The sequence below is a fragment of the Flavihumibacter fluminis genome, from assembly GCF_021491375.1.
GTDB classification, from domain to species: domain Bacteria; phylum Bacteroidota; class Bacteroidia; order Chitinophagales; family Chitinophagaceae; genus Flavihumibacter; species Flavihumibacter fluminis.
Genome location: NZ_JAKEVY010000002.1, coordinates 805092 through 920434 on the forward strand (window position 1 = coordinate 805092; position 115343 = coordinate 920434).

General features: G+C 44.7%; 100 protein-coding genes and 1 tRNA gene (2 of these 101 cut by a window edge). 54 read left to right on the plus strand and 47 right to left on the minus strand.

The features are described from left to right. The 4 genes from L0U88_RS09740 to L0U88_RS20890 form a co-directional block, all read right to left on the minus strand. Positions 1–2730 carry the 5' portion of an efflux RND transporter permease subunit gene (locus L0U88_RS09740; RefSeq protein WP_234865857.1) on the minus strand. The gene continues 363 nt to the left of window position 1, outside the view, so 2730 of the gene's 3093 nt are visible here — the first part of the coding sequence; its start codon is at positions 2728–2730; the stop codon falls past the left edge of the window. 6 nt (positions 2731–2736) lie between these two features. Then, positions 2737–3807, minus strand: coding sequence for an efflux RND transporter periplasmic adaptor subunit (locus L0U88_RS09745; protein WP_234865858.1), 1071 nt, complete (start codon positions 3805–3807; stop codon positions 2737–2739). Positions 3808–3972: 165 nt separating this feature from the next. Then, positions 3973–5094: a 5-(carboxyamino)imidazole ribonucleotide synthase gene (locus L0U88_RS09750; RefSeq protein ID WP_234865859.1), complete on the minus strand. Its 1122-nt coding sequence runs from the start codon at positions 5092–5094 to the stop codon at positions 3973–3975. Beyond that, positions 5091–5219 (minus strand): hypothetical protein, encoded by a 129-nt coding sequence (locus L0U88_RS20890; protein ID WP_255723013.1) that lies wholly within the window; start codon positions 5217–5219, stop codon positions 5091–5093. The genes L0U88_RS09750 and L0U88_RS20890 overlap by 4 nt, the downstream gene beginning before the upstream one ends. An 88-nt stretch (positions 5220–5307) precedes the next feature. On the opposite strand from L0U88_RS20890, the gene hppD reads away from it, so the two are divergent. Together hppD and L0U88_RS09760 are read left to right on the plus strand one after the other, a co-directional pair. Next, a complete protein-coding gene (hppD, locus tag L0U88_RS09755; RefSeq protein ID WP_234865860.1) occupies positions 5308–6435 on the plus strand; it encodes a 4-hydroxyphenylpyruvate dioxygenase in 1128 nt (375 codons plus the stop codon). Between the two features lie 88 nt (positions 6436–6523). Beyond that, the gene (locus tag L0U88_RS09760; protein WP_234865861.1) at positions 6524–7723 is read left to right on the plus strand and encodes a L,D-transpeptidase family protein; all 1200 of its coding nucleotides are present in this window, start codon (positions 6524–6526) and stop codon (positions 7721–7723) included. 511 nt (positions 7724–8234) lie between these two features. On the opposite strand, the gene L0U88_RS09765 is transcribed toward L0U88_RS09760, so the two are convergent. Then, positions 8235–8402 (minus strand): hypothetical protein, encoded by a 168-nt coding sequence (locus L0U88_RS09765; protein ID WP_234865862.1) that lies wholly within the window; start codon positions 8400–8402, stop codon positions 8235–8237. Further along, the gene (locus L0U88_RS09770) at positions 8399–9670 is read right to left on the minus strand and encodes an aspartate kinase (RefSeq protein WP_234865863.1); all 1272 of its coding nucleotides are present in this window, start codon (positions 9668–9670) and stop codon (positions 8399–8401) included. Before L0U88_RS09770 ends, L0U88_RS09765 begins: the two co-directional genes overlap by 4 nt. Positions 9671–9684: 14 nt before the next feature. On the opposite strand from L0U88_RS09770, the gene fbp reads away from it, so the two are divergent. Genes fbp through L0U88_RS09790 form a run of 4 tightly spaced genes read left to right on the plus strand, consistent with a single transcriptional unit; the run spans position 9685 to position 12456 of the window. Then, positions 9685–10767, plus strand: a complete 1083-nt coding sequence (gene fbp, locus L0U88_RS09775; protein ID WP_234865864.1) for a class 1 fructose-bisphosphatase — start codon at positions 9685–9687, stop codon at positions 10765–10767. Positions 10768–10804: 37 nt separating this feature from the next. Further along, a complete protein-coding gene (locus L0U88_RS09780; protein ID WP_234865865.1) occupies positions 10805–11305 on the plus strand; it encodes a CAP domain-containing protein in 501 nt (166 codons plus the stop codon). 43 nt (positions 11306–11348) lie between these two features. Next, positions 11349–11867, plus strand: a complete 519-nt coding sequence (locus L0U88_RS09785) for a YfiT family bacillithiol transferase (RefSeq protein WP_234865866.1) — start codon at positions 11349–11351, stop codon at positions 11865–11867. Between the two features lie 37 nt (positions 11868–11904). After that, the gene (locus L0U88_RS09790; RefSeq protein WP_234865867.1) at positions 11905–12456 is read left to right on the plus strand and encodes an NUDIX hydrolase; all 552 of its coding nucleotides are present in this window, start codon (positions 11905–11907) and stop codon (positions 12454–12456) included. On the opposite strand, the gene L0U88_RS09795 is transcribed toward L0U88_RS09790, so the two are convergent. The 6 genes from L0U88_RS09795 to L0U88_RS09820 form a co-directional block, all read right to left on the minus strand. Continuing rightward, positions 12446–13735, minus strand: a complete 1290-nt coding sequence (locus L0U88_RS09795; protein WP_234865868.1) for a bifunctional folylpolyglutamate synthase/dihydrofolate synthase — start codon at positions 13733–13735, stop codon at positions 12446–12448. The two genes, L0U88_RS09790 and L0U88_RS09795, sit on opposite strands and share 11 nt — an antisense overlap. A gap of 19 nt (positions 13736–13754) precedes the next feature. Further along, the gene (locus L0U88_RS09800; protein WP_234865869.1) at positions 13755–14633 is read right to left on the minus strand and encodes a hypothetical protein; all 879 of its coding nucleotides are present in this window, start codon (positions 14631–14633) and stop codon (positions 13755–13757) included. Between the two features lie 72 nt (positions 14634–14705). Then, positions 14706–15608 carry a DMT family transporter gene (locus tag L0U88_RS09805; protein WP_234865870.1) on the minus strand — a complete coding sequence of 301 codons (903 nt, stop codon included), beginning with the start codon at positions 15606–15608 and terminating at the stop codon, positions 14706–14708. Beyond that, entirely contained in the window at positions 15608–16900 is a 1293-nt protein-coding gene (locus L0U88_RS09810; protein WP_234865871.1) for a radical SAM family protein, read from the minus strand. The genes L0U88_RS09805 and L0U88_RS09810 overlap by 1 nt, the downstream gene beginning before the upstream one ends. Positions 16901–16928: 28 nt before the next feature. Continuing rightward, positions 16929–17483 carry a hypothetical protein gene (locus L0U88_RS09815; RefSeq protein ID WP_234865872.1) on the minus strand — a complete coding sequence of 185 codons (555 nt, stop codon included), beginning with the start codon at positions 17481–17483 and terminating at the stop codon, positions 16929–16931. A 17-nt stretch (positions 17484–17500) separates the two neighbouring features. Next, positions 17501–18541, minus strand: coding sequence for an agmatinase family protein (locus tag L0U88_RS09820; protein WP_234865873.1), 1041 nt, complete (start codon positions 18539–18541; stop codon positions 17501–17503). 134 nt (positions 18542–18675) lie between these two features. Here L0U88_RS09820 and L0U88_RS09825 point away from each other — a divergent pair, with 134 nt between their 5' ends. From L0U88_RS09825 to L0U88_RS09835, 3 genes are all read left to right on the plus strand, one after another. Then, complete coding sequence (locus L0U88_RS09825) at positions 18676–19080, plus strand: cytochrome c maturation protein CcmE domain-containing protein (RefSeq protein WP_234865874.1); 405 nt, start codon at positions 18676–18678, stop codon at positions 19078–19080. Positions 19081–19092: 12 nt separating this feature from the next. Further along, a complete protein-coding gene (gene ccsA / locus L0U88_RS09830) occupies positions 19093–21543 on the plus strand; it encodes a cytochrome c biogenesis protein CcsA (RefSeq protein ID WP_234865875.1) in 2451 nt (816 codons plus the stop codon). Between the two features lie 66 nt (positions 21544–21609). Then, positions 21610–22263, plus strand: coding sequence for a DUF4294 domain-containing protein (locus L0U88_RS09835; protein WP_234865876.1), 654 nt, complete (start codon positions 21610–21612; stop codon positions 22261–22263). A 12-nt stretch (positions 22264–22275) separates the two neighbouring features. Here the strand turns inward: L0U88_RS09835 and L0U88_RS09840 are convergent, their stop codons facing one another. Next, positions 22276–22881, minus strand: a complete 606-nt coding sequence (locus tag L0U88_RS09840) for a DUF4332 domain-containing protein (protein ID WP_234865877.1) — start codon at positions 22879–22881, stop codon at positions 22276–22278. Between the two features lie 145 nt (positions 22882–23026). Between L0U88_RS09840 and L0U88_RS09845 the strand changes: the two genes are divergently transcribed. Then, positions 23027–24184, plus strand: coding sequence for a Gfo/Idh/MocA family protein (locus L0U88_RS09845; RefSeq protein ID WP_234865878.1), 1158 nt, complete (start codon positions 23027–23029; stop codon positions 24182–24184). 58 nt (positions 24185–24242) lie between these two features. Here the strand turns inward: L0U88_RS09845 and L0U88_RS09850 are convergent, their stop codons facing one another. From L0U88_RS09850 to panC, 5 genes are all read right to left on the minus strand, one after another. Continuing rightward, positions 24243–24746 (minus strand): hypothetical protein, encoded by a 504-nt coding sequence (locus L0U88_RS09850; RefSeq protein ID WP_234865879.1) that lies wholly within the window; start codon positions 24744–24746, stop codon positions 24243–24245. Between the two features lie 97 nt (positions 24747–24843). Next, positions 24844–25338, minus strand: a complete 495-nt coding sequence (locus tag L0U88_RS09855; protein ID WP_234865880.1) for an adenylyltransferase/cytidyltransferase family protein — start codon at positions 25336–25338, stop codon at positions 24844–24846. 7 nt (positions 25339–25345) lie between these two features. Further along, complete coding sequence (locus tag L0U88_RS09860; RefSeq protein WP_234865881.1) at positions 25346–26353, minus strand: lysylphosphatidylglycerol synthase transmembrane domain-containing protein; 1008 nt, start codon at positions 26351–26353, stop codon at positions 25346–25348. A gap of 11 nt (positions 26354–26364) precedes the next feature. After that, positions 26365–26709, minus strand: a complete 345-nt coding sequence (gene panD / locus L0U88_RS09865) for an aspartate 1-decarboxylase (RefSeq protein WP_234865882.1) — start codon at positions 26707–26709, stop codon at positions 26365–26367. A 48-nt stretch (positions 26710–26757) separates the two neighbouring features. Continuing rightward, entirely contained in the window at positions 26758–27612 is an 855-nt protein-coding gene (panC, locus tag L0U88_RS09870) for a pantoate--beta-alanine ligase (protein ID WP_234865883.1), read from the minus strand. 88 nt (positions 27613–27700) lie between these two features. Here panC and L0U88_RS09875 point away from each other — a divergent pair, with 88 nt between their 5' ends. From L0U88_RS09875 to L0U88_RS09900, 6 genes are read left to right on the plus strand one after another with little or no spacing between them, the layout of a single operon-like run. Beyond that, on the plus strand, positions 27701–28513 hold the full coding sequence (locus L0U88_RS09875) for a glycogen/starch synthase (protein ID WP_234865884.1): 813 nt from the start codon (positions 27701–27703) through the stop codon (positions 28511–28513). Positions 28514–28557: 44 nt separating this feature from the next. Next, positions 28558–29985 carry a DUF4270 family protein gene (locus tag L0U88_RS09880; protein ID WP_234865885.1) on the plus strand — a complete coding sequence of 476 codons (1428 nt, stop codon included), beginning with the start codon at positions 28558–28560 and terminating at the stop codon, positions 29983–29985. A 48-nt stretch (positions 29986–30033) separates the two neighbouring features. Beyond that, positions 30034–31287, plus strand: a complete 1254-nt coding sequence (gene metK / locus L0U88_RS09885) for a methionine adenosyltransferase (protein ID WP_234865886.1) — start codon at positions 30034–30036, stop codon at positions 31285–31287. A gap of 43 nt (positions 31288–31330) precedes the next feature. Next, complete coding sequence (gene rlmB, locus L0U88_RS09890; RefSeq protein WP_234865887.1) at positions 31331–32110, plus strand: 23S rRNA (guanosine(2251)-2'-O)-methyltransferase RlmB; 780 nt, start codon at positions 31331–31333, stop codon at positions 32108–32110. Between the two features lie 35 nt (positions 32111–32145). Then, entirely contained in the window at positions 32146–33021 is an 876-nt protein-coding gene (locus L0U88_RS09895; protein WP_234865888.1) for a hydroxymethylglutaryl-CoA lyase, read from the plus strand. Beyond that, positions 33018–34004 (plus strand): GSCFA domain-containing protein, encoded by a 987-nt coding sequence (locus L0U88_RS09900; protein WP_234865889.1) that lies wholly within the window; start codon positions 33018–33020, stop codon positions 34002–34004. The genes L0U88_RS09895 and L0U88_RS09900 overlap by 4 nt, the downstream gene beginning before the upstream one ends. Here L0U88_RS09900 and L0U88_RS09905 read toward each other — a convergent pair. After that, on the minus strand, positions 34001–34615 hold the full coding sequence (locus L0U88_RS09905) for a MiaE family protein (RefSeq protein ID WP_234865890.1): 615 nt from the start codon (positions 34613–34615) through the stop codon (positions 34001–34003). The genes L0U88_RS09900 and L0U88_RS09905 overlap by 4 nt on opposite strands. Positions 34616–34816: 201 nt before the next feature. Here L0U88_RS09905 and L0U88_RS09910 point away from each other — a divergent pair, with 201 nt between their 5' ends. From L0U88_RS09910 to L0U88_RS09935, 6 genes are all read left to right on the plus strand, one after another. Next, positions 34817–37282 (plus strand): penicillin acylase family protein, encoded by a 2466-nt coding sequence (locus L0U88_RS09910; RefSeq protein ID WP_234865891.1) that lies wholly within the window; start codon positions 34817–34819, stop codon positions 37280–37282. Positions 37283–37299: 17 nt separating this feature from the next. Then, a complete protein-coding gene (locus L0U88_RS09915) occupies positions 37300–37644 on the plus strand; it encodes a hypothetical protein (protein WP_234865892.1) in 345 nt (114 codons plus the stop codon). Between the two features lie 2 nt (positions 37645–37646). Next, positions 37647–40115, plus strand: a complete 2469-nt coding sequence (locus tag L0U88_RS09920; protein ID WP_234865893.1) for a DUF5686 and carboxypeptidase regulatory-like domain-containing protein — start codon at positions 37647–37649, stop codon at positions 40113–40115. Between the two features lie 75 nt (positions 40116–40190). Beyond that, positions 40191–41225: an oxygen-dependent tRNA uridine(34) hydroxylase TrhO gene (trhO, locus tag L0U88_RS09925; protein ID WP_234865894.1), complete on the plus strand. Its 1035-nt coding sequence runs from the start codon at positions 40191–40193 to the stop codon at positions 41223–41225. 134 nt (positions 41226–41359) lie between these two features. After that, positions 41360–42697 carry a sensor histidine kinase gene (locus L0U88_RS09930; RefSeq protein ID WP_234865895.1) on the plus strand — a complete coding sequence of 446 codons (1338 nt, stop codon included), beginning with the start codon at positions 41360–41362 and terminating at the stop codon, positions 42695–42697. An 84-nt stretch (positions 42698–42781) separates the two neighbouring features. After that, positions 42782–44896, plus strand: a complete 2115-nt coding sequence (locus L0U88_RS09935; RefSeq protein ID WP_234865896.1) for an endonuclease MutS2 — start codon at positions 42782–42784, stop codon at positions 44894–44896. Between the two features lie 76 nt (positions 44897–44972). Here L0U88_RS09935 and L0U88_RS09940 read toward each other — a convergent pair whose 3' ends face one another. Next, positions 44973–45404, minus strand: a complete 432-nt coding sequence (locus tag L0U88_RS09940; protein ID WP_234865897.1) for a CBS domain-containing protein — start codon at positions 45402–45404, stop codon at positions 44973–44975. Between the two features lie 98 nt (positions 45405–45502). Here L0U88_RS09940 and L0U88_RS09945 point away from each other — a divergent pair, with 98 nt between their 5' ends. From L0U88_RS09945 to L0U88_RS09965, 5 genes are read left to right on the plus strand one after another with little or no spacing between them, the layout of a single operon-like run. Beyond that, entirely contained in the window at positions 45503–48115 is a 2613-nt protein-coding gene (locus L0U88_RS09945) for an MGH1-like glycoside hydrolase domain-containing protein (RefSeq protein WP_234865898.1), read from the plus strand. Further along, positions 48112–49272 carry a DmpA family aminopeptidase gene (locus L0U88_RS09950; RefSeq protein ID WP_234865899.1) on the plus strand — a complete coding sequence of 387 codons (1161 nt, stop codon included), beginning with the start codon at positions 48112–48114 and terminating at the stop codon, positions 49270–49272. Before L0U88_RS09945 ends, L0U88_RS09950 begins: the two co-directional genes overlap by 4 nt. Next, complete coding sequence (locus L0U88_RS09955) at positions 49269–50087, plus strand: aminotransferase class IV (protein WP_234865900.1); 819 nt, start codon at positions 49269–49271, stop codon at positions 50085–50087. Before L0U88_RS09950 ends, L0U88_RS09955 begins: the two co-directional genes overlap by 4 nt. Beyond that, a complete protein-coding gene (locus tag L0U88_RS09960; protein WP_234865901.1) occupies positions 50084–51070 on the plus strand; it encodes a helix-turn-helix transcriptional regulator in 987 nt (328 codons plus the stop codon). The genes L0U88_RS09955 and L0U88_RS09960 overlap by 4 nt, the downstream gene beginning before the upstream one ends. Positions 51071–51111: 41 nt before the next feature. Continuing rightward, positions 51112–53442 (plus strand): glycoside hydrolase family 20 protein, encoded by a 2331-nt coding sequence (locus tag L0U88_RS09965; RefSeq protein ID WP_234865902.1) that lies wholly within the window; start codon positions 51112–51114, stop codon positions 53440–53442. Between the two features lie 2 nt (positions 53443–53444). On the opposite strand, the gene L0U88_RS09970 is transcribed toward L0U88_RS09965, so the two are convergent. From L0U88_RS09970 to L0U88_RS09980, 3 genes are read right to left on the minus strand one after another with little or no spacing between them, the layout of a single operon-like run. Next, entirely contained in the window at positions 53445–54428 is a 984-nt protein-coding gene (locus L0U88_RS09970) for a Gfo/Idh/MocA family protein (RefSeq protein WP_234865903.1), read from the minus strand. Position 54429: 1 nt separating this feature from the next. After that, the gene (locus L0U88_RS09975; RefSeq protein WP_234865904.1) at positions 54430–54957 is read right to left on the minus strand and encodes a DinB family protein; all 528 of its coding nucleotides are present in this window, start codon (positions 54955–54957) and stop codon (positions 54430–54432) included. 21 nt (positions 54958–54978) lie between these two features. Then, on the minus strand, positions 54979–56010 hold the full coding sequence (locus tag L0U88_RS09980; RefSeq protein WP_234865905.1) for an SMP-30/gluconolactonase/LRE family protein: 1032 nt from the start codon (positions 56008–56010) through the stop codon (positions 54979–54981). A gap of 50 nt (positions 56011–56060) precedes the next feature. On the opposite strand from L0U88_RS09980, the gene L0U88_RS09985 reads away from it, so the two are divergent. Continuing rightward, positions 56061–57347: a Gfo/Idh/MocA family protein gene (locus L0U88_RS09985; protein WP_234865906.1), complete on the plus strand. Its 1287-nt coding sequence runs from the start codon at positions 56061–56063 to the stop codon at positions 57345–57347. Positions 57348–57353: 6 nt separating this feature from the next. Here L0U88_RS09985 and L0U88_RS09990 read toward each other — a convergent pair whose 3' ends face one another. The 15 genes from L0U88_RS09990 to L0U88_RS10060 all read right to left on the minus strand — a co-directional run bounded on the left by L0U88_RS09990 (position 57354) and on the right by L0U88_RS10060 (position 74673). Continuing rightward, complete coding sequence (locus L0U88_RS09990) at positions 57354–59219, minus strand: alpha-amylase family glycosyl hydrolase (protein WP_234865907.1); 1866 nt, start codon at positions 59217–59219, stop codon at positions 57354–57356. Further along, on the minus strand, positions 59216–59917 hold the full coding sequence (locus L0U88_RS09995; RefSeq protein WP_234865908.1) for a LytR/AlgR family response regulator transcription factor: 702 nt from the start codon (positions 59915–59917) through the stop codon (positions 59216–59218). Before L0U88_RS09995 ends, L0U88_RS09990 begins: the two co-directional genes overlap by 4 nt. Beyond that, entirely contained in the window at positions 59914–60981 is a 1068-nt protein-coding gene (locus L0U88_RS10000) for a sensor histidine kinase (RefSeq protein ID WP_234865909.1), read from the minus strand. The genes L0U88_RS09995 and L0U88_RS10000 overlap by 4 nt, the downstream gene beginning before the upstream one ends. 6 nt (positions 60982–60987) lie before the next feature. After that, positions 60988–62148: an acyltransferase family protein gene (locus L0U88_RS10005; RefSeq protein WP_234865910.1), complete on the minus strand. Its 1161-nt coding sequence runs from the start codon at positions 62146–62148 to the stop codon at positions 60988–60990. A 94-nt stretch (positions 62149–62242) separates the two neighbouring features. Further along, positions 62243–62818 carry a hypothetical protein gene (locus L0U88_RS10010; protein ID WP_234865911.1) on the minus strand — a complete coding sequence of 192 codons (576 nt, stop codon included), beginning with the start codon at positions 62816–62818 and terminating at the stop codon, positions 62243–62245. 39 nt (positions 62819–62857) lie between these two features. Next, positions 62858–63385: an acyltransferase gene (locus L0U88_RS20895; RefSeq protein WP_255723015.1), complete on the minus strand. Its 528-nt coding sequence runs from the start codon at positions 63383–63385 to the stop codon at positions 62858–62860. A 5-nt stretch (positions 63386–63390) separates the two neighbouring features. Then, positions 63391–64137 carry a GNAT family N-acetyltransferase gene (locus L0U88_RS10020; RefSeq protein ID WP_234865912.1) on the minus strand — a complete coding sequence of 249 codons (747 nt, stop codon included), beginning with the start codon at positions 64135–64137 and terminating at the stop codon, positions 63391–63393. Positions 64138–64178: 41 nt separating this feature from the next. Continuing rightward, positions 64179–65324, minus strand: coding sequence for a glycosyltransferase (locus tag L0U88_RS10025; protein WP_234865913.1), 1146 nt, complete (start codon positions 65322–65324; stop codon positions 64179–64181). After that, positions 65321–66079, minus strand: a complete 759-nt coding sequence (locus tag L0U88_RS10030; protein ID WP_234865914.1) for a WecB/TagA/CpsF family glycosyltransferase — start codon at positions 66077–66079, stop codon at positions 65321–65323. The genes L0U88_RS10025 and L0U88_RS10030 overlap by 4 nt, the downstream gene beginning before the upstream one ends. Then, on the minus strand, positions 66079–67239 hold the full coding sequence (locus L0U88_RS10035) for a glycosyltransferase (protein ID WP_234865915.1): 1161 nt from the start codon (positions 67237–67239) through the stop codon (positions 66079–66081). The genes L0U88_RS10030 and L0U88_RS10035 overlap by 1 nt, the downstream gene beginning before the upstream one ends. Next, positions 67223–68446, minus strand: coding sequence for a hypothetical protein (locus L0U88_RS10040; RefSeq protein ID WP_234865916.1), 1224 nt, complete (start codon positions 68444–68446; stop codon positions 67223–67225). The genes L0U88_RS10035 and L0U88_RS10040 overlap by 17 nt, the downstream gene beginning before the upstream one ends. Beyond that, the gene (locus tag L0U88_RS10045) at positions 68443–69810 is read right to left on the minus strand and encodes a lipopolysaccharide biosynthesis protein (RefSeq protein WP_234865917.1); all 1368 of its coding nucleotides are present in this window, start codon (positions 69808–69810) and stop codon (positions 68443–68445) included. The genes L0U88_RS10040 and L0U88_RS10045 overlap by 4 nt, the downstream gene beginning before the upstream one ends. After that, positions 69807–72068 (minus strand): GumC family protein, encoded by a 2262-nt coding sequence (locus tag L0U88_RS10050; protein WP_234865918.1) that lies wholly within the window; start codon positions 72066–72068, stop codon positions 69807–69809. The genes L0U88_RS10045 and L0U88_RS10050 overlap by 4 nt, the downstream gene beginning before the upstream one ends. 341 nt (positions 72069–72409) lie before the next feature. Continuing rightward, on the minus strand, positions 72410–73546 hold the full coding sequence (locus L0U88_RS10055; RefSeq protein WP_234865919.1) for a glycosyltransferase family 4 protein: 1137 nt from the start codon (positions 73544–73546) through the stop codon (positions 72410–72412). A 26-nt stretch (positions 73547–73572) separates the two neighbouring features. Then, entirely contained in the window at positions 73573–74673 is a 1101-nt protein-coding gene (locus L0U88_RS10060; protein WP_234865920.1) for a Gfo/Idh/MocA family protein, read from the minus strand. A 32-nt stretch (positions 74674–74705) separates the two neighbouring features. On the opposite strand from L0U88_RS10060, the gene L0U88_RS10065 reads away from it, so the two are divergent. The 3 genes from L0U88_RS10065 to L0U88_RS10075 all read left to right on the plus strand — a co-directional run bounded on the left by L0U88_RS10065 (position 74706) and on the right by L0U88_RS10075 (position 76788). Next, on the plus strand, positions 74706–75917 hold the full coding sequence (locus L0U88_RS10065) for a purple acid phosphatase family protein (protein ID WP_234865921.1): 1212 nt from the start codon (positions 74706–74708) through the stop codon (positions 75915–75917). 109 nt (positions 75918–76026) lie between these two features. Next, the gene (locus tag L0U88_RS10070; protein ID WP_234865922.1) at positions 76027–76575 is read left to right on the plus strand and encodes a DUF2975 domain-containing protein; all 549 of its coding nucleotides are present in this window, start codon (positions 76027–76029) and stop codon (positions 76573–76575) included. Positions 76576–76578: 3 nt separating this feature from the next. After that, positions 76579–76788: a helix-turn-helix domain-containing protein gene (locus L0U88_RS10075; protein WP_234865923.1), complete on the plus strand. Its 210-nt coding sequence runs from the start codon at positions 76579–76581 to the stop codon at positions 76786–76788. A gap of 1 nt (position 76789) precedes the next feature. On the opposite strand, the gene L0U88_RS10080 is transcribed toward L0U88_RS10075, so the two are convergent. After that, complete coding sequence (locus L0U88_RS10080) at positions 76790–77365, minus strand: DUF4256 domain-containing protein (RefSeq protein ID WP_234865924.1); 576 nt, start codon at positions 77363–77365, stop codon at positions 76790–76792. A gap of 83 nt (positions 77366–77448) precedes the next feature. Here L0U88_RS10080 and L0U88_RS10085 point away from each other — a divergent pair, with 83 nt between their 5' ends. After that, positions 77449–78600, plus strand: a complete 1152-nt coding sequence (locus L0U88_RS10085) for an exo-beta-N-acetylmuramidase NamZ family protein (RefSeq protein WP_234865925.1) — start codon at positions 77449–77451, stop codon at positions 78598–78600. 23 nt (positions 78601–78623) lie between these two features. Here L0U88_RS10085 and L0U88_RS10090 read toward each other — a convergent pair whose 3' ends face one another. Then, complete coding sequence (locus L0U88_RS10090) at positions 78624–79961, minus strand: erythromycin esterase family protein (RefSeq protein ID WP_234865926.1); 1338 nt, start codon at positions 79959–79961, stop codon at positions 78624–78626. A gap of 103 nt (positions 79962–80064) precedes the next feature. Between L0U88_RS10090 and L0U88_RS10095 the strand changes: the two genes are divergently transcribed. Together L0U88_RS10095 and L0U88_RS10100 are read left to right on the plus strand one after the other, a co-directional pair. Beyond that, positions 80065–80712 carry a dienelactone hydrolase family protein gene (locus L0U88_RS10095; protein ID WP_234865927.1) on the plus strand — a complete coding sequence of 216 codons (648 nt, stop codon included), beginning with the start codon at positions 80065–80067 and terminating at the stop codon, positions 80710–80712. A 10-nt stretch (positions 80713–80722) separates the two neighbouring features. Beyond that, positions 80723–81340: a phosphoribosyltransferase gene (locus tag L0U88_RS10100; RefSeq protein WP_234865928.1), complete on the plus strand. Its 618-nt coding sequence runs from the start codon at positions 80723–80725 to the stop codon at positions 81338–81340. Positions 81341–81493: 153 nt separating this feature from the next. Here L0U88_RS10100 and L0U88_RS10105 read toward each other — a convergent pair. After that, a tRNA-Ser gene (locus L0U88_RS10105) sits at positions 81494–81578 on the minus strand. A 244-nt stretch (positions 81579–81822) separates the two neighbouring features. Between L0U88_RS10105 and fucP the strand changes: the two genes are divergently transcribed. The 11 genes from fucP (at position 81823) to L0U88_RS10160 (ending at position 94907) form a co-directional block, all read left to right on the plus strand. Beyond that, complete coding sequence (gene fucP / locus L0U88_RS10110) at positions 81823–83103, plus strand: L-fucose:H+ symporter permease (protein ID WP_234865929.1); 1281 nt, start codon at positions 81823–81825, stop codon at positions 83101–83103. 10 nt (positions 83104–83113) lie between these two features. Continuing rightward, a complete protein-coding gene (locus L0U88_RS10115; protein WP_234865930.1) occupies positions 83114–83881 on the plus strand; it encodes an SDR family NAD(P)-dependent oxidoreductase in 768 nt (255 codons plus the stop codon). Between the two features lie 2 nt (positions 83882–83883). Continuing rightward, on the plus strand, positions 83884–84738 hold the full coding sequence (locus tag L0U88_RS10120; protein ID WP_234865931.1) for a fumarylacetoacetate hydrolase family protein: 855 nt from the start codon (positions 83884–83886) through the stop codon (positions 84736–84738). Positions 84739–84753: 15 nt separating this feature from the next. Next, positions 84754–85539, plus strand: a complete 786-nt coding sequence (locus L0U88_RS10125; RefSeq protein WP_234865932.1) for an L-fucose dehydrogenase — start codon at positions 84754–84756, stop codon at positions 85537–85539. Between the two features lie 9 nt (positions 85540–85548). Further along, entirely contained in the window at positions 85549–87186 is a 1638-nt protein-coding gene (locus tag L0U88_RS10130; RefSeq protein WP_234865933.1) for a UxaA family hydrolase, read from the plus strand. 53 nt (positions 87187–87239) lie between these two features. Continuing rightward, positions 87240–88022 (plus strand): carboxylesterase family protein, encoded by a 783-nt coding sequence (locus L0U88_RS10135; protein ID WP_234865934.1) that lies wholly within the window; start codon positions 87240–87242, stop codon positions 88020–88022. A gap of 15 nt (positions 88023–88037) precedes the next feature. Beyond that, positions 88038–88601 (plus strand): c-type heme family protein, encoded by a 564-nt coding sequence (locus L0U88_RS10140; RefSeq protein ID WP_234865935.1) that lies wholly within the window; start codon positions 88038–88040, stop codon positions 88599–88601. Positions 88602–88741: 140 nt separating this feature from the next. Further along, positions 88742–89125, plus strand: coding sequence for a hypothetical protein (locus tag L0U88_RS10145; protein WP_234865936.1), 384 nt, complete (start codon positions 88742–88744; stop codon positions 89123–89125). Positions 89126–89183: 58 nt separating this feature from the next. Continuing rightward, entirely contained in the window at positions 89184–90296 is a 1113-nt protein-coding gene (locus L0U88_RS10150; protein ID WP_234865937.1) for an efflux RND transporter periplasmic adaptor subunit, read from the plus strand. Positions 90297–90304: 8 nt separating this feature from the next. Next, complete coding sequence (locus tag L0U88_RS10155) at positions 90305–93451, plus strand: efflux RND transporter permease subunit (RefSeq protein WP_234865938.1); 3147 nt, start codon at positions 90305–90307, stop codon at positions 93449–93451. Then, positions 93426–94907 (plus strand): TolC family protein, encoded by a 1482-nt coding sequence (locus L0U88_RS10160; RefSeq protein WP_234865939.1) that lies wholly within the window; start codon positions 93426–93428, stop codon positions 94905–94907. The genes L0U88_RS10155 and L0U88_RS10160 overlap by 26 nt, the downstream gene beginning before the upstream one ends. A 23-nt stretch (positions 94908–94930) precedes the next feature. Here L0U88_RS10160 and L0U88_RS10165 read toward each other — a convergent pair whose 3' ends face one another. Continuing rightward, on the minus strand, positions 94931–95905 hold the full coding sequence (locus tag L0U88_RS10165; protein WP_234865940.1) for a sugar phosphate isomerase/epimerase family protein: 975 nt from the start codon (positions 95903–95905) through the stop codon (positions 94931–94933). A 74-nt stretch (positions 95906–95979) separates the two neighbouring features. Further along, on the minus strand, positions 95980–97929 hold the full coding sequence (locus tag L0U88_RS10170; RefSeq protein ID WP_234865941.1) for a peptide-N-glycosidase F-related protein: 1950 nt from the start codon (positions 97927–97929) through the stop codon (positions 95980–95982). A gap of 157 nt (positions 97930–98086) precedes the next feature. Between L0U88_RS10170 and L0U88_RS10175 the strand changes: the two genes are divergently transcribed. The 6 genes from L0U88_RS10175 (at position 98087) to L0U88_RS10200 (ending at position 106303) form a co-directional block, all read left to right on the plus strand. After that, entirely contained in the window at positions 98087–99934 is a 1848-nt protein-coding gene (locus L0U88_RS10175) for an ABC transporter ATP-binding protein (protein WP_234865942.1), read from the plus strand. 106 nt (positions 99935–100040) lie between these two features. Beyond that, positions 100041–100463: a DUF3276 family protein gene (locus tag L0U88_RS10180; RefSeq protein ID WP_234865943.1), complete on the plus strand. Its 423-nt coding sequence runs from the start codon at positions 100041–100043 to the stop codon at positions 100461–100463. Between the two features lie 170 nt (positions 100464–100633). Next, the gene (locus L0U88_RS10185; protein WP_234865944.1) at positions 100634–101335 is read left to right on the plus strand and encodes a succinate dehydrogenase cytochrome b subunit; all 702 of its coding nucleotides are present in this window, start codon (positions 100634–100636) and stop codon (positions 101333–101335) included. 155 nt (positions 101336–101490) lie between these two features. Then, positions 101491–103464 (plus strand): fumarate reductase/succinate dehydrogenase flavoprotein subunit, encoded by a 1974-nt coding sequence (locus tag L0U88_RS10190; RefSeq protein ID WP_234865945.1) that lies wholly within the window; start codon positions 101491–101493, stop codon positions 103462–103464. Positions 103465–103492: 28 nt separating this feature from the next. Continuing rightward, on the plus strand, positions 103493–104254 hold the full coding sequence (locus tag L0U88_RS10195; RefSeq protein ID WP_234865946.1) for a succinate dehydrogenase/fumarate reductase iron-sulfur subunit: 762 nt from the start codon (positions 103493–103495) through the stop codon (positions 104252–104254). Between the two features lie 243 nt (positions 104255–104497). Then, the gene (locus tag L0U88_RS10200) at positions 104498–106303 is read left to right on the plus strand and encodes a beta/gamma crystallin family protein (RefSeq protein ID WP_234865947.1); all 1806 of its coding nucleotides are present in this window, start codon (positions 104498–104500) and stop codon (positions 106301–106303) included. A gap of 81 nt (positions 106304–106384) precedes the next feature. On the opposite strand, the gene L0U88_RS10205 is transcribed toward L0U88_RS10200, so the two are convergent. Further along, complete coding sequence (locus L0U88_RS10205) at positions 106385–106621, minus strand: HP1242/YdcH family protein (RefSeq protein WP_234865948.1); 237 nt, start codon at positions 106619–106621, stop codon at positions 106385–106387. A 97-nt stretch (positions 106622–106718) separates the two neighbouring features. Continuing rightward, complete coding sequence (locus tag L0U88_RS10210) at positions 106719–107456, minus strand: hypothetical protein (protein WP_234865949.1); 738 nt, start codon at positions 107454–107456, stop codon at positions 106719–106721. A gap of 141 nt (positions 107457–107597) precedes the next feature. On the opposite strand from L0U88_RS10210, the gene L0U88_RS10215 reads away from it, so the two are divergent. Beyond that, on the plus strand, positions 107598–109319 hold the full coding sequence (locus L0U88_RS10215) for an ABC-F family ATP-binding cassette domain-containing protein (RefSeq protein ID WP_234865950.1): 1722 nt from the start codon (positions 107598–107600) through the stop codon (positions 109317–109319). Here L0U88_RS10215 and L0U88_RS10220 read toward each other — a convergent pair whose 3' ends face one another. Continuing rightward, positions 109320–110147 carry a hypothetical protein gene (locus L0U88_RS10220; RefSeq protein WP_234865951.1) on the minus strand — a complete coding sequence of 276 codons (828 nt, stop codon included), beginning with the start codon at positions 110145–110147 and terminating at the stop codon, positions 109320–109322. A 91-nt stretch (positions 110148–110238) separates the two neighbouring features. On the opposite strand from L0U88_RS10220, the gene L0U88_RS10225 reads away from it, so the two are divergent. Beyond that, entirely contained in the window at positions 110239–113721 is a 3483-nt protein-coding gene (locus L0U88_RS10225) for a DUF8818 domain-containing protein (protein WP_234865952.1), read from the plus strand. A 119-nt stretch (positions 113722–113840) separates the two neighbouring features. After that, positions 113841–114356, plus strand: a complete 516-nt coding sequence (locus tag L0U88_RS10230) for a hypothetical protein (RefSeq protein ID WP_234865953.1) — start codon at positions 113841–113843, stop codon at positions 114354–114356. A 448-nt stretch (positions 114357–114804) separates the two neighbouring features. On the opposite strand, the gene L0U88_RS10235 is transcribed toward L0U88_RS10230, so the two are convergent. Continuing rightward, on the minus strand, positions 114805–115343 hold the 3' portion of the coding sequence (locus L0U88_RS10235) for a DUF8428 domain-containing protein (RefSeq protein ID WP_234865954.1). The gene runs 436 nt beyond the window's last position; 539 of the gene's 975 nt are visible here — the last part of the coding sequence; its start codon lies off the right edge, out of view; it ends in the stop codon at positions 114805–114807.

Consider the following 115343-nt stretch of genomic DNA (forward strand, 5'->3'; position numbering starts at 1 on the left):
CTGTGAAAAAATATTAAGGGTCTGGTCAAAGATCCACAAGGCAATCAGCGCTCCGGCTATTGCCAGCGGAACGGTAAACATGATAATGAATGGATCAATAAAACTTTCAAACTGCGCTGCAAGGATCAGGAAAATCAATCCCAATGCCAGCAGGAATGCAAAGCTGGTATTACTTGAGCTTTCCTGGAAATCTCTTGAGGACCCCGATAATGCAGTTGAAAAACTTTCATCCAGTAAGCCATCTGCAATCTTTTCCATTTCTTTAATCCCATCACCGATGGTTTTACCAGGTGCGAGTCCGGCTGATACTGTTGCGGATTTATATCTGTTAAAATGGTAGATGGTTGGTGGGGTGGTTTCCTCTTCAAAGCTTACAATATTATCAAGCGATACTACCTGCCCTGTAGAACTCCGTACATATACAGTTTTTAAATCAGTAGGCTCATCCCGATCGTTTCTGGCCAGCTGCCCGATTACCTGGTATTGTTTACCGTCTTTCGTAAAATAGCCGAGGCGACGATTGCTGAGCGCCAGTTGTAGTGTGGATGATATATCTTCTACTGAAATACCAAGCTGACTTGCCTTAAGACGATCTATATTCAGGCGCAGTTCTGGTTTGTTGAATTTCAAATCGGCATCAACCCCCTGGAATACCGGGCTTCGATTGGCTTCTTCCAGGAATTTCGGAAGTATTTCCCGGATCTTTTCAAAGTTTACATTCTGGATTACAAACTGAACCGGCAATCCACCTCTTCTGTTCACCTGGATGGTCTGCTCCTGGATTGCGAAAGCGCGACCTTCATTAAACCTTCCCAGGTTACGGTTTACCATATCTACAATCTGTTGCTGACTTCGAACTCTCTCATCAGGATCCACGAGCGTCATCCGCAGGAAACCGGTGTTCACTGAACCTGTACCTGAAAAACCGGGAGCTGTAACGGTGATCATTACACGCTTTTCAGGAACTGAATCCAGCATGAAACTTCCGATCCGGTCAATATAGTTATCCATGTAATCAAAGGAAGTTCCTTCGGGTGCCGTTATAGACAAACGGAACTGGCTGCGATCTTCCATTGGAGCCAGTTCAGACTGCATATTGGTGCCAATAAAATAAATGGCTGCAAAACATATTGCAATGATCAGGAAGGCAATCCAGCGTACTCTCATAAACCCGGACAGGGTACGGCGATACAGATTTTCCATTCCCACGAAAAAGGGCTCTGTTTTCCGATAGAACCAGGATGGTTTCTGTGATTTTCGGGTGAGCTTTACGTTTAGTACAGGTGTGAGTGTTAGTGATACAAATGCCGATATTAATACCGCCCCTGCCACAACAATTCCAAATTCACGGAAGAGTCGTCCAACAAACCCTTCCAGGAAAACGATCGGCAGGAATACCACGGCGAGTGTAATGGAGGTCGCAATTACTGCAAAGTATATTTCTTTTGAGCCTTCCTTTGCAGCCTGCCATTTATCCATGCCCTTCTCCATTTTTTTGAAGATATTTTCTGTTACCACAATACCATCATCCACCACCAGGCCGGTTGCCAGTACAATTGCCAGCAGGGTCAGTACATTGATGGTAAATCCAAAAAGGTACATAATGAAAAAGGCTCCTATCAATGACACAGGGATATCAATCAGCGGTCGGATGGCTATGATCCAGTCGCGGAAAAAGAAATAAATAATCAATACCACCAAAACAAAGGCAATGATCAGGGTTTCTTCTACTTCCAGTATGGAGCGCTTGATAAATTTCGTCTGATCCAGTGCGATGTCAAGAGAAATGTCCTCCGGCACATCTTTTTTGATCTGTTCATAGCGTTTGTAGAACTCATCACTGATGGCTACATAGTTTGAACCTGGCTGAGGCACAAGGGCCAGGGCAATCATTGGGATAGTACTTTCTTTCAGCACGGTTTCTTCATTCTCAGGTCCCAATACGGCTTCACCAATATCTTTCAGTTTGATATCGGAGCCTGCCACGTTTTTAATAATGATATTATTGAATTCTTCTTCGGTATTGAGTAAGCCGAAGGTTCGTACGGAAAGTTCAGTAGCATTACCGGATATTTTTCCGGAGGGTAATTCAATGTTTTGGGTTCTTAAAGCGGTCTGTACATCCCCTGGAGTTAATCCATAGGCTGATAATTTAGCCGGATCGAACCAGATCCGCATGGCATACCGTTTCTCACCCCAGATCTGTATTCCACTTACACCCGGAATGGTTTGAAGTCGCTCCAGCAGGTTATTGGTGGCATACTCTGTTACCTGTAACTGGTTGCGCGTATTACTCTGAACGGTCATGGAGATGATTACATCGGAGCTGGCGTCTGCTTTGGACACAACCGGGGGGGCATCCAGATCATCTGGTAGAGATCGAACTGCTTGTGAAACCTTATCCCGAACATCATTGGCGGCAGCTTCGAGGTCGATGGATAAATCAAACTCAACGGTAATATTGGAAGTGCCCTGGCTACTGCTGGAAGTAATATTTTTTACACCGGCAATACCATTCACGGCTTTTTCCAGGGGCTCTGTAATCTGGGATTCTATGATGTCTGCGTTGGCTCCGGGGTAAGAGGTTCGAACGTTAACAACAGGGGGATCAATCGCCGGGTAATCCCGAACCCCCAGAAATTTATAACCGATCAATCCGAAAACGATGATCACCACATTCATTACGATGGCCAGAACCGGCCGCCGTAAACTCAGTTCGGATATATTCATGGCTGCTTAATTAAGTTTGGATATGGCAATTTTGGCTTCCGGTTTAATGGAAAGCAGGCCGGTTGTTACAATAGTATCTCCCGCTTTCAATCCTTCTATGATTTGTACATAACTGCTATCTCTTACTCCGGTTGTTACGGTTTCAAATACGGCAGTTCCATCCCGGTAAACAATCACTTTTTTGAATCTCGCCTGGGGTATTACAGCCTGGGTTGGGATCATCAGCGCATTGTTGTCTTTTCCGAAATCCAGTTGCACTTTAGCGAATGCACCTGGTATCAATTGGGGTGCCTTACCCAGCACTACAGCACGGATGCGAAGGCTTCTGCTGTCTTCCATAACTGCTTCTTCAGTTGCCAGCACTTTTGCCGGGATCGTTTTGTCCAGTCCTTCTATGCTGAATCGTACCATCGAGCCTGCTTTAATGCGGCTACTGTATTTTTCCGGTACAGTGAATTCCAGTTTCAATTCATTTTCCTGGCGGATATTGGTGATCAGTGTGGCTGGTGTTACATAGGCACCCAGACTCACATTGCGCAATCCAAGGCGACCAGAGAAAGGGGCCCGGATTTCTGTTTTTTCAATGGAGGTACGGATTAACTCCATATCTGCTTTGATGTTATTTACCTGCAGTACACTGAGGTCATATTCCTGCTTGCTGATACCATCTATTTTTAAGAGTTCTGCCTGGCGACTGGCAGTTTGTTCGTAGATATTTAACTGCACCTGTAATTTTTTTAATTGAGCCTGAAGATCATCATCATACAGTTTAACCAGCAAAGTACCCTTGCCGACCTGTTGCCCTTCCCGGATATTCAATTGGGTTACTCTTCCGGAAACCTCAGGCCTTAATTCTGTTGCTTCATAGGGCATCAGGGTACCTGGAACTTCCAGTTTCTCACTTACGGATCCGGGTTTGAGAATGAACGCCTCTACTTTAATCACTTGGGATGGCCGTGCCGATGTTCCTGCAGCAGGAGGGGCAATTTTTTTCTTGTCATCTGATTTACAGGAATTCAACCCTCCAATAAGACCGGAGAGAAGTAAAAAAGTGAACACACTGGATATTGATCGCATGAATTTTCCCTGATTTAATGTTGGGTCAATGGTAAAATTAACAGATAAATCCTGCCTAATGTTGGCAGGCTTTTCAGAAGTCGTCAAATCACTACAGTTTCCTATTTTCTTGGGATGAACGGTGATTAATCAGGATGATTGGAAAAGACAGATTAGGAATGACTTTTAACTCTTCACCTTTAAAATGCGTTTGATCTGGTGGGCTTTCCTTACGAGGTCATGCCTGTCCTTACCAAGTACAGTAACATGTCCCATTTTTCTACCTGGCTTCGTTTGTTTTTTACCATAGAGGTGAACATACACATCCTCCATATTTAATACTTCCTCCAATCCTTCATAGTTTACGTCTCCTGAATAACCGGGTTCACCAATCAAATTGACCAGGGAAGAGGGCAGCAGTGCAGTGGTAGATCCAAGTGGAAAATCTAACAGGATCCGCCATAACATATCATACTGGGAGGAGGAATGGGCTTCAATAGTGTGATGACCGCTGTTATGCACCCTTGGCGCTGCTTCATTTACCAGTACTTCTCCGTCTTTGTCTATAAAGAGTTCAATTGCAAACAAACCCGGAGATTCAAGTGCTTTCACCAGTTTCAGTGCAATGGCCTCCACTCTCCAGAGTGTTTTGTCTTCCAGGTCTGCCGGAGCAATCTGGTAATCCAGCAAATTCAGATTGGGATCGAATACCATTTCAACAGGGGGGTAGATGGCTTGCTCTCCTTTATTATTGATGGCTACCAGCACTGCAATTTCCTTTTCAATGGCCACTTTTTTTTCTAATACACTGGGTGCATCGAAGGCAAGTTCAAATTCCTCAAATGAATGGAGTAATTGAACTCCTTTTCCGTCGTATCCGCCTTCGCCCAGTTTTTGTGCAGCCGGTAAAAATTCCAAATGGGATTTGAGCGCTTCTTTATTGGCCACCGTTACAAATGCGGCAGTAGGAATGCCATTGGCCTGGTAAAATTCTTTCTGTGTTATTTTATTCTTGATGGTTCTCAGCGCGGACGGCTTCGGAATCACTTTTACACCTTCTTTTTCTAACTGTTCCAGCGCATCCACGTTTACGGATTCAATTTCGATGGTAATTGCATCCAGTTGTTTGCCAAATTGGTATACATCATCAAAGGAGCGAATATTTCCGGTTACAAAATGATGGCAGAGATGAGCAGCAGGGCAGGTGGGATCGTTTTCCATTACCCATGTTTCGACCGGATAATTAGCCGCTTCCTGTAACAACATTCTTCCCAATTGTCCGCCTCCAAGTATTCCAACTTTTTTCATGGCGCAAAAATAATGATTCCGCTGCCTGCAGGTTCAGGATTCTTATATTTGTACCATGACTCCGGATTATCCACATAAACTGTTTTCCGATCACCGGCAGCAGTACTGTCTGCTGATGGAGTCATTGGCGATGGATTCAACTTCACTGGTTTAAGTTTTCGACAGGTCCGGATTCCCGGCCCCAATTCTTCATTTCTTTTAATTACCCGCAAAATGAACCAGGTATTATCCAAACTTCAGCAGCATGCTGCAACTGATTTTCTTCCCTTGCAGGGAACGGATTATGTAGAATTTTATGTAGGGAACGCCAAACAGGCCGCTCATTTTTACAAGACCGCCTTTGGGTTCCAGAGCCTGGCCTACGCAGGCCCGGAAACCGGGGTAAAGGACCGTGCGAGTTATGCAGTGCGGCAACATAAACTAACTTTCGTATTTACCACCCCTCTTCGTCCTGATAATGCAATCGCCGATCATATTTATCGTCATGGGGATGGAGTTAAAATGCTTGCGCTTCGGGTCGAGGATGCCACAAAAGCATGGAATGAAACCACATTGCGGGGCGCAGACTCCTATATGGAACCACAGCGTCTGACAGATGAATACGGCGAACTGATTATGAGCGGGATTAAAACCTATGGGGATACAGTTCACCTTTTTATAGAGCGCAACAACTATTCAGGACCTTTTCTTCCGGGTTACCGGGCCTGGAAATCGGAATATAATCCCACTGAAACCGGGCTTTTATATGTTGACCACTGCGTCGGAAATGTGGGCTGGAACCAGATGGAAAAATGGGTTGGATTTTATGAAAATGTAATGGGCTTCCGTAATATTCTGAGTTTTGATGACAAGGATATTTCAACAGAATATTCTGCTTTGATGAGCAAGGTGATGTCTAACGGAAACGGATATGTGAAATTCCCCATAAATGAACCCGCAGAGGGTAAGAAAAAAAGCCAGGTGGAAGAATTCCTGGATTTTTACAATGGAGAAGGATGCCAGCATGTGGCCCTAGCTACCAATAATATTATTGAAACGGTTACGGCATTGCAGCAAAGAGGAGTGGAGTTTTTGAAAGTGCCTGGGTCTTATTACGATGAATTATTGGATCGGGTGGGACAAATAGATGAAGAACTGGCACCCTTACGCAAGCTGGGCATCCTGGTAGATCGTGACGAGGAAGGGTATTTATTGCAGATCTTCACCAAACCGGTGGAGGATCGACCCACCCTGTTTTTTGAGATCATTCAGCGAAAAGGAGCAAAAAGTTTTGGAAAGGGAAATTTCAAAGCCTTGTTCGAAGCTATTGAACGGGAGCAGGAAAAAAGAGGTAATTTATAATAAACATCCCCGGAACAGCGTTTCCGGGGATTATTTTATAGCTTTCTTATCAATTGTTTGTACTATTTTAGTGCTGTTCTGATCAACTATGAAAAAAATCAGCATCACCCTATTGATCCTTAGCTGGGTACTTGCTGGATTCTCGCAAACTGCCTACAATGCCAGTTTTGCAGATTACCAGCGAAACTTTCCCCGCCTCCATGATATCCTTCGCAAAAAAGAAGACAGTCTTCGTCGACAGTTTATGGAAAAGGGATTGTCCTGGCCAGCCAAATATATTTACCTGCGTTCCTTCAAATATGACAGCCAGCTCGAAGTATGGGTTAAAAACGATAAAAAAGAACCTTTCCAGCTGTTTAAAACCTACAAGGTTTGTGCCATGGCAGGCACATTAGGCCCCAAACGGATGGAGGGTGATTACCAGGTACCAGAAGGATTCTATTACATCAATGAATTTAATCCACGCAGTGTTTACCATTTATCGCTGGGCTTAAATTATCCCAACGCATCGGATCGCTACCTGAGTGATGCCATTCAGCCAGGTGGAGACATCTATATTCATGGCAGTTGTGTTACTACAGGTTGTATCCCGATTACCGATTCCCAGATCGAAGAGTTGTATGCACTGGCTACTTATGCCAAATCATCCGGGCAGGACTTCATTCCGGTTCATATATTCCCAGTACGCTTCAATGTAAAAAAGAGTGCAGATTATTTGGGCAGATATGTGCGTGATTTTGCAGATTATGCTCATCTCGCCAACAGTTTGAAGGAAGTGTTTTATTATTTCGAAAAACACAAACAATTGCCGCTGATCATGGTGAATAACCGTGGCAGTTATGTGCTGGATGAAGAAGTGAGAAATGCCTTACCCAGTGCTGAAAAAAAGGTACTGCCTCCGCCAGTGGTTAAAAAGAAACGCAAGCTTACCGAATTTGATGAATCAGAAATTCCCACTACCGTTCATAAATTACCGGAGTTTCCCGGTGGTTCGGATGCCTTCCGGCAATACCTAAGGGATTTGAATAAAAAACTGGGCCCCTATCTTAACGATGACCAGCATACTGCGTATGTATTGGTGGAATTCATCGTAACTGCAAAAGGCAAGGTTTTAAACCCACGCATCATCCGTGGTGGCAATGATTTGCTCAATGAACACCTGCTGGATGCCCTTGAAGAAATGTCCGATTGGTTACCTGCGGTCCGCGAAGGTAAATCGGTACCAATGAAACTGAAGCAGACAATCGTAATTGAAAATAAGTTGCCAGGGGTACAGGTTGGAAGCTAATGGAAGTGTGAAGTATGAAGTGAGAACTTAGAAGTAAGAATTTAGAAGTGTGATTGGGGATAATCTAATTTGAATAGTCCATTTGATGGCAAAAGGGGTGCGGCAGCTATTACCGGAATTGGTTTGGGGCATACTTTCTATCTTATTGACCTTTCTACTAACCAGAATCTTAATCGGTAGTTTTGTTTTTGCGGGTACAATAGATATCCACTTGCATGATACTTATTATGTAGTTCAAAGATGGCTATTGCTGATGCCTTTGTTTTTTTTCACTACTTTTTCATTATTTATCATCAAAACAAGCATCCGGAAATTTTCTTCCACTTATAATTATTGGATACTATTAACTTCCGGAATTTTCCTGGTGTGGTCATTAGGTTTCCTCATAAATAAACTATCACAGGTTGCAACAACAGGTTGGTCCGTATATCCGCCGTTAACTGAATCTGGACAGCAACATTTTCCAGTTCCGCAACCAGACCCAATATCCCAAACCCTAACCAATTTTTTGCTACTGGTTCAGCTGCTGATTCTGATCACAACTGTATTCTTTGCGTACCGACTTGGTACATCCGCTCAAAAACAATAAAAGATTGTCTCCCGTTTCCTTTGTCTCCATTCTTCCTTTGCTCCATTCCTCCACTCCTCCATCTTCCATTCCTCCATTCTCACGTCTCACGTCTCACTTCTAAAAAGCCCCTGCACTGTCTCTGTTGTTTCCTGTTTCAGTACCAATTTTTTTCCGGCACTTAGTTTTTCGAAAAGCTCTGGTATAAAGTGACGTATGGTAAGCAGCGACAACCCTTTTTCTACGGTAACTTCAAACTGGCCCGCTGCTGAATGTGCCAGTTCATCCATTTTTTCCGGGTTATCATCCAGCACGCAGGTAAAACTGATGGCTCCATTCTGTGTCATATTGGGCCGAAGCGATAAATGAGCAAATGTTTGATACAACTGTGCAACGGGTTGTTCTCCAACAAAGGAGAAATCTTTTGATTTAAATTGAAGGAGTACCTGATTTTCTTTCCATACAATGATGGGTGGCAGATCTTTCACCGGCTTGTTGTGAATGAGGGTGCCAGGCAAACTGGTATCAAGAAAACACTTTACCTGTAACGGGATACTTTTGTTCTGAAGCGGCTTGATGGTTTTCGGGTGTATTACCTGGGCTCCATAATAGGCCATTTCAATTACTTCCGTATAATTTAGAGTGGAGATGAGTTGTGCATCCGGAAAGCATTTGGGATCTGCATTCATTACACCTGCAACATCTTTCCAAATGGTTTGTGCACTGGCATCCAGCAGGTTTGCGAATACAGCAGCACTATAGTCACTTCCTTCCCGACCAAGGGTGGTGCTTTCGTTTTCATCCGTTGAGCCAATGAATCCCTGCGTAAGTACAATGCTGGTTTTACTGAACAAGGGATTAACCACCTGATTAACTTTAAGAGCACTGTATTCCCAATCGATATTTGCATCACGGAAATTGTCATCCGTGCGAAGTACATCTCTCACATCCAGCCATTGGTTAAGAATGCCGGCTTCATTCAGAAAGGCGCTGACAATAGCCGTAGAGAGCAGTTCGCCAATACAAACAATCTGATCGTAATAGTAATCGAATGATTGCACCGGCTGATCATGCAGCAGCCATTCCACTTCTGTAAAAAAATTCGTAAGCTGTTCTTCACAGGCAGCATATCCGGTATTTAGTAAATCACCGGCCGTTTGCAGGTGTTGCTGCTTTATTTCCTGAAATAATTGCAGGGCGGCATCTCTATTGACATCATAAAATGCATGGGCTACCTTTTCCAGGGCATTGGTGGTTTTACCCATTGCAGAAATAACTACCAAAAGTTGCTGATCCCTGAATTGATGAAAAATAGGGACCAGGGCACGGATTCGTTCAGTGGTACTGACACTGGCTCCCCCGAATTTAAATACCTGCATGAAAACTGGAAATTTTGCCAAAGATAACAGCGTTGGGTCAGTTAAATCCTTCTATTTTTGTTGCACGACAAACGACTGCTACCATGCTAACTGTAAACAGACAGGTCCTTACCCTGGACGAATTCACCATCCAGCAATTACGTAATTTTCCACAGGCCACCGGCCAGCTTAGTAACCTGCTTCGTGATATTGGATTAGCCGCCAAACGGATCAATGTGGAAGTAAACAAAGCCGGACTCGTAGACATCCTTGGTAATAACGGAAGCGTAAATGTTCAGGGAGAAGAAGTGAAAAAACTTGATGTTTTTGCTAATAACCAGATGATGGGTGTACTGCGCCACGGGATCAGTTGTGCCGGTATCGGTAGTGAGGAAATGGATGATGTGGTGGTGTTTGATGACGAGGTCAGTAATCAATCCAAATATGTGGTATTATACGATCCGCTGGATGGCAGCAGCAATATTGATGTAAATGTTTCTATCGGTACCATATTTTCTGTTTTTCGACGCACCAGCGAAGTAGGTAAACCCTGTACCCAGGCTGATTTCATCCAGAAAGGCATTCACCAGGTAGCGGCAGGTTATATTATTTATGGAAGCAGTACCATGCTGGTTTACGCTACCAGGCGAGGAGTAAATGGCTTTACGCTTGATCCTTCCATTGGAGAATTCTGTTTAAGCCACCCGGATATGAAATGTCCTGCTGATGGCCAGATATACTCAGTCAATCACGGTAATTACTTTCAATATGAAGAAGGTGTGAGGCAATATATCACCCGGTGTCAGCAAAAGAATGAAACTAACGGTGGACCTTATACGCAGCGATACATCGGCAGTATGGTAAGCGATGTACATAGAAATCTCATTAAGGGCGGGATCTTTATGTATCCGGGCACTCTCAAAAAACCGGAAGGTAAGTTGCGGTTGATGTATGAATGCAATCCCTTTGCGTTTATCCTGGAAGTGGCAGGTGGCAAGGCTACAGATGGTAAAAACAGGATCCTCGAATTGCAACCGGAGGGGCTGCACCAGCGATCCCCTTTCTTTGCCGGCAGCAGTAACATGATGGCTGAACTGGAGGGCTGCATGGCGGGATAATAATTATTATCTTTAGCCTTGTAAGCAATCTGCGAATATGGTGAAATCTGTTATCCGGATCTTTTTCCTCTTTTTGATTGCCGTAGGCATTTCCTGCAAAACAAATCCCGGTATTAAAACTGAAAAGACAGGTGGCGGCGCTACCGCAACAGTTTCAGCAAGTTCTCTTGAGCAGGATATTCTTAAGGAAGTAAATGATTACCGGAAGAAAAAAGGTTTGCCTGCTTTGAAGGCGAATTCGGTAATCGCAACAGAAGCGAGTGTGCACAGCCAGGCGATGGCGCGCAAGCAGGTAGCATTCGGCCATGGTGGTTATGGGGCGAGGGTAAAACGAATCAGCCAGCGCCTGGAAGGAATCGTAGGATCTGCAGAAAATGTGGCGGTAGGAAACATGAGTGCAGCAGAAGTAGTGAAAAGATGGATCAATAGTCCGACACACCGGAAAAATATTGAAGGTCCCTACAACCTGACCGGCATCGGTGTTTCAAAAGACGTTACGGGTCGCTTCTACTATACCCAACTTTTCATCCGTAAATAATTCCCACTTCATAAATCATACTTCATAATTCACACTTCATATCATGCGTTATCCTATCGGTCATTTCGAGCCAGTGCCTTATTCTGAAAAAAAATTTCAGGAATGGATTACTGATATTAAATATCTCCCGCAACTACTGGAAAATGCTGTTCTGAATCTGGATGCAGCTCAATTACATACACCCTACCGGGAAGGAGGATGGACTCTTCACCAGGTGGTACACCATGTAGCCGATAGTCATATGAATGCAATCATCCGGTTTAAGCTGGCCTTAACGGAAGAGCAACCAACTATTAAACCTTACGATGAAGAAGCCTGGGCCAAATTGCCGGATGTGGAAGCACTGCCGGTGAATATATCACTTACACTCCTGCATGCGCTTCACAGTCGCTGGTATGAACTGATAAAGGGATTAGACGAAACAACCCTGATGAATCGATCAGTCATACACCCCGAACATGGTAAGGTGATGAATTGCTGGCATCTATTGGGTATGTATAGCTGGCACGGCCGGCACCATGTGGCACATATTACCAGTCTTAGGGAAAGAATGGGCTGGTAGTCAACGGCAACTGACCGATTTACTGTTTCTTTGTTCTATGAAATGGAAGACTCTCGAATCTGAATACATCAGTGAACATATTTATTTCACAGCCCGGCGAGATCGCTGTCAACGGGAAGATGGTGCGATCATAGATCCCTATTTTGTAGTGGAGATGCCAACTTCCGCTACAGCCCTGGCACTGACTGCAGACAACAAAGTATTACTGGTGAATCAATACCGGCATCCAATTAAAAAAGTGGTGCTTGAATTCCCCGGAGGCTTCGTAGATCCCGGCGAAGATTTTGCCACAGCCATGCACCGTGAATTGCTGGAAGAAACAGGTTATCGTTTTGATAAGGTAGAATGGGTTGGAAGAGTGGCCGCCAACCCGGGAGTGCTCACCAATTATACGGAATTATTCCTGGCAACCGGTGGAGTAAAAACACAGGAACAACAACTGGATCACAATGAAGAAATCGAAGTGCTGGAGATGCCTATGGAAGAGTTCCTGGAAAAAGTCAGGAAGCAGGAACTGGTGCAGGCATTACATGTTAGCTGCCTGTTTTTTGCCCTTCTCAAATCTGGAAAACTGGCTTTTACCGGTTGACTTCACCAATTACAAAAACACTGCCGCATACCAGGATCAGATCCCGTTTATCAGCTGCTGCTTTTGCCGCTGCGATAGCCAGGTTTACATTCGGGTAGGCATTCCCGGAAAGCTGAAAGCCGGCAGCCTTTATTCTAAGTTCTTCAACAGGCAAGGCCCTGGGAATCTGGGCCTGGGTAAAATAGTAGGTAGCAGTATTAGGTAGGAGAGACAATACTTTGGAAACATCCTTGTCCTTTACCATGCCAATAACCAGGTGCAGGTGGTGAAAATTGCACAGTTCAAGTTGTTTCAGAATTGCCCGTATACCATCTTCATTATGGGCAACATCCAGTACGAGGTCGGGCGACTGATCAATCAATTCCCAACGACCATGGAGGCCCGTCAGCTGCTTCACATGCACAAGTGCCTCCCTTAACACCCCTGCAGGAATTTTCCATCCCAGCTGCTTCAGCAATTCAACAGCCTGTAAAACGGTGCAGATGTTTTTTAACTGATAATATCCGGGCAAATCCAATTCCAGGTGCAGGGCATCCTGTGCAGTTCGGTGTCTCACGGTAACCTGTAAACGATGGTTGCTAAAATTCCATTCCACCATTTCCTGTTCCTCTTCTGCAAAATGAATCCGTGCCTGCTTTGCTTGGGCCGCCTGCTCAAATACCGGCCGCGTTTCCGCCAGTGCTTCCCCAATTACAACTGGAATCCCTGTTTTGATAATGCCTGCTTTTTCCCAAGCAATAGTAGGCAGATCGTTGCCCAGGATATGCATATGATCCCATCCAATATTGGTAATTATGGATAATTCCGGGATGATGATATTGGTGCTGTCCAGTCTTCCCCCCAACCCGGTTTCAATAACTGCGATGTCTACCTGTTCTTCCGCAAACCACTGAAATGCCATGGCTACGGTTATTTCAAAGAAAGAAGGCTCGATTGCATCCATGAGGGGGATGTAAGCTTCTGTAAGCTCAATCACCCGTTGTTCCGGAATCATCTGACCATTGATGCGGATACGCTCCCGAAAATCTCTCAGATGCGGGGATGTGTACAAACCTGTTTTATAACCGGCTTTCTGCAAAATAGCAGCCAGCATATGACTGGTGGAGCCTTTGCCATTCGTACCGGCAATATGAATGCTTTTGAATTTAGTATGTGGGTTTCCGTTAGCCTGTTCCAGCGCACGGATATTGTGCAGGTCTTTTTTAAGCGCACCTGCTCCCTGTTTGCTGAACATGGGCAGCCGGCTGTACAGAAAATCAATGGTTTCCGCGTAGTTCATCCCTGCAAAACTAGGAGTTCTAATTTCTCAATCGGAAATTAAAGACAATGGTTCCTATTTGTTCTTCTTCATTGCCACTATTGAACTTCAGTTGCATGGCTTTCCGGATCGCAATGGCCTTCAGGTTATTGTTAGAAGTGGTTGATCCCTTTGGCTGATAAACAGCAGAAATTACCTTGCCCGCAGCATCAATGCGAATGTCTACAGCCACTTTTGCATTTTCGTTGAAATCATCCTCAAAACTCGGCTGCCTAATTATTTTTCTGCCCTGCAAGCCTCTTGAGATGGATACCCCGGATTTACCTGTTCCACCATTTCCTTCATAATTGGTGGAATTCGGGTTGCCGCCAGGTTTGCCCTGGTCGCCGGTGCCACCTGCAATTCCCTGGTTGCCTCCTTTCTGGTAGGAATCTGCTTCATTGCCACCTGTACCTGTTCCACTTACACCTTTAAACACTGCTTTGGGTTTTGCAGTGGCAGGAGTTGGATTCTCCACTGGTTTAGCGGGAGCTTTGGTTGGTTTTACGGCTTCTTCCTTCTCCGGAATTTTGGTCGCATTGGGTTTAGGTTTGGCCGGTGTTTTAACTACCGGTGCTTCTTCGTCGCTATCGTCTGTTTCCACATCGCGTGTATCTTCCGCTGCTGCAGCACTTGCACGGGGAGGGGTATAAGTAACGGGGGTTGCAGGAGCCGGACTTTCGGGCGACATAGGTTGATCGTCGCCCAATCCCTCATCACTATTGCCGAGGTTTACTTCAATTCCTTCATCCAATGGAGGCGGAGGTGGAACCGGTATCGTCCACCTTATAAAAAACAGAACAATCAACAGCAGCACTACAACAAGTGCTGTATATCCTCCTGCTCTGATATTTTTTTGTACTTCAAATTCGGTTGCCATAGTGTTGGGTTAGTATGCTAAAGGTACGATACAATTTTACGTGATTTGGAGCATGTGCAGTTTCAAAGCCTGTTAAAGTTTTTGGATCCGGTTGGCCAATACCAATCCGGATAAAATTAACAACCCACTGATCAGGTGTACCCAACCCAGTTGTTCATTCAATAACCACAAGGCTTCAATACTGCTGAACAACGGGATAAGATTTCCAAACAGGGAGGTTCTCACTGCACCAATTCGGCTGATAGCCCCATTCCAGCAAAGAAAAGCTATCACCGATGCCCCAAGTCCCAGGTATAGAATGATCCCCGCCAGCCCAAGATTCCATTGAACTGGTACAGAACTATTCAATTCCCATGCATAAAATGGAACCAGGCAAATAGTGCCGATCAAAAAGGCCAGAAAAAGAAAGGAGTCTGGCTTCAGAGAATCGTTTTTCTTACGCACCAGCAGGGTGTAAATCGCAAAAGCGAGGGCTCCCGCAAGAATCCAGAGATCTCCCTTCCCAAAACGCAAAGCCAGCAGATTTTCCCAGCTGCCTTTGGCCATCAGGAAAAGAATGCCGCTCATACAAAGCAATAAACCAATTGCGCGTAACCAGCTGATTCGCTCCTTAAATACAATTCTGCCCAGCAGTATTACCATCAGCGGTGAGCTGGTAGTACCAACCAGTGCCAGGTTGATAGCCGGAGAATATTTCCCAGCTACATATACAAGTGTGTTAAACAGACTTACACCCGTTATGCCGATGGCCAGGTAGTAGCCTGGTTGTTCACGCACTGCCCTGGCAATGGCAACGCGGTCTTTCCATACCAGGGGCAACAAGATAAGGGTGGCACAAAGCCAGCGATAAAACGCCAGGGAAACAGGTGGTATTGAATTATGTACCGAGCGGGCAATGATGAAATTTCCACTCCAGATCAGGGTGGCGATGACAGCTAACAGCACACCCAGCCAGGATTTTGTTTCAGTTTTCATCAATGCGCAAAATCCTGTTCATAATTTCCTTTGATCCGTTCAATCGGCGGATTGTAATAACCGAATTTCAGGTTGGGAAACTCCTCCCGGATCAACTCCATCAGTTGTTTTACCCCCATACACTCTCCTGTATCGGTTACTCCAATTTTTCCCAGGTACCAGTCGGGGTCTATGTTGAAATTGCGCCATTGGATCATACAGAGATCGGTTTCCCGGATAAGCTTTCTAAGAGCTTCGTATTCTTCTACACTGTCAGTCATTCCCGGGAACACAAAATAATTGATGGAGGTCCATCCGCCATAACTGCGCACTACTTTCAGGCTCTCAACGATATCTTCAAAATCATAATTATTCGGCCGGTAATAAGGCATGTAAATTTCCCGCCGTGCACTGTTTGTCGAAACACGGATACTGTTTAGTCCCGCTTCACACAAGGCTTTTACTGCATCGGGTTTTGATCCGTTGGTGTTGATATTTATACTGCCTTTGGTAGTGTGCTTGCGGATTTCGGTTATGGCATCCCGTAAGGTATCCCAAACCAGTAAAGGTTCTCCTTCGCAACCCTGACCAAAACTGATGATCGGATAGGGGGCAGACTCCAGGTGTGGCACCGTATACTCAACAATTTCTTCCGGACTTGGACGAAAACTCAATCGATCCTGTGTGGATACGATGACTTCCTCATCCGGCTGAAGAGATATACAGCCTACGCAGTTTGCATTGCAGGCTGGGGAGGCCGGCACGGGGCATTCCCAGCGGCCCATGAAATAATTTCGGGCTGCCGGACAGTGGTAGGTGTTACAACAGTTATCAGCGAGGTGCTGAACCAGGCGATTATGAGGGAAAGCGCTCACCAGTTTTGAAAGTCCGGATTGAATAATGGCATCATCATAGCCTTTACATTCCTGCCGGATATCAGCCTCAATTCGGACAGCCGGAACCACAAACTGATCATTGATCCAGCCAGCTGCAGTGTAACAGAACAGCGGAAGTGTGGGTGCATCGGGCTGGGTTTCATAGGCTGCCAGAAACAAACCGGTATGTGCCGGCGGGATAAACGCCGCCACTGCCCAACCTTTTTCACAGAGTCTCATCTCACCGGTCACCACATCAATACCGATCCCTTTTCTGCCGGGTAGTTCATATAAATTGCCACCATCGGGAAGGGGAATCCAGTCTTCGTCAGGAACCGGGTACACATCCCATCCAGACCGGCCTGTTGCATAAAGGGTATCGTCTTCGAAAATATTTCCTTTACCATCTGAATAAAGGAGAAAAGGGGAACTTGCCATCCCGCAAAGATAGAGAGATAGAGGGGATTTACAGGCTGGCGTTCAAGCGTTGGCGACAATAGCTATTGAATTCATCTTCTTCACAATCATCCTCATCATCGTCCACGGTTTCGCGCTGAAAGAGCCGGTTATTGGCATAATCAAGGGTAAGCAGGTTGTCTTTCAACACAATATTAGTGAATTCATTCCAACTGTAATGTTTGCGGGGAATGCTGTTAAATACGATTTCCTCATCCGAAAACCCAATCTCCAGGTCTTTTTTTGCCTGATGTTCAATAAGTCCCATCAGAATGAGTGGAATACTCAGCCAGGGGTAAACCGGCATACCAGCCCATACTAGTCCGGTTAACATAAGAAGATAATTGAACCGTACTCTTTTATTCAATTTTAAAATACGGTATGCATTAAAAGCTGTTAACAATAATACCAGCACAGCTCCTAAAACCAGGATCATTAATTTTTCATTGCCGGAGAAATAAGCTTCCAGGAAAAGCAGGGCAGAGACACCACAGACCAGCATACTAAATCGGTCAATCGTGTCGCTGAATTTATTTTTTAAGGTAACTACGTACTGGTAGATCATGGCTGCGAAAATAGGATTTAGAGGTTCGCAGCAGTTAAGATATTACAAAGTTTGTACAATACACGGGCCCCCACATTGGCATCCCAGTCATTGTCACCCACACCCACTTCATTGAGATCAAAACCAATGATTTTCCGGCCGCTTTCATGTACTTTCCGGAAGAGGTAAAACACCTGGTCTGCTTCTAGTCCGCCGAATACAGGAGTACCGGTATTGGGGCAGTGTTTGGGATCCAGTCCGTCAATGTCAAAACTGATATAGACTTTTTGCGGCAGGCTGGCCACGATATCTTCCACGATGTTTCTCCAGCTATCGCCATCGTATAAACGATTTTTAAGATCGCGGTCAAAAAAGCATTGAACCCTATTATTGCTGTTGCGGATATAATCCACTTCTTCATCACAAAAATCCCGAACGCCCACCTGTACCAGTTTACTTACCTGTGGCAGTTCTTCCAGTACATTGTACATAATACTTGCGTGGGAATATTTAAAACCTTCATACTGTTTTCTCAAATCACAATGGGCATCAATTTGAAGAATGCCGAATGCTTCGTGTTGTTCAGCAAGGGATTTGATAAAGCCAAATGGTGTGCTATGATCGCCGCCTAATAACCCCACCAGTTTTCCTTTGGACTGAAGTTCCCGGCATTGCGCATATACCCAGTTATTGAGAAAAAGACTTCCTTCATTGATATCCTTGAGGGAGCGACACATGAAATTATTTTTTTCTACGTCGTCTCCATTGGAGATATAATCAATGTAGAGTTCCGCTTCTTTGCGGAGGTAATCACTTTTTAACAAAATCTTTTTATCGACTTCCCGCATGAAAAAACCCTGTCTCCAGCAGTCGTGATACTCGGCATCGTAAAGGTCTACCTGTAGACTGGCCTTCAGGATATTATCAGCTGCACGGGCTGTACCTGCACTGTAGCTAACGGTAACTTCCCATGGCACTGGAACAATGACCAGGCGGGCATTCTGCTCATCCGTTGGCAATCCAAAGAGGTTGTTATTGGGGTTGCCAAGGCTGTTGGCGTCGTGTTGGGAAAGGTCCATACTGAATAATTAAAACGGCCGCAAGTTAGTACAGCCGTACATAGATGCAAAATTAAAACCATAAGTTGTATGGGGTAAACAAATGACCTGACTATCTTAAATTGACCTACCTTTGCGAAGTTAGAATTGCGAGTATGAAAAAGACACATATCATCATCCTGATTTTCATTGCCGTAGCGATTGCCGTACTCATTAGTTTTATGGGTGATTTGACCACCTATGATACCGTTGCTTCCGCCCGTCAAAAGGAAGGTAAATTTGTTCACCTGATTGCCAAACTAGACAAGTCCCAGCCGGTGGAATACGACCCCATCACAAATCCCAACTATATGAGGTTTGTGGCTGTTGACACGCTTGGAAATTCAACACCTGTTATCTATCACAATGCCAAACCAACCGACTTTGAAAAAAGTGAACGACTGGTTTTGAAAGGCAGCATGAAAGATGGAACATTTGAATGCGATGAAATGTTAATGAAATGTCCGTCCAAGTATAAGGAGGATGTGGAAGCAAACAAGAATAACCTGAGCTCTAATTAATGTCTTTCTCTCATGAACTATATTGGTGAACACCTATTGCCCGGGCAACTGGGCCATTTTTTTATTGTTTTGGCCCTGGTTTCCGCTCTCGTAGCAACCATCTCTTATTTTAAAGCAACCAATACCCGGGATCTTTCAGATGAACGAAGCTGGAAAAAGCTGGGCCGGATTGCCTTTGGTATAAATGCATTTTCCATACTCTCAGTATTCGCTCTGCTGGTTTACATAATGGCTACTCACAAGTTTGAGTATTATTATGCCTGGAATCATACCAGCAGGGATATGAATCCGGAATACCTGCTGGCCGCTTTCTGGGAAGGCCAGGAGGGCAGTTTCCTGTTGTGGTCTTTCTGGTATGTGGTAATCGGGCTTTATTTCATTGCCCGCAAAACCAAGTGGGAAGCTCCTATCATGTCGGTCATCGCAATTGCACAGATCTGCCTGGCTACCATGGTGATGGGACTTTACATTGGGGATACCATGATTGGAAGTAATCCCTTCCTGCTGGTAAGAGAAAAATTTGCAGATGCACCTGTGTTTGCCAGGGCGGATTATCTGAATCTGCCGCAGATGCAAGATGGACAGGGATTGAACCAATTGTTACAAAACTACTGGATGGTGATCCATCCACCGGTGTTGTTCCTTGGATTTGCAGCCTCCATTATTCCTTTTGCCTACGCTATTGCTGGATTGTGGAAAAAGGATTATGGTACCTGGACCCGTGAAGCGCTGCCTTATTCACTGTTCGCAGCAGGTATACTCGGACTTGGAATTATGATGGGTGCTGCATGGGCTTATGAGTCACTCACCTTTGGAGGTTACTGGGCCTGGGACCCGGTGGAAAATGCATCACTGGTACCCTGGCTGATCCTGGTAGCTGGTGTACATACGCAGGTGATATTTAATGCAACCGGTCATTCGCTCAGAACTACTTACCTGTTCTTTATTTTAAGTTTTATCATGGTGGTATTCTCCACTTTCCTGACGAGGAGTGGTGTACTTGGTGATAGCTCTGTTCACAGCTTTACTGACCTGGGAATGAATACACAGTTATTGCTGTTCCTGCTGATTTTCACTATACCTTCTCTGGCGCTATACCTGGTACGATACAAACAAATTCCTCATATTGCCCGTGAAGAGGAGACTTCTTCCCGGGAATTCTGGATGTTTATCGGCTCACTGGTATTATTCCTGAGTGCCATGGTCATCACCTGGCAGAATTCATTCAATCCGATTTATAACAAGATTACAGGTCAAAGTACGGCTGCTCCGGAGGATGTTGAATTCTCCTATAACAAGATCCAGATATTTGTAGCCATCGTAATTGGCTTGTTGACAGCTTTCGCGCAGTACCTCAAATACAAAAAAACCGGTGATGGATGGCTTAAAAAATTCGTGGTACCCACTGTCATAACAGCAGCCATCTGTGTGATTTATTTCCTTGTAAGCGGACTGGAGTACGATAAAAAAGGCATCGGATTCCAGATTGCCATTTACCTGGCATTTGTTGCCGGTGTGTATGCATTGGTAGCCAATGCAATTTATATATGGTCCGGGCTGAATGGAAAGCTGAAAGCCGCAGGCGGATCTATTACTCACGTAGGATTTGCACTGAGCCTGGTTGGCATTTTGATCTCTGCCTCCAACCGAAAAGTGTTAAGTTTCAATACTACAGGTATTAACCTTAAATGGGATGAACGCAGCAAGGAAAAGCCCCTTGAGAACCTGACCCTGATTAAAGGGGTACCGACCGATATGGGCGATTATATGGCCACTTTCGTAAATGCCGACAGTACCAATTCGAACGGCAATATCAGTTATTACAGAATTGATATGATTCGGAAGGATAGTGCGGAGAACTTTACACTGTATCCCAACCTGATCCGAAATACCAAGGGTATGGAAGGATTTTCCAATAACCCTGATTCAAAACATTACTGGAACCGGGATATCTTCAGCTATATCACCTATGCGGCGGATATGGATAACCGTGATGATACGGCACAATTCAAACGCTATACTGTCAATGTGAAGGATACGGTATATTATTCAAATGGCTTCTTCACCCTGAATAACGTGGTTCCAAACCCGAATAATAAGAAATACCAGTTCCAGCCAACAGATACTGCGTTGATGGCAGATATCACGGTGTTTTCCAAAGAGGGTACGCGCTTTACTGCACAGCCGGTATTTTATGTAGAGGGAAATGAAGCTCGTTACATTGTGGATACTGTGTTTGCGCAAAATATAGCCATTGCTTTCAGCCGGGTATTGGAAAATCAGAAGATCGAGTTGCAGGTGAAGGAAAGCAACCGGATGGTACCTTTTATCGCTCTGAAAGTGTATGAATTCCCGCACATTAATCTGCTCTGGGCAGGCATTATTATCATGACAATGGGCTTCGGTGTATCTATGGTTTATCGCAGGAAACAGGGGCGTTTGAAAGCTATCAACAAAATTTAGGAAAGCCGTAACAGCCGAAAGCTCAATACTTGTGTCTTAGAGTCGTTATTGATAGTTTAGCAGCGCATGCAGAGAGTTCTCCATCATACGGTTTTTAGTTTTCTGATACTGGGAATGGTATTGGTTGGACTTGGTGCGCAGGCCCAGGCTCCACTTCCGGCACCTGTACCCGGACCAATACCTTACAATCCCAAATGGGGGCCTAATGATACCATCATCGTGCCCATATTTGTTGTAGAGGGGGATACCCTGCCATCTGGTTGGCTGCAATATGTTTACGTAACCGCTCCCATGCCACCGGCTATGCGGAAGCGTTATGCAAAATGGACAAGACTTCGCAATGCGGTATACGTGACCTATCCTTATGCTAGAAAGGCAGGATATATCATCAATGATATCAATGCCAAAATGGCGAATATGTCGAAAAAGGAAAGGCGTAAGTACCTGGAAAGCAGGGAAGAAGAACTCAAGAAAGAGTTCTCCGGCCCGCTTACCAAGTTATCTGTTTACCAAGGTAGGGTGCTGATGAAACTCATCAACCGCCAAACCGGTAACAACTGTTATGAACTGGTCAAAGAGTACAGGGGTGGGGTTTCCGCACGATTCTGGCAGACTGTTGCCTTCTTTTTTGGGTCCAGTCTAAAACAGCCCTACGATCCCTCCGAAGAAGACAAAGAGATTGAACTTATCGTACAGGAAGTTGAACGGATGTACCAGTAACCTGTTCTGAAATTATTTACCGCCCTTTAGCTCAGCCTGCAATTTTTTCAATTCCTCCCATTTGCCATTGGCAGCCAGTTTCGCCTGCTTAGGCCAGGTTGCAGGGTCATGTACTTTGAATTTTGATCCTGCAGCTTCAAGGATTGCCTTTAATTTTTTGGGAGTTGCTTTGGATAGCTGCTCAAAACTTTCGATTTCAGCATTTTTCAGGAGTTCAGCGATCTTTTTTCCAATCCCTTCGATTTTGGTAAGATCATCCGGTTTAGCAGCTGCTTTTATTGCAGGTTCAGCTTCAATCTCCTTTTCAACAGCTGCTTTTTTAGTGCTTGCTTTTTTTTCAGGAACGGTGATAACACAGTTATCTACATGATATACGGGATCAAAGTAGTAGTAATCTGCATTACCGTCGTTTACCCAGCGACCATCATTCAGGAAATACCGGTATTGATAGGTTTGTCCGGGTTCAAGGGTTACTGTAGCTTTAAGGGTGCCATCTTTCTGGACTTTCAATCCGATTCCCTCATTGGGATTCCAGTTATTAAAATCACCCACCAGAATCGCTTCTGTTGCTTCTCCTACAATTTCCGGACTCAGGGTAAAGGTTACTTTCGTTGCCATGATAGTTTTTTTTAATGAATAGACACCCTTAATACTGTGCCAGAGAAATAGTAACCCGGTTTTGGCTTTGCTATTTTCCACAGCTTGTGGAAAATTCATGGTAGAATTCCTATTTTTAGAATCCTAATCTCAAAAACAAGCAACAATGAACCGAAAACTTCGAATGGGAATGATTGGTGGTGGAAATGATGCCTTTATTGGTGCCATCCATCGCCTGGCTGCCAATATGGATGGAAAGATTGAACTCGTTTGCGGAGCCCTTAGTATCAATAAGGACATCGCAATTGAGAGTGGAAAAACACTTTTTTTAGCACCGGAGCGCACGTATACCAGTTATGATGAAATGCTGGAAAAGGAAGCCGCTTTACCGGAAGATGTGCGCATGGATTTTGTAACCATCGTGACTCCCAATTTTGCGCATTTCGCACCAGCCATGATGGCCCTTGAGAAGGGTTTCCATGTGGTGATTGAAAAGCCGATTACGTTGTCTCTGCAAGAAGCGATTGCACTGGATCAGAAAGTAAAGGAAACCGGACTCGTTCTTTGCCTGACGCATACCTACACCGGTTATCCGATGGTGAAGGAAGCCCGCAATTTGATTCAAAGCGGAAAAATAGGAAAGGTTCGTAAAGTTTTTGTAGAGTACCGCCAGGGCTGGCTTAGCCGTTTATCTGAGCGCGAAGGCAATGCAGGGGCAGCCTGGAGAACCGATTCGAAAAAATCAGGTAAGAGTGGGGTGATGGGCGATATTGGCACCCATGCCTTCAACCTGGCAGAATATATCAGCGGCCTGGAAGTAGCAGAGCTTTGCGCCAATCTGAATGTGGTGGTGGAAAACCGGGCCCTGGATGATGATGGTGCTGTATTGCTTAAGTTTAATTCCGGAGCCAGTGGTGTGTTGATAGCCACCCAGGTAGCAGCAGGAGAGGAGAATAATTTATCTATCCGCATTTACGGAGAATTGGGTGGTATCGAATGGCACCAGCAGGAACCGAATTCACTGCTGCTGAAATGGTACGACAAACCCATGGAAACGCTGCGTGCGGGATCTGGATACTTGAGTGATATAGGTCGTCATAACTGTCGCACTCCGGGTGGCCACCCTGAAGGATACCTGGAAGCGTTCGCTAACATCTACCGTAATTTTTCACTGACATTGGCAGCAAGAATCAATGGTACTACCGTAAACGCTGATGTGGTGGAATTCCCTTCAGTAAAAGAAGGCATTCGTGGTATGGCCTTTATTGAAAATGTAGTAAAGAGCAATGAGAGTAGTGAGAAGTGGGTCAAATATGAAGTGTGAAGTATGAATTATGAAGTTAGAATTGGGGTCACTGGGAACAGTGACTCCAATTTTAAATTCAGGAAAAGTTCTGTAGAAGCGCTTCCTCTTTTGCTTTTCTCCAGTTCTTGTCGATCCAGTAGATCAGTGCAAACGCGATAAGGTTCAGGTTCACTTCCAGCCGCTCATAATGCCTGTTAATATTGATATCAACTTTTGAAATACCTGCACCAAATCCAAGTTGTATGGAGTCCGTGAGATCTATTCCAATCGTGAGGTACAATCCTGCTGCATATTGAAATCCAAAACCAAGAATAGCAAAGCCGATGACCTGCATAATCTGGTTGATCATGGAATGCCGGAAGGCCTTTTTATTTATTTTTAAACAAAGCCATCCTGCATAAACAGAATACCCAAAAAACAAAAAGACGATTGTAAACAAGAGTATCATTGAAAAATTAATGGAACCACCATTAATCATAGTCCACCCAATTAATAAAAATCCAATTAGTCCGCCTGCAACCTGATACAGTCCTAGTTTTGTTAACGCAGATATAGTTTCTTCCGATGAAAAGTTATTCATAGTGTAGATTTATTTCAGGAGCTATATTTTTCCCGTCTCCCGCCTCCCGTCTCCCGTCTCCATTCTCCCTTTCTTCCTTTCCTCCATTTTCCATTCCTCACTTCTGACTTATTCTCCTTACAATACTCGTGGTTGAATAACCTTCCACAATCGGGTTAATTATCACCTGGCCGCCGTTTTCAATTACTTCGCGGTGACCTACCACTTGTTCTACCCGGTAATCGCCCCCTTTTACGAGCACATCCGGCATGATGGAAAGGATCAGGTCGTAGGGAGTATCTTCATCAAATACCACCACCGCATCTACCATGATCATCGAAGCAATCAGCAGGGCCCTGGATTCCTGATCGTTAATTGGGCGCTCGGGACCTTTATTCAGACGCTTGACGGAAGCATCGCTGTTGATGCCTACAATCAGGATATCAGCCTCCTGTGCGGCCTGCGTGAGCGAATATATATGACCGTGATGCACGATGTCGAATACGCCATTGGTAAAGGCAATACGTTTACCAAGAAATTTCCAAACTGCTACCTGGCGGATCAGGGCATCGCGCCCGTACACTTTCTGATGAATGATACTGGCATTTCGCATATGGGGCCTATTTAGTTGTTTTTTTTCGGTTGAGCACGGGAAGCAACATCAATGATACGGCACCTGCCACCAGCACCAGAACAAACTGTGCCAGCCAGAGAATATACCCGAAGGCATTGCCGATCCCTTCACTTAATCCATACAAAGACATGGTTTCCTGTACTAAAATCGGATAAGCGCCCATACCACCGGGAGTTACTATCATGCCTACGCTTCCTAAAGATAAAACAGAAAAAGAGGGTAACCATCCATATGGCTGGGTGGCCGTCATGGCATAGAACCCGATCCGGATACTAGCCAGGTAGAGAAACCAGATCAGAAAAGAATGAAACAAAAACCAGCCTTTATGCTTGAGAAACCGAATGCTATTTATGCCCTGCCAGATTCCGCCAACCACCGCTTTGATTTTTTTTACAAAACCGCTATCCGCATACCGTCGTAGTAACCACCAAACCAGGAGCAATAGAAAAAACACAATACCAAGCCCGATATACAGCCCCTTATTTCCGGCCTTTTCGGCACCACCATAAAGCAATTGGTTCAACAGGTCGCCCGCATATTTTCCAATAACCGAAATCTGTGAAAAAAAAGTAATGGCAAAAACCAGGATCAGGCAGAGCAGATCGAAGGCGCGTTCCGCTACAATGGTGCCAATCAGTTTATCAGCAGGAACTTTTTCATACCGGCTTAAGATGGTACATTTCAGTACTTCACCTAATCTTGGTACCCCCTGGTTGGCAAAATAGCCAATGAGTACTGCCAGGTAGGTATTGATCAGGGAGGGCTTGTAACCCATGGGTTCCATGAGGATCTTCCAGCGGATGGCCCTGCTGAGATGGCTGACCAGTAAGGCAATGGCCACAGGCACCAGCAACCAGTAATTGGTTTCGCGCATGGCGGTTTTCATTTCCTCCCAGTGCTCGTCGGAAATTTTACTGAGGCTCCACCACACTAAAAAGATCGCCAGCCCCAGGAAGAAAGCATATTGAAGCAGGCTGTTGATCTTCTTTTGCATAGGACCGTTATTTATAACAAATTACCTTCTTTCGGGAAAATTACCCAGGGTTTGAATGTCTTTGCTTCTTCAAACGGCATCCGTGCATAAGATATGATGATCACCACATCCCCCACAGCGCCCTGGCGCGCAGCCGGACCATTCAGACAACATACACCAGATCCGCGTTTGCCTTTAATGAGATAGGTTTCGATACGGGAGCCTGTATTCACATTTACCACCTGGATTTTTTCATGTTCGATCATATTTGCAGCATCCATCAGGTCTTCATCCAGGGTCAGACTTCCAACATAGTGGAGATTGGCTTCTGTTATGGTAAGGCGGTGTACTTTGGATTTCAGTATCTCGATGTCCATTTGTTCAGATTTAAAATGCTAAAACGCTTCGCAAGGTAGGATTTTTGTTTACTTCCCGCTTTGGATTAACATATTGTCAATAAGTCGCACTTCATCCAGGTAGGCAGCAGCCAGAGCAACCACCGGTTGTTGGCCATCCCAATGGTCCAGAAGATCGAGGTTGTCAGCATTTGCCAGTGCAACATAATCCACTTTAAAACCTGCTTTCTCCAGTTTTTGTTCAGCTGCTTGTAATAATAGACTTGTTAAACCAGGCTGAAGGGTAACACAGATTTCTTTCAACACCTGTGAAATTGTAACGGCCTGTGCCCGTTGTGCAGGTAAGAGCCTGGTATTCCTGCTACTCATAGCGAGACCATCTGTTTCACGCAAGGTAGGGCAGGTATGTAAACGGGTAGGAATCCGGGTAAGTTCCAGCAAACGCTTTACCACCATACATTGCTGGTAATCTTTTTGTCCCATGTAAAGATTATCAGCTTTCACGATTTCAAGCAGGCGATGCATTACCTGGCAAACTCCTTGAAAATGTCCGGGACGGTATTTGCCTTCCAAAATGGTTTCCAGAAATCCGATCGAATAGTTCGGCAGATTGCCTGTTCCATTCGGGTAAATCTCTGAGACGTATGGTAAAAAAAGAAGGTTGGTATTGCTTTGAATCAACAGTTCAATATCCTTTTCCAGTGTGATCGGGTATTTTTCAAAATCCGAAGGATCATTGAATTGGGTTGGGTTTACAAAAATGCTGCAAATAACTGTTTCATTCTCCTTTCGTGCGGCTTCCAATAAGGATAAATGGCCCTGGTGAAGTGCTCCCATAGTGGGTACAAATCCAATACTGCGGCCCTCTTGCCGGAACTTATCCAGTGCCTGCTGTAGGGGCTCCACCTGCTTAAAAAGGATCATGTGTTGCGGGTTTTAGCCGGAAAAATACTACCTTTGCACACTATTTGAACGAAAAAACAGAAGGTTTTCACCAATAGTAACCGATCAAATGTCAACAAAGAAAAGAATTTTATTCATTGCTAACGAGATGTCGCCGTACCTGGAGCTGACAGAATTTTCTGAAATGGTGAACAGGCTGGCAATCAAATCGAACGACAATGGCTTTGAAGTGCGTTGCATTATGCCAAGGTTTGGAACCATCAATGAGCGTCGCCATCGTTTGCACGAAGTAGTTCGTCTTTCGGGAATTAATGTATCGGTTGATAACGATGATTTTCCCCTTCAGATTAAAGTTGCTTCTTTGCCCAATGCCCGTTTGCAGGTTTATTTCCTGGACAACGAGGACCTTTTCAAGCGTAAATTTGTTTTCCACGACGAAAAGGAAGAATGGTTTGAAGACAATAGCCTGCGGACCATTTTCTTCTGTAAAGGAGCATTGGAAACTGTTAAAAAATTCGGATGGCCTCCTGATATCATTCATTGCAGTGGATGGATGAGTGGATTGATTCCGCTGTATCTGAAAACTGCCTATAAAAAAGAGCCGGTATTTAGTCACAGTAAAACTGTGTTTACCATTGGACAGAATACGTTCAAGGAAAAGCTGGGACCGGATTTTATGAAGCAGGCTATCATTCACACCAATATTAAGGAAAAAGACCTGGAGCCTTTCAAGGAAGGAACCAATCTTGCTATGTTTAAAGGCGGAGCTACCTATTCAGATGCCATTACATTTGGTGCTGAAAAAGTAGATAAAAAACTGGCGGAGGAATTCGCTAAAGCAAAAGGCAAGAAAATTCTGGCATACAATGCGGAGTCTGATTTAACAGACTATTTACAACTGTATACCGACCTTGCTAAATAGTCATTGCTGAATCTAACTTTTTAAGATTAATAACCGGATCGTTTGTGAAGAAACTTCTGTTGAGCCTTTCCTCTGTAATCGCTCTCGTATTACTGATTGAGTCCTGTACCAAAATCCGGACAACCGAACTCGGCGGGGGATTAATCCCCGCTGTTGATAATGTAACGGTTTTTGATACTACGCTGGAGGTGATCTCTTCGGTTTTTGGTCTACCTGACAGTACTCGTCAAACCCGTGATGCAGATCATCTCTTTGGTATTCTGGAAGATCCATTTTTTGGGACTACCACAGGTGAAATGTACGTTCAACTGCATCCCAATCTGTTTGGAACGTATCCATTCGGCAGTTCCCGTGATAGTCTGATTGGGCTGGATTCAGTGGTTTTATCACTTCGCTACAAGTCCATTTATGGGGATACGAATTCCGTGCAGGGATTCAAAATCTACGAAATTGATCAGTCTGCCCCGTTTCGTGATTCCTCTACCGGTTACCTCATCAGTCATCCTTCTTTTGCAGTTTCCAATCTGATAGGTGAGAAAAATAATGTTTCCTACCTGACACTGAATGATAGTTTGCAGTACATCCGCGCAAAGGATACGGTAAAAGCAGTCAATGAATTACGTATTGTATTGCCGAATGAATTCGGCATGCGCCTGATGAATTTTGATACTACCATTTACAAGACGGACTCTGCTTTCAATGCTAATTTTAAAGGTTTGGCAATTCTGCCAGACGCGGCATCTGCGCTTAAAAAGGCGATTGCGTATTTTAATCTGGCGGATCAGGGCGGAACACGTTTAAGTTTTCACTATCGTACCACCCGTAATGGTAAACCGGATACTACTGTAACTGACTTTGTTCTACGTACCAATTACCGGGCAACCGCCAATATCGTGAGGAAGGATCCAACAGGTACACCTTTTGGAAACCAACTGGCAAATGGCGGGGATAATCAATCCGAAGTATTTATTCAAAGCACTCCCGGTTCCTATAGCCTGATTAAAATCCCTGGCTTACAGGAGCTGAATAACCGATTATTATACAAAGCTGTACTAATAGCTGAACAATTAGAAGGTTATGAAGAAGCAAGTTTCCCTACACCTGGGCTCCTGTTCCTGGATGCAGTCGACAGTGCCAACTCAAGGTTTATTACCATACCCAATTCATGGGTTTTCCAACAGAATAGCAGTCCGCTTTTTTATGATCCAGGAACTTTTGGCGGTTTTCTAAACAACAAACGATTTGAATTCGATCTCACCTCTTATATTCAGGGAATTGTAACAAGGAAAGAAAAATCGTTTGCCCTTCGGTTGTATGCGCCTTTTACAACACGGCCTGTGGTGACTTCCATTGGCTCCAATCAGATTCCGATTACGATCAGTAACAGGTTAGGTTCCGGCAGGACGGTAATTGGGGGTGGTTCGCATCCCACACAAAAAATGCGTCTCTACCTCGTTTATTCAAGGTTGTAAGCATTAGACTATTATATTTGCTCCGAATTTTTTAAATTATCTTTTTACATGCCTTATTTATTTACTTCCGAGAGTGTATCAGAAGGACATCCGGATAAAGTGGCTGACCAGATTTCAGATGCACTCATAGATAATTTTCTCGCATTTGATCCGCAATCCAAAGTTGCTTGTGAAACGCTGGTAACCACCGGACAGGTGGTACTGGCAGGTGAGGTGAAAAGTAAAGCCTACCTGGATGTACAGGAAATTGCCCGTGGAGTGATTAAAAAAATTGGCTACACCAAAAGTGAGTACATGTTTGAAGCCAACTCTTGTGGTGTATTATCAGCTATTCATGAACAATCACCCGATATCAACCAGGGTGTTGACAAAAAGAAGAAAGAAGAGCAGGGGGCTGGAGACCAGGGAATGATGTTTGGTTATGCAACCAATGAAACAGAGGATTACATGCCGCTGGCCCTGGATATTGCACATAAAATTCTGCAGGAACTTGCTGCATTGCGCCGTGAGAATAAGCAGATCAAATACCTGCGTCCTGATGCAAAGAGCCAGGTAACACTGGAATACGATGATAACAACAAACCGATCCGTATCGATGCAATTGTTATCTCTACCCAGCACGATGATTTTGATTCGGAAGCCAAGATGCTGGCAAAAATCAAGCAGGACATGATCGAGATCCTGATCCCGAGAATCAAATCAAAGTATAAGAAATACGCCAAACTGTTCAACGATAAAATCAAGTATCATATCAACCCAACCGGAAAATTTGTGATTGGTGGTCCGCATGGTGATACTGGTTTAACCGGCCGTAAGATCATCGTAGATACCTATGGTGGTAAAGGTGCACACGGTGGTGGAGCCTTCAGTGGAAAAGATCCTTCCAAAGTGGATCGTTCTGCTGCCTATGCAACCCGTCATATTGCTAAAAACCTGGTGGCTGCGGGTTTGTGTGATGAAGTACTGGTGCAGGTTTCCTATGCAATTGGAGTAGCTCAGCCAATGGGGCTTTATATCAACACCTACGGCACTGCTAAAGTGGAGCTGACGGATGGTGAAATTGCGAAGAAGGTATCAGAGCTGTTTGACATGCGTCCTTTCTTCATTGAAAAAAGACTGAAACTGCGTTCTCCGATTTACAGTGAAACAGCAGCATATGGACATATGGGTCGTAAGTCTGAAATCGTGGAGAAAAGCTTTAAATCCCCGGATGGTAAAGTAGTAAAGAAAAAAGTTGAACTCTTTACCTGGGAAAAACTGGATTATGTTTCCAAAGTGAAAAAAGCATTCGGACTTAAATAATCAGCAAGCCACCTTCGGGTGGCTTTTTAATTACCTTTAACCCATGAAATCGTTTCGCTCCCAGCCTCAACAGAATCGTCCCAAAAAATCAGCTCTCATCATTGGTCGTGTTAAGCTAATAGCAGCCATGAAAGAGGGCCGCCAACTGGAACGGATTTACCTAATGAACACGGCCCATGGTCCGGAGATTGAAGAAATAAAAAAACTGGCAACCAGCCTCCAGGTGCCGATCAACAAAGTACCTGTTGAAAAACTAAACGGATTTAATATCACGGATCATGAAGGCGTGGTTGGATTGATTGCCAAGATTCAGTATCATGACCTGCAGGATACCATCAGTTTTATAGTTGAGAAAGGCGAAACGCCCCTTTTGTTGATACTGGATGGGGTTACGGACATCCGGAATATAGGGGCGATAGCGCGTACCGCCTATTGCTGCGGTGTGCAGGCGATCATCATACCAGATAAAGGAGTGGGGGCGTTGAATGATGATGCTATTCAGACATCTGCAGGTGCTTTGGAAAAAATAAAGGTTTGCCGGGTGAATAGTCTGATGAAGGCAGTGGATACCCTGCACCTCAACGGTATTGCAGTATATGCCAGTGAAATGACTGCGGAAAAACTGGTATATGATTGTGATTTTGCAGCACCCGCCGCTGTTATCATGGGCAGTGAAGACAAAGGAATTTTTCCAGCATTAATGAAGATTGCAGATACCCCGTTTCGCATACCCATGGCGGGTGGCTTTGAGTCTCTGAATGTGTCAGTAGCGACCGGCATGATCCTTTATGAAGCCATGCGGCAACGATCCGGTAAAAATTGAGGAAAAAGAACGAATTTAACGTACCAAACTTGTCTATGTCTAACAACCAGACTTTGCAGCTAATAGAATGTCCGAGGGATGCCATGCAGGGATGGCCACAGATGATTCCTGTTTTCCAGAAAGTGGCTTACCTGAATGCCCTGTTACATGTAGGATTTCATACCATTGATTTCGGAAGTTTTGTATCACCCAAAGCCATACCACAAATGGCAGATACGCGGGAAGTTCTGGAGGCGCTGGACCTGAGCGCTTCCCGATCCGGACTGCTGGCAATAGTTGCCAATACCCGCGGAGCACAGGATGCAGCGGCATATGATACTATTCAGTCGATCGGTTTTCCCTTTTCTGTTTCTGAAACTTTTCAGCGCCGTAATACCAACAGTACTATTGAACATTCCTTTGGAACCGTGAGTGAAATACAGGAAATCTGTATGAAAAAAGGAAAGGACCTGGTAATTTACCTGTCGATGGGATTTGGAAATCCTTACGGAGATCCCTGGTCGGAGGAACTGGTACTAAGCTGGGCAGAAAAGATAGCGGCAGTAGGTGTCCGAACCATTTCACTGGCTGATACAGTAGGACTGGCTGAGCCTGACCAGATCAAACAATTAACCGGTGCATTAATTGCTGATTTACCGCAAGTGCGGATTGGTGTACATCTGCACGCTAAGGCTGAGAACCGTCTGGCGAAGCTGGAAGCAGCCTTCAAAGCAGGCTGCCGGCGATTTGACGGAGCACTCAAAGGAATCGGGGGCTGTCCCATGGCAGGTGATAAACTGATAGGAAATATGGATACCGAATTTATCATTCAGTTCCTTGAGGCCCAGGGCATCGAAACCGGCATACACAAGGGTGCTTTGCAGAAAGCCAACCTGTTATCCAAAGAAGTTTTTTCCCCGGTGATTTTATGAAATGGATGGCGGATATTGATATCAGGGGTCCTCAAAAAGGAATTACCTACCAGGATCCCATCTTTCTGATTGGTTCCTGTTTCACAGAGCATATCGGCAATAAATTACAGGAACTAAAGTATTCCGTTTGCCAAAACCCACATGGAATTCTTTTTGACCCCATAAGCGTGTGTCAGAGCCTGGTGAGTTATATTGAAGGAAGACAATACGGCCCTTCCGATTTATTTTTTTATAATGAACTCTGGCAGAGCTGGGCGCATCATTCGCGGTTTTCGGGTATGGACCAGGGCCTGGTGTTACAGCAAATCAATGCCTCACAATCACGGGCAGCCGAATTTTTGCGAACTGCCAAATGGCTGATCATAACCCTGGGATCTTCTTATTCGTATCGGTTGGTACAAGAAGGGGAGAAGCCAGTCGCCAATTGTCATCGCGCCCCGGCACAATGGTTCCGCAAACATTTATGTACGATTGATGAAACAGTAGCTGCACTGGATAATACCCTTCACCGGCTTTTTCACGGGAACCCAGATCTGCAGGTGATCTTTACTGTGAGTCCGGTTCGTCATTTAAGAGATGGGGTGGTGGAAAATAACCGAAGCAAGGCACGATTACTGGAAGCGGTACATCACCTGGTAGGAAAATTCAACCGGCTGCATTATTTCCCGGCCTATGAGCTCGTAATTGATGTGTTGCGTGATTACCGGTTTTATGATATCGATTTGGCACACCCGAATTACCAGGCAACCAGTTATGTGCTGGAGCAGTTTAAAACGCATTATATAGAGCCTGCTGCACAGGAATTGATGGATAAGATACAGCAAATAATACATGCGCGGCGGCATAAGGCCTTTCAGCCTGAAACGCAGGCCCATCAACATTTCCTGGCCAGTTTTGAGAAGAAAACTGCTGATTTGGCGGAAACCCATCCTTTTTTGGATCTGTCGGAGGAGCTGGCTTATTTCAGAAATGGGAAAGGTTAATGAATTCGGTCGCCCCTTACAGTTAGTTGCTGCATGATGACGGATTCCGCTTCCAGCCATTCGGCCCAGCGTTTGCGTACTTTTTCCTTGTCGATATAATGTTCTGCCAGCTCAATGAAAAGTTTGTAATGCCCGGCTTCGCTCTCCATAAAACGGCGATAGAATTTACGGAGGTATTCATCCTGCAAACCTTCGCTCAGCCGTTTGAAACGCTCGCAGCTACGGGCTTCAATCATGGCCATGGTGAGCAGTTGGTCCAGGAAGCGATCCTCCGGATGACCACCTTTCTTCTGAAAGTTCAGCAGGTGATTTACGTATTCGTCTTTTCTTTGGCGCCCCAGTTGTTCGCCTCTTTTCTCCAATTCCTGTAAAACAAGACGAAAATGTCCCCACTCCTCGGTAACAATGGGAGCAAGTTCTTTTACCATAAGGGTTTTCTCGGGGTAGCGCTGAATGAGGGAGATGCAGGTGGTGGCGGCTTTTTGTTCGCAATAGGCATGGTCGGTAAGAATATCCGCTATGGAAATGGCGGCGAGGTCAACCCACCTGGGATCCGTAGGTAACTGGAGGCCCAGGATATTTTTTACTTCTGAAGAAACAGGTGCATCCATAATAGGTGCAAAAATCCTATTTCATCAGCATCAAAACAAACAGTATCATGAATAAAATACCCAGATACAATTTTGGCCGGTAAGATGATATGACTGATCTTGTTTTCATATCTGTTTGACATGCAAAAAGGCCGCCTGGTTTCATGAAAAGGTGTTAAATAGAAATTAATATTATTTTTAAGGCTCTTAACCTTGCGCTATATGAGGAGATACCTGAGTTTTGCCGCCGCGGCGCTTGCTACTATCGGACTTGTTTATACGCTGGACAGCCGGCAGCTACTGCCTGCTCCATTGGGTAAGCTGTTGAGCCCGCAGCATGGAATCTGGCAAAATGCGGAGCCCGCCAACCAGTCTTTTAACCTGAACCTGTCCTTCCCACAGTTATCAGAACCCGTGTCTGTTTATATAGATGAGCGCCTGGTGCCCCACGTGGTTGCACAAAACGAGCCCGATCTTTATTTTGTGCAGGGATACCTCCATGCCAAGTTTCGCCTCTGGCAAATGGAGTTTCAGACCCATGCTGCAGCTGGCCGTATCAGTGAGATCCTGGGGCCTGGTCCGGATAACCGGATCTTAAATTATGACCGGAGCATGCGGCGTCTAGGCATGGTCTATGCTGCAGAGCAATCCGTAAAGGAAGTAGAGAAATCGCCAGAATCACTTTCCCAATACCAGGCTTATGCAGATGGAGTGAATGCCTATATTGATCAGTTGACGATTTCTGAGCTTCCCATCGAATACAAGTTGTTGGGATATTTCCCGGAAAAATGGTCGTTGTTGAAAACCGCGTTGTTTCTCAAGTATATGAGCTATGACCTGGCTGGTTCAGAATCGGATCTTGAGTTTACGAATGCGAGAGCTAATTTTTCACAAATGGATTATGAGCAACTGTATTATTTCCTCGCTGATTCCCTGAAGCCGGTTATTCCGAATACGGTGTTGAATCCTTATCCTACGGTGCCGGCTGTGAATATGGAACCACCTGCTGATGCAGACTCTCTTTATTTCTCTTTTTTGAATTCGGGAGATACGGTAAGCAATGTGCCGGAGAATAAGCCGAATCCTGAAAATGGGAGCAATAACTGGGCGGTATCAGGAACAAAAACAGCTTCTGGCCGACCCATACTTGCCAATGATCCCCATTTGTCGTTGAATCTACCTGCGCTCTGGTTTGAGATGCAACTCACTACACCTGAATTCAGTGCATATGGGGTAACATTCCCCGGCTCCCCCAATGTAATTATTGGATTTAATGAAGATATTTCTTTCGGTTTCACCAACGCCGGCAGGGATGTGAAGGATTATTATGAGATCAAATTTAAAGACGGGACCAAATCCGAATATTGGTTTAACGGAGAATGGAAAAAAGCTGACAAGCGGGTAGAAATCATCCGGGTAAAAGGTCAGCCGGACTTGCTGGATACGGTAAGTTACACCCTGTTTGGGCCGGTTATGTATGATGATACCTATCGGGCAGATGACCAGGCGGAACGCTATCTGGCTGTGAGGTGGAAAGCCCACGATCCCAGTAATGATGGCCGTGCCTTTTATGAACTCAATCATGCTAAAAACCTGGAAGATTACAAAGCCGCTATTCAATACTTAACCTGTCCCGGCCAAAACTGCATATTTGCTTCCAAAACAGGTGATATCGCCTTGACACAACAAGGTGTATTCCCAGCCAAATGGCGCCGGCAGGGCGATTTCATCATGAAAGGAACGGACAGTTCCTATATGTGGAGGGGCATGATACCTGTGGAGGAAAATCCCCGGATGATCAATCCTGAGCGGTCCTATGTGAGCAGTGCCAATCAACTGGCGGTGGATGGTTCCTACCCCTATTATACGGGAACTGAATTTCCAATATATCGCGGTTACATGATCAACCGGCTGCTGGATTCGATGCAGGGGATCACACCAAAGCAGATGATGGAATTGCAAATGAACGATTACGATGCAAAGGCGGAATTCGCCAAACCGATCCTGATGCGGACCAATCCGGCCAGTCTGAATGAATCCGCCAGGAAGTATTTTAATCTTTTCCGAAACTGGGATTTCAGGAAATCAGTAGGGTCTGAAGGCGCCACTGTATTTGAATTCTGGTGGCAGCAGCTTCAACGGGCTGTATGGATGGATGAGTTTGAGCAGACAGATCTGATGATGCCCTGGCCTTCTGAGTTTACGCTGGTGGAAAGTCTGAAACGTGACTCTGCTTATTCATTTATTGACAATATTTCAACCAGTCAGAAAGAGAGCCTGGAAGACCTGCTGGCTCAATCGCTGAACCTTGCTTCTGATACATTGGATAAGATAGCAGCAACAACTGGTTTGGCATGGGAGAAAGTAAAAGCTACCCGTGTGAATCATTTGCTTAAAGTAATAACACCCTTTAACCGCACCAATTTGCCAATCGGTGGAGGTAAGGGAGTAATCAATGCTACGGCTGCAGATCATGGGCAGAGCTGGCGGATGGTGATTCATATGACAGATGATATTGAAGCGTATGGAATATATCCAGGCGGACAAAGCGGAAATCCAGGCAGCCGATACTATGATAGTTTTGTGGACGATTGGGCTGCGGGTAAGCATTACCGTTTGCTTTTCATGAAGCGGGGAACAACCAGTGATCCGCAAATCAAATGGACGATGGAATTCCGGAAAGGATAGACCAAAACAACTTTAACATGAAATTTATCATATCAACGATACTGACAGCGCTATTGTGCTTTGTTCTCGGACTATATTTACCCTGGTGGAGCATTGCGATAGGTGCTTTTATTGTTGCACTCGCCGTTCACCAGGCTGGATGGAAGGCATTTTTGTCGGGTTTTATCGCCCTCTTTCTGTTGTGGTCTGGCCATGCCTGGCTGATCAGCGAAGCCAATGAAGGTTTGCTGGCTAAGAAAATTTCTGTGTTGATTCTGAACATAGAAAACCCTTTCCTGTTGATCCTGGTAACCGGATTGATAGGAGCCCTGGTAGCCGGATTGGCAGCAGTTACCGGAAGCCTTGCCCGGAAGATCGTTTAAGTATGCAAAAAATTGGGTTGGTTTTTTTATTGCTCCTGCAGCAAACACTGCTTCATGCCGGAATGGTAAGCGGGTATGTACGGGATGAACAGGGAAAGCCGTTGCCGTATGCATCGGTTTATGTCAAAAATGGACAGCAGGGTACTACCTCGGGCGTAAATGGATTTTTTCAATTGAATTTACCGGAAGGAAAGCTCACCCTGGTGGCACAGCACGTGGGTTATACCCGACAGGAACAGGAAATAATTGTTCAGGCTGCAGCCATGCAATTAAGCTTCACCCTTGTTCTACAGCAGGCCAGCCTCAAAGAGGTGGTGGTTAAACCGGGGGCGGAGGATCCTGCTTATGAAATTATCAGGAATGCCATTCGCAAAAGAAAGGAACACCTGGAAGAATTAAGCGGCTTTCAGTGTATGGTATATACAAAGGAGCAGTTGCAGTTGCGCGATTTTCCTACCAAATTTTTCGGACAAAAAGTTGATTTTGAAGACGGTGATACCAGTAAGCGGAAAATTCTTTATCTGAGCGAAACGGTATCGAGGTATTCGGTGAAGGAGGCGGGACTGGATAAACTGGAGGTATTATCCACAAGGGTAAGTGGAAACAGCAATTCATTCGGACTAAGTTTGCCGCGCATTATTAATTTTTACCAGAACAGCATCGTAGTACAGGGGTTGAACCAACGCGGATTTATCAGTCCGATTGCCAACAATGCCCTGTACTATTACAGGTATCAATACGAAGGTAGTTTCTGGGAGGAAGGCAGGGAAATTAATCGTATAAAGGTGATCCCTAAACGAAAATATGAACCGGTATTTTCAGGTACCATTTTCATTACGGAAAATGACTGGCGGATCCATAGTCTCCAACTGGAACTCTTGAAAACATCTCAGATGGAAATTCTGGATACCCTGCAGGTGGAACAGCTATATGCGCCCTATGATACCAGGCAGTGGGTGATCCGCAAACAGGTACTGTATCCAACGGTAAAACGATTTGGCTTTGACGTGATAGGCAGCTCGGTAACGGTATATTCGGATTTTGACCTGGAGCCGGAATTTGCACCCAAGCATTTCAACAATATTGTGATGAAGTACAATGAGGGGTCTAACCGAAAATCTGTGGGGTACTGGGATTCCATCCGGCCGCTACCCTTGCAGCCGGAAGAGATACTGGACTACAGAAGGAAGGATAGTTTGGAGCAGGCACGTAAGGATCCCCGTTATCTTGATTCGCTGGATCGAATCCGAAACAAGGTTTCTCCTGTTGCCTTGTTGTTGACGGGAGAAAATTTCAGTATTCAGAAAAAGCGGGTAACCATCAGTGTGAATCCTGTCATACAGTCGGTGAGTTTTAATACCATAGAGGGACTGGCCATAGCTGCTTCCGGGGTCTGGACAAAACGCTTGGATTCGTTGAACACGGGTCGCTCCATCAGTATTAAGCCAACCTTCCGGTATGGATTCAGCAACGGGCATTTGAATGCCAGGGTTCAGGGCGTTTATAACTTCGGTACCCGCAATCCATCCAGCCTGAGCTTTGGTGGTGGAAAATATATTTTTCAATTCAACAATGAAGCACCGGTGGGACCGCTGGTGAATAGTTTTGCTACCCTCTGGCGGGAACTGAACTATATGAAACTGTATGAAGCCTGGTATGGTAAAATGCAATACCGGAAAGAGTTGAATAACGGGTTTGTTGTGATGGGAGGTATGCAGTATCAGGATCGCTGGTCGGTGAATAATAGCACTGATTATAAGTGGAGAAATCTGAAAGACCGGGAGTATACGCCGAATTTACCAGGTAATCTCCTACTGGCTCCAATGGAGGCACTCCAGGCATTTACCACTGAATTGAACATCACCTGGAAGCCAGGATTGCGGTTTGTGGAATTCCCTGATCGAAAATTGAATTTGGGGTCAAAATACCCGTCAATGTCGGTGGGGCTAACCAAGGGCTGGAAAGGAATCCTCGGTTCGGATGTTGATTACCTGAAATGGGAAACTGGCATACGGGATGATCTGAATCTGAAGATTGGAGGATTATTTCAATACTCGGTGGCTGTGGGAGGGTTCCTGCAGCGCGATGCGGTGCAGGTTCCGGATTTCAAACATTTTAATGGAAACCAGCTCCTGTTTGCAACACCTTATATGACCAGCTTCCAGGGATTACCTTATTACAAATTCAGTAATGCTTCACGGTTGTGGATGGAAGGCCATGTGGAACACCACCTCAATGGCTTATTGACGAATAAAATTCCAGGCTTCCGCCAATTGAACTGGTTCCTGGTGGGGGGCGTTAATGCACTTTGGCTGGATGGCAACCGGCATTATGGCGAAGTGCTCCTGGGGTTGGAGAATATCCTGAAAATCATGCGGGTGGATATGGTATTCACCTTTGATCAGGGCCGGTTTGCAGGAACTTACGGGCGGTTATCTATCCGGGGCTTTTCTTTTGGCGCTACTGATTAAGGCGTTATTTCCCTACCTTTGCGGCGCAACAGAAATTTTGTTCACCAGGCAAGTGTCCTTAAAATTTCAACTAAAATGGCCGTATTACACAATCGTATCTCCCAGGAGGAGCTGAAACGTCGTTTGATGGAGGAAACCGAACCCCGGACCACCATTTCCTTTTATCAGTATTTTTTTATTGAAGATCCACAGGCTTTCAGGGATCAGTTGTATGTACACCTGAATGCATTGAAAGTGTTTGGAAGGATCTATGTGGCGCAGGAGGGTATCAATGCACAAATCAGTGTACCGACCCCCAATTTTGAAGCGTTCCGCAATTATCTGTACAGTATCGAGCCCTTAAACGGCCTGCGCCTGAACATCGCTGTGGATGACGATGGGAAATCCTTTTGGGTACTGAAAATTAAAGTGCGCGATAAGATCGTGGCGGATGGAATTGAGGATCCTGCATTTGATATGCGTAACAAAGGACGCTATGTGGATGCGGTTACCTTCAATCAGTTGACGGATGATCCCAATACCATCGTGGTGGACATGCGCAATCACTATGAGTACGAAGTAGGTCATTTTGAACGTGCCATTGAAGTGCCGAGTGATACCTTCCGCGAGCAATTACCCATGGCGGTAGATATGCTACAGGAGGATAAGGATAAGAATATCATAATGTATTGCACAGGAGGTATTCGCTGTGAAAAAGCCAGTGCCTATCTGTTGCATAAAGGATTCAGGAACGTTTTCCACCTGGAAGGAGGAATCATTCAATATGCGAACAAGGCGAAAGAGTTAGGCCTCCCGAATAAATTCAAGGGTAAGAATTTCGTATTTGACAACCGTTTGGGAGAGCGGATAACAGAAGAAATTATAGCTCGTTGTCACCAGTGTGGAGAACCAGCCGATGATCATACCAACTGTGCCAATGAGGGTTGTCATCTCCTTTTTATTCAGTGTAAAAAATGCGCTGAAAAATATGAGGGTTGTTGCAGTACAGAATGCCAGGAGGTGACCCATCTGCCACTGGAAGAGCAGAAGGCTTTACGTAAAGGCATTATTAAAGACCAGAATATCTTCAATAAATCCCGTGCACGTCTGCGCCCGCGGATCAATTCCTAACCTCACCCGGCCGGTGCCACCGGTCGGGTAAAATGATCAGGCATAAATCTGGTAGAATCGAAAATTCGTAGGTACAATACAAGCGATTGATTATCGTTTTATAACCTGTGTAAGACCGAATAAACCGCCGTGCCATGATCAATTTGCTGTTGTTGAAATCAGGTTGGGTTCATAAAGAAAAGGTAGAAAGCGCTGAAATAGTAGTAGATCCGTTGGAGACTCGCAAAATGCGCATCTTTAACCGGCTTAACTGGCTGGGCTTGTTAACTGGTTTATGCCTTCCGATTGCAGGAATGTTAAACAACGATCAATTGCCTCTGATTGCCTGGATCGTTGCCTGTTCCCCAGCCTTTATCAGTGGGACAGTTTTGCTTTTTAATTATTATGGCAAAACAACCACAGCCCTGATGACCTATTTCACCTGTTACCCGGTGCTCAGTACCATGGTATATGCGGCTGATCTGGATCTTGGAATTGAGTTGTTCTTTGTTCTGTATGGTGTTTTATCTGTATTCTTTCTCCCCAAAATCTGGCAGGCGATTTTTTGTGGTGCCATTGCAGCAGTTTGTTATATTCTGGTGTATGTTTTGAAACGGGATTATCCCATCCAGTTATCCACACTTAATTATCCATTTTTCATCGTCAATCATTTACTGGCGCTGTTCTTTATATTTTATGCATTGTACCTGATCAAAAAAGAAAATACCGGCTACCAGCAGGAGCTCCTGCAGTCCAATCAAAAATTACAGGCACAGAAAAAACTGGTGGAACAGCAATCAGCCCAGTTGAGTGATTTGAATTCACTCAAGAATAAATTGTTCTCTGTTATTGCGCATGATCTTCGCACACCCATGTATGCACTAAAAAACCTGTTTCGAAATATTGAACAGTATGATATGCCTGCTGAGGAAGTAAAGATGATGATCCCGGATATCAACCAGGAAATGCAGTTTACTACCAACCTGATGGAAAATCTGTTGCAATGGGCAAAAAGCCAGTTACAGGCTGCGGCGGCGCATCCGGAAGAATTGAACCTGGCACTGCTGACGCAGGAAGTGGTTGGGCAGGTACGCTTGCAGGCATCAGGGAAATCTATCCAGGTAAAAAATCGCTTACAGGAAAATAAGCTGGTGTGGGCGGATAAGGATATGACCCAACTGGTGCTGCGCAACCTGGTGAGCAATGCATTGAAATTCACACCGGAAAACGGCCAGGTTGAAATCGGCTCCAGGGAAATGGACAGCCATATTGAAGTGTATGTAAAAGACAATGGCGCTGGCATGTCTGCCGAAACCATTTCCAAACTCCAGGAAAATGCATTTTTCACTACTCAGGGCACCAATAAGGAAGCCGGAACCGGTATCGGGCTGATGTTATGTCGGGAATACCTGCACCGAAATGGTGGCTGGCTCACCATCCATTCTGAAGAGGGCCAGGGGAGTGAGTTTTGTTTCACGCTTCCCAAACGCTGATTTCACTCCGCCCTTTGGTGGATACCACCCGGACCATCACCAACGACCAAGGCGGAGTGAGGGAAATCGTTAACTTTGCGGCCTATGAAATTGTTCCCGGAGTCGGCGATTGTACAGCTGGAGTTTGATAAAATCAGGACCCTTTTAGAAGCGCATTGTAAAACTGAATATGCCCGCCTGAAAGCGCAGGACCTTCGCATCCATACCAGGTTATCTTATATTGAAACAGAACTGCGTCAGACGCATGAATATCGGGGTTTATTGCAGCATGCGGTGTATTTTCCCAATGAGTTTATCGCCAATCTTTCCAAGGAGTTAAAACTGCTGGGAATCCCGGGCGCGGTCTTATCCGGAGAGCAGTTTGTTCAGGTAAGAAAACTGGCTGAGAATATGGAGCGACTCTTTCGCTGGTTTGACAACGAACGCAGAGAAACCTATCCCGGTTTAACCCAGGTAATTGAAAACAGTTATTACGAAAAGTCCATACAGGTTGCCATTAATGAGGTGCTGGATGAAAATGGCAATGTGCTGGATAATGCCTCCGAGGAATTGAGAAGGATCAGGATCAGCCTGTACAAAAAGCGAAACGATCTGCGAAGAGTTTTTGAACGCATCATTCAGAAACTGAATAAGCAGGGATATCTCGCAGACATCGAAGAATCATTCCTGAATGGCAGAAGAGTAGTGGCAGTATTCGCCGAACAGAAACGATTGATCAAAGGAATCCTTCACGGCGAGAGTGATACCAGGAAAACAGCCTTCATTGAACCGGAAGAAACCATCGAGCTGAACAATGAAGTTTATTCCCTGGAAAATGAAGAAAGCAGGGAAGTATACCGTATTCTACGCAGCCTGACCGCGCAGTTATCATCACATGCACCGTTGCTGAATACCTATCTGCAGATCTGTGGTGAATTTGATTTTATCCGTTCCAAAGCAAGGTTTGCGCAGGATTATAACGGAGAGTACCCGGTAGTATTGGACAAAGCGCATATTCACCTGGTAAATGCGTACCATCCGCTGTTATATCTCTATAATAAACGCGCGGAAAAACCAACCATTCCGGTAACACTGACCCTGGATGATAAAAACCGGATACTCGTAATCAGTGGTCCCAATGCCGGAGGGAAAACGGTAACCATGAAAACGGTTGGCCTAACCCAGATGATGGTGCAGGCCGGATTGCTGGTACCGGTGCATCCTTCCTCGGTTTTTGGCATCTTCAAGCAACTCATGATTCATATCGGAGATACACAAAGCCTCGAATTTGAATTGAGTACTTATAGTTCGCACCTCAAAAACATGAAACATTTTATGGAGGTGGCGAATGGTAAAACCTTGTTCTTTATTGATGAACTGGGAAGTGGATCGGATCCTAACCTGGGAGGAGCTTTTGCTGAGGTGATCATGGAAGAACTTGCGCGTAAGCATGCCATGGGAATAGTAACCACGCACTACCTGAATCTGAAAGTAATGGCGAATAAAACGCCAGGTATTATCAATGGTGCGATGGCATTCGACGAGGAGAACCTGTTACCCATGTATAAACTTATCATTGGCAAGCCGGGCTCTTCCTATACCTTTTCAATTGCACAACGAATAGGGCTGGATAAGCGATTGATCGACCGGGCCCGGAGTATGGTGGATGAAGATCATTTCCGACTGGACAAATTGCTAAACAGAACTGAACAGGATCTGCGGGAGCTGGAAAAAAAGGAAAAGGAACTCAACAAACTGCTGCGTGAAAATGAAAAGCTGAAAAAGGAGATGGAGCAGGTGATGGATAAGGAAAAACATCGCCAGCAGGTGGAATTACTGAAGCAGCAGAATAAGATCACCGAAGACCGGATCGCGTACCTTAAAGACATGGAGCGTAAGATCAAACAGATCTTGCTGGAATGGAAAAAAACAGAAAACAAGGAGAAAGTAATGAAGGAAATGTTCTCCCTGCTATTTAAGAAAGACGACCAGAAGGTAGTCAACAAACTTCAGAAAAAAATTGAATCCAAATTTGATGAAATCGCTGGTGAAATTGCTGTTGGCAGCAAGGTTAAAATGAAACGCAATCACCAGGTTGGAGAGGTAATTGAGCTCCGCGGTAAACGCGCGGTGGTAAAAATAGGTCTCTTACCCATGCAGGTAGACCTGAAGGACCTGGTGATGGTGAGGGAGAAGGAAGTGAAAGAACGTGAAAAGTGAAAGGTGAATATTCCTATTTCACTTTTCACCTTTCACTTTTCACTATTTTTCACGTCTGACGTTTCACCTTTCACGTTTACGAGTGTATATAAGATTGCAAATGCGAAATTGTTTCTTCCTGGTTAGCAATCACCGCTTTGATCACGTCGTTAACGGATATGATGCCAACTAAATAATTGTTATTGAATACCGGCAGGTAGCGGATATTATTGGCAGACATTAACTGCATACACTCCTCTATGGTGCTATCCGGACTAATACGCGGCAATTCAGTAGACATAATATCATGCACACGGGTATCTGTGGAGGATTTGCCTTTCAGGATTACTTTACGCGCATAATCACGCTCGGTAAGAATTCCATTATACTGACCATCGGAATCAATCACCAGGATAGATCCAATGTTGTGATCGCTCATGATCTTGAGCGCATCGAGTACGGTAGTGTTGGGAACCACACTAACCAGGTGCCTGTTCTTTCGGGCGAGGATGTCTGCTACTTTTTTCATATCGAAACTTTAGAGTTCCCTTTAAGTTACATATTTATTCCGATAATACGAAAAGCAGGGGAGTCCTTATCTTTACTGCTGAACCGAAACGAGAATAGATGAACGAAGAGCAGCAACGACTAAATGATCCGAAATGGAAAAGGTGGGGTCCCTATGTGTCTGATCGTCAATGGGGTACAGTAAGGGAAGATTATAGTGAAGATGGAAATACCTGGGAATATGTTACCTATGATATGGCCAGATCCTATGCTTATCGCTGGGGAGAAGATGGAATTGGCGGCATATCGGATCATCACCAGACACTCTGTTTCTCATTAGGGCTCTGGAACAAAAAAGATCCCTGGATCAAGGAGCGCTTATTTGGCCTTACAGGTCCAAGGGGAAATCATGGGGAAGATGTAAAGGAACTCTATTATTATTTGGATTCCACCCCAACCCATTCCTACATGAAGATGTTGTATAAATATCCTCAACAGCCCTTTCCATACGACTTATTATATGCTGAAAATGATCGCAGAAGCCGGGAAGAATCAGAATATGAATTGCTGGATACGGGCATCTTTGACAACGGAGATTATTTTGATGTTTTCATTGAATACGCGAAAGCAAGTCCGACTGATATCCTTATCAAAATTTCAGTAGCCAATCGCCACAAGGAAGCTGCAGGGATTTCCTTATTGCCAACCCTTTGGTTTCGCAATACGTGGTCCTGGGGACGCGACGATTACAAACCTGAAATGCATGCGGAGGGCAGCAATATAATCGCCAATCACCGTAAGATGGGAACCTATCACCTTTATTGCAATGGGAACCCGGAGTTGCTGTTTTGTGAAAACGAAACCAATGCAAAACGACTCTACGGAAAGAAAGGGATTCAGCCCTATGCAAAGGATGGGGTCAATGATTATATCGTTCAGCGAAAAAGAACCGTAGTAAATAAAGCCAAAACAGGCACCAAGGCAGCAGCCCATTACAACCTGATGCTTCGGGCAGGCGAAACTGTTAGTTTGCAATTAAGGTTGAGTAAGGAAGCACTGGATTATCCCTTTCATGATTTCGATGCCATCTTCTGGCAGCGCCTTGCTGAAGCGGATGGTTTTTACGCAGATAAGCAGCGTGTGGTATTGTCGCAGGAGGATCGCATGATTCAGCGGCAGGCATTTGCCGGAATGCTTTGGAGTAAGCAATTTTACTACTACGATGTGGAGCAATGGATGCAGGGAGACCCCAATAAGCCTGCACCTTTTAACCGGGCCTGGGGCCGGAACAACGATTGGACACATCTCAACAATGCGGATATAATATCGATGCCTGATAAATGGGAATACCCCTGGTATGCAGCCTGGGACCTGGCTTTTCATTGCATACCGTTGGCTTACCTCGATCCCAGTTTTGCAAAAGGGCAGATCAGTTTGCTCACGAAGGAATGGTACATGCATCCCAATGGACAGTTCCCTGCCTATGAATGGAATTTTGGTGATGTAAACCCACCTGTTCATGCATGGGCTACCTGGCGGGTGTATGAAATTGACAAGATCAATAATGGCGGAGTTGGCGATCTGAAGTTCCTGGAATCAGTCTATCATAAACTCCTCCTGAATTTCACGTGGTGGGTTAACCGAAAAGACCACGATGGTAACAATATTTTCCAGGGTGGATTCCTTGGACTGGATAACATTGGTGTATTTGATCGCAGTGCGCCGTTGCCTGGTGGCGGACACCTGGAGCAAAGCGATGGAACATCCTGGATGGCGATGTACTGTCTTAACCTGTTGCGCATGTCACTGGAATTGGCCAAGCACAATCATGTATATGCAGATATGGCGACGAAGTTCTTCGAACATTTTGTTTATATCGCCAAAGCCATGAACAGTTTTGGTGCCAAAGGAAATGGATTGTGGGATGAGGAGGATCAGTTTTATTACGATGTGCTTAAAAAACCGGATGGGTCGGAACAAACACTCAGAGTGCGCTCCATGGTCGGAATCATTCCTCTTTTTGCAGTGGAAGTAATCGAGCATGAACTCTTTCAGCAAATTCCGGAATTCGTGGAAAGGATGGATTGGTTTCTGAAAAATAAATCCGCTTATGCCTCTGTAATTTCCGAATGGTCAAATATGCTCTCCAATTCCAAGCACCTGCTTTCCCTGATCCGGGCAGATAAATTGGTTGCTATACTTACCCGCCTTTTAGATGAGACCGAGTTTTTGAGTGACTACGGATTAAGAGCGCTTTCCAAATACCATGAAGATCATCCCTATGAGATCAGGGTGGACGGGAATCGCTTTGGTGTAAAATACCTCCCTGCAGAATCGGACAGCAGCATGTTTGGAGGAAATTCCAACTGGCGGGGCCCAATTTGGTTTCCGCTTAACTACCTGTTGATCGAATCGCTTCAACGCTATCATTTCTATTATGGCGATGCATTGAAAGTTGAATATCCAACCGGTAGTGGAAAATTTCTGAACCTCGACCAGGTAGCTGATGAAATTTCCAGTCGCCTCCTGAAAATATTCAGAAGGGATGAGCAGGGAAGAAGGGCTGTATTTGGTCACTATGATCTGTTACAGAAAGATCCCTATTTCAAGGATTATATTCTGTTTTTTGAGTACTTCCATGGCGATAATGGAAGGGGTGTGGGTGCTTCCCATCAAACCGGGTGGACCGGACTGGTATCTAAATTATTACACCCCAGGCATCCCGGATCATGAGACTAATCATTCGTTTACTCCCGGCTGTGAGTTTGCTCTTTCCTTTGCTGCTGCATGCGCAGGATAAGTCGGGCCCTGCTGCGCCTAAAACCGCCCGTGAGCTTGGGTTGGAAATTGGTGTTATGGCAACTGGAAAATGGAATGCCATAACGGATGTTACAGGGGTTAAAGTTGGCCATCATACACTTGTTCAGGGTGATTCAGTTCGGACAGGTGTAACCGTTATCCTGCCTCATAGTGGCAATCTGTTTCAGGAAAAAGTTCCGGCGGCCATTTTTGTAGGCAATGGATTTGGCAAACTGGCCGGTTCAACACAGGTAATGGAACTTGGTAACCTGGAGACTCCAATCGCACTTACCAATACGCTTAGTGTTCCGGTTGCGATGCAGGCATTGGTCAACCATACACTGCAACAACCCGGCAATGAATCGGTACAATCAGTTAATGCATTGGTTGGAGAAACCAACGATGGTTGGTTAAATGATATCCGTGGCATGCATCTGAAAGAGGAGCATGTCTGGAAAGCAATTGCGGCTGCAGATTCCGGTAAGGTGGAACAGGGCACAGTAGGAGCCGGTACAGGAACCGTTTGTTTTAATTTTAAAGGAGGGATTGGTACTTCCTCACGTGCACTGCCCGCCAGTTTGGGGGGATATACAGTGGGGGTTTTGGTTCAAACCAATTTTGGGGGTGTGTTACAAGTGGATGGCATTCCGGTTGGGGAATTATGGAATCAGTTTTCATTTAGTAACCACCTGCAGAATCGGGTGGATGGCTCCTGTATGATTGTGGTGGCAACCGATGCACCAATTGATGCCCGTAACCTAGAACGACTTGCTAAAAGAGCTTTTATGGGACTTGCCAAAACAGGTGGAATTGCTTCAAATGGAAGCGGTGATTATGTAATTGCTTTTTCCACATTCAAAGGCAACCGGATTTCCCATAATGCGCCCAACCCGGTGCAGACCATCCAAAACCTCAGCAATGATGGGATGTCGCCCCTTTTTATGGCTGCTATTGAAGCCACCGAAGAAGCTATTCTGAACTCTCTCTTTATGGCTGTAACTGTCAAAGGTTATAAAGGAAGAACAATATCCTCCATACCCCTGCCCAAATTGCAGGAGCTTTTAAAAACCTATCATAAAATACCCAAATGAACTACGCCTGCATCAATGGAGAATTCTGCAACACCGATAATGCAATGATCGGCATTCAGGATATGGCCCTGCAAAGAGGGTATGGCATGTTTGATTTCTTTAAGGTTATGGGTGGACAGCCGGTATTCCTGGATGACCATCTAGATCGCTTTTGGGAATCAGCCAGATTACTTCGATTGCCCATTACCCTAAGCAGGGAATCATTAACCAAACAGATTCACCAATTGATTGAGATGAATCAATGGTCGGATGCAGGCATCCGGATGACACTTACTGCGGGTTATGCACCGGATGGTTATTCTATTCATGAACCGAATCTATTGATGAGTGGACAATCTGTTCAACTGCCGGATACCCTGTCAGAAAAGGGCATCCGGTTATTTTCGTATGCACATCAGCGTCAGTTGCCACTGATAAAATCTATTGATTATCTCATGGCTGTTTGGATACAGGATGAAGTTAAAAAAGCAGGAGCCGATGAAGTGCTCTATCATCAGGGGGGCTGGATCAGCGAGTGTCCGAGGGCCAATATTTTCCTGGTTACTGCAACAGGTGTACTGGTAACACCGGGAGAGCAGGTATTACAGGGAATAACCAGAAAGAAAATTCTGCAGGTGGCTGAAAAGATCACCAGGATTGAAACCCGGCCTGTTCACCTGAATGAATTCAAAACAGCAAGGGAAGCGTTTATTACCAGTACCACCAAATTGCTTACTCCGGTTGCTGTTGTAGACGGAATACCGGTAGGAACTGGCGGTCCGGGTGAATTAAGCCGCGTTTTATTTGAAGAATATTCCAAGCTACTACCGGCATGAATCGAATCGACCGACTAACAGCCATATTAATCCAGTTGCAATCCCGGCGGCTTGTAAAAGCGCAGGATATTGCCAACCGGTTTGGTATCAGCCTGCGCACGGTTTATCGGGATATTAAAGCTATTGAAGAATCCGGCGTACCAGTAATTGGGGAAGCAGGACAGGGATATAGCATTATGGAGGGATACCGGCTTCCTCCCGTTATGTTCACCAAAGAAGAAGCGATCTCTTTTCTCACAGCAGAAAAGCTGATGGAGAAGTTTACGGATGCTGGTTCCAGGAATGCCTTTCAATCGGCCATGTATAAAGTGAGGGCTGTTTTGCGATCCAGCGAAAAAGACCTGCTGGAAAATATGGAAGGGCATATTGAGGTATTGAGTCAGCGTGGTTCCTTATCAGAACAACCGGATCTGAAATTGCAGCAAACAATTCTAAACAGTGTCGCTACAAAAAAAGCAGTTTCTATCCGCTATTTTTCCAACTATAAAAGGGAGAAAACCAGTCGAATCATTGAACCGCTGGGTTTGTTTTTCATGGGCGGGCAATGGCACCTGATAGCATATTGCAGGATGCGGGCCGATTACCGCGATTTCAGGCTTGACCGAATCGAAGCCCTGCAACTCACAGACGAATCTTTTACGAAACAGCATATCAGTCTCCAGGAATATATCAGAAAGTCGGAATCAGAACATCCTATTGAAGAAATAATCATTCGTATTCCGAAAAAATATCTTCATTACCTGGGCGATCAGAAATTTTATATGGGACTGATACGCGAAACAGACTATGGGGATGAAATGGAATTGCAATTCATGTGCCCCTCCTTAATGGGATTTGCCCGCTGGGTGATCATGTTCGGCGATATTGCAACCATTTTATATCCTGAAAAACTGCGGCAGGATGTATATAAGATCGCTGCTGGAGTGCAGGGTAAAATAGAAGCAGCATCTGATACTTTACAACAGCACTCTAGTAAAATTTAAGTTGCATATCCTCCTAATTTTACAGGATTTAATTTCTGAGTATGAAGCAAACTACCTGGTTGGGAATCCTGCTCTTTTTATTGCTGAATAATAATGTATCAGCGCAGGAAACCATAACAGACAAACCTATCCATATTATTCCCAAACCACTCGAATTGGTGAGGGGAAAAGGACAGTTTACCATTCTGCCAAGCACACAAATCCGGTATAACCCTGCCTTTTCGGATCTGGCAGAAGCAGGGGTTTTCCTGAATAAGAGAATAAAAGAAATTAGCGGTTATTCTTTACCGGTAGGAAATGCTGCTTCGAATAGCATTGAATTGTTGCTGGTAGAAAACCTGGCTCTGAATAAGGAAGGATATACTTTGTCTGTACAAGCCGACAAAATCAGGTTGGCTGCACCCTCCAAAGCCGGACTGATTTATGGCATGCAATCACTGCTGCAATGTTTGCCAGCTATCCGCACCAATGCCCGGCTGGAAATTCCGGTTATGGAAATTCGCGATCAGCCCCGCTTTGGATACCGGGGAATTATGATTGATGTAAGCCGCCATTTTTTTGCGACACAGGCGATCAAAGACATCATCGATCTCTTGTCTGCTTATAAAATGAATGTGTTTCACTGGCATCTTACAGACGATCCGGGATGGCGGATTCAGATTGATAAATACCCTGCCTTAACCAGTATGGCTGCCTGGAGAGTTGACCGTTCAGGAATTCCCTGGAATGAGCGCAAAGCTGCACAACCCGGGGAGAAAGCAACTTATGGCGGGTATTATACCAAGGAGCAGATACGTGAAATTGTTGCCTATGCCACAGAAAGAAATATCACCATCATTCCTGAGATTGAAATGCCTGGACATTCTGTAGCAGCAGTATCTGCCTATCCATTTTTATCCTGCACCGGACAGCAACAGGCATTGATAACTGGCGGACAATATCCTTCCGGTATTCAAACCAACTATTGCGCCGGAAACGATAGTTCATTTCTATTTCTGCAGGATGTGCTGGATGAAGTACTGGACTTATTTCCATCCCGCCTGATACATATTGGCGGAGATGAAGTTGATAAAAGATCCTGGCAGCAGTGCAGCAAATGCCAGGCACGCATGAAAAAGGAGGGATTGAAAGACGAACACGAACTCCAGAGTTATTTCATCAAGCGGATGGAAAAATACCTGAACGCAAAGGGAAGACAGATCATAGGGTGGGATGAAATCCTGGAAGGCGGACTTGCTCCCGGCGCAACGGTGATGAGTTGGAGAGGAGAAGCAGGCGGAATAGAGGCTGCTAAAATGAAACATCCAGTGGTAATGACACCCGGCTCGCCCTTGTATTTTGATCATTACCAGGCTGGTCCTGCCGGGGAGCCGATCGCATTTGGAGGTTTTAATCCGCTTAAAAAAGTATATGCTTATGAACCTATTCCGCAGGAACTCAGAAACACTGAATTTGCCACCTATGTAATGGGTGCGCAGGGCAATCTCTGGACAGAATCCATTGAAACCCGCGAGCACCTGGAATATATGTTATTGCCCAGAATGATGGCGCTGGCTGAGGTGGTTTGGTCAAAACCCGAGGCGCGCAACTGGGTGGATTTTCGCACCAGGCTGGAAGCACATTTCACCGGACTGGCGCAAAAAGGATTTCGGTTTAGTGAAGGAAATTTTACAGTGGGTATCAAGCCGCTGATAGCAGACGGACAATTAAAAGTAGCATTGGAAACGGAGGCGCTGGATGCGACTATTCATTATACACTGGATGGATCTTATCCTACTACCGGAAGCCCGTTTTATACAAGTCCGATTACCATCAATGGCAATGCAACATTGAAAGCCATAACGGTTAAAAATGGACGGGTGAAAGGAAATGAGCCAGCAGTGCAACAGTTTGTGAAACATCTTGCAACAGGGAAAACCGTTTCCTATCAATACCCAAATTCCAATTCCTATATGGCGGATGGTCCTAATTCACTCACGGATGGTATTCGCGGAACCGGGCAGGTTGGTAAATACTGGCATGGCTTCAGTGGAAAGGATATGGTAGCAACCATTGATTTGCAGCAACTGCAAACCGTACGGGAGGTAAGTGTAGGGGTGATGCAGCATTATAAGGACTGGATCTTTTTCCCGACTGGTGTAAGTGTTGAACTTTCAACAGATGGAAAAACTTTTAAACAGGTAGGGACCTATTCAAACAGGATTGCGGCGGATGAAACCAAATCAATGCTGGAAGATGTCAGAATCGCGTTTTCGCCTAAGCAGGCCCGTTATATCCGGGTAACTGCAAAAGTATTGCCAGCTTGTCCGAAGGGACATCCCGGAGAAGGACAGGCCGCCTGGTTGTTTGTGGATGAGATCCTGGTGAAATAAGCTTATTCAAAAGGGAACTTCAGCCCGATTTGCCGGCGTACAGTGTCCATGATTTCCTGGATACGAAGGGATTGATCGAAACGCATAACCGGACTTTCGGTTAGCCCTTTACGTAAGCAATCTGTAACATGCTGCATTTCAAAATGAAAGCCTCTCGTCGAACGGCCATCCGACCAGGTTTCCAGTAGTTCATCCTCATTGGAATAGCGTTCGATGGTAGTGGAGCGCCAGAAGCTGGGTAATTTAATATAACCGGTACTGCCAAACAGGTAACCGGTATTGGTGCCTTTGGAAACGATAGAGGTATAAAGATTAGCGCTGGTGCTTCCAAATTCGAGCAGGACACCGGTACGCTCGTCCACACCACTTGCAGCAAGATGAGCAGAGGCTGTAATTTTATACGGCAATCGATCCATAAAATAATTGGCGAAAGCAATAGGGTAGATGCCAATATCCAGCAAAGCGCCCCCTGCCAGCGCCGGGTTCCACAATCGTTCCACAGTCGGTTCAGAAGGAAAGCAGAAATCAGCCTGGATTAATTTTAAGTCACCAATTCGTCCTTCACGAACCCAGTTCCTGGCTTCTTCCAGGGCGGGAATGAAATAGGTCCACATCGCTTCCATCAGAAACTGATTGGTGGTTTTCGCAATCGAAATCAAGTCCTTTAATTGACCCTGGTTCACACAAATTGGTTTTTCGCAGAGTACGGCTTTCCCTGCTTGTAAGGCTGCACTAGCCTGGCTGAAATGAAAAGGGTGGGGCGTGGCAATATAAACAGCGTCGATGTCAGGATGGTGGATCAGGTCTTCATAATTCAACGCCTGGGGAATAGCAAATTCATTGGCAAATCCCTGAGCTTTTTCTGCTTCACGCGATCCAATTGCGAGTAGCTCTGCTCCTTTCAGGTATTGGAAATCGGTAGCGAAGGCCCGGGCTATTTTACCGGCTCCCAAAATTCCCCAGCGAATGTTTTTAGCTTCGTTCATGTCATGTTGTGCTTTGTTCCTGCAATACACGGGCAGTTACCAGTGCTTGTCCGGTGTGGCGCATCATATGTTCTGCGGCATGAAATACCAGTCCTAGTTGGGTGGTTGGGATTCTTTTTCTACCAATGTATCTCACTGCTGTTGGTGCATCTTCTCCCATGGTGGAAAGTTCCTGCAGACAGTTTTCTACCTGAGTATGTACTGCCTGAAGTAACTGCTTTAGGGTAATTTGCTCATTTCGGACACCCTCCGTTTTCAGGTAACTGAGTTGTTCATCCGAAAGACTGTTTTCTTTGGCATAGGTATACAAACGATCCAGTACTCCAACAATATGCTGCAGGTGAAAACCAATGGATGCCATACCATAAAGTGGTTCCCAAAGTAATGCTGTGGGAAAGCTTTGAAGTGACTGCTGCAATTCATCTCTCGATTGCAGTATGGCATGGGCAGCAGGTTGAAAAATGGGATGAATATCCTCTATCGGGCCTCTTTGCCACCATTCCAGTGCAGGTGTGGTTGATTCAGCCATGATTTTATTTGTTTGTTGGTGTTAGCGAAGCTTTACCCTTAACAGGTACATATCTGCCGTAATGTACAGTGTTTTTTCATCTGCGGATAAAGCACAGTTGGAACTGGCAACGGGTAATTTAATGCGCCCCAGTGGTTTGGCGTCTTTGTTAAAAAACCAGATGCCACCAGGACCGGTTGCATACACATTTCCGGCCTTATCAATTTTAAAACCATCTGGTCCGCCCGGAGTAGTTTTGGCATAACTGCTGGCATCAAAAAAGATGCGGGCATTGGTCAGGCTGTCGCCATTTCCAAGATCGAACGCATACCAGACTGCTTTTTCAGATTCTGAGTTGGCAACGATCAGAGTTTTGCCATCGGGCATTAACCCGATTCCATTCGGGCGGTTGATACTATCTACCAGCAGATCTACCTTTCCGTTTGTGCCTATCCGGTAGACACCCTGGTAAGGAGCTGCCTTGGTACTGTCATCAATGTATTTTTCAAGTCCATAGGGCGGATCTGTGAAATAGATATCCCCATTGGGATGTAATACCGCATCATTGGGGCTATCAAATTTTTTCCCCTGGTACTCACCGGCAAGGGTTGTGAATTTGGGTTCGGGTTTGTTGATCGGCGCATCCATCCGGGCTATCCGGCGATCACCGTGCTGGCATAAAATAAGTTGGCCGGTGTTATCAAGCAATAATCCGTTTGATCCAAGTTCACCACCACGGGGGGCTTCTCCGGTATAACCGGCTGGTTTCAGGTAAAGTTCTTTGCCAGCTTTTTCGGTCCATTTGAAAATGGTATTATTGGGAATATCTGAAAAGAGCAGCATCTGTTCGGATTCTACCCAAAGGGGTCCTTCACTCCATTCAAAGCCGTCTGCAATGATTTCTACTTTTGCATCATTCGTTACCAGGTCCCGAAAGGCCGGATCCAGTTCTTCGATGGCACCAATCTGTTCATAGTTTTGCGTGCCAGAACAGGCCAGGATAAAACCAATACTGCAGGAAGTCAGGACTTTCACAGCAATTTTTCGGTAACTTAATTCAGTAAAGTGTGGCATGGCATTCGTGTTTGATAACCTGAAAATACAACTTCTAAAAAAGCCTGCTGATGCAACGTCGAAAATTCCTGAAGCTTTCTTCCACAGGGTTACTGGTACCGGTATTACCTGGCATTATTCCGCTTACGCAGTATGCAAAATATAAAACTGCCCTGATCGGTTGTGGCTGGTGGGGCATGAATATTCTGCGGGAAGCAATTGCAGCGGGTTCCTCCAAAGTGGTGGCAATTTGTGATGTGGATGGCCGGCACCTCAAAGCCGCGGGCGCAGAAATCAACAAACTGAATGGTGATCAGCCAAAAGCGTATAAAGATTACCGTGAATTGCTGAAGAAGGAAAAGCCGGAGATTGTGATTGTTGCCACGCCGGATCACTGGCATCCGTTGATCTGTATTGCCGCCATTGAATCAGGAGCCCATGTGTATGTAGAGAAACCAATCGGGCATACCATCAATGAAGGTAAAGCAATGGTAAAAGCAGCAAGGGCAGCTAAAAGTGTGGTGCAGGTTGGAACCCATCGAAGGGTATCCCCGCATAATATGTCTGCCATGGAATTTTTGCGATCCGGAAAAGCCGGTAAGATTGGTATGGTAAGAGCTTTTGTTCATTATGGAGGCGGGCCGGGAGAGAAGATCCCGGATTCAGAAGCACCTGCCGAAATGGATTGGGATTTCTGGTGCGGACCAGCACCTTACAGGCCGTACAATTCGGCTATACATCCGCGTGGGTTCCGGCAATTCATGGACTATGCCAACGGTCAGTTAGGAGATTGGGGAATTCATTGGATGGATCAGATTCTCTGGTGGACAGAAGAAAAGGGGCCGCGTAAGATATTTTCAAGCGCTTCCCGTCAAATCAGAAAAGATACTACGGATGCACCGGATACCCAGGTTGTCAATTATGAATTTGAATCCTTTCAGGCGGTTTGGGAACACCGGCTTTATGCAGCTAATGAAGCAGAAAAAACCAATGTAGGCTGTTATTTCTATGGCACGGAAGGAACTTTCCATCTGGGGTGGCTGGACGGATGGACTTTCTATCCCTCCAATAAAAACAAGCCGGTTATCCATGAAGAACCGAAGCTTCATACAGTGGATAATCACAACGTGAAGGAGTTATGGGCGGATTTTATTGCAGCTGTTGAAAACAAACGGCGACCTGTATGCGATATTGAAATCGGCCATCGATCCACCAATATGAGTTTGCTGGGTATACTTTCGGCCAAGGCAGGAAGAAGTATCGAATGGAATGTGGATACGGAACAGATCCTGAATGATCCGGAAGCTGCCAAACTTTTGCAACGTCCTTATCGGGGGCCCTGGACCTATCCGGTTTGAAACTGCTTATTTTTTCAATCTCAATACCAGTGATTCATAGGCTGGCACCTGAACATGTATACTGCCTTCTCCTTTACTAACAATAAGGGGTATCTGGTTTTTTCCAAAAAGCACCTGGTCCATGGAGTAAGTCCCGTCTTTAAGCGCCCATTTCTGTACCAGGTCGGCAGGAAGCACTAGCTTACCTTCATATGGTTGATTGGAGAAATTATTCAGTACGACCAATTTGGAATCCATATCCCATCTGCTGAATGCAAAAAGTTTGTCGTGGTAACCAGGTGTATGCTGTCTGTTATGGTATTGAATGGCTGCATAGTTACCTTTTAAAACAGGTTGACTGATGGTGAACTGCAACAATTCCTGGTAGAAACTACGCAGTTTCCTTTCCTGCTCGCTGGATTGTCCACCATCAAATTTCCCCTTGTTCATCCAGCGTTGGTGGTGAGGAACACCTACATAATCAAAAATACTGGTGCGGGTGGGCTGCCCGAATCCACCCGTTTCGGCACCGGGCTCTCCGAGTTCCTGGCCAAAATAGATAAGGGTGGGAGAGGTTGATATCAGAGCAGAAACAACCATTGCCGGTTTGGCTTTTTCGGGGTTACCGGCAAAAGCAGGACATGCAATCCTTTGTTCATCATGATTTTCCAGGAAGTGCAGCATATGGTGTTCGATATCCGCCATGCCTTTTTGAATGGCTGCGAGGTTATCAGCAGATCCATTTCCCTGAATAATATGTTTCAGTGTATCATAGAATTCAACTTTATCATAGAGATAATCCATCTTACCCAACTGTATATAAGGGCGATACAGGCCAGGATTATATACTTCCGCCAGCAGCAGTGCTTTCGGATACCTGGTTTTGATGGAAGAATTCAAATAACTCCAGAACTCAACCGGTACCATTTCAGCCATATCGAAGCGAAATCCGTCTACACCCATATTCAGCCAGTACAGGGCAATATCCCGGAATTTTTTCCAGGAAGAGGGGACGGATTTGTTTTGCCAGAATTGAAAGTGGTCATCAATGCCAAGATTGGCATAGGTTGTGGGTAAAGTATCAAAGTCTTTGCTGCCATCCGGACGAATACCGTAATTGATCTTAACGGTTTCATACCAGTCGTCCTGTTTCGGTTGTGCAAGCCGACTTCCATTGCCGGTCCATTTAGCCGGCAGTTCGTGAAATTTACCATCACTCAAAGGATGATAAGCACCACCCAGGGGCTTGTATCCAACGGCAACGGGTACCCGAAAACTATCATTGGGCAGGTAATAAAAATTATTTTCGCGATGGTATTCTTTGGAAATGTCATCATCCGCTCCAAAATCTCGTACACTATCAGGTTTGGAAAGTGAGATATAGTGCCTCGCAACATGGTTGGGAACAATATCAATGATGAGTTTTAATCCGTTTTTATGAGTTCTGTCTATGAGTGCTTTGAACTCATCGAGTCGTTTTGCAGGATCAACCGCCAGATCAGGATTTACATTATAATAATCTTTCACTGCATAAGGGGAGCCGGCTCGTCCTTTCACCACATCCGGATCATCGGTTGAAATGCCAACCGCGGAATAATCCCGGATTACTGCATGGTGAGGCACACCGGTATACCAAATATGGGTAACACCTAAGTTGCGGATGGATTGTAGCGCTGTGTCGGTAAAATCATTGAATTTACCTACTCCGTTATCTTCAATGGTTCCCCAGGGTTTATTGGTGGAGTTGGTGTTGCCAAAGAGCCGGGTGAATACCTGGTAGATGACAATTTTTCCTTCATTGCCAGCAATGGATCCGGCTGGCTGATCAGAAGGCTTTTGCTTACAACCAGCAGCCAGGAGAATCAGTGTTGTAAAAAGTATGGTCGCTTTCATTTTTTCAAGAGTTTGTTGTGAAGGATTTTTTCCAGCACGCTTTCTTTCAAGGATCTTGAAACGCTCACTTCCAGGTCCTGCAATTGAATCAAATTACCTTCAATACCTGAAATTTTATTCATGTTAATGATACTCGACTTATGTACCTGGATAAACTGCTCAGGCAACTGTTCCAGGACTTGCTTCATGGTCATGTGAACCAGGTGTTTTTGTGTGGTGGTATGAATGCAAATATAATTCTCCATGCCTTCCAGCAGCAGGATCTCATTCCATTGGAGTTTTAGGTATTTTCCATCTGATTTGATAAAAAGTTCATCTATCCTGGTTGATGATTCCTTCTTATAAAAATAGTCCCTGGCTTTATTGGCAGATTTTAAAAAACGATCGAATGAGATTGGTTTTAACAGGTAATCCAGCACATCCAGTTCATAACCTTTAATGGCATATTGTTCATAGGCAGTTGTGAAAATAACTTTAGGTGGGTGGGCGAGAGACTGCAACAGGTCAATCCCACTGATATAGGGCATTTCTATATCAAGGAATACCAGGTCAACCGGAGACTGGTGAAGCTGGTTGTTGAGGCTGACCGCGTCTTCACATTCAGCCACGAGGGTCAGGAAATCAATTTTTTCAATATAGTTTCGAAGGCCTGCTCTAGCAATAGGCTCATCATCTGTTATAAGGCAGGTGATTTTCATAATTCGATACTAAGTTCGGCATGAAACAGGCTATCCGTTTTGTGATATTGAAACCGGTGTTTGCCTGGATACAGTAAATGTAACCGTTTTTGCAGATTTGTCAGCCCTATGCCCCCTTTATTGTGTTGTTGAGCAATGGCTGGTATGGAGTTGGTAACCTGATACTGTAATTGCCCGTTTTCCAGTTTGATATCAATTTTTATTTTATAGGAGCCGCCGACGTATTTAAAGGCATTTTCTACGAGGGGTAAAAGCAGCAGCGGATATAGCTGTGCCCCATGGGTGGATGAAGGCCAGTTGATGACCAGATCCAACTGACTGTTTGCGCGTTGTTGTTGCAGATCGATGAAATTCTTCAAATGGGTAAGTTCGCGATCAAGTGGCACTTTTGCATCCTGGTCGTACAATTGATAGCGAAGTAAATCAGCCAGTTTTTCCAGTGTAAAACGGGCGCTTGCATTTTGTTCATCAATCTGGAAATACAGGGTATTTAAAGCGTTGAAGAGGAAGTGCGGGTGAAATTGAGCTTTCAGCAACTGCAGTTCATTTTCCAGTTTGTCCTTATTAATTCTTTCCAGTTGTAAAGCCTGTTCATGGGTAGTATGAATGTATTGTTGCCCCTGTTTAACACTGAAATAAAACAACCAGAAGCTGACGATGGTAAAACTCAGTATGACTACATCATACCATTGCAAACCATCATCTGTCCATTGAGCGAGTGGAAACACAAAACAGATTACTACCAGTTCAAGATAAACGGCAAGTGATAAAAACTGTTTGAGAGAGGCGGATGGGCCTGGTTGAGTTTTGTTGTCATCTGCCAGTTGCTGAAGAAAACTATTGGTTACAAATTCAAAAATGAAACTAATCAGCACACAACCTGCTATCTCTGCCAAATTAGTCTGAATAGGGCGTAGCCAGAATTTGGTTTCAGATATAACGTCGTTGAGTAACCGAACAAAACCATAGGTCATTAATCCATACAGTACAATGAACAGGATCCGGCGAAGAGACCATTTTTGTTTAGCGACCTTTTTAAACGTTTCGGATTGAATGAGCAGCATACGGCGTCAGGATTGTTTTTTTGAATCGGATTTCATGCCGAAAAGTATTCCAATTGCAGGGAAAGGTCGGATAAAGAGATGAAAAATAAACAGGCAAAGAAAGAGGGTGGTCATTGTCAGAAAAACCCACTTGAAGAATACAGTATCGGGGGTCTGGACAACATAATAAGCAAGGATAACGATAATTGTCTGGTGTAAGATATAGAAGGGATATATAAGCTGGTTGATATAGGGCAAAAAAGCGTGAGATCGGTTCAGGTATTTTTTACCATAGCCCACCAGTGCAAATACCCAGAGCCAGGTATGAACAGGCTGTCGGGCCAGGTAAAGCCAGGTAAACCAGGAATTGGTATCATGGCTGCCATCAAACCAGTTGAAATCATTCCAGCGAAGCGAATTGATCAGCACTAATAACAGAAAGGCGAGACTTAGGGAAAGTCGGCGGTTGCATTCCAGGCTATCCAGGAGTGTTGGTTCAACAAGACAAACGAAACCAGCCAGCACAAAAAGCAACCAGTAAATAAAGTAAACCGGATCGTCAATAAGTGCATTTGTTTCGGGATACTGTAAAATGCCCGCAGTGTAAATAAGTACGGAAGGGACCATCAGTAAATAAATCCGCTTTCCTTTTGACAGCCGGAGGAGAAATCGTTTGAAGCCATCGGCACTACTACTTTTGCACCAGGTAAAAAATGGCGCAAACAGTATATCATACAAAAAAAGATAGGCAATAAACCAAAGGTGATGCCAGCTGATATTTCCTTCCGGATAGGGGCCTGAGGAGAAGAGCTGACTATAAAAATCCAGGAAGCTACCGGTATAACCCTGGTGTTTTCTTTCCATATATACCTGGGGAGGAATGATCAGCAGCATGCTTGCAACCAATGGGAGGAACAGTCGTTTCAGCCGGAGTAAGATGAAAGAACCGGTCGTTCTTTTTTTGACCATATACCAGGTAACAGCGCCGGAGAGGAAAAAGAGCAGGGGCATTCTGAACCGGCTTAGGAAGAAATTAAATTCATCGAGGAGATTACTTTTGTCATGGTTATTGATATGCCAGGGATCATCCGGAATAAAGGGACGAGCACTGTGGTAAAGTAATACACCGAGAATTGCGAGAACCCGGAGCCAGTCGATATAGGCAAGACGGGTGGTTGGTTGGTTCATGAAAAAAACTTTTCACAAACCTAACAGAACAGGGGGAGGTGAATGGGAACGTTTGACGAACTGTCAGAAATCTTTGACGAATAACAGAAAAAGCTTAGAAACGCAGGTTGCAATAATATCCGCGGGTGCTGTCTGGTGATAAAAAAAGGAGCTCTTCTGTTTTGCCTTTTGGGTTAGTAAACTTAAATGCAAGGGCAGAATCACCGAGCGACGCTGGGGCAAACCAGGATGGCTTTTCCTCCACCGCGGGTTCTGCAAACCGTAGACCTTCTTTGTTCAGTTTGGTGGATTGGTAAGGATGCTGAGCAATAATTCTGGCAGCTTCTTCCGGGCAGGTAGTAAATTCCAGCCAGATACAGCAATCAACTACTGGCACTACGCGATCTTTTGAATTTATGACCTGTATGCAGGATACATTACTATTGCCAAAAAGATCCGTATAGATCGCAACGCCTGGTCTGGGTTCTATTGCTTTTTCCACTTTGCCGGCAACTTTTTGGTAGGTTTTGGAAAGAATATGATATAAACTGATACTTCCCGTGATAAAGGATAGCCCTAGTGGAATAAGCGATAGCAAAGCAAGGCTCTTTCTCTTCTGGTAAATGCTGATCACCAGGATGGAAATAAACCCAAGAAATAATCCAATTGTAAGAAGAATCCAGTTCCACATAACTGAAAATTAATAAAGAATTTTTGATTTTCGGCGATATCAGGGTTTCGCTGGAATTCCCTTGACTGTACTGCCAGCAGGAATATCATGGGTAACAACAGCACCAGCAGCAATAATGGCATTATCGCCAATTGTAACACCCATCAGAATTACAGCATGTGCACCAATCCAGACATTTTTGCCAATATGAACCGGATGTGAAACCAGGTCGTTTTCATTTAGATTGCCAGGTATAGAAGTATTGTAGTTATGATCGGTTATGAAAACAAAGGGGCCAATCCTGGAGCCATCTCCAATCGTAATGGATTCAATGCAGTCAAGGATCAGGTACCGGTTGGCATATAGATTCGCACCAACCGAAATTTTCCCTTCTCTTCCCTGTACCGTGTAAGAAAGTAAAGCCCCATAGTCGTCTATATAGGTATTCGCACCAATGGAAATGCTGCCAGTGTTGCGTGGGATATTTACCAAACGCCCTACCAATGCGCCTTTTCCCATTTGCACACCTCTTAACCTTAGCAGAAGGGTGTTGACTCGACGAATTAGAGCAGCAATGATTCTGAACATAAAAATTATCTGACCGATGCCAGCAGATCGGTTAATTTTTTGATTGCGTAATAAGCAGGGCTGGCGATGTTACGAAAGAAGAATTCTTCTCCGCCGAAATTTTTTTTGAACTGATTTACTCCTTTGAATTTTTTATAATCAGGATCTGTTGGTTGTGAATATCCTCCAAAATCATAGTTTGTGAAGCCTTGCTCTTTAAAGTAATCCATAGCTTTAAAGTGCATGAATTTATTGGCTGCGCCTATATCATTTTTTTCAAGATGAGGCAAAAAATACCTGCCGGATGCGGATCTGAATAACTGGACCTGTCCGCTCGGTGCATGCAGTAGATATAAATGCATGGCTACAATTTCACCCTCCAAAAAAACTTTGGAAATAAGAAAATTGGTATGCAGTTCAGAAAAATCCTGAATAGAGAGAGATGGTATCTTTTTGAATAGTGCGAATTTGTTGAAATAGCTTACAAAACCTGCCAGGTCTTCATCAAACCGCACTGGCAGGGCTTTCTTTTCAGCCTGACGAATATAGTTTTTGGTTTGTTTGCTGAACCCCTTCCAGATTTCAGTTTTATCCTGCCGGAGATTTACCTGCACAGATCTGCCTGTGAATTCAATCATGCCAAATGGCTTTTTGTCTGTTTCCGGTATTCTGAAGTATACAGCCATGCACAGTAAATCAGACCAGTGATAGGTAAAATCAAACCAGTGTTCACGAATCGGAATGAACTGCCATCGTTTTTTTTCTAAAATCATAATATGTGAATCGGGTACTGTCGATGGTTGTATCCCGTAATTTACATACAAGATTGGTATATTCTGGTAAGTTCCTGAAGGTTTTTTTGGGGTGTATAGTGTTCCTTGTAAGTTCTTAGTGCATTAGCACTCATCTGGTTCTTTTCTGTAATTGAGAGCTTGTTCCATTGCTGAATTGCTTCTGCAAGGGATGTTGCATTTCCGGGCTCAAAAAGTAATCCATTAAACTTATGCTGGATGAGGTGAGCAGGCGCACCAATATTGGCAGCAATTACGGGAGTGCCATGGGCAAACGATTCAATGATTACCATTCCAAAAGGTTCCTGCCAGATGGAGGGAACGATCAGTGCAGAAGCTGCTGATAACTCATCATATACCATCTGTTTATTAAGTGAACCGGCATACCGTATCCAGTCGTATTTAGAGGATGCGTCTGTAATCAATGATTTTAATGGTCCATCTCCTACAATAAGTAGAGGTTGTTTTGCTGTTATAAATGCATCCAGTAAGCTGCTGATCCCCTTTTCTGCAGAAAATCGCCCAACATACAAAAAGTTAGTTTTCTCTTTGGGAGATGTTGAAGCAGGTTCTGTGAAATTCGGTTTAACGGTTACTTTGTGCATGGGAAATTTCCAGGAAACTTTTTCAAAGAAAGGGAGCATCGATGCGGATGGTACCAGGTAGGAATGAACGAGGTTCCAGGTTCCGATTATTCTATGGAAATACAAAATCAGCGAAAGCCAGAAACTGAGCAGTATACTGTTTCGATAGGTTTTTTTTCGCACAGCTTTCCAGGGAAATCCATTCGTCAGACTTTCATAAAACAATGTTTCATTGTGAAAAAGACTTGCTGAAGGACATAGAATGCGATAGTTGTGTAAGGTTGCTACTATTGGTACACCTTCTTTAGCGGCGGCATGAAAAACAACAGGCCCTGCTGCAAAATGCCAATTATGTATATGCACGAGATCCGGCCTGAAATCAAGTATTTTTTTCCGGACCTTATGGCCTGCTCCCGGGTTCCAGATGGAAATAAGAAATTGAATAAGGCCGCGCCAGCCGCTCTCATTTTGAAACTCCAGCAATTCAACTTCATGTTCCTGTCTTAATAGATCAATTTCCAGGTCAACAAGACTGTCTTCACCACCTTTTTCAAGATAACGGGTATGAATTACCAGGATTTTCATTTTTTTTTGATACGGATATTGAAGAATTCCTTGATGTACAAATAGACAAATATGGTATTGGTTACCAGGTATCGTTTATGGAGTCTGGCTGGTTCCTGGAGTAACCGATATAACCATTCCAGGCTGGCTTTTTGCATCCAAACCGGGGCTCTTTTTTTAATTCCAAGCATAACCGGCATCGCTCCACCGATACCAACCATGCAACCATTGATCCTTCCTTTCATGGCAGCCATCCATTTTTCCTGTTTGGGACAACCAAGTGACACCAGTATGAGTTGTGCACCTGAGTCATTAATTTGTTTTACAACCTGATTTTCCTCCTTTTCAGAAAGAGGGCGAAAAGGAGGGCAATAAAAGCCACGCAGATCTAATCCAGGTAAATGTGTTTGTGCATATGTATCAAAAAGTGGTTTCAATTTTGGATCACCTCCATAAATATAAACCGGAATTTTTTTGGTTGCGGCATTGGCGAGCAGATCCGGAAGTAGATTCATGCCGGCCACCCGATCCTGTTTGATGCCGTAAAAATGTTCCAAACCCAGGCAAATCGGCATACCATCAGGCGTTACAATGTCAGCAGCATTTACAACCTTTGCAAACTCTTGTTCCTGGTATGCTTCTACCAGCATATGCACATTGGCAACACATACATAGGCTGAACCTTTCTCCTTTGCAAGTTTACCAATTTCATGAATAAAGGAGGGATAAGGTCCAGTGTCTACTTCCAATCCTAAAAAATGCTGTCTTTGTTTCATTACTGCAAATCAGAAGAAAATAGTGTGCTTAAAAATTCAGAGGGATGGTGTTCTCTATAAAAGCGATCAGCACCTTCATAATTGTGTGAATTAATTTCGCGTTCTGCATGCTCCATTGATTTGGCAACAGCTCTTACATCCAGGGGGTCTACTGTCAGACCAAGATTATATTGCTGAGTTATCGAAGCAAGTAATCCTACTGAAGGAGCCAATACAAACTGCCTGTGTTTAGCTGCCCGGCCGATCAGGCCACTTGATCCATAAAAATTCCGGTAAACCAATATGGAAATATCTGTTTGAGCATGGTATTTTTCCATTTCTTCGTCTGAAACAAAATGGGTATTAAACAGAATGTTTTTTTTATGTTCCTGGCCTTTTATATGGTCTGTTGCCAGTTTTTTTAAAGTGTTCAGATATGCTTCCGATTCGGTTTTTCCAACCAGGTGTAAAACTGCCTTTTTCTGGAAATTAGCAAGACCAAATGCTTCCAATACAAGGCTGATATTTTTACGTTCAGTTAAAGCGCCAAACAGTAGAAAATGTATTTCTTCTTTGTTACGTTTTAGCTGATTTGCTTCAAAGGGATAATCAAAAATTGGGTCCGGCAGGTATTTGAAAACAGTTCTTCCATGATAAGAATTCAGGAATGATACTCCTTCGGAATCATTCAGAATGAAAACTTTCTCTAATGCGGTATTGTTAAGAAGTAATTTTTCTGCAAGAATTTTTTTGAATCGTTTAATCCTCGTTATCAGAATTTGTTTTCCTGAGTCTGAGTAAATCGAAATTCGATGGTGCGGTCGAAAGTAAATCCCACTTATTCTGAACGGCGTTCTGCTGAGTCCCACAGGTAGCTGGAACTTGTCAAAATCCATGAAATACATTTGATCAACAGGGATTCTGCTCAATTTTGAAAGTATCCTTCGCCAGATTTTCCACCTTCCCCATGCAGAGGATCGCCATTGTGGCGGAAATGAAATATAATCAACACTGACACCTGGTTGTGTGGTTAGATATTCTTTTCCTTCTTCATTAAACAGAAACAGGCATTCCTTAATGCCACTGACCTCTTTGATTTTATCAGCATGGTCAAGTAAATATTGATTGTAACCAATATAGTGACCTTGTTTATAAATGTTGATATCACAAATGACCAACATGCTCCTGCTGTTTAGGTTTGTACCTGGTTTCAACCAAAATGATTCCCATACTAAGCCAGATTAATAGATAGTTTATTGTGAACGCGGGTCTGTTTTCAATACCGGTTATTATAAATTGTACCAATAAAAAGAAAGCAAAACGAAATGCCATGGATCGGACAGGAGCTTGTACAAACCCAAGGTATAAGCATCCAATCATTAATGCATAAAATGGAATGAGCAGGAACAGCCCTCCTTTCAGCAGGATTTCCAATGCACCAATTTCTATGGAAAAGCGTTGAAAATGATCTCCGTCGTCACCCTGCCATTCATAAAACCATTGACTGAAATAGGATCCCATGTAACCTTTCCCGCCTAACCACTGGAGTCCTTTGAAATCATCAAAAAACTCTGTGTATAGAAAAGTTCTGGTATCCGTTGTGTCAATTGAAAGTTTTTCCAGGTAAGTTGTAAAAAACTGAAAAGTACCTTCAAAATGAAAACTTAACAGGTATATGAATACAATTGATCCGGATAATACTGTAAACCTGAGTACCCGGTTTTTTAGAAACGGAATTAACAGGAATGTAAGTAAGCCAAAACTAACAACAAGAAGCCGAATGGCAACCATTCTGTTATCAAACAGGATCTGAATTACAATCAATACTAACGTCAGTATTGAAATGTAAAGTTTTCTTCCTGTCTTGAGCTGTTCAAACAATAACAATTCAACAAACAAGAAGAAATGCAATTCATTGATTCCTGCCGGCTGCTTCAAAATTACCAGGTCAGCGATAATTGCAAACGGCAGCAGTGTATTGACAATCCTTGCAAAACCAAGTAATTCTTTTTGTGTTCCCGGGTGAACGGTTAGGGCCATTATAGAAATGAAAAAAGCCAGAAATGCATATGGATGAAAACTGAGTGTCAATAGATCTTTGAGGTTCCCATGAATAGAATAGGCCAATGGAATGATTGTGAGAAAGGTGAACAAAAAAAACCAGATACGTGCCTGAACACCATTCGGTTTAAAAAATGTTTTCCTTCTTTCCAGTATAAAGAGTCCAAGTGTTAATAAGAAAATAGCCGCAAACAGAATAGAACCTACGCGATAATAAAATTGGTTTGAAACAATAAAACAGGCATACAAAAAGCTGGAAATGGTTATTCCGGAATACAGGTGTATTTCCCTGATTTTATAATTTTGGACTGCAGCAGGTAAATTCATAAGGTACTATCTGCAATTTTGGATCTGAGAAACGATTTGAACTGGATAGGAGCTGCAATAAAGCCATTTACATTGGCGAATATCAAAGCCAGACTGACTCCCGCTATTCCAAGATTCAGTGTTACTATGAAAAAATAGGCTGCTGGAAAAAACAGTATCAGTAATGCGATCGCTATGTAAAATTGTACATTCAGCAACCCCATTCCATTCAGAAAATATACATAAATCATACTGTACGTATAAAGTCCAACATAAATAGCGATGCTGATGCTGGTTACCCATCGAACCTCTACACTGGTTCCCAACCACCAATAAAAAAGATAAGGTGAAATCAATACCAGAACCACCAGTCCCAGCATGGATAATAACCAGTTTTTCTGAAGTGAAGCAGCCGTTGAGCGAATCCATTCATAATCTTTTTTGGCGATGGCTTCACTGGCAGCACTCCAGATTGGTGTTATTAAAATGCTGAATGCCATTGTTACTACACTAAAAAGTTTATAAGCTACATTGTATTCAACTACATCTACCGAATTCAGGTAACGGCTGATCAGCACATTTGCAATCTGAAACTGAAAAATCGAAACTACCTGGAGCAGAAAAAATTTACCTCCAAGAGCAAACAAATCTCTGACTTCCTGACGCCGGATACCAGTAAATACAGGCTTCAGATCCGGGCGGTCCATTATAAATAATTTGAGGGTAAGCAACAGAAGCGACAGGATAGTTCCGCCTACAAATGCAAGTCCCATCCAGAACAATCCTTTAATACCTGCCATGCTCAGCGCCAGCATCGCAAGTAGGGACAAAGCGCTTCCCAGTAAAAAAGACAAACCAACCATGGCGGGTTTCTGAAGGGCGTAGTAAATCGTATTGATGAGTTGAGCTGTGAATTGAATGCAAAATGTGATAATTATGATGTGGAAGAGTGTTTGAAATTCTGCACTTCGGTTTGAATCCAGGCCTAATATTCCTACCCAATCAATAACGCTGTTTAATAACAGCCAGATGCCAGTTAGCAGAAATGAAATTATTGCTGTAAATAGATAAGCAGTACCAATTAATCTTCTGCTCGTTACCAGTTCTCCTTTTGCGAGCGCTTCCGCCAGTTTATTTCGTAGTCCGTTTCCAATTCCAAGATCGAAGAAACTGGCCATGGTGATCAATGAACTGATTGTTAGCCAAATGCCATAGTCTTCTGTATTGGTAAAATCAAGACTGACAGGTACCAAAATAAAATTGATAATGATACTCGCACCTTTTATCAGGAGTGAGTATAGTATGCTGCTATTGACACGAAGAGATCGTTCATCATCCTTGTTCAATAGAAAGGGTAGCTTTCTAATCCAGTTTTTACCGATCATTTTTCCTTACGGTATTCAGCGTAGTAATCTTTCAGGTAAACATTTCTGGTCCTGCTTCCATTGTATACAACGGATACGTTGTTTAAACGATTCAAAATTCCTTCCCGTTGCAACTTCTTAACCAGTTTCAATGGAGTTACATCTTTTCTGACTACAAAAAGAGTGGCCGAACAAAAACTGCTTAATGAAAATGCATCACTAATTAGTCCGATAGGTGCTGAATCAATTACAACCAGATCAAATGCGTTACCCAGATGCTGAATAAGTGCTTCAATTTTTTTGTGGTTAAGCAAATCGGAAGACATTTCAATTGGCTGTCCGGCTGGTACTACATAGAGGTTGGCATGCTCCGGAACAGACATGCTTAAATTTTCCAGAGGCTCATTATTTAGTAGATAATCGGTAATGCCTTTGTCAAACTGGAGTTCCAGTTTTTTAGTGATCGTTGGATGGATCAGGTCAAATTCAACCAGGGCAACTTTTTTACCGGTTGCTGCTACACTTGCTGCAAGATTCAGAGAGATAAAACTTTTTCCTTCTCGTGCAATAGAGGAAGTTACCAATAGCCGGTTGTTGGATGCCTGCACACCCAGGTAGGGTAAACTGCTTCTAAGGTGACGGAATTGTTCAGCAATTTCTGTTCTGGCTCCTGTTTGTGCAACTAATTGCTCCGGACCTTTATGATGAACGATTTCTGCTATAACCGGTTTACCTGTTACATGTTCTACCTGTGCAGGCTCACTAAGTGTCGATTTAACTGCTTCTTTAAGTAAGACGATTGATGCCGCAATCAGCAATCCTGCTGCCAGAGCCGCACCCATTACCAGGATGGATTTCGGCTTTACCGGTTTTACTGTACTTACTGCGCTGTCAATAATACGATTATCAGGTACTGCTGATGAAATGGATAATTCTGCTTCTTCTTTCTTTTGAAGCAGGTAATTGTAGAGATCTGTTTTCTTACTTTGTTCCCGGGATATTTCAACGATTTCTCTTTCTTTAACCGGCATTACATTAAGATTAGATGAATACCGGCTGTTTGCGGCAAGCAGACTTCGTTCATTTTGTTCCAGTGACCGGATCTGGTTGGCAATATTGTTGGAAATGACAGGACGCAATTTGTTGATATTGTCCTGTATCGCAATCATAATCGGACTATTCTGGGCGGTTGTTTTTTGAAGGGATTCGTATTTGATCTCTAATTCATACAGCTGTTTGATCAGGTCTACCAATAATTTGTCATCTACATCAATTGCAGAAGGAGCCTGCATTAATTGACCATTTGAATTATTCAAATCTGCCTGCAGTGAACGAAGCGAACGAAGCTTTCTTTGCAGATCTGCTACTTTCTGGTCATTGTCTGTGATATTTTCAAGCAATAATTTGCTTTGCGAACTAACATCCATGGCCCCAGCCTGCGACTTATAGGATTGAAGACTCAACTCAATAGAGTCGAGGTCTTTTGACGCTATAGCAAGCCGTTCATTTACGATTTCAAGTGTGTTGTTTGCCAGTTGATTTTTTTCCTTAAAAGCAATGGAATTGTATTCTTTTAACAGTTGATTCAGAATGTCTTCCGCTTTTTTGGGTGAGGCATCATGCAGGCTCAGGTTTATTACTGACGCCAGTTTGTTTGCAGTATAAATTCCCAATTCCTTAGACAATTCCTCTGCTACAAGTTTTGGATGTTTAAACCGTATACGATATTCTTTTCCTTGCTGAATTTTACTTCTGTCAATATGGGTTATTCGAAATACACCGCAAGAAGATTTAATCCATTCGTTCAGCTTATAAGTTGATGTTCCGATAGTGAAGCTATCGTCTCCTCCTGTACTGGTTATATTTACCGGGTCACATTTTTGGATGGAATCCGGAGACCGTACTTCCACTAAAAATGGAGGTTTCTCGTATATTTCCCGCCCAATAAAGTATTCAGTAGCTTCAATTGTAGTATATAGTTTAAGTTCATTGATTACTGAAAGAAGTAATTCTTTCGATCGTAATACTTCAATTTCATTTTCTACTATTTTATTGGCTGCAAGTTGATTTAGTGACTGGACCATCTGGGCATCTTCTGTCCCTTTTTTTTGATCCTTAATTAATATAGCGGCTGTAGTCTGGTATTGTTTTGGAACAAGTTTTAGAAATAAAAATCCACCACTTAACGTAATCAATAAAGAGATTAGAAAAACAGGCCAGTTGCGCAGGAATTTTATGAGATTCGCCTTGATTCCGAATCCTTCTTCGTTTTCGTACATGGGTTAATGATTAGGTATTATGAAAGCACAGTGGTTTATCAGCCCAAACGGAGGTAGGTATCGGATTAACAGGTGGCAAAATTACATTTTAATTTCAGAAATAGCTTCGCCACCTCAGTCACAAATGCATTTTATGTGATACTGCTTTGTGGCTGCATTAATTGTTTCAATAAGCTGTTTAGCAATGGTTTAGGGGCTTTGCTGAGGATTTTGGCCGGGTTTCGATAGGAAAATATAGAACGGAGCGTTCCATTCAGGGTTGGTGCAAGAATAATAGTTTAAAGTCAGAAATCAAAGTGACAACAAAGAATAAGTTTGACATTTTCGTTATTAGAAAATTATTAGAGCTGCCTGAGAAATTGTGTTATTGTCTTTGCTGCAGTATTCCAGTTTAATCTTGATGCAAACTCATGGTAGGATGCCAGGCATAGTTCTTCGTATTGCGCATTGTTCGCAAGTAATGATTCGATATAGTCTGCATACCTGCCTGGTGTATCTGTCAGAGTAAAAAGTTGGCCATTCTGTCCATTTTTAATGATGGTTGGAATTCCTCCAACAGTTGTACTGATGCAGGGTAATCCAAAGGAATTGGCTTCTGAAAAAACGATTGGGGTGCAATCAGCGATCGTAGGTAATACCAGAAAATGGCTGTCCTCTAATAATTCACGGATTTTTTTATTTCCTGATGCTGAGTTTTTAGTTATCCGGCCATGTAACCGAACATACGATGGTTGTGTATCTAAAGGAAATTTATCAATTCCAACGATGTGAAGTATGGTTTTTAATCCTCGTTTATTTAAGTCAGCAGCAATTTCAAGTGCAAGGTTTCCTCCTTTTCTTTCCCAATCCACTCCAAGAAAAAGCAGGTTGCATTCCGTTTCAGGTCTTTTGCGAATAATAGACCGAATCTCTTCATAAGCAGGTGTTCCTTCGAGATTGGCACCAAATGGTACCACTTTAACTTTTGCGGGATCGGTATGGTAATCTTTGATTGCCGATGCAGCGGCCCATTCGGAACTGTAAATAGCAAGATCTGCTGTATCCAATGCTTTTTGTTCCAGGTAATTGCCGTCGCGTATTGATTTAGCGGATAGGTTGGAGAAATCTTTATAAAAGCCCAATATCCCGGCAAATGTAGAGTCGGTATAAAATGCTTTTGGTTTCGAATGTTCCAGTAGTGCCATCGGGATACTACCCGGTGAAAACAAAACATCAGTGTCCGTATTGATTCTCTTCCGGATCTGGTCTGCATATGCTTTTACCACCGCAAGGTCCCGATCCAATGGATATCCCTTCTTCAACAGTTTCCTGTAATAAAAGGCGTTCAGAAGGGTAGATGCTGTCAGTTTACGGTTGAGGTTGCCGATATAATCAAGAGTATTACCCTGATCGGTTAATGCTTTTGAAATATAATAACCGAGTCCCGACCAATTGTTGACATCACGGGCATCATAGGTCGTAATGTAGGAAAGCCTCATGCTGCTAGATTACTCAATTTTGTGAATTACAGACGAATTGATTTTCCCGTCGCCGCAGCACGATAAATAGCTTCCACGATCCGGATATCCCGCAGTCCTTCTTCTCCCGGCACTGACAGCGCCTGGCTATTCAGGATAGCCAGAGCATCGGCATCCATTTGCATGGTCTGTTGCATGGGTACCGAATAGGAGTGCTGAATTTTTCCTAACGGACTTGTTACTGTTTGTCCATTATAAGCCTGATACGGATTTACCTTGATTTCTCCTTTTTCGCAGCGGATATCCAGGAAGTTGATGTTTTCACCAAAACTTGTTTTGATATCAGCAATCACGCCCCCTGGGAATTCCAGTTTTGCAACGGTAGTTTCATCCAGTCCGTTTTTGTAAATCTCGGGCCTGGTAGTGGATGTGGTGGCGGATAGTATATTGATTGGTTCCATACCGGTACCAAGTCTTGCTCCCTGTATGGAGTAAACGCCCATATCATAAAGAACCCCTCCTCCCATTTCTTTTTTCTGTTTCCAATGATCCGTTCGGTTATCGCGATAGCCGGCTGCGCAGTTGAGTGATTTCACTTTACCGAGCGCCTGCTCTTTGATCAGCTTACGCCAGGCTTTGGTATTCGGTTCATGTTGTAAGCGATATCCGATGGATAGGGTTTTTTTATTAGCACTGAAGGCTGTAATCATTTCCCGGCATTCCTGTTCTGTCATCGCCATTGGTTTTTCGCACCATACATGTTTGCCGGCATTTGCAGCACGGATGGTATATTCCTTGTGCATTGAGGGAGGTAAGACTACATACACTACATCGATATCGGGGTTATTGGCAATCTGATCAAAATTGCTGTAGTTGTAAATATTTTTATCCGGGATATTGTATTTTTTCTGCCAGGCTGTAGCCTTCGATGGTGTTCCGGTAACAATTCCTGCCAGGTAACAATGACGGGTTTGCTGAAGCGCAGGTGCCAGCAAATCTGTACTGTAATAACCAAGTCCGACTAACGCAACCCCCAATCGCTCCTTCTTTTTACCGGTAGTTGCCAGTAAGCTAGTAGGAGAAAACAGCAGTAATCCACTGCCTGTCACCAGGGTTTTGATTGCATTTCTGCGCGTAGTGGAGTTCATGGTATTATATTTATACACCCAAGCTACTAAACATGTCTGATTTTTCAACCAGTAATCGTCGCGGTTTTATTACTGCCCTTGCGCAGCTCAGTGCTTTAAGTGCAATTAGTTTGTCGCCTCTAAGAAGTTTATCCGCTCCCTTGCGTAATTCATCCGTTTCGATTGTAACCGGACCTTATTTGCAGGCAGTAAGCCCAACCAGTATGAGCATCCGATGGATTACCAGTAACAATTCTTATGGCTGGGTGGAATATGGCGAAACAGAAGCGCTTGGCAAAAAAGCCCATGCTGTAACTGATGGATTGGTAAATGCTCATACCAGGATTCATGAGGTAGTAGTGAGCGGTTTGGAACCGGGCAGGCAGTATTATTACAGAATTGCATCAAAGGAGATTCTGGACTTTCAACCCTACAAGCTGATTTACGGAGAAACTGCTCACAGTGCCGTATATACGCTGAAAACGGTTGATCCGCAGGCCATTCAAACCAACTGGCTGGTACTGAATGATATTCACGACCGCCCTCATTCTTTTGGCGAATTGATCAGACATAATGGAGATGCTCCATATGATTTTGTTTTTCTAAATGGCGATATGTTCGATTACCAGACGGATGAACAACAACTGATCGATCATCTGATTCATCCGTGTACGGAAGCATTTGCCAGAAAAAAGCCCTTTCTGTTTGTTCGCGGAAACCATGAAACGCGGGGTAAATTTGCACGGCAACTGAAAGATTATTTTACCAATCCGGGCGGACAGTATTTCAGTTTTAAAACAGGGCCGGTATTTGCAGTAGCACTGGATACCGGAGAAGATAAACCTGATACGGAGCCAGTATATGCAGGTATTGTGGATTTTGATCAATACCGGATGCAGCAGGCAATATGGCTCGAAAAACAATTACAGCTAAAAGTAGCCAGGAAGGCGCGCTTTCGGGTGGTGATGATGCATATACCGCCCTTTTACTCGGGTGATTGGCATGGCACGCTGCATTGCAGAAAATTGTTTTCGCCCTTGTTTGACCGGTACCGTGTGGACCTCGTAATTGCCGGACATACGCACAAACACGGTATTCACCCACCGGTGAAAGGTGAGCATTCCTATCCCATTATCATTGGCGGCGGACCGAAAGAAGGGAAAAGAACTCTGATTAAAGTAAGTGCTGATGCAAACCAGTTAGCAGTGAAAATGTTGGGAGATACGGGTGCGGAAATCGGTGAGTATAAGATTAGCAGTCGGTAATAAGATTGGACATACGACAAGAAATATTTTTCCATAAAAACTAAAAATTTATTGAAAAACAATAAATATTTCTATATTTGTGTTGTAAAACCAATAAAGACCAGCCAATATGAAATTTAGTACCAAGCAGTTACTCGTGGTTATCCAGGTCATCTCCTGGATCATTTTTGTAGGTGTTTGTATAGAAGCAGGGGGATTTTTATTTAATACCATTTATACATTTTTCTTCAATCAAAACGAAGCCAGAATGTATTGGTCCAATGTTGATTTGTCGGCTTTGTTTCGGTCCGACAAAGGACAGTTCTTAACCATTACCACTCTGATGACAATTGTTGCTATTCTGAAAGCAGTGCTTTTTTACATCATAATAAAAGTATTGCACGATCAAAAACTGGATCTCTCAGAACCATTTAAACCGGTAATCGGCCGGTCTATTTTCAACATGTCATATGTGTCTTTTGGCATTGGACTCTTTGCCAATTGGGGAACACGCTATACGGATTGGTTGGAACAGCAGGGGACAAGCATGCCGGAAATCCAATACATGGGACTTGCAGGTGCAGATGTATGGCTTTTTATGGGAGTGGTGCTTTTCGTAATTGCATTGATATTTAAGAGAGGTATAGAAATACAAACTGAAAATGATCTAACTGTTTAAGCCATGGCAATTATTGTAAACCTGGATGTTATGATGGCCAAGCGAAAAATGTCGCTGAATGAATTATCTGAAAAAGTGGGACTTACTTTATCTAATCTTTCCATTCTTAAAACGGGAAAAGCAAAAGCTATTCGTTTTAGCACGCTGGATGCCATATGCAAGGCATTGGAATGTCAGCCGGCTGATATTTTGGAATACCGCGAGAAGCCGTAGCTCAAACTTTCAATAAACCCCGAAATCCTCTTGCTGCATAGTAAGATTCCGCGCCATTGTGGTATATGAAAACGCGTCCAAATCGTTTGTCCCCAAAAATAGCGCCACCTAATTTTCGTATAGTCGCAGGAGTTAGTAACCAGCTGGATGTTTTGAGATCATAGCTGCCGGTTTGCTGCAGTAAATGGTATTCCTCTTCGGTTAACAGCTCAATACCCATTTCTGCTGCAATATTGAGGGCGCTGTCTGCAGGTTTGTTTGCTTTCCTTGATTCCAGTGCTTCGGGATCATAGCAGTAACTTCTTCTGCCGGCCGGACTCTCAGGCGAACAGTCCACAAACCAGTAGCTGTCTGTTTGTTTATCATAGCCTATCACATCCGGTTCACCTTCGGAAGCCTCCATTTGCTGTAGCGACCATAATTTTTCTGGCTTTTTCTCCAGTTTTTTTTCAATCTTATTCCAATCCAGTTCTTTATGGCGGCCTGGATTTTTTTCAAACCTTGACTTTAAGGTAGCAAGCAATTGCTGTTTTTCGATTGCGGATAGTGTCTTGTCTGAATGATGGTTTTTTTTCATGGATCAAAATTTAAGGTAGTGTATGTAAAATAAGAAAATAGAGGAAAAGTCTAAATCCTTAAATTGGGGATGCAAGCTAAATTATGGTACAAATGGGAATCGACCGGTTTATAGCCGGTTTTGAACAACAGCAGGCTAATAGGTGGGGGCTTGTAACCAATGAAGTGGCGCTAACGTCTACAGGTATACGAAGCAGGAAGGCTTTACTGGATGCAGGATTCAATCTTATTCGTTTGTTTGCTCCGGAACATGGGGTGCGGGCAACAGGTGCAGATGGTGCACGGCAAATGGATGGTATAGATGCATTAACCGGTTTGCCAGTTATAAGCTTATATGGAGATAAAATGGCTCCTGACCCTGAAGACCTGGTGGATCTTGACGCCGTGCTTTTTGATATTCCGGATGTGGGATGTCGGTTTTATACGTATTTGTGGACCCTGACCTATGTGATGGAGCGTTGTGCCAGTTTGCAAAAGCCATTGTATGTTTTGGACCGGCCTAATCCATTGGGTGGTGATCCTGGCAGGGCAGAAGGTCCCATGTTAGACGAAAATTATTGTTCTTCTTTTATTGGTAGTTGGTCCATCCCGCTTCGGCATTCCTGCACACTTGGAGAACTGGCCAGGTATTTTGCGGCAACCCGTTTGCCTGATCTGAATGTAAAGGTGATCCCTGTAAAGAATTGGAACCGGTTGACTACCACTGCTTCATCCGGCTGGACATTTATTCCCACTTCTCCCGCCATCCGGGATATTGAAACGGCCCTCTTGTATCCTGGCACCGGTCTGCTGGAAGGTATATTTATAAATGAAGGCAGAGGCACGGATCGCCCTTTTACCTGTTGTGGTGCGCCATGGATCAATGGCGAAATGCTGGCCAATGCGTTTACTGCATTGAACCTTCCAGGTGTTCTGTGTCAATCTATCCATTATATTCCGGATAGCAGTATTTACCAGGGGGAAACATGTCATGGACTTCAATTCCGTGTTACTGATGAAATTCATTTTCGTCCGGTACGGATGGGTATTGAGTTGATACTGCTGCTAATGCGTTTTTATCCTGATCAGGTATTGGAGCGCAGGTATTATACGGCAGCCAATCCAGACGGTACCAGGCATTTGGATAAATTATTGGGAATACCTGAGGCCTTCTCTACAATCAGCTCAAATCAGTTGCCTCCTTTAGATGTAGGTGTGGAATGGAAGCAGATCATGGCAGCACATCTGCTTTATTAAAATGGTTGTACTACTACTACTTGCTACACCCCAAACGGATAAGTTTCCGGCATTTGGGCTGCTGCAGCATCAACATGGAGTGGATGGAGCGCCCTGGTTTCATCCAGGTGAATAAATGCATCGTATCGAAGTGGCAATATGCTGGGAACATAATTGCCATATGCTTCGTATTGCGGATTGTACACAACACCAACGGCTCGATGTCCAATGGGATGCTCAAGTAGTGTATCATTGGATATGAAATCCTCCATAAGTAATAGTTGATTTTGGTGGCCTGCCTTATGCAGCAGGTCTTCCCAGCTTCCCCTTGCAGCATCCGGTAACTTCCATGCCTGCATGGGAGCGCCCCAGTTTTTGCCTGCAATAACAGATCCTTTATAGGAGCCAAATCCCACCAGTACTACATTGGGCTCTCCGTATTTAATCCTGGCCAGTTCTCCTAAGTTAAGCATGCCATCAGCTGCCATATCTGTAGCTCTTGCATCTCCGATATGGGTATTGTGGGCCCATACAATTACCTTGGCATCTTTTCCATGATATTCCAATAAATCATCCAGGGTATCAGCCATGTGCCGGTCGCGCAGATTCCAGCTATGCGGTCCCCCTTTTATCATGGCGCGGTAATATTTTTCCGCATTAACAGCGATCCGTGCATTCTGTTCTACACTGAAAACATTCTCAGGGTCGGAATTATAAAGGACGGATTTAGACTGAATTTCTTTCAGTAACTCAACCACTTCCTGCTGACATAATTCAGGTACAAATTGAGAAGCTCTTGCATAACCGCGACCTTCTTCTTTCTGATACGGTTCAAAACAACGGAAAGCCTCCAATGCAGTTGTTAAAGAAGCAGGGTCGGTTTTTTCCAGGTATCGGATTATGCTTTCCATACTTTCCCATAAACTATATACATCCAATCCGTAAAATCCTGCCCGTTTGTTAAGTGGTATGCTCTTATTGAATTCATATAGCCAGTCGGCCAATGCAACCATCTCCCAGTTGGCCCACATCCAGGTTGGCCATCGGTTAAAAGCCTGCAATACTTTAAATGCGCTTTTGTCCTTTTCATCTAATCCTTTGATAAACCGATTGAGCCGGTAGCAATCTGGCCAGTCGCCCTCTACTGCAATGAACTGAAACCCTTTTTCCTGAATTAACCGCTTTGTAATATGTGCACGCCAGGTGTAGAACTCATGGGTTCCGTGGCTTGCTTCTCCAAGCATCACAATGCTGCTATCCCCAATTCTGTCAAACAAAGGCTGCAAGTCGGCTTTACTATTTAGAGGATAAGCCCATTGTTTAATAAGGCTTATCAATTCTGTTTCATTGATATCCGGGGGTGTTGTATGATGGCGTTGCATGCATCAAATCAACTCCTTTTATTACCCACTGCCAATGAGCACAGTCAAGGCTTTTGTTGAGAAGCGTCAAGGTTTTTCGGAATTGATTTAAATACATTTAGAGATGAATTGGAAGTTCAACAAAATTGTAAGTATTCCCATACAGGATGTGGAAGTAGAAGGTGAATTAATGATTCCGGAGCAGGCAGTAGGCGTGGTGATATTTTCGCATGGGAGTGGCAGCAGCCGAATGAGTCCGCGCAACCAGTTAATGGCCGGTTACCTGCACCAGCATAAAATCGGTACCTTGTTATTTGATTTGTTAACCTGGGAAGAGGATTTGCTTTACCAGAACAGGTTCGATATTGGCTTATTGACCAATCGTCTGATAGGGGCTACCAAATGGCTGGAAGGTCTTCCCTTTATGCAGGAACTCAGTCTCGGGTATTTTGGTGCCAGTACGGGTGCTGCATCTGCTCTAAATGCGGCGAGCAGCCTTCCCCAGATCAGGGCGGTTGTGTCAAGAGGTGGCCGACCGGATCTGGCAGGAACTAAAGCGCTTTCCCAATTGAAAGCTCCTGTGTTATTGATTGTGGGTGGCCTGGATGAAGAAGTGCTGCAGTTGAATGAACAGGCTGCCGCAAGGATGGTTTGTGAAAAAAGAATTGAAATCGTTCCGGGTGCCACTCATCTTTTTGAACAAAAAGGGGCGATGGAAAAAGTAGGTGAACTGGCCATCAGCTGGTTTGAAAAATACCTGTTGTCTCATTAATACTATTCAAATGTTCCAGGATCGGATCGAAGCCGGTTTGGCGCTGGCTCAACAATTAAGCAAGTATAAAAACGAGAACGGCATCGTACTGGCAATACCCCGGGGAGGAGTGCCGGTTGGTTATGCCGTAGCGCGCGAGCTGGGATTACCCCTGGAACTGGTACTAACCAAAAAGATAGGGCATCCGAATAATAAGGAATATGCTATCGGGGCAGCCAGCCTGACGGATTATTTTATTGTTCCACATGAGGAAGTGCCAGCAGAATATGTCGAACAGGAGTTGATTAGGGTCCGGGAACGTTTGACCGAAATGCATGATCGTTTTGAAGCAAAAAAGGAGGCCGCAGAACTGGAAGGTAAAACCGTGATCATTGTGGATGATGGCATTGCTACTGGTAATACCTTGCTTGCCACTGTGCAACTGATTAAAAAAAGCCGTCCGAAAAATATAATAATCGGAGTTCCGGTTGCTCCCGAAGCGGCGGTAAGCAAGCTAACTAAGCAGGTAGATGATATGGTTGTGTTGCTGATTCCGGATATGTTTTATGGGGTAGGAGGGTTTTATGAGGATTTCAGCCAGGTGAGTGATGAAGAAGTTGCCGATTACCTTGCTAAAAAAGCCAACTAGCGCTTCAAAAAAACCGGTCAGCACTAATAAGTTGTTTAACGTTTAGAATGAATTGTAAAAAGTTAGAAGGAGGTGTGAGTAGCCAAAGATCTCTACTCTAAGACAACAAAAAGCGCAAACCCTTACCAGGCCTGCGCTTTTGCTTTTTAGATGCGGAGAGAGAGGGATTCGAACCCCCGGACCTGTTACAGTCAACGGTTTTCAAGACCGCCGCATTCGACCGCTCTGCCATCTCTCCGGGCGCAAAATTAGGGGTTGAGTTCAATTGCCAAAATTTTTTTTCAGATACAGGCCATTTTCTTCGAAATTCCTGAAAATCAATGCTTGTCTGGCCCATTGGGCAACCGACAGGTATATATAATTGTCTGTATGCTAATAACTTGTTAATATAATCGAATAATTTGCGCAATTTGACGGCCCCATCAGCCTGCTAAGCCAGTAATTTTCCAGAATTAAATGGATTATCCATAAATCAAGTTTGCATGTCATCCAAAAACAAGTATCTCTTACCGTTTATCCTGGTTACCTCGTTGTTTTTCCTTTGGGCCTTTTTGCACAATATCAACCCGATCCTGATTCCCCATCTGAAAAAAGCCTGCCAGCTAAATGATACGCAATCTGCACTGATTGATTTTGCTGTTTATATGGGATATTTCGCGATCGCTTTACCTGCCGGATGGTTCATGAATAAATATGGATATAAAAAAGGTATCATATTTGGATTGGTTCTGTATGGTGCTGGTGCTCTGCTGTTTCTTCCTTCTGCAGATACCCGTTCCTATACCTTTTTCCTGATTGCGCTGTTTGTAATTGCCGCGGGTGCAACCTTCCTGGAAACAATTGCCAACCCATATATCACCAAACTCGGTGACCCCGCTACTGCTACGCAACGATTAAATTTTGCTCAGTCCTTTAATGGTGTAGGCGCTTTTCTCGCTCCCCTGATTGGTGGTAAATTCATTCTTACCGGTATTGAACACAGTCCGGATACCTTAAAAGCCATGGAACAAAGCGGTACCCTACAGGCCTACCTGCAGGAGGAAGCAAACGCTGTTCGGATGCCCTACCTCATTATAGGAATTGTTGTATTCATACTGGTTGCGCTTTTCCTGGTGGTGAAATTGCCGGAAGGAGAAGAAGCCACCGTTGATGCCAATCAAAAAGAGGATAAATTCTCCTTTTCAGTATTAGCTATTCCCCAGGTTCGCTGGGCTGTATTGGCGCAGTTTTTTTATGTAGGCGCGCAGGTAGGAGTGGGTAGTTTTTTCATTCGATTTTCCAAATACACAATGGATCTTCCTGAAATTCCCGCCTCACAATACCTGTCACTGGCAATGGTCGGATTCATGGTAGGTCGGTTTACCGGTACCTTTTTTATGAAATTTATCAGTCCGGCACGCCTGCTTGTTATCTACTCTTCCATTTGTGTAGTGCTGTTGTTGCTGGCATCCTTTGTTTCAGGTCCCATAGCAGTTTATGCAGTAATGGCAGTGCCTTTCTTTATGTCGATCATGTTCCCCACCATTTTTGCGTTGGGAATCGCAGGATTGGGTGCTGCTTCAAGAATGGCTTCGTCTTTGCTGGTAATGGCAATTGTGGGAGGAGCATTCTTCCCGGTATTAATGGGACAACTTTCTGATCTTACCGGCGGAAACATTCAGATTTCCTACCTGATTCCATTGATCTGTTTTATAGTTGTTGGAATTTTCGGTTACTCACAGTCAAATAAAAACGAAGTGGTTGCCCTGCAATCCGGACACTAATTATATAAAAATGTTATTCAATTATTCCAATAAATCAGTTGTTATAACCGGGGGTGCCAGTGGTATCGGGAAAGCTGCCACTATTGCCTTTGCCAGGCAGGGAGCTACGGTTCATGTAATCGAACTCAATGAAAACGGGTGGCCATCACTGCAGGAGGAACTGCACGATTATTCTGCAAAAACGTTTATCCATACGGGTGATGTATCCGACCAGGCTCGAATGCTGGAAATCTTTCAGCAAATCGGTCCGGTTGATGTACTCATTAACAATGCGGGTATCGCTCATGTAGGCAGTGTAACAACTACTACGGAAGCAGATTTTGATCGCTTGTTTCGCGTGAATGTGAAAGGTGTTTACAATTGTATGTTGGCCGCCATCCCCCAGATGCAGGCAAAAGGAGGAGGAGCGATCCTGAATTTGAGTTCCATCGCGGCGGTAGTTGGACTCTCGGACCGGTTTGCTTACAGTATGACCAAGGGAGCCGTATTAGCGATGACATTATCTGCTGCAAAAGATTACCTGAAAGATAAAATCCGGGTGAACTGCATTTCACCTGCAAGGGTACATACACCATTTGTAGATGGATTCATCACGAAAAATTATCCCGGAAAAGAAAAAGAAATGTTTGAAAAATTATCGGCCAGTCAGCCTATTGGAAGAATGGGAAAACCGGAGGAAATCGCCAACCTGATGATCTACCTCTGTTCTGATGAAGCCTCTTTCATCACCGGATCAGATTATCCGATCGATGGAGGATTTATTACGCTAAATACCTAGAAATGAAACTGATTCGATTTGGTAACCCGGGCCATGAAAAACCGGGGGTTCTTATAGATGGAAAACAACTGGATGTTTCCGCGCATTTTGATGATTACAATGAAGCTTTTTTTGCGGAAGATGGTCTGAATCGGCTGGCTGATGTGATCAGGGAACTGGGTGCGGAACTGCCTGAAATACCTGCCGGTATCCGGTTAGGCGCTCCCATTGCCAGACCTTCGAAAATTGTTTGCATCGGACTCAATTATATTGACCATGCAAAAGAAACCAATGCTACACCACCTGCCGAACCGGTGATTTTCATGAAATCCACCACAGCGTTGATTGGACCAAATGACAATGTAACCATCCCCCGCGGATCCGAAAAAACCGACTGGGAAGTGGAATTGGCTATCGTCATCGGAAAAAAAGCCAGCTATGTGGAAGAAGCCGAAGCTCTGGATTATGTAGCAGGTTATGTACTTCACAATGATATCAGTGAACGAGCCTATCAATTGGAACGGGGTGGTACCTGGGATAAAGGAAAAGGCTGTGATACGTTTGCCCCCATCGGTCCCTGGCTGGTAACTAAAGATGAAATCAGTGATGTCCACAACCTTCGGTTATGGCTCACCGTGAATGGACAAAAAATGCAGGATGGCAATACCAGTAACCTGATTTTTAAAATACCGCACCTGATTGCTTATACTTCCCAGTTTATGACCCTGCTGCCGGGAGATATCATTTCAACGGGAACACCGGCAGGAGTGGGACTGGGCATGAATCCGCAGGTATACCTGAAGCCAGGAGATTTGATGGAACTGGGAATTGACGGACTCGGAACTTCCCGTCAGGAATGTTTTGCTTTTAATCGCTAACAACAATAAGATTACATGAATTTAGAACTGCAACATAAAGTGATCCTGGTTACCGGTGGTGCCAAAGGCATAGGCGAAGGCATTGTAAGAGTGCTGGCTGCTGAGGGTGCTCACCCGGTAATTATAGGAAGAGATGCAAAAGATAACCAGAAACTGGTTGATGAATTACTGGCCGCCGGACAGAAAGCGGATCAGTTTGCGGCTGAATTATCAGACCCCAAAGCCTGTAAAGCCGCCGTTGATTATGTATTGCTCAAGTTTGGCAGGATAGATGGATTGGTAAACAATGCCGGTAAAAATGACGGAGTGGGATTAGAGAAAGGCAATTATGAAGATTTCATGGCTTCCCTTCATCGCAACCTCGTGCATTATTACCTGATGGCGCATCATGCCTTACCGGCACTGATCAAATCAAAAGGATCCATCGTAAATATCAGTTCCAAAACTGCTGAAACCGGCCAGGGAAACACATCTGCATATGCAGCGTCTAATGGTGGCCGTAATGCACTCACCCGCGAATGGGCCGTTGAATTACTGAAATACGGAATTCGCGTGAATGCCATCATAGTAGCTGAATGCTGGACACCCCAATATGCAAACTGGATTGAAACCCTTCCGAATCCAAAAGAAAAACTCGACAGCATCAACAAGCGAATACCCTTTGAAAACCGCATGACTACACCGGAAGAGATTGCCAACACAACGGCCTTCCTGCTTTCGAACAAATCAAGTCATACCACGGGGCAACTGATTCATGTAGATGGTGGATACGTTCACCTGGATAAAATTATTACAGAATAACCTGCAACAATGAATGCATCAATACTGCAAGTACATCCAAAAGACAATGTACTGGTAGCACTTACAAACCTTACCAGAGGGGAACTGATTGAATGGAATGGGCAGACTATTCCGCTTCAGTCAGATATTCCTGCCAAACACAAATTCACTATAGCTGCGCTGAATGCAGGAGATCCTGTTATCATGTATGGTGTGCTGGTGGGTAAAGCGCAAACAGCGGTACCAACCGGCGGACTCCTGACTACTGAAAATCTGAAGCATGCAGCAGATCCCTATGCTTTTAGAAACGTGCAGTTGGATTGGGAAGCGCCTAATGTAGACAAATTTCGCAACCGCAGTTTCCTTGGTTATCACCGGTCAGATGGAAGGGTGGGAACTGCTAATTACTGGCTATTTATTCCTACCGTTTTCTGTGAAAACCGAAACCTGCAGGTAATTAAAGAAGCCCTTATAAATGAACTGGGATATGGTGTAACGGAGAAGTATAAACGCTATACGAGGGACCTGGTAAACGCAATGCAAAAAGGAGAAAGCCTGATCAATGTGCAGCTTCACTCAAATGGAGCATCTCAGCACCGGGTTTTTCCAAATGTGGATGGGATTAAATTCCTGAACCACGACGGTGGTTGTGGAGGTATCCGGCAGGATTCTGATATACTTGGAAAACTGCTTGCCGCTTACGCCAATCATCCCAATGTAGGAGGGGTTACCATTCTCAGCCTGGGTTGTCAGCACCTGCAGACCCGGCAACTGCTTGACGAATTGAAAGCACTCAATCCAAATTTTGATAAACCGCTTTTTGTTTTTGAACAGCAGCAATCACAGTCAGAAGAAGAGTTGATTACCAGTGCCATTCGAACCAGTTTCGAAGGCCTGCAGCAGATTAATCAACAACACCGGCAACCGGCTTCCCTTGATAAATTATGTATTGGTGTAAAATGCGGAGGCAGTGATGGCTTCAGTGGAATCTCTGCCAATCCTGCTGTGGGTTACTGTGCCGATCTGGTGGTGGCTCTTGGAGGAAAAGTATTGCTGGCTGAATTTCCTGAACTCTGTGGTGCGGAGCAGGATCTGATTGACCGAAGTGTGAATGAAGCCACTGCGCGAAAATTCATCCGGCTGATGGAATCCTACGACGCACTGGCACACCAGGCCGGATCCGGATTTTTTATGAACCCTTCTCCCGGTAATATCCGGGATGGCCTTATTACAGATGCGATTAAAAGCGCGGGTGCAGCCAAAAAAGGAGGAAACTCCCCGGTGGTAGATGTTCTTGATTACACGGAACCGGCAACCAAACCAGGTCTGAGCCTGGTTTGCACGCCTGGTAATGATGTGGAGGCTACCACGGGTAAGGCAGCTTCGGGTGCTACGCTGATTCTTTTTACAACCGGGCTGGGTACGCCAACCGGGAATCCTGTTTGTCCCACCATTAAACTCGCCACCAATAGCGCACTTGCCAAACGCATGGCAGATATCATCGATATTGATACCGGACCGATCATTACAGGTGAAAAGACCATTGCGCAGATGGGAGAGGAGATTCTTGAATATTGTATTCGCGCGGCCAGTGGAGAAGTGATTCCAAAAGCCGTTCAGTTAAATCAGGATGATTTCATTCCCTGGAAAAGAGGCGTAAGTCTATAAACTACCTGTCTCAAAAGAGGAAGATTAGGTATCTTTAAGCATAAGCTTAAACGATGCGTAACTTCCTCTTTTTAATTTCATTTGCGCTGCTCAGCAGCAGCGTTCGTGCACAGGATCTTTCCCAATACGAAAAGAAAACCTTTGTCAGTAGTCGCGGTGATACGCTACCGTACCGGATCCTCTATCCACTGAACTATGATGCTTCAAAAAAATATCCGATGTTCCTGGTTTTACATGGAGCGGGAGAAAGAGGTAATAACAATGAAGCCCAGCTCACACATGGTGCCAGATTATTCCTGGCGGATTCCAACCGGACAGGTTATCCGGCAATTGTTGTATTCCCCCAATGTCCACAAAATAGTTTCTGGGCCAAAGCCAATGTAAACCGCAATACCACTCCTTTTGAAATCAGTTTTGATTACAGTGGTGCCGCCAGTGCACCATTGAATGCAGCGATTGAATTGACCCGTCAATTGATAAAGGAAGGATCGGTTGATAGAAGAAAAGTATATGTTACAGGTTTATCCATGGGAGGCATGGGCACCTTCGAGGCCGTTTACAGAGAACCAAAATTATTTGCGGCGGCCGGACCCATCTGTGGTGGTGGAAATGCCAAGGCATATAATAAAAAAACAGCCAGGGTTCCTTTCCGTGTATTTCATGGTGCGGCAGATGCAGTAGTGAATGTGAAATTGTCGCAGGAAATGGTGGCCCGCCTTAAAGAATTAAATGCAACAGTTGAATATTTTGAGTATCCGGGTGTGAATCACAACAGTTGGGACAATGCATTTGCAGAACCCGATTTTATAAGTTGGTTTTATAAACGCAAAAAATAATCAGCATAACAGCACATGAAAAACAGGTTTATTATCGCATGGCTGCTGGTAATACTGGTGGCTTGCCATTCGGAGCCTAAGGGCTGGACAGATTCGTATTACCTGAAAACCGGCGACAGTCTTTCTGCTTTAGCCTTTCAAACGATTCGGGGCGCATTGCAAACTGCCATAGCAGATAGTGGAGTAGAAAAAGCCATCCGGTTCTGTCAGCTGAATGCCCTGACATTAACCCACCAGTTGAATACTGATTCTATTAAAATCGAACGCCTGGCGGAACGGTACCGCAATTCGCAGAATCACTTAACTGATGAAAGCAAAGCAGTCTGGGATAATTATAAGAGTAAACTAGCAGCAGGGGATTCACTTCAGCCAGTGCTTGTACATACGGCTAATCGGGTTGATTATTATAAGCCGATTTTACTTCAGCCAATGTGCCTTACCTGTCATGGGCAACCCAATTCCAATATTCCTGCTTCGCTGGTTGCAACCATTGATTCATTGTACCCGAATGACCTGGCTAAGGGTTTTTCCGTAGGTGAGCTGAGAGGCCTCTGGCAAATCCGATTTCAATTGCCTTGATGTATTAAAACAAATTGTATGTCAATTAAATACCGCATTCCTTAAGAAAACTTTAAGGAATTTTTCATGATGCCATTGGTCTAAGAGTGATTTCCTCGGTTTAACTTTGAAACGATTCAACAAAACCCAGGACCGATATAATGAAATTACCTTTACAAAAAGGGTTACAGGCTTTTATTGGCATGTTTCTGCTACTGATGTTACCATTAGCAGGTACATTGGTAAAGCAGACAGCTATCAAGAATAATTTTGATGCAGTAAGTCAAGCTGTGGTGCTGGAGAATTATGAAAACCTGGAAACAGATCTGAGTTTTTCATCCCTGAGATTTGAATTTGGAAACTGGATACCGGAAGCCATACGGAGTGTTACTATCCGGATGACTCAACTTGCCTTTCCGGATAACGGACTTGATATCTTCATTAAATTTATACCTGCGCTGGTGATCTTTCCACTGCACCAGCCGGAAGATTTCTCCATCAAACCTGATTTTGTAGGATATCTTTTTCGCCTTAAGCCTTTTTGATGATCACTTGCCAATTGTGAAGCAAGTATTTTTTAAGTGATCATTATAATAATTCAACATGACTGGACATTTCCGTGCAGCAGCGTGGGGCATCATTCTTTTTTTATACGGTTGTAGCAGCGATGATAAAAAAGCAACAACTGAAGAACCGGACCAGATTCCGGTAGTTAAACTGGCTCAATCTGACACAACATTGTATACAGGGTATGTAGCCGATATTCAGGCCATCCAAAATGTAGAAATCCGTGCCAAAGTGAATGGTTTTCTGGAACAGATTTTAGTAGATGAGGGACAATTTGTAAGGCAGGGGCAACCTCTTTTTCTTATCAATGTGGCAGAATACACGAATGCCGTGGCGAGAACTGAAGCACAATTGTCCAATGCGCATGCTGAAGCGCATGCAGCAGAATTGGAAGTTGGCAGGGTAAAAACACTGTCCGATAAAAATGTGGTGGCCACTTCCGAACTGAAACTGGCAGAAGCCCGGTTAATGGCGGCACAGGCTAAAGTGAAAGAAGCCCTGTCGGCTCATGACCTCGCGAACCTGCAATTATCTTATACCACTATCAAGGCACCGTTTGATGGAATCGTTAACCGGATTCCACTAAAAAGGGGTAGCCTTCTTGAATCTGGTACCCTGCTGACTACCCTTTCAGATAACCGTTCGGTTTTTGCCTATTTCAACGTTTCTGAAATTGAATACCTGCAGTTAACGAAAGGGAATAAAGCATCGCTTACTGAGACAGAAATTGTCAGTCTGATTCTTGCAGATGGAACTGTATATCCACAGAAAGGTAAAATCGAAACCATTGAAAGCGAATTCGATGAAAGTACCGGATCCATTGCCTTTCGGGCCCGTTTCCCGAACCCCGAGCGCATCCTCAAACACGGCGCGTCCGGCAGGGTACGACTCAGCAATATTGCATCCAATATTGTAATGGTGCCGCAGAAATCTGTATTTGAAATACAGGACAAACATTTTGTTTATGTGGTGGGATCGGATAAAAAAATCCATCAAAAACCATTTATACCAGCGCGTCGGGTTGCTGAATATTACATCGTGGCATCTGGCCTTGATGCAGGCGATACCATCGTATATGAGGGTATTCAGAACCTGCGGGATGGTATGACAATTAATCCACTTTTCACTTCGGTGACTACTTCTAATTAACTACAATAATGGTAGAAACTTTTATCCGGCGACCGGTATTGTCGCTGGTTATTTCCCTGCTGATAACGCTTCTGGGTTTGCTGGCATTATTTACACTACCTGTAACCCAGTTTCCGGATATCGTACCACCTTCCGTGGTTGTTAGTGCCAAGTACACAGGTGCTAACGCCGAAGTATGTGCGAAAGCGGTGGCAACGCCACTTGAGCGTGCCATCAATGGTGTGCCGGGCATGACCTATATGTCTTCCGTATCCAGTAACAATGGTAATACGCTGATCCAGGTATACTTTGAGGTGGGCACAGACCCTGACCTGGCAGCAGTGAACGTGCAGAACCGGGTAACAACTATCCTCGATGAATTACCGGAAGAAGTAATCAAAGCCGGTGTTACGACGGAGAAGGAAGTAAATAGTATGTTGCTTTACCTCAACCTGATGAGTTCTGATCCTGCAGCAGACGAAGACTTTATCTACAACTTTGCCGATATCAATATCCTTCAGGAACTGAAGCGAATTGATGGGGTTGGTTTTGCTGAGATCATGGGTCAGAAGGAATATTCCATGCGTGTTTGGTTAAAGCCTGATCGCATGCTGGCCTATAATGTATCAGCCGATGATGTGGTGCAGGCATTGCGCAACCAGAATATTGAGGCTGCTCCTGGTAAAGTGGGAGAGAGCTCCGGTAAGCAGACCCAACCGCTTCAGTACGTTTTGCGTTATACCGGAAAATTTTTCGAACCCAAACAATATGCGGAAGTAGTAATTCGATCCCAGGAAGATGGATCCCTGCTGCGTTTGAAAGAAATTGCAGACGTGGAGTTTGGAGCGATGACCTATAGCATGGTGTCAAAGACCGATGGCCGTCCTGCTGCTTCCATCATGTTGAAACAGCGCCCGGGCTCCAATGCACGGGATGTAATTCAGGCGGTAAAAGACCGGATGACTGAGTTGAAGGAAACCAGTTTCCCTCCGGGAATGGAATACAATATCTCTTATGATGTATCTCGTTTCCTGGATGCTTCGATAAATGAAGTACTAAAGACCCTGTTGGAAGCCTTTATCCTCGTGTTTATCGTGGTGTTTATCTTCCTGCAGGATTTTCGTTCTACTCTGATTCCCGCACTCGCTGTGCCGGTTGCCCTTATCGGTACCCTGGCATTTATGCAACTATTTGGCTTCTCCATCAACCTCCTTACACTCTTTGCATTGGTATTGGCGATTGGTATTGTGGTGGATAACGCGATTGTAGTGGTGGAAGCGGTGCACGTTAAAATGACACAGGAACACCTGCCACCACTGGAAGCTACCATTAAGGCGATGAAAGAGATTACAGGTGCGATCCTGGCGATTACTCTGGTAATGTCTGCGGTGTTTATTCCGGTTGCGTTCCTGAGCGGACCGGTGGGAGTATTCTATCGCCAGTTCTCTATTACGCTTGCTATTTCAATTGTGATTTCGGGTGTGAATGCCTTAACGCTTACTCCGGCACTTTGTGCTTTGCTGATGCGTCATGATGAAGTGAAAAAGCGCAACCTGCTGGGGCGATTCTTTGAAGGCTTCAACAATAAATATGATAAAACAGAACGCTGGTACTCCAGGCTGATTCAGCGGATCGCTGGCAAACGGGTACTGACCTTCTCCCTTTTCCTGCTCTTTTGTGTACTGACGTTTGGTATCATCAAAGTATTGCCATCCGGATTTATACCTACAGAAGACCAGGGTATGATTTATGTGAATGTAACCACACCGCCTGGTGCTACTGTTGAACGTACCGAAAAAGTGCTGGATGAAATTCAGAAAGTAGCCAATGACCTTGGGCCTGTTGAAACCATCGCTACCCTTGCGGGATTCAGCCTTATGAACGATGTGGCAGGAGCTTCCTATGGTATGGGTATGATCAACCTCAAGCCCTGGGATGAACGAAAAGAATCTGTACAGGACATGATGGAGGAGCTGGTTACCAAAACCAAACATATCAAGGATGCGCAGATAGAATTCTTTCCTCCGCCAACGGTACCGGGTTTCGGTAACGCAAGTGGATTTGAATTCCGGGTGTTGGATAAAACCGGAACCGGCAATCTGCAACAAACTGCCGCGGTAACCAACCAGTTGATTGAAAAGCTGGAAGGTTCTCCGGTAATAAGTGGGGCTTTCACCAGCTTTGACCCCAGTTTCCCGCAATACCTGATTCATATTGATTATGAAATGGCCGCCAAAAAAGGGGTAACAGTGGACAATGCGATGAGTACATTGCAAACCCTGCTGGGTAGTTATTATGCCACCAACTTTATCCGCTTTGGCCAGATGTATAAAGTAATGGTGCAGGCGTATCCGCAATACCGCAAAAATCCGGATGATATTCTTCAGCTCTATGTGAAGAATAACCAGGGTGAGATGGTGCCATATTCTACGTTTGTTCAACTTGAAAGGGTATATGGACCTGAACAATTGACGCGCTATAACATGTACACTTCCGCGATGGTTACGGGAGATTCAAAACCAGGCTTCAGTAGTGGCGATGCGATCAAAGCGATTGAAGAAGCAGCTGCTGATTTACCCCGCGGATTCAGTTATGAATGGAGTGGTATGACACGTGAACAGATCCTCTCGGGTAACCAGGCTGTTTATATCTTCCTGATCTGTCTGATCTTCGTGTACCTGCTGCTGGCAGCTCAATATGAAAGTTTCCTCTTGCCATTACCGGTGTTGTTGTCCTTACCTGCCGGGATATTCGGAGCCTTTTTTGGTTTATGGGCACTCGGACTGGAAAACAATATTTATGCGCAGGTTGCCCTGGTAATGTTGATTGGTCTGCTTGGAAAGAATGCCATCCTGATTGTAGAGTTCGCGATTCAGCGCAGGGAAGAAGGGCGCTCTGTACTGGAGGCGGCAGTCGAAGGCGCAGCTTCGCGCTTGCGTCCAATCCTAATGACCTCCTTTGCATTTATAGCGGGCTTATTACCGCTTTGTCTTGCTTCCGGTGCCGGTGCTATGGGTAACCGTTCCATTGGTACTGCGGCTGCTGGTGGTATGTTGATCGGTACACTCTTTGGTGTGCTGGTGATACCTGGATTGTATGTGCTCTTTGCGAGTTTGCTCAAAGCGCCGGTTAAGAAAAAAAATACAGAAAATGAAACAATTGACGGTGATGCATAAACGAAGTATGAACCTCCTTGGTAGCACCCTTGTGGCAGTCCTTTTTATGGCTGCCTGCAAGGTGGCGGCTCCTCCGGCTTTACCGGATGTGAAACCTTTACCGCCAGAGTTTCTGCCTAAAACGGATACCAGTGCTTCCATGATGGACAGTACCTCCGCGGGTAATTTTCACTGGGATGTTTTTTACAGTGATTCCTTGTTATTAGAACTGATTGATACCGTATTAAAAAATAATCCGGATCAGCAGATTGCTCTGCAGCGGGTGGAAATCATGAACCAGTTGGTGAACCAGCGCAGAGCCGCCTTTCTGCCTTCTTTCCAGGGAGTGTTAAGTGGCGGACTGGATCGCTTTGGTGAGTATACAATGAATGGAGTGGGCAACTGGGACATGAATCTCTCGCCCAATCTCAGCAAAGAACAAATCGTACCAAACCCGGTTCCCGACTTATTTGTAGGAGTTCGGAGTCACTGGGAAATTGATATCTGGGGTAAACTGAAAGCCCAGAAAAAAGCCGCCATCGCCAGGCTGATGGCAGCTGAAAATGGCAGACGTTATCTTACAACGCAACTGGTGGCACAGGTGGCATCTCTTTATTATGAGCTGGCCGCCAGTGATATTGAACTGGATATCATCCAGAACAACGTCAAACTGCAGCAACAGGCATTGGAAGTGGTGAAAGTACAGAAGGAGGGTGGTCGCGCTACCCAACTGGCAGTACAACAGTTTGAAGCACAGTTGTATCGTACACAATCACTCGAGTGGATGATGAAACAGCGGATTGTATCCATCGAAAATCAACTGAGTGTACTGGCTAACCAGTATGATCAACCGATAAAGCGGCAGAAGTTCTCCTTTCAGGATATTACTCCATCTCCCTTACCCGTTGGATTTCCAAGTGACGTATTGTTAAATCGCCCGGATATAAAAGAAGCGGAGTTGAAACTGCAGGCAGCAAAGAGTGATATTGAAGCCATCCGTGCTGCATTCCTGCCAGCTCTGACCCTGCAACCCATGATTGGATTGCATACTTATAATACGTCCAAATGGATCAATCCTGAATCACTGACCTGGGGAATACTGGGTGGATTAACGGCGCCCTTGTTAAATCGCCGGCAGTTGAAAGCCGATTTCAATATCTCAACGGCAGAGCAGAAAATTGCTTTTAACGGTTACCAACAAACGCTGGTAATCGCATATAATGAGATCAGTACACAGATGAATAACTGGTCGAACCTGAGTCAACAGTTTTACCTGAAAGAAAAGGAATTTAATGTGTTATCAACCGCAGTGCAAACAGCGAGGGATTTGTATGTAGGAGGCTATGCGAATTACCTGGAAGTGATTACAGCACAGAAAGGGGTTTTGGATGCCGAACTGGAATTGGTAGATACCCGCTTAAAAATGATGCAGGCAAAAGTAGATCTTTATAGAGCATTAGGAGGAGGATGGCAATAAGCCATCCTCTCTCATTTAATTTATCAGGCCATCTCCTTGCCTACTTTTTCAAGCAGGGCCTTGGTTTTGCGGATGCCTTCATCTTCACTTAAAACTTCTCCTTCGTATTCAATACCGATATAACCGGTAAACCCGGCTGATTTTACAATCTGCAGCATTTTCTTGTAATCGGTTTCGGTTTCATTTCCCTGTGCGTCAAAATCATGTGATTTGGCACTAACGCCTTTGGCAAAAGGCATGAGTTCGGTAGTGCCCTGGTAGCGGTCATAAGCTTCCAGGCAGTTGCGCCAGTTGCCCGGTTCGCGTTTGATACAGAAGTTGCCGAAATCTGGAAGGGTTCCTACATTGGGTTTGTTGACAGCCTTCATTACACCGGCCAGCCAGGCACCATTGGAAGAATAACCCCCATGGTTTTCTACAATTACATTGATCCCTACTTTTTCGGCGTATTCACCCAGGCGGCTTAATCCGTCGGCTGCTGTTTTGGCAATTTCCTCTGCTGTTCCTTCACCTGCGGCATTCACCCGAATGGTGGCACAACCCAGGTGTTTGGCAGCATCCACCCACTTATAATGATTTTCAACTGCCTTGATGCGCTCTGCTTCCACTTTGTGACCAATATCGCCCTCACCATCGATCATGATGAGGTGATTTTTCACATCGTTATCACTGCAGCGCTTCAGCATTTCGTTCAGGTAATTGGTGTCCTGGGCCTTGTCTTTGAAGAACTGGTTTACATATTCCACCACACCGATGCCAAAATCTTTTCTGGCTTTGGCGGCGAAATCAAGATTGTCCATTTTCTTTTCGAAAAGGGTTTTGTGCAGCGACCATTGAGCCAGGGAGATCTCAAAGAATAATTTTTTGGCAGCCTCAGTAGTGCCGGATTCAGCAGCCTCGTTTTTTTTCTCGTCCGAACTGTTCAGGCAGGATACTCCTGTAACTCCTATGGCAAGGCCACCCATTAACTTAAGAAACTGTCTGCGTTGCGATTGCATGTTTGTTGAGTTGTTGGTGATAAATAAGGACAGAATTTACAACTATTTTTATTGACGATGTACAAGTCCCGGAATTATTGACGAAAAACAATTCGTAATCGCTTATTAAATACCATTTTCCCTTTCACCCATACCTGAACATAATAGCGCTGGGCCGGCAAATAACTCATATCATACTGGAAAACTCCTTCCTTCATGTTTTCATACACATGTTCTTCCACCAATTGGTTGCCCGGATCGGATATAAATCGAACCGTCACTTTTTCAGCGGAATTGCTGAAATAGTCGAGGGTAGTGGGACCTGCGCTCATAGTGGGGTAGAGACCAACAGCGGGAATTTCCACAGAAGCCTGGTGTTGAGTGGAATCCTGCACCACTTCGAATGCATAAAACAGGCTGCTTCCGAAATCCGATTCAAAGAGGTGCAACATCCGGCGCTGGTGATCTAACAGTCTGGCATAACCGCGACCGCCCCGGCGGTTGAACCAGAATTCCAGTCCGTCTCCTGCGCTGTCTTTTACCTGGAGGGTATAGATTCCGGGTTGCAGTTGCCATTGCTCCTGGTACAGGCTATCTGCTTTCAGTTCACCTTCTTTTCGTTGCTGAACAATTTCATTGTTTGAATTGGTCAGGGTAAAAGAATTGTGTTCCGGTTGGCGGTTGGTCTTAAATTGGAATACCAGGCTGGCGCCATGCTTTGGAATGGCTTTGAACACACTGCTCATAAAGTTATCAGCCAGGTAGCCATCCTGTTTTCCATTAGGGCGACTGAGTTCAACCTGGAACTCATTTTCACCTGGAGCTGCTGCAATAATACCAGGCAATTTCACGATCGCAGTTTCTCCTGGCTTCAATTCTCCTTTCCATTGGAAGAGCTGACGGGCTTTGGCTTTTGTACCATAACTGATTTGCAGGGTTTTTAGCAATGCGCCACCCAGGTTGCGAAAAGCAATCACCGGGTGTACACCAGCCGGGTTGATCCTTGAATGAATGTCTTTATTGGAGGGAACGATGATATCTTCCATGGCCACATCCTGCTTACTTCGATAGGCTCCATATTCCACCACATAGGCGGAGATCACTTCAGTTGCGCTGGGCTTGGGTGATTGATAAGGCTCCATATTGATGTCCACTACATTATTTCGGTTAGGCTGGATGGTTAGTTGATACCGGTCGGCATGTTTCAGCTCTCCCGGGCACCAGTAAGCACGATCAATTATCCAGGTGCCGGCTTGCGGATAGAGGGGGTTATCGCCGCATTTCTGCCAGATATCCCGTTTGTCGATCAGTTGGTCATTGAAGAGTACTTCACGGTAGCGGCTGCAGAATTCGCCACATCCTTCGGGGTCCATACCATGACCGGTCTGGTAAATCAGCAGGCGGGCATTCCGGGTTTTTGAATTTGAAGTAAAGCTGACCGGTTTAAGTGCTGCTTCAATTGGTTTGCTACTATCGCCGTAGGCATAATGCCCATCATAAATCCGATGAATGGCAAACGGTGGGAGGGCAGGAGGACCGGGAGTAATTTCAAATTGTACAGTGATCTTCCAGCCGCGGTCGTTATTGGGTTCATAACCCGCATGCCGGTATTCCACTTCCACGCTATCGCGCAAAAGCAGGCTGAAATCAGTAAGGTCTGTGGCCCATTCAAAATTCCAGTTCTTCCCAAAAGCGCCACCATAAGGGGTAAGCATGCGCCCGATTTCATAACTCAGATCTGGAGCATTTTGTCCCCCTTTACGCCGGATCAGGATTTGGTCCATATAATCCCAGTCGGCGCACCTGAGCGTGTCAGGACAACCAAACTTTACAACCATCCGGATTTTACGAATGGGTGTGTTGGTTGCGGGAAATTTGCCCCATCCCAGGTAGGTATTACTGCCTTTTGAAGGATCGGTAACCACTGTGATCTTATCATGAGTGGTGATGGTTTGGATCGCAGTTTTTTGTGCAGTAGCATCCATCGACAGCAGTACTGCAACTGTGCCCAGTAACAATAGGGTAGTAAAGTAGCGTTTCATCATGCTGCAATATCTCAAACCCCTTCCAACTCCGCCTCCTTTATTTTGCTCAATCCTTCCATTCCTCCTTTCTTCCCTTTCCCCATCCTCCCTTCTCCTTTGTCCCCTCTTCCATGCCTCCCTCTTCCATTCCTCCCCTTTCCCTTAATTTTGCCCCTTCATGAAACACCTCAAAAGTCTCAATCAATATCTCTGGAAGTATCGCTGGCGGTTTTTCCTGGGGATATTGTTCATTATATTATCGAACTATTTCAGGATTCTTGCACCCCAGATAACCCGGTTTGTAATCGATGCGGTGGAGCAGCAACTGCCGGGATACCAGGGAGCCAAGAAAACAACCTACGACTGGGTAGTTTATTTCCTGGTGGAACATACCCGCAGCAAAGATTTTGGCCAGTTGGTGCTACTATGCGGACTCGTATTGCTGGCTACTGCCATTTTGAGTGGCTTCTTCATGTTCCTGATGCGGCAAACCATCATCGTGATGAGCCGGCACATCGAGTTTGATCAGAAGAATGCGATTTACCGGCATTACCAGCAACTCGATCTCAGCTTTTATAAAAAGAACCGGACCGGGGATCTTATGAATCGCATAGCCGAGGATGTGAGTCGGGTTCGGATGTATACGGGGCCGGCTATCATGTATTTTGTCAACCTGGCCTTTACCATTAGTTTCTGCCTGGTGTACATGCTGCAGGCCAATCCCAAATTAACCCTGATCGTATTGTCTCCATTGCCCTTACTGGCCATCACGATTTACAAAGTGAATACTATCATTCACCGCAAAAGTGAACGCATCCAGGCATTGCTTTCCAAACTGACTACCACAGCCCAGGAATCCTTTTCGGGGATCCGGGTCATCAAATCCTTTGTGCAGGAAAAAGCGCAGCAGGATTATTTTGAAAAAAACAGCGAGGAGTACAGGCAGAATACCATCGGGCTGGCTAAAATGGAAGCGATCTATTTTCCCACCATGGCCCTGATGATCGGGATCAGTACCCTGCTGACAATACTGATTGGTGGCATTTATGCCATGCAACCGGGTTCGAATGTAACAACCGGTATGCTGGCTGAATTTGTGATGTATATCAACATACTTACGTTTCCTGTCAGTGCTATTGGCTGGACCGCCAGTATGATCCAGCGGGCGGCTGCTTCCCAGAAACGAATCAATGAATTCCTGGATACAGAATCCAGGATACAGCAACCTGCTGATGCAAAGCGCCCTGAAATCAAAGGCAATATCCGGTTTGATAAGGTTGACTTTACGTATGAACATACCGGTATTAAAGCAATAAAAGGAATGAGCCTGGAGATTCGCCAGGGAGAGAAAGTGGCTATAATAGGACGTACCGGAAGTGGAAAAACAACGCTTGCTCAGTTGTTGCTCCGATTATTCGATACCAACGCAGGAACTATCAGCCTGGATGCTGTTCCTGTTACGGAGATTGATTTGAAACACCTGCGCGAAAAGGTCAGCTATGTACCCCAGGATGTATTCCTCTTTAGTGATACGATCCGTAACAATATTGCTTTTGGCAAGGACCAGGCAGATGAGCAGGAGGTTGAACAAGCCGCCCGTGCAGCCAGCATACACCAGGAGATTATGAGTTTCAGTCAGCAATACGATATGGTGATCGGAGAGCGTGGCGTTACACTTAGCGGTGGTCAGAAACAGCGGATCAGCATCGCACGGGCGCTATTGAAAAATGCCCCGATCATTATCCTGGATGATTGTCTGAGTGCGGTGGATGCCAAAACTGAAAAAACCATTATAGCCAACCTGGCCGGTTTCCTGGAAGGAAAAACTTCCATTATTATCACTCACCGGATCTTTTCCCTTTTTTCCTTTGATAAGATAATAGTTATGGAAAATGGCCGGATTGCGGCTACAGGCACACATGAAGAGCTGCTGAAAACAAGTGAATATTATCAATATTTATATGAACATCAGCAGGAAGAGAAAGAAGATGAAAGCGAAATAAGTGGGATACGGGAAAACACTTAGTGTTGCATAAAAGTTTTCTAAAATTTTGCTAATTCACAAACAACCCTATATTTGCTCCTACATTATTCGCAAGCATATTTTTTTAACTGCAAATAAAACAACAACTGTGGCGTACGAGAATAACGACAAAAAGATGGAGAGCGTTTACAGTAAGCGCATCAGAGCCGGTAAAAGAAGGACGTATTTTTTTGATGTGAGAGCTACCCGTAGTAATGATTACTACCTGACCATTACCGAGAGTCGTAAGAAATTTGATGACAATGGGTATGATCGTCACAAGATTTTCCTGTACAAAGAAGATTTTAATAAATTTTTGAAAGCATTGACTGAGGCGGTTGATTTCGTGAAAACCGATCTCATGCCCGATTTTGATTTTGATGCGTATAACCACGACAACCTTGAAGAAGGGGAAGGCCTTGAAAATGGTGACCAGGAAGTTGTTGCCGTAGCTGCTGCTGCACCTGTGGTAAACAATGTATCCAGTGTTCCCCCATCTGCAGGCGCAGATGAAGAGGTTGATAAGTGGTAATGTTTGACCAACCAATTGCTTATTCACGGCGGCCTGCTTTCTGCGGGCCGCTTTTTTTTGCGTTATAAATGTTTGTAATACAAGTAGTAACCACAATAAATTCTTAACAATATTGTTAAAGGGAAGCCTTCAATAGCTAAATTTGCACAAATCATAAACACTAGTGCCGTATGCAATGGTCTGAATTCTTCACCTCATCGGTTGGCAAGAAATTCGTAATGGGGCTTACCGGTTTATTCCTGATTTCTTTCCTTGTTATTCATGTTGGTATTAATGCTACCATTTTTGCCGATCTGGTTGATCCAGATGAAAATGGTGCGATGTTTAATAAAGCAGCCCATTTCATGGGTTCAACTGTATTGATACGTATCCTTGAAATCGGATTATTTGCCGGAATCATTCTCCACATTGTACAGGGGTATATGCTGGAAGCCAAAAACCGCAGTGCCCGCTCAGTAGGTTATGCAGTTAACCTTGGCAATCGTGGCAGTAAGTGGTACAGTCGCGCTATGGGCCTGCTGGGAACTATTATCCTCCTGTTTCTTATCATTCACATGGCACATTTCTGGGTAAAGGCCCGGATTACGCATACACTTGCTCCAGTTACCTATAATGGAGTTGAAATGCACGATATGTTCAGCGAAATGAAAGCCGTATTCTCAGAGGGATGGGTAATTGCTGTATACGTACTGGGTTGTATTTCCCTGGGCTATCACCTGGCGCATGGGTTCCAGAGTGCTTTCCGCACGGTGGGAGTACACAACAATAAATACAATTCGCTGTTGGTTAATCTGGGATATGGATTTTCTATTCTCGTTTCTCTTCTGTTTGCACTCATGCCGATAGCAATGTATTTCGGATGGGTGGGGTAAGGAAAGTGAGACGTGAGAGGTGAAAAGTGAGACGTGAGAGGTGAAAGGTGAGACGTGAAACGTGAGACGTGAGACAGGGGAAATAAAATCAACAAAAGCGAGGCAAACAAAAATTGCCGGTTAATTTTCAGGATAACTTATCTAATTGTCGATATATGCTCAACTCAAAAATTCCTGCCGGACCTTTAGATCAGAAATGGACAGAGTTTAAAGGACATTGTAAACTGGTGAACCCGGCGAATAAAAGAAAGCTGGAAGTGATTGTTGTGGGAACCGGACTGGCAGGTGCTTCTGCTGCGGCTTCCCTTGGGGAACTGGGATACAAAGTGAAAGCCTTCTGTTTCCAGGATTCACCCCGCAGGGCGCATAGTATCGCGGCCCAGGGTGGTATCAATGCTGCCAAGAACTATCAGAATGATGGAGACTCTGTGTTCCGTCTGTTTTATGATACGATTAAAGGTGGCGACTACCGGGCGCGTGAAGCCAATGTACACCGGCTGGCGGAAGTGAGTGTGAACATCATCGACCAGTGTGTGGCACAGGGTGTTCCCTTTGCCCGTGAATATGGTGGCCTGCTTTCCAACCGCTCTTTCGGTGGGACCCAGGTACAGCGTACCTTCTATGCTGCCGGACAAACCGGTCAGCAGCTCCTTATTGGTGCCTACCAGGCCCTGGAGCGCCAAATCGCCCTGGGTAATGTTGCGATGTACAACCGCCATGAAATGCTGGATGTTGTAAAAATTGATGGCAAAGCCCGCGGTATCATTGTTCGTAACCTGGTAAGTGGTAAGCTGGAACGTCATTTCGGTCATGCCGTACTGTTATGTTCCGGAGGTTACGGAAACGTATTCTATCTTTCAACCAATGCGATGGGCAGTAACGTTACAGCTGCCTGGAAAGCCCATAGAAAAGGTGCCTACTTTGGAAACCCCTGCTTTACGCAGATTCACCCTACCTGTATCCCGGTGAGTGGTGACCACCAGAGTAAGCTCACCCTGATGTCTGAATCACTTCGTAACGATGGTCGTATCTGGGTCCCTAAAAAGCAGAACGATACCCGTCGCCCGAATGAAATTCCGGAAGAAGAAAGAGATTATTACCTGGAAAGAAGATACCCTGCATTCGGTAACCTGGTACCCCGCGACGTGGCCTCCCGTGCCGCCAAAGAGCGTTGTGATGCAGGTTATGGAGTAGGTTCATCCCGCCAGGCCGTTTATCTTGATTATGCAGATGCCATCCAGCGTTATGGAAAAGCAGAAGTAAACAAGCGTAATATCCAGGGTGCAACTGCTGATCAGATTACCCAGTTAGGTAAGGATGTAGTAAAAGAAAAATATGGTAACCTCTTCGACATGTATGAAAAGATTACCGGTGAGAATCCTTATGAAGTTCCAATGCGTATTTATCCTGCGGTTCACTACACCATGGGTGGCCTCTGGGTGGATTATGAACTGATGACATCCGTACCGGGCTTGTATGCGTTGGGTGAAGCCAACTTCTCTGATCACGGTGCTAACCGCCTGGGTGCATCAGCGCTGATGCAGGGATTGGCTGATGGCTATTTTGTGATTCCTTACACCATTGGTAACTATCTCGCAGATGAAATTCGTACACCAGCCATACCAACCGATCATCCGGCATTTGTAGAGGCAGAAAAAGAAGTAGCAGATCGCATCAACCAACTGATGTCCATTAAAGGATCTCAAACTGTAGAAAGTTTCCACAAACGTCTTGGTAAGATCATGTGGGACAAATGCGGTATGGCGCGTAGTGAAGAAGGATTGAAGCAGGCAATTGAAGAAATCCGCCAGCTGAAAAAAGAATTCTGGTCTGATGTTCGTATACCCGGTAGCGTTACTGAAATGAATCCGGAACTGGACAAAGCCAATCGCGTTGCTGACTTCATCGAATTGGGTGAATTGATGTGTATTGACGCCCTGGACAGAAGAGAAAGCTGCGGTGGTCATTTCCGGGAAGAAAGCCAGACAGAAGAAGGAGAAGCACTGCGTGATGATGCGAACTTCTCGTATGTAGCTGCCTGGGAATATGCCGGTGAGCACAACTGGAACCTGCATAAGGAAGAACTCAACTTTGATGTGGCCAAGCCAACTCAACGTTCTTATAAATAATCTGAATTATTAAACAACCATAGTTGATATGGAACACTATACTATGAACCTCACCCTGAAGGTGTGGAGACAAAAGAATAGCCAGGAGAAAGGAAGATTTGAAACCTACCAGGTGAAAAACATTTCGTCGGAAATGTCCTTCCTGGAGATGTTCGACGTGTTGAATGAAGAATTGATCCGTGAAGGAAAAGAGCCCATTGCTTTTGATCACGATTGCCGCGAAGGAATTTGTGGTATGTGTTCTATGTATATCAATGGAAAGCCGCATGGTCCCTGGCATGCGAACACTACCTGCCAGCTGCACATGCGGGCGTATAAAGATGGCGATACCATCGTGGTAGAACCCTGGAGAGCAAATGCCTTCCCGGTGGTAAAAGACCTGGTGGTGGATCGCAGTTCTTTTGACCGCATTATCCAGGCGGGTGGATACATTTCCGTAAACACCGGTAATGCGGTGGATGCAAATGCTATCCCAATTGAAAAAGACAAAGCAGATAATGCATTTGCAGCAGCAGCCTGTATCGGATGTGGCGCATGCGTGGCAGCCTGTAAGAATAGTTCAGCGATGTTGTTCCTCTCTGCCAAAGTATCTCACCTGGCATTATTGCCCCAGGGTGGTCCGGAGCGCAAGAGTCGTGTACTGAATATGGTGGCACAGATGGATCGGGAAGGTTTTGGTGCATGTACGAATACTGGTGCTTGTGAGGCTGTTTGTCCGAAAGAAATTTCCATTACCAATATTGCGCGGTTGAATGCAGAGTATATTGGTGCGGGATTGGTAGTAGAGTGAGACGTGAGACGTGAAAAGTGAAAATATGTAGGCCGCTCCGGAGGGAGCGGCTTTTTTTATTGGAGCAGTTAGTAAATTCCGGCAGTATTCGTATCTTATGATTACATTATTAGTTACCCGATTTTTTAATTGAACCAACAATATTCGGGTCATTGCTTACACCTGATCTGCAACAATAGTAATCCCGGCCCAGAAGAAAATTGACGTTAAGGATTTTTTTAGCAGCAACTTAAACTAAGTTGTATGATTAAAAGATTGCTGCAGATCAGCCTTCTGCTCCTGGCTCCGTTGTTCCTGTTCTCACAAGTCATTATTTATTCCGATTGTAATTACAGAGGACGTTATGAACAATTAGGTCCGGGTAATTACCTGAATCCTTTCCAGTTTCGCCTTGGCGATAACACCATCAGTTCCATCAAAATTTCCCGTGGATTCAGGGTTGAGTTGTATGATAACATTAACCTGATTGGAACGCCCATTGTATTAAATGCGAACTATGCCTGTTTAAGTGCTGCTATAAATAACCGCATCAGCTCCATACGGGTAACCTACAGCAATCAGAATCCATGGGAGCAGACCAACCCGGCCGGAGGTGTGGCATTATTTACAGCTTGCCAGTTTTCAGGAATCAATGCGTTTTTACCTCCCGGAGATTATTCCAGGCTCTCCGGTATTATTGGTGATAACGCTGTCTCTTCTTTTAGAATTCCGGAAGGCATGGTATTGGAATTATTTACCGAAGCAAATTTTCGGGGAAATAGTTCTGGCCCGATCACAAACGATAATACCTGCCTGCCATCTTACTGGAACAACCGGGCTTCCTCTGCCAGGGTGTACTACAGGGAGAATGGAAGTTGGCTACCTCCACCACCTCCCGCTAACTCAGAGGAAGTAGTACAATTGTATGTTGGATGTAATTATTGGGGACGACCTGTAACAGTGAGAGCAGGAGAATACAATAGCCTTGATGCATTGCTAAACCGGCAACCATTAGGAGCAATTCAGGTGCCGCCCGGAATGACCATCGAATTGTATAGTGGTCAGGGATTAAGTGGAAATTTGCTGGCCCGGTATACTTCCAATCAGTCCTGTTTACCAACACTTATCCAGTTCAGAGCACAGTCAGTTCGTGTGATTTCCAATGAATCCGGCGGTAACTGGAATGGGAAAGGAGCTACCTTGTTTAATGATTGCGATTTTCGGGGCAGATCCAGGGTCTTTCCAGTTGGTCGTTATTCGAATATCAACCAGAGTTTTGGTATAAATCCGGCTTCCATCAGGGTTGGTGCAGGTTATGTGGTACAGCTTTTTCAGCAGCCTAATTTCCAGGGAATTTCTTCCGGCAAATTAACTGAAAACAACAGGTGCCTGGGCACTTCATTCAGGGGACGTGTACGATCTGTAATTATAACTTATGAGCCCAACTTAGGGGGCGGCGGGAATTTTGAAGATGTTATTTTATATGGTGATTGTTATTACCAGGGAAGGAGTTTGGCTGTGCGTCCGGGATATTTTCCTTCGCTCAGCAATTACGGAGGCATATCTGTGAACCCTGCCTCTTTGAGAGTTCCGCAGGGCTATGAAGTGGAGCTGTTTACCGGAGAAAATTACAGTGGAAGCCGATTTGTCATCAACTCGAACAATACCTGTTTGCCCAGCACACATAGAAACAGAATCCGTTCAATGGCGGTTAAATACAATGGATATGGAGGAGGAGGTAGTGGTTCCGGCTGGAGCCAGGAAGTATCTCTTTTTTCCAGCTGTTATTTTGGAGGCAGCAGCACTTCGCTTAGGGAAGGCCGTTATAAAGATTTGAGATCGGCAGGGGTAAGCAATAATTTTGGAATAGCTTCCTTACGGGTACCGCAGGGTTTTGAAGTAGAGTTGTATCCGTATGCAGGGTTCCAGGGTGCAAGGGCCATCATAAGAGGCGATAATACCTGTTTGGGTACAGCGCTTCGTGGTAGGGTGAAATCACTCATTGTGCGACGTATCCAGGGCTTTCAGCCTGCTGGTGTCAGAACTGCAACAGATTCTACGCAACAATAAAAACCAGGCCGCTTCCAAATCAGGAAGCGGCCTTTTTATTGGGTGTTTTAGGGTGTAGTTTCACGTCTGACGTCTCACATCTCACCTTTCACTTTTCACCATTTCATATAGCTCATCTTTCAACTTCACCCGCTTCATCCTCAATTCATTAAGGAAATGATCGTCGGCGGGTTCAATTCCATTTTCTATTCTTTCTACCTGGTGATTGGTTTCATTATAGTCTTCGTAGAGCTTTTTGAAGTGGGCATCACTGGCTTTCAATTCCTGGATTTTATCCTTCAATTCGGGAAACTCGTTCAGAAAAAAATGTTTGTCCATAACTACTGTTTAGGAGGCTAAGATCAGCCTAAAAACAGGAATGGCAACTGACTTTAGTAGGTCGAAGGGGTGAGTTTTGTCAGGTTCACTGCCAGGCTTATACGATCTGTTTGCGATTCAGTTTTTGGAGTAGTTGGGGGCGCGTGTTCAGCAGAAAGGCGAATACTGAAACAATCAGTGTGATGGATGTACCGATATTCTTAAGACGTACGAATATCTGTTGATCCGGAAAGGAATTGCTGATAAAATAGATACTGTTACCAAACCAGAACATGGTATAGAGTGCAGCAAAGAATACAAGCCAGCGGAACATACTTTTGTTGTCCTCCGTTTGTGATTTTTCAACATCGAGTTTGAAGGCAGCCAGCCTGGCAAGTATAAGCAGGAGGTAAAACAATCCAAACAGGATAAGTGCCGGCTGGTAGTAGGAGGGCTCAGCACCAGCCAGGAAGGTTTCCATAATGGTTAGTTTTTCTGCCTTAGCTGCCAGGTAGAAGGGCAGGAGATAAAGAATAGAAAAAATAGCCGGAATGAAATGAATCCAATCGGATTTTGGGGTGAAAACTTTGCCCGTACTTACCGATCGCACGTAGAGGTAAATCAGTGGGGCGGGCACAAAGTACAGCGGTAATATGCTGCCCCAGAAAATCGGCCAGGATTGGATACCACCTGTTTCTATCAGCAGGTTATTGATCGAGAACAAGGTGAAAAGCAAAAAATACAGCCCCAGGAAACGACAGCAGAGCCCATTTTTACGGAATCCCAGCACCAGCCGGAGGATGGCAGCCAGTCCCATGAGAATAGCTCCTGAAAATATTAGCTGGTTCGGGTTCATAACTGATTTCAACGGCAATATCTAAAGATTCCACTTAGAACATCCTTGATTTTCGACCAATCGGCTGTATTCTTCGCCCGATGGCGGGGCATGGAGCAGCAAAAAATGAGGTAAATGAGGTGAATATGGTGAATGAGGTGAATGGGGCTCCCTTCTTCTTCTTCCTTTCTTCCTTTCCTCCATCTTCCGTACCTTTGCGCCTCCAAAGAAGGAGATTTTATCATGATTTCAGTTAACAACGTCACATTATCATTCGGTAAAAGGGTTCTATTTGATGAGGTAAACCTCAATTTCACCAAGGGGAACTGTTATGGGGTAATCGGTGCCAATGGTGCCGGTAAATCCACCTTCCTAAAAATCCTCTCCGGGGAAATCGAACCCACCAAGGGATCTGTGAGTATCAGTCCGGGTGAGCGGTTGGCCGTTCTGAAGCAGAACCATTTTGCCTACGACAATATCACTGTGCTGAATACCGTATTGATGGGGCACCAGAAAATGTGGGAAGTGATGCAAGAGCGGGATGCCATCTACGCCAAAGCTGATTTCAGTGAAGAAGATGGTATGCGTGCCGGTGAACTGGAAGGCGAATTTGGAGAAATGGGCGGATATACTGCCGAAAGTGATGCTGGCAGCATGCTCGGGGAACTGGGTGTACCTGAATCTTTCCACCAGAGCCTGTTGAAAGATATCCCCGGTAACCTCAAAGTACGGGTATTATTGGCACAGGCCCTCTTTGGAAACCCGGACATCCTGCTGCTTGACGAACCGACGAACGGACTGGATATTGAAACCATCAGCTGGCTGGAGAATTTCCTGGCGGATTATGAAAATATTGTACTGGTAGTATCGCACGACCGTCACTTCCTGGATGCCATCTGTACCCATGTAGCTGATGTGGATCGCCAGAAGATCAAGATCTTCACCGGTAACTATACCTTCTGGTATGAGAGCTCTCAATTGATGAGTCGCCAGATCAACGACAAGAACAAGAAGGTAGAAGAGAAGCGTGCTGCTCTCATGGAATTCATCGCCCGATTCAGTGCGAATGCCTCCAAATCCAAGCAGGCTACCAGCCGGAAAAAGGCCCTCGAGAAACTCACCATTGAAGAAATTGAGCCTTCTAACCGTCGTTACCCGGGTATTATCTTCCAGCCCCTGCGCGAGGTTGGAAACCAGATCCTGAATGTAGAAAAACTGAGTGCCTCTGTTGATGGCCGTCCGCTGTTTAACAATGTGAGCTTCAGTGTAAATAAGAATGATAAGATCGCGATCCTGAGTAAGGATCCCCTGGCAGCAACTGCTTTTTACGAGATCATCAATAATAAACGCAAGGCAGACAAGGGCAGCTTCGAATGGGGTACTACCATCACCAGTGCTTACCTGCCGGTTGAAAACAATGAATTCTTTACAGAAGGATTGAGCCTGCTGGAATGGCTGCGTCAATTTGTGCCAGCTCATGTTACTGATGCGGATGAGCCTTTCCTGCGCGGTTTCCTGGGCAAAATGCTGTTCAGCGGAGATGATATCATGAAGAAAACGAATGTACTGAGTGGTGGTGAAAAAGTGCGTTGTATGGTGAGTCGGATGATGTTGCAAAATCCCAACCTGATCATGCTGGATCAGCCCACCAACCACCTCGACCTGGAAAGTATTCAGAGCTTCAACGAAGGTTGTCAGAACTTCCCTGGTATTGTTTTACTGACATCACATGACCATACCTTCATGCAAACAGTGGCCAACCGTATCATCGAACTCACACCCAATGGTATCATTGACCGCCTGATGAGCTTTGATGAATACCTGGAAGATGACCGGGTTAAAAAGCTGAAAGCAGAAATGTATGGTGAAGCTGTTCCGGCTTAATTAAAGCCGGAAGCTGACTCCTGATTGCACAGCTCCATAAAAATTTCCAGCTGATAAACGCACAAATCCTGTTGTACGGCGTACCGTAAAATGGAAGGTGTTGTTGATATAAAAAGGCGTGAAGTTGTTATAGGTGAATTGTTCATAGTTGCGTAAGCGATGTAAGGATGACCCTATCGCCAACTGATAACCGAGTCGCACATCCCGATTCCGGGGCTTGAATATCCACTCGGTAAATCCACCCAGCGTCAAATGCGTATTTCGGCGATCTGAAATTTCTACTACCGAATCAGGTAGTGCCAGTCGCGTTTTGTAATAATCGCCAAACTCTCTGCCAAAGCTGGACTCGAGGCCAAAAACCCTCCATTCCACGCGGGTTCCAAGGGGAATCACTACTGCCAATCCGGCTGTTGAGCCCACGGAAGCAGTAAACTTATTACCTGTTGGTCCTTGAAAGTAAATAGGCTCCCCGGTTACCGGATCATATTTGACGTTGTTGTCATAGGCGCCACCGGAAATGTCATAACTACCCACACTGCCATGCAGTCCCGCATATCCCTGGAGATTCTTTCCCAATTGTCCGGCTACATGATACTTGCCCTGAAAAATATAAATCGCATCAGCCAGCCAGTCGTTGGAGCCGCCTAATGTTGCAGAAGCTGTGAGATAATGAGCTGTTTTCTTCTCAACCGAAAGGGTCGGCATAACATGGTAAGTATTTTGCTGATTGGTATACGGACTTCTAAAAACTGTTCGGGTGGTACAGGAAGCGGCCAACAGCAGGCACAAAACCAGGCTAAACAGGGTGTTGGAATAGGTTAAACGCATGCAGCTTTGACAATTGCGCCAGGAAGAGCGCTGCATGGCTATATTGGGCAATAATCAGTTAATTTTATCGCTTTAAGTGGAAACGGGCCTTTTGCTAAAACAACTGCTGATATCGTTGTTGATCGTATTGTGGGGACAGTTACTCCTGGCACAGGAGCCTTCAGCTTTGAAGCAGCTCAAAACTTCGAATGCCCGGCAGGCTCGTATTCCTGTAAAAGCAGGGAAAATCACACTCGATTCTCTCACCATAATTCCTGGTTCGGTTCGTATACCCGGACTCGCAGACAGTTTGTATACCATCGACTGGCTGGATGGCAGTATCAGCTTCAAACAACTGCCTCCCTTTGATTCGGTACTGGTGCAGTGGCGTAATTTTTCCACCCGGCTTAACAAGGTCAAACAGGATCTGAATTTTGACAGCATACTGAACTCCTACGTGTCTCAGCAAACCATCCGCAGTATGGGTGAATCCAACCGGCGCGATGATGAGTTTTTCAATTTCGGCAACATCAATTACAGCGGAAGCTTTGGAAGAGGGATCTCCTTCGGTAATGCGCAGGATGCGGTGGTTACTTCCAACCTCAATCTTCAGATCAATGGCTTTCTGGGCGATAGCATTGAAATTGCTGCAGCCATCACCGATAACAATATTCCTATCCAGCCGGATGGCACCACACAACAGTTAAATGAGTTTGACCGCATCTTTCTGCAATTCAAAAAGAAAGGATGGCAGCTTAGTTTGGGTGATATCGATATTCGCCAGAACCGGAATTATTTCCTGAACTTTTATAAACGCCTCCAGGGCGGCGCTTTTGAAAACACCAGCAACCTGGGCAAAAATGTGGTGAATAGAACTATGTTCAGTGGCTCCATCGCCAAAGGAAAATTCACGCGAAATATTTTCGACGGATTGGAAGGCAACCAGGGACCTTATCGTTTGACAGGAGCTAATAATGAACTCTATTTTGTAGTGCTGGCAGGTACGGAAAGAGTTTTCCTCGATGGAGAATTATTGCAACGTGGTGAAGACCGTGATTATGTGATCAATTACAATACAGCAGAAATTACGTTTACCCCTCGCCGTATGATCAACAAGGATCGCAGGATACAGGTGGAATTTGAATATGCCGACCGGAACTACCTTAACACCAACCTCTATCTTTCCAATGAAACGGACATCGGTAAGCGCTTTCGCCTGCGGATGGCAGCTTTCTCCAACAACGATGCAAAAAACTCTCCCATCAACCAAACCCTGGATCCACAACAAAAACGTTTTTTAGGGTTAGTGGGAGATAGTATCCAGTCAGCGTTTTATCCAATTGCTTCCATTGATACCTTCTCTCCGGGTAAAATTCTTTATAAGAAAATCGAAGTGCTGGTGAATGGAGCACAGGATTCAATCTATGTATATTCAACGAACCCCGACAGTGCGCGGTATAACCTTAACTTTATTGAGGTGGGACAGGGAAGAGGCAATTATATACCCGATCTCAATGCTGCCAATGGAAAAGTGTATCGTTGGGTGGAACCAATCAACGGTGTGCCGCAGGGAAATTTTGAAGCAGCTACTTTGCTGATCACGCCCAAAAAACAACAGGTGCTCACGTTTGGAGGAGATTATTTCGTCAGTGGCAAAACCACCATCAGTGCAGATATCGGCATGAGTAATTTCGATATCAACACATTTTCCACGCGGCAAAAAGGAAATGATAAAGGCTTTGCTTCGCGCTTTCAATTCAAACATATCGAAAGGCTGAATCCATCGTTAAACCTGCAGGGAGATGGATCTTTTGAATGGGTGGAGCATAGTTTCCGACCACTGGAACGCTTAAGAAATGTGGAGTTTACCCGCGACTGGGGATTGCCACTGCAGGTATTGCCAGCTGATGAAACCATGTATGCAGCAGGATTGGAACTTAATGATAAAAAGAACAATCGCCTGCGGTACCAGTTTACCGGTTACCAGCGCAGTGATGGTTTTAAAGGAGGCAGGAACAGCCTGATACATCAGCAGAATACGAAAGGATGGACCTTCAATAACCAGTTAAACATAACAAAATCGTCCAGCCTACTCGACGATGGATATTTTCTCAGACCCAGTTTGAATATCGCGAAAACCCTGGCAGGCTTGCGCAACTACACAGTTGGAGTGAGTTATGAGCTGGAACATAATGAAGCCCGGAACAAACAAAGAGATACAGTTACGCCCTATAGTTTTTCCTTTGATATCCTGAAGATCTATCTGAAATCCGATGAACAGAAAGCCAACAAATGGGGTTTCAGTTATTATACCCGAAGTGATCAATTACCAATAGGAGGTGAGTTAGTAAGAACCGATCGTAGCCAGAACTTTACGTTAACCGGAGAACTGATGTCGAGTCCGGCACACCAGCTACGGGTGAATGCTACCTATCGTACACTGCAGGTCTTCCAGAAGACCAATACCAATTCGGAGTCAGATAAATCCTTGTTGGGCAGGGTGGAGTATCAGATTAATGAGTGGAAGGGATTGGTAACCGGAAATGTGTTGTATGAGTTGGGAGCGGGACAGGAGCAGAAGCGCGACTTTGCTTTCCTTGAAGTACCTGCCGGGCAGGGAGAATATGCATGGTTTGATTACAACAACGATGGGGTGCAGCAGCTCAATGAATTTGAAATTGCGTTATTCCAGGACCAGGCCAAATACATTCGCATCTTCACGCCCACCAATGAATTTGTAAAAGCGGCCTACAATAGTTTTAATTATAGTATGGCGATCAATCCCAGGGCAGTGTTGGATCCACTCTCCTCGAAAGGGTTCAAGAAAATGCTCACCCGGTTTAACCTGCAATCTTCTTTGCAGTTGTACCGAAAGCAACTGGCAGATGGATCCATTCAGTTCAACCCATTTGATAATAAGCTAGTAGACAGTACCCTGATCAGTTTAACCAGCGTCTGGATTAACAGCCTGGCGTTTAACCGGTTTAGTTCTCGTTGGGGATTTGATATCAGCAATATCCGAAACAACGCCAAAGTATTGCTGACCTATGGACTGGAAAGCAGGTCGCAGGAGGAATGGAATATCCGCAGCCGCCTGAATTTTGCAAAACGATATACGCTAGAGTTGATAGGTAAAACAGGACAAACACAATTAGCCACTGGTAATGAAAAATTTGATAACCGGAACTATTCGGTGCAGCAATATTCACTGGAGCCGAAATTAAGTTTCACGAAAGGAGCCAATTTCCGAGTAGGAGGAGGGTATCGCTACCAGCATAAAGAAAATCAACTGGGCTTATCAGAAAATCTGAGTTCACATGCCATGAATGCGGATGTGAAATACAATTTGCTCCAGAATGCATCTCTTCAAGGAAAGTTTACCTATAACACCATCCGGTTTCCTTTTCCAACCAACACTACGGTCAGTTATATCATGCTGGATGGATTGCAGCCCGGAAAGAACCTGTTATGGTCGATAGACCTAACGAAAAGATTGGGCAAAAACCTGGAAATGAATATTCAGTATGAGGGTCGTAAGCCCGGAGAAAACAGGGTGATTCATATCGGCAGGGCATCCCTTCGTGCAATATTATAAGCAATATTTTGCGTTATAACTGGGATGAATACTTGCAGTTGTTAAAGCAATTGTAAGACTGGGTACGATACTTGCATATACCTTCTTTATTGTAATTTGCGTCATCTAAAATCTCATTTATGAAGAAACTACTATTATCCTTTGCAATGGCAGCCGGACTTATGAGTGCAAAAGCGCAGAGCGACTACAACAGTGCTATAGGTCTGAGAATTGGGGGATATGATGATCTGGTATCCGCATCGTATAAAACACATGTAACCAAGCCAGGCGCACTGGAATTTAACCTTGGTTTCCGTGGCCGTAGCTATGGCAGTTTTGATTGGGTAACCGTTGCGTTCAGTGCAGCTTACCAGCACCATTTTGAAATTAAGCCGGTACCCGGCCTGCGTTGGTTTGTGGGTGGTGGTTTGACCGCTTATAATTCCTTCTCGAATTATGATGATTACAAAGGATTTGGTTTGGGTATTTTCCCAACCGGCGGTATTGACTATAAGTTCGAAAAAATTCCGTTGAACCTGTCTGCGGACGTTCGTCCGACATTTGGAATTGTTGATCCTTACGATGCGCCAGGATACAAGCACCGCAATTTCCGTGGCGATAACTTCGGTATCTCTGCCCGTTATACCTTCAGATAATCCTGAATCGGAAAGTATATTTAAAAGTGCCTCTCTTGCAGAGGCACTTTTTTTGTTTTTTTATTGAAACATTCGACTCTTAATTCAATTTAATCCAGGCTTTTTATTTTGTAATCCGTGCAGTTCGGCCTATTTTCTCCGTCCATTCGGGCACTTTTCTCTATCCATCCAGTCATTCAGGACCACTATTGTACCATTGTTTGAGCACTCTACAACCACCAGTGAACCGCCAATGAACCATCCGTGAAGCACTCTGGAACTATTCTTCCACTTTTCCAGTGGGGCTCATTTTTATGCGCGAAGTTTTGACGTGCAGACATCCATGCCTCCTATGTCCCTTCTTCCATTCCCCCTTCTTCCTTTTCTCCATCCTCCATAAAAAAGGCCGTCTCACTTGAGACGGCCTTTCACACATTATACTTATGAGGATGCTACTTGCTTACTAAGATTAACCGAACAGGCCACCTTTCTTCAGTTCGCGGGTTCCTTCACCAATCTTGAAACCATTGTGGTAGATTTCAATTTTGTAGTTACCACGCTGGAAGTCGTTAGAAGATTTCCAGGCAAACTCAACTGGAGTTTTCTTACCAGTTTCGATCTTTACAGGAACTTTAGCAGTGAACGGCTTTTCACCTTCTTCACGTGTAGTGAATGAACCGGAACCCAGGCTCTCCTGAGAAACAGGCTTGCCATCAGGACCTACAACCACTACATATACTTCAGCAGTACCTGCTGGTGCGATACGGTTATCAACATCGAAAGAAATAACCAGTTTGTCAACACGCTTTGCAGTAGAAGTTACTTTTTCTTTACCGCTGTTCTTTTCATTGATCGGAGTGATCGCAATATTGTAAGCATTCAGGGTAGAAGCGATATCAACTGTTTTTTCCAGTTCCTGCTTGGCAGAAGTGGTAGTTGCGAGATCACTGGTCAACTGAGTTGTTTTTTGTCTTTCTGTACCGAGATCAGTGTTCAACTGAGTGTTCT

Bases quoted from the DNA above. Each gene is read 5' to 3' on its own strand.
- L0U88_RS10060 (WP_234865920.1), bottom strand. From the start codon at position 74,673: ATGAACTCCACTACGCGCAGAAATGCAATCAAAACCCTGGTGACAGGC.
- L0U88_RS20890 (WP_255723013.1), bottom strand. From the start codon at position 5,219: ATGACTCCATCAGCAGACAGTACTGCTGCCGGTGATCGGAAAACAGTT.
- L0U88_RS09770 (WP_234865863.1), bottom strand. From the start codon at position 9,670: ATGCAGGTATTTAAATTCGGGGGAGCCAGTGTCAGTACCACTGAACGA.
- L0U88_RS09845 (WP_234865878.1), top strand. From the start codon at position 23,027: ATGAACCGAAAACTTCGAATGGGAATGATTGGTGGTGGAAATGATGCC.
- L0U88_RS10140 (WP_234865935.1), top strand. From the start codon at position 88,038: ATGAAAAACAGGTTTATTATCGCATGGCTGCTGGTAATACTGGTGGCT.
- fucP (WP_234865929.1), top strand. From the start codon at position 81,823: ATGTCATCCAAAAACAAGTATCTCTTACCGTTTATCCTGGTTACCTCG.
- L0U88_RS09860 (WP_234865881.1), bottom strand. From the start codon at position 26,353: ATGCAAAAGAAGATCAACAGCCTGCTTCAATATGCTTTCTTCCTGGGG.
- L0U88_RS09995 (WP_234865908.1), bottom strand. From the start codon at position 59,917: ATGAAAATCACCTGCCTTATAACAGATGATGAGCCTATTGCTAGAGCA.
- L0U88_RS09855 (WP_234865880.1), bottom strand. From the start codon at position 25,338: ATGCGAAATGCCAGTATCATTCATCAGAAAGTGTACGGGCGCGATGCC.
- L0U88_RS10115 (WP_234865930.1), top strand. From the start codon at position 83,114: ATGTTATTCAATTATTCCAATAAATCAGTTGTTATAACCGGGGGTGCC.
- L0U88_RS09955 (WP_234865900.1), top strand. From the start codon at position 49,269: ATGAACTACGCCTGCATCAATGGAGAATTCTGCAACACCGATAATGCA.
- L0U88_RS10215 (WP_234865950.1), top strand. From the start codon at position 107,598: ATGGGGCTCCCTTCTTCTTCTTCCTTTCTTCCTTTCCTCCATCTTCCG.
- L0U88_RS10190 (WP_234865945.1), top strand. From the start codon at position 101,491: ATGCTCAACTCAAAAATTCCTGCCGGACCTTTAGATCAGAAATGGACA.
- L0U88_RS09780 (WP_234865865.1), top strand. From the start codon at position 10,805: ATGGTGAAATCTGTTATCCGGATCTTTTTCCTCTTTTTGATTGCCGTA.
- L0U88_RS10230 (WP_234865953.1), top strand. From the start codon at position 113,841: ATGAAGAAACTACTATTATCCTTTGCAATGGCAGCCGGACTTATGAGT.
- L0U88_RS10185 (WP_234865944.1), top strand. From the start codon at position 100,634: ATGCAATGGTCTGAATTCTTCACCTCATCGGTTGGCAAGAAATTCGTA.
- L0U88_RS10205 (WP_234865948.1), bottom strand. From the start codon at position 106,621: ATGGACAAACATTTTTTTCTGAACGAGTTTCCCGAATTGAAGGATAAA.
- L0U88_RS09940 (WP_234865897.1), bottom strand. From the start codon at position 45,404: ATGAAAAAAGTAGCAGACATCCTCGCCCGAAAGAACAGGCACCTGGTT.
- panD (WP_234865882.1), bottom strand. From the start codon at position 26,709: ATGGACATCGAGATACTGAAATCCAAAGTACACCGCCTTACCATAACA.
- L0U88_RS20895 (WP_255723015.1), bottom strand. From the start codon at position 63,385: ATGTTCAGAATCATTGCTGCTCTAATTCGTCGAGTCAACACCCTTCTG.
- L0U88_RS10135 (WP_234865934.1), top strand. From the start codon at position 87,240: ATGCGTAACTTCCTCTTTTTAATTTCATTTGCGCTGCTCAGCAGCAGC.
- L0U88_RS09745 (WP_234865858.1), bottom strand. From the start codon at position 3,807: ATGCGATCAATATCCAGTGTGTTCACTTTTTTACTTCTCTCCGGTCTT.
- L0U88_RS09895 (WP_234865888.1), top strand. From the start codon at position 32,146: ATGTCTAACAACCAGACTTTGCAGCTAATAGAATGTCCGAGGGATGCC.
- L0U88_RS10065 (WP_234865921.1), top strand. From the start codon at position 74,706: ATGTCTGATTTTTCAACCAGTAATCGTCGCGGTTTTATTACTGCCCTT.
- L0U88_RS09930 (WP_234865895.1), top strand. From the start codon at position 41,360: ATGATCAATTTGCTGTTGTTGAAATCAGGTTGGGTTCATAAAGAAAAG.
- L0U88_RS10220 (WP_234865951.1), bottom strand. From the start codon at position 110,147: ATGCGTTTAACCTATTCCAACACCCTGTTTAGCCTGGTTTTGTGCCTG.
- L0U88_RS09915 (WP_234865892.1), top strand. From the start codon at position 37,300: ATGAAATTTATCATATCAACGATACTGACAGCGCTATTGTGCTTTGTT.
- L0U88_RS10130 (WP_234865933.1), top strand. From the start codon at position 85,549: ATGAATGCATCAATACTGCAAGTACATCCAAAAGACAATGTACTGGTA.
- L0U88_RS10035 (WP_234865915.1), bottom strand. From the start codon at position 67,239: ATGTTGGTCATTTGTGATATCAACATTTATAAACAAGGTCACTATATT.
- L0U88_RS10055 (WP_234865919.1), bottom strand. From the start codon at position 73,546: ATGAGGCTTTCCTACATTACGACCTATGATGCCCGTGATGTCAACAAT.
- hppD (WP_234865860.1), top strand. From the start codon at position 5,308: ATGAACCAGGTATTATCCAAACTTCAGCAGCATGCTGCAACTGATTTT.
- L0U88_RS09810 (WP_234865871.1), bottom strand. From the start codon at position 16,900: ATGGCAAGTTCCCCTTTTCTCCTTTATTCAGATGGTAAAGGAAATATT.
- L0U88_RS09875 (WP_234865884.1), top strand. From the start codon at position 27,701: ATGTCAACAAAGAAAAGAATTTTATTCATTGCTAACGAGATGTCGCCG.
- L0U88_RS09960 (WP_234865901.1), top strand. From the start codon at position 50,084: ATGAATCGAATCGACCGACTAACAGCCATATTAATCCAGTTGCAATCC.
- L0U88_RS10170 (WP_234865941.1), bottom strand. From the start codon at position 97,929: ATGATGAAACGCTACTTTACTACCCTATTGTTACTGGGCACAGTTGCA.
- L0U88_RS09835 (WP_234865876.1), top strand. From the start codon at position 21,610: ATGCAGAGAGTTCTCCATCATACGGTTTTTAGTTTTCTGATACTGGGA.
- L0U88_RS09910 (WP_234865891.1), top strand. From the start codon at position 34,817: ATGAGGAGATACCTGAGTTTTGCCGCCGCGGCGCTTGCTACTATCGGA.
- L0U88_RS10100 (WP_234865928.1), top strand. From the start codon at position 80,723: ATGTTCCAGGATCGGATCGAAGCCGGTTTGGCGCTGGCTCAACAATTA.
- metK (WP_234865886.1), top strand. From the start codon at position 30,034: ATGCCTTATTTATTTACTTCCGAGAGTGTATCAGAAGGACATCCGGAT.
- L0U88_RS09970 (WP_234865903.1), bottom strand. From the start codon at position 54,428: ATGAACGAAGCTAAAAACATTCGCTGGGGAATTTTGGGAGCCGGTAAA.
- L0U88_RS10030 (WP_234865914.1), bottom strand. From the start codon at position 66,079: ATGAAACAAAGACAGCATTTTTTAGGATTGGAAGTAGACACTGGACCT.
- L0U88_RS09790 (WP_234865867.1), top strand. From the start codon at position 11,905: ATGAAATGGAAGACTCTCGAATCTGAATACATCAGTGAACATATTTAT.
- L0U88_RS10005 (WP_234865910.1), bottom strand. From the start codon at position 62,148: ATGAACCAACCAACCACCCGTCTTGCCTATATCGACTGGCTCCGGGTT.
- L0U88_RS09760 (WP_234865861.1), top strand. From the start codon at position 6,524: ATGAAAAAAATCAGCATCACCCTATTGATCCTTAGCTGGGTACTTGCT.
- L0U88_RS09750 (WP_234865859.1), bottom strand. From the start codon at position 5,094: ATGAAAAAAGTTGGAATACTTGGAGGCGGACAATTGGGAAGAATGTTG.
- L0U88_RS10070 (WP_234865922.1), top strand. From the start codon at position 76,027: ATGAAATTTAGTACCAAGCAGTTACTCGTGGTTATCCAGGTCATCTCC.
- L0U88_RS10075 (WP_234865923.1), top strand. From the start codon at position 76,579: ATGGCAATTATTGTAAACCTGGATGTTATGATGGCCAAGCGAAAAATG.
- L0U88_RS10125 (WP_234865932.1), top strand. From the start codon at position 84,754: ATGAATTTAGAACTGCAACATAAAGTGATCCTGGTTACCGGTGGTGCC.
- L0U88_RS09980 (WP_234865905.1), bottom strand. From the start codon at position 56,010: ATGCCACACTTTACTGAATTAAGTTACCGAAAAATTGCTGTGAAAGTC.
- L0U88_RS09920 (WP_234865893.1), top strand. From the start codon at position 37,647: ATGCAAAAAATTGGGTTGGTTTTTTTATTGCTCCTGCAGCAAACACTG.
- L0U88_RS09975 (WP_234865904.1), bottom strand. From the start codon at position 54,957: ATGGCTGAATCAACCACACCTGCACTGGAATGGTGGCAAAGAGGCCCG.
- L0U88_RS09825 (WP_234865874.1), top strand. From the start codon at position 18,676: ATGAAAAAGACACATATCATCATCCTGATTTTCATTGCCGTAGCGATT.
- L0U88_RS09785 (WP_234865866.1), top strand. From the start codon at position 11,349: ATGCGTTATCCTATCGGTCATTTCGAGCCAGTGCCTTATTCTGAAAAA.
- L0U88_RS10000 (WP_234865909.1), bottom strand. From the start codon at position 60,981: ATGCTGCTCATTCAATCCGAAACGTTTAAAAAGGTCGCTAAACAAAAA.
- L0U88_RS10025 (WP_234865913.1), bottom strand. From the start codon at position 65,324: ATGAAAATCCTGGTAATTCATACCCGTTATCTTGAAAAAGGTGGTGAA.
- L0U88_RS10040 (WP_234865916.1), bottom strand. From the start codon at position 68,446: ATGAATTTACCTGCTGCAGTCCAAAATTATAAAATCAGGGAAATACAC.
- L0U88_RS09820 (WP_234865873.1), bottom strand. From the start codon at position 18,541: ATGGACCTTTCCCAACACGACGCCAACAGCCTTGGCAACCCCAATAAC.
- L0U88_RS10085 (WP_234865925.1), top strand. From the start codon at position 77,449: ATGGTACAAATGGGAATCGACCGGTTTATAGCCGGTTTTGAACAACAG.
- L0U88_RS10120 (WP_234865931.1), top strand. From the start codon at position 83,884: ATGAAACTGATTCGATTTGGTAACCCGGGCCATGAAAAACCGGGGGTT.
- L0U88_RS10210 (WP_234865949.1), bottom strand. From the start codon at position 107,456: ATGAACCCGAACCAGCTAATATTTTCAGGAGCTATTCTCATGGGACTG.
- L0U88_RS10080 (WP_234865924.1), bottom strand. From the start codon at position 77,365: ATGAAAAAAAACCATCATTCAGACAAGACACTATCCGCAATCGAAAAA.
- L0U88_RS09800 (WP_234865869.1), bottom strand. From the start codon at position 14,633: ATGGCAACCGAATTTGAAGTACAAAAAAATATCAGAGCAGGAGGATAT.
- L0U88_RS10020 (WP_234865912.1), bottom strand. From the start codon at position 64,137: ATGATTTTAGAAAAAAAACGATGGCAGTTCATTCCGATTCGTGAACAC.
- L0U88_RS09795 (WP_234865868.1), bottom strand. From the start codon at position 13,735: ATGAACTACGCGGAAACCATTGATTTTCTGTACAGCCGGCTGCCCATG.
- L0U88_RS10155 (WP_234865938.1), top strand. From the start codon at position 90,305: ATGGTAGAAACTTTTATCCGGCGACCGGTATTGTCGCTGGTTATTTCC.
- L0U88_RS10160 (WP_234865939.1), top strand. From the start codon at position 93,426: ATGAAACAATTGACGGTGATGCATAAACGAAGTATGAACCTCCTTGGT.
- L0U88_RS10175 (WP_234865942.1), top strand. From the start codon at position 98,087: ATGAAACACCTCAAAAGTCTCAATCAATATCTCTGGAAGTATCGCTGG.
- L0U88_RS09990 (WP_234865907.1), bottom strand. From the start codon at position 59,219: ATGAAAGCGACCATACTTTTTACAACACTGATTCTCCTGGCTGCTGGT.
- L0U88_RS10045 (WP_234865917.1), bottom strand. From the start codon at position 69,810: ATGATCGGTAAAAACTGGATTAGAAAGCTACCCTTTCTATTGAACAAG.
- L0U88_RS10200 (WP_234865947.1), top strand. From the start codon at position 104,498: ATGATTAAAAGATTGCTGCAGATCAGCCTTCTGCTCCTGGCTCCGTTG.
- L0U88_RS09900 (WP_234865889.1), top strand. From the start codon at position 33,018: ATGAAATGGATGGCGGATATTGATATCAGGGGTCCTCAAAAAGGAATT.
- L0U88_RS10090 (WP_234865926.1), bottom strand. From the start codon at position 79,961: ATGCAACGCCATCATACAACACCCCCGGATATCAATGAAACAGAATTG.
- rlmB (WP_234865887.1), top strand. From the start codon at position 31,331: ATGAAATCGTTTCGCTCCCAGCCTCAACAGAATCGTCCCAAAAAATCA.
- L0U88_RS09905 (WP_234865890.1), bottom strand. From the start codon at position 34,615: ATGGATGCACCTGTTTCTTCAGAAGTAAAAAATATCCTGGGCCTCCAG.
- L0U88_RS09935 (WP_234865896.1), top strand. From the start codon at position 42,782: ATGAAATTGTTCCCGGAGTCGGCGATTGTACAGCTGGAGTTTGATAAA.
- L0U88_RS09985 (WP_234865906.1), top strand. From the start codon at position 56,061: ATGCAACGTCGAAAATTCCTGAAGCTTTCTTCCACAGGGTTACTGGTA.
- L0U88_RS10050 (WP_234865918.1), bottom strand. From the start codon at position 72,068: ATGTACGAAAACGAAGAAGGATTCGGAATCAAGGCGAATCTCATAAAA.
- L0U88_RS10150 (WP_234865937.1), top strand. From the start codon at position 89,184: ATGACTGGACATTTCCGTGCAGCAGCGTGGGGCATCATTCTTTTTTTA.
- panC (WP_234865883.1), bottom strand. From the start codon at position 27,612: ATGATCCTTTTTAAGCAGGTGGAGCCCCTACAGCAGGCACTGGATAAG.
- L0U88_RS10145 (WP_234865936.1), top strand. From the start codon at position 88,742: ATGAAATTACCTTTACAAAAAGGGTTACAGGCTTTTATTGGCATGTTT.
- L0U88_RS10095 (WP_234865927.1), top strand. From the start codon at position 80,065: ATGAATTGGAAGTTCAACAAAATTGTAAGTATTCCCATACAGGATGTG.
- L0U88_RS10195 (WP_234865946.1), top strand. From the start codon at position 103,493: ATGGAACACTATACTATGAACCTCACCCTGAAGGTGTGGAGACAAAAG.
- L0U88_RS10165 (WP_234865940.1), bottom strand. From the start codon at position 95,905: ATGCAATCGCAACGCAGACAGTTTCTTAAGTTAATGGGTGGCCTTGCC.
- L0U88_RS09840 (WP_234865877.1), bottom strand. From the start codon at position 22,881: ATGGCAACGAAAGTAACCTTTACCCTGAGTCCGGAAATTGTAGGAGAA.
- ccsA (WP_234865875.1), top strand. From the start codon at position 19,093: ATGAACTATATTGGTGAACACCTATTGCCCGGGCAACTGGGCCATTTT.
- L0U88_RS09965 (WP_234865902.1), top strand. From the start codon at position 51,112: ATGAAGCAAACTACCTGGTTGGGAATCCTGCTCTTTTTATTGCTGAAT.
- L0U88_RS10010 (WP_234865911.1), bottom strand. From the start codon at position 62,818: ATGTGGAACTGGATTCTTCTTACAATTGGATTATTTCTTGGGTTTATT.
- L0U88_RS09815 (WP_234865872.1), bottom strand. From the start codon at position 17,483: ATGATCTACCAGTACGTAGTTACCTTAAAAAATAAATTCAGCGACACG.
- L0U88_RS09805 (WP_234865870.1), bottom strand. From the start codon at position 15,608: ATGAAAACTGAAACAAAATCCTGGCTGGGTGTGCTGTTAGCTGTCATC.
- L0U88_RS09950 (WP_234865899.1), top strand. From the start codon at position 48,112: ATGAGACTAATCATTCGTTTACTCCCGGCTGTGAGTTTGCTCTTTCCT.
- L0U88_RS09850 (WP_234865879.1), bottom strand. From the start codon at position 24,746: ATGAATAACTTTTCATCGGAAGAAACTATATCTGCGTTAACAAAACTA.
- trhO (WP_234865894.1), top strand. From the start codon at position 40,191: ATGGCCGTATTACACAATCGTATCTCCCAGGAGGAGCTGAAACGTCGT.
- L0U88_RS09945 (WP_234865898.1), top strand. From the start codon at position 45,503: ATGAACGAAGAGCAGCAACGACTAAATGATCCGAAATGGAAAAGGTGG.